Origin of the sequence: Pandoraea terrae, from assembly GCF_902459695.1 — a bacterium.
In the GTDB taxonomy this organism is placed as follows: domain Bacteria; phylum Pseudomonadota; class Gammaproteobacteria; order Burkholderiales; family Burkholderiaceae; genus Pandoraea; species Pandoraea terrae.
In genome coordinates, this window is record NZ_CABPRZ010000007.1 from 57672 (window position 1) to 169856 (window position 112185).

110 protein-coding genes, 4 tRNA genes and 3 pseudogenes (2 of these 117 running past the window's edge) are annotated in these 112185 nt (G+C 63.1%); 57 read left to right on the forward strand and 60 right to left on the reverse strand.

Going from position 1 to position 112185, the window contains the following annotated elements; all coding sequences use genetic code 11:
• On the reverse strand, positions 1-486 hold the 5' portion of the coding sequence (locus tag PTE30175_RS10005) for a LysE family translocator (protein WP_150697097.1). The gene continues 144 nt to the left of window position 1, outside the view; only the first 486 of its 630 coding nucleotides appear in the window; its start codon is at positions 484-486; the stop codon falls past the left edge of the window.
• Between the two features lie 334 nt (positions 487-820).
• Between PTE30175_RS10005 and PTE30175_RS10010 the strand changes: the two genes are divergently transcribed.
• From PTE30175_RS10010 to PTE30175_RS10030, 5 genes are all read left to right on the forward strand, one after another.
• On the forward strand, positions 821-1285 hold the full coding sequence (locus PTE30175_RS10010) for an Lrp/AsnC family transcriptional regulator (protein ID WP_150696921.1): 465 nt from the start codon (positions 821-823) through the stop codon (positions 1283-1285).
• A 58-nt stretch (positions 1286-1343) separates the two neighbouring features.
• Entirely contained in the window at positions 1344-1556 is a 213-nt protein-coding gene (locus PTE30175_RS10015; protein WP_150696922.1) for a SlyX family protein, read from the forward strand.
• A 100-nt stretch (positions 1557-1656) separates the two neighbouring features.
• Positions 1657-2247, forward strand: a complete 591-nt coding sequence (locus PTE30175_RS10020) for a DUF1439 domain-containing protein (protein ID WP_150696923.1) — start codon at positions 1657-1659, stop codon at positions 2245-2247.
• Positions 2248-2401: 154 nt separating this feature from the next.
• On the forward strand, positions 2402-2872 hold the full coding sequence (locus PTE30175_RS10025) for an Lrp/AsnC family transcriptional regulator (RefSeq protein WP_150696924.1): 471 nt from the start codon (positions 2402-2404) through the stop codon (positions 2870-2872).
• Positions 2869-3729 (forward strand): DMT family transporter, encoded by an 861-nt coding sequence (locus PTE30175_RS10030; protein ID WP_150696925.1) that lies wholly within the window; start codon positions 2869-2871, stop codon positions 3727-3729. The genes PTE30175_RS10025 and PTE30175_RS10030 overlap by 4 nt, the downstream gene beginning before the upstream one ends.
• A gap of 28 nt (positions 3730-3757) precedes the next feature.
• On the opposite strand, the gene PTE30175_RS10035 is transcribed toward PTE30175_RS10030, so the two are convergent.
• A complete protein-coding gene (locus PTE30175_RS10035; protein ID WP_150696926.1) occupies positions 3758-4516 on the reverse strand; it encodes an SDR family NAD(P)-dependent oxidoreductase in 759 nt (252 codons plus the stop codon).
• Between the two features lie 168 nt (positions 4517-4684).
• Between PTE30175_RS10035 and PTE30175_RS10040 the strand changes: the two genes are divergently transcribed.
• On the forward strand, positions 4685-5599 hold the full coding sequence (locus PTE30175_RS10040; protein ID WP_150696927.1) for a LysR family transcriptional regulator: 915 nt from the start codon (positions 4685-4687) through the stop codon (positions 5597-5599).
• Here the strand turns inward: PTE30175_RS10040 and PTE30175_RS10045 are convergent, their stop codons facing one another.
• Positions 5600-6244, reverse strand: coding sequence for a TetR/AcrR family transcriptional regulator (locus tag PTE30175_RS10045; protein ID WP_150696928.1), 645 nt, complete (start codon positions 6242-6244; stop codon positions 5600-5602).
• A 128-nt stretch (positions 6245-6372) separates the two neighbouring features.
• On the opposite strand from PTE30175_RS10045, the gene PTE30175_RS10050 reads away from it, so the two are divergent.
• The 5 genes from PTE30175_RS10050 to PTE30175_RS10070 all read left to right on the forward strand — a co-directional run bounded on the left by PTE30175_RS10050 (position 6373) and on the right by PTE30175_RS10070 (position 10265).
• Positions 6373-6801 (forward strand): YybH family protein, encoded by a 429-nt coding sequence (locus PTE30175_RS10050; protein WP_150696929.1) that lies wholly within the window; start codon positions 6373-6375, stop codon positions 6799-6801.
• A gap of 40 nt (positions 6802-6841) precedes the next feature.
• On the forward strand, positions 6842-7261 hold the full coding sequence (locus PTE30175_RS10055; protein WP_150696930.1) for a VOC family protein: 420 nt from the start codon (positions 6842-6844) through the stop codon (positions 7259-7261).
• 199 nt (positions 7262-7460) lie between these two features.
• Positions 7461-8456 (forward strand): patatin-like phospholipase family protein, encoded by a 996-nt coding sequence (locus tag PTE30175_RS10060; protein WP_150696931.1) that lies wholly within the window; start codon positions 7461-7463, stop codon positions 8454-8456.
• A 107-nt stretch (positions 8457-8563) separates the two neighbouring features.
• Positions 8564-9490: an ABC transporter ATP-binding protein gene (locus PTE30175_RS10065; RefSeq protein WP_150696932.1), complete on the forward strand. Its 927-nt coding sequence runs from the start codon at positions 8564-8566 to the stop codon at positions 9488-9490.
• 13 nt (positions 9491-9503) lie between these two features.
• Complete coding sequence (locus PTE30175_RS10070; RefSeq protein WP_150696933.1) at positions 9504-10265, forward strand: ABC transporter permease; 762 nt, start codon at positions 9504-9506, stop codon at positions 10263-10265.
• Positions 10266-10314: 49 nt separating this feature from the next.
• Here the strand turns inward: PTE30175_RS10070 and PTE30175_RS10075 are convergent, their stop codons facing one another.
• Positions 10315-10929 (reverse strand): glutathione S-transferase, encoded by a 615-nt coding sequence (locus tag PTE30175_RS10075; protein ID WP_150696934.1) that lies wholly within the window; start codon positions 10927-10929, stop codon positions 10315-10317.
• Between the two features lie 172 nt (positions 10930-11101).
• On the opposite strand from PTE30175_RS10075, the gene PTE30175_RS10080 reads away from it, so the two are divergent.
• Positions 11102-11788 (forward strand): type 1 glutamine amidotransferase domain-containing protein, encoded by a 687-nt coding sequence (locus PTE30175_RS10080; protein WP_150696935.1) that lies wholly within the window; start codon positions 11102-11104, stop codon positions 11786-11788.
• A gap of 19 nt (positions 11789-11807) precedes the next feature.
• On the opposite strand, the gene PTE30175_RS10085 is transcribed toward PTE30175_RS10080, so the two are convergent.
• Complete coding sequence (locus tag PTE30175_RS10085) at positions 11808-12329, reverse strand: DUF1993 domain-containing protein (RefSeq protein WP_150696936.1); 522 nt, start codon at positions 12327-12329, stop codon at positions 11808-11810.
• Positions 12330-12621: 292 nt separating this feature from the next.
• On the opposite strand from PTE30175_RS10085, the gene PTE30175_RS10090 reads away from it, so the two are divergent.
• Positions 12622-13140 carry a hypothetical protein gene (locus tag PTE30175_RS10090; protein WP_420819621.1) on the forward strand — a complete coding sequence of 173 codons (519 nt, stop codon included), beginning with the start codon at positions 12622-12624 and terminating at the stop codon, positions 13138-13140.
• A gap of 199 nt (positions 13141-13339) precedes the next feature.
• On the opposite strand, the gene PTE30175_RS10095 is transcribed toward PTE30175_RS10090, so the two are convergent.
• From PTE30175_RS10095 to PTE30175_RS10110, 4 genes are all read right to left on the reverse strand, one after another.
• Positions 13340-13415, reverse strand: a tRNA-Glu gene (locus tag PTE30175_RS10095).
• 15 nt (positions 13416-13430) lie between these two features.
• A tRNA-Ala gene (locus tag PTE30175_RS10100) sits at positions 13431-13506 on the reverse strand.
• A gap of 86 nt (positions 13507-13592) precedes the next feature.
• Entirely contained in the window at positions 13593-14060 is a 468-nt protein-coding gene (locus PTE30175_RS10105) for an Lrp/AsnC family transcriptional regulator (protein WP_150697099.1), read from the reverse strand.
• Between the two features lie 182 nt (positions 14061-14242).
• Entirely contained in the window at positions 14243-14437 is a 195-nt protein-coding gene (locus PTE30175_RS10110) for a hypothetical protein (protein ID WP_150696937.1), read from the reverse strand.
• Positions 14438-14555: 118 nt separating this feature from the next.
• Between PTE30175_RS10110 and paaE the strand changes: the two genes are divergently transcribed.
• Positions 14556-15644: a 1,2-phenylacetyl-CoA epoxidase subunit PaaE gene (gene paaE / locus PTE30175_RS10115; RefSeq protein WP_150696938.1), complete on the forward strand. Its 1089-nt coding sequence runs from the start codon at positions 14556-14558 to the stop codon at positions 15642-15644.
• A gap of 8 nt (positions 15645-15652) precedes the next feature.
• On the opposite strand, the gene PTE30175_RS10120 is transcribed toward paaE, so the two are convergent.
• Positions 15653-16849 (reverse strand): DSD1 family PLP-dependent enzyme, encoded by a 1197-nt coding sequence (locus PTE30175_RS10120; protein WP_150696939.1) that lies wholly within the window; start codon positions 16847-16849, stop codon positions 15653-15655.
• Positions 16842-19904, reverse strand: a complete 3063-nt coding sequence (locus PTE30175_RS10125; protein ID WP_150696940.1) for an FAD-binding and (Fe-S)-binding domain-containing protein — start codon at positions 19902-19904, stop codon at positions 16842-16844. The genes PTE30175_RS10120 and PTE30175_RS10125 overlap by 8 nt, the downstream gene beginning before the upstream one ends.
• Positions 19905-20146: 242 nt before the next feature.
• On the opposite strand from PTE30175_RS10125, the gene PTE30175_RS10130 reads away from it, so the two are divergent.
• From PTE30175_RS10130 to PTE30175_RS10140, 3 genes are all read left to right on the forward strand, one after another.
• On the forward strand, positions 20147-20866 hold the full coding sequence (locus PTE30175_RS10130) for a GntR family transcriptional regulator (RefSeq protein ID WP_150696941.1): 720 nt from the start codon (positions 20147-20149) through the stop codon (positions 20864-20866).
• Positions 20867-21150: 284 nt separating this feature from the next.
• A complete protein-coding gene (locus PTE30175_RS10135) occupies positions 21151-21384 on the forward strand; it encodes a type II toxin-antitoxin system Phd/YefM family antitoxin (RefSeq protein ID WP_150696942.1) in 234 nt (77 codons plus the stop codon).
• On the forward strand, positions 21381-21776 hold the full coding sequence (locus tag PTE30175_RS10140) for a type II toxin-antitoxin system VapC family toxin (protein WP_150696943.1): 396 nt from the start codon (positions 21381-21383) through the stop codon (positions 21774-21776). The genes PTE30175_RS10135 and PTE30175_RS10140 overlap by 4 nt, the downstream gene beginning before the upstream one ends.
• 55 nt (positions 21777-21831) lie before the next feature.
• On the opposite strand, the gene PTE30175_RS10145 is transcribed toward PTE30175_RS10140, so the two are convergent.
• Together PTE30175_RS10145 and tcuC are read right to left on the reverse strand one after the other, a co-directional pair.
• Complete coding sequence (locus PTE30175_RS10145; RefSeq protein ID WP_420819623.1) at positions 21832-22611, reverse strand: substrate-binding domain-containing protein; 780 nt, start codon at positions 22609-22611, stop codon at positions 21832-21834.
• A 43-nt stretch (positions 22612-22654) separates the two neighbouring features.
• Positions 22655-23971: an MFS transporter gene (tcuC, locus tag PTE30175_RS10150; protein WP_150696945.1), complete on the reverse strand. Its 1317-nt coding sequence runs from the start codon at positions 23969-23971 to the stop codon at positions 22655-22657.
• A 189-nt stretch (positions 23972-24160) separates the two neighbouring features.
• Here tcuC and PTE30175_RS10155 point away from each other — a divergent pair, with 189 nt between their 5' ends.
• Positions 24161-25084: a LysR family transcriptional regulator gene (locus PTE30175_RS10155; RefSeq protein WP_150696946.1), complete on the forward strand. Its 924-nt coding sequence runs from the start codon at positions 24161-24163 to the stop codon at positions 25082-25084.
• Here the strand turns inward: PTE30175_RS10155 and PTE30175_RS10160 are convergent.
• From PTE30175_RS10160 to PTE30175_RS10170, 3 genes are all read right to left on the reverse strand, one after another.
• Positions 25072-26223, reverse strand: coding sequence for an alpha-hydroxy acid oxidase (locus PTE30175_RS10160; RefSeq protein WP_150696947.1), 1152 nt, complete (start codon positions 26221-26223; stop codon positions 25072-25074). The genes PTE30175_RS10155 and PTE30175_RS10160 overlap by 13 nt on opposite strands.
• Before the next feature lie 15 nt (positions 26224-26238).
• Complete coding sequence (locus PTE30175_RS10165; protein WP_150696948.1) at positions 26239-26715, reverse strand: Lrp/AsnC family transcriptional regulator; 477 nt, start codon at positions 26713-26715, stop codon at positions 26239-26241.
• 255 nt (positions 26716-26970) lie between these two features.
• Complete coding sequence (locus PTE30175_RS10170) at positions 26971-27705, reverse strand: CerR family C-terminal domain-containing protein (protein ID WP_150696949.1); 735 nt, start codon at positions 27703-27705, stop codon at positions 26971-26973.
• A gap of 103 nt (positions 27706-27808) precedes the next feature.
• On the opposite strand from PTE30175_RS10170, the gene PTE30175_RS10175 reads away from it, so the two are divergent.
• The 5 genes from PTE30175_RS10175 (at position 27809) to PTE30175_RS10195 (ending at position 33954) form a co-directional block, all read left to right on the forward strand.
• Entirely contained in the window at positions 27809-28996 is a 1188-nt protein-coding gene (locus tag PTE30175_RS10175; protein WP_150696950.1) for an HlyD family secretion protein, read from the forward strand.
• Positions 28989-30590, forward strand: coding sequence for a DHA2 family efflux MFS transporter permease subunit (locus PTE30175_RS10180; RefSeq protein WP_150696951.1), 1602 nt, complete (start codon positions 28989-28991; stop codon positions 30588-30590). Before PTE30175_RS10175 ends, PTE30175_RS10180 begins: the two co-directional genes overlap by 8 nt.
• Before the next feature lie 2 nt (positions 30591-30592).
• Complete coding sequence (locus PTE30175_RS10185; RefSeq protein ID WP_224788686.1) at positions 30593-32065, forward strand: efflux transporter outer membrane subunit; 1473 nt, start codon at positions 30593-30595, stop codon at positions 32063-32065.
• Between the two features lie 148 nt (positions 32066-32213).
• Entirely contained in the window at positions 32214-33317 is a 1104-nt protein-coding gene (locus tag PTE30175_RS10190) for a type IV toxin-antitoxin system AbiEi family antitoxin (protein ID WP_191628971.1), read from the forward strand.
• A complete protein-coding gene (locus PTE30175_RS10195) occupies positions 33298-33954 on the forward strand; it encodes a nucleotidyl transferase AbiEii/AbiGii toxin family protein (protein WP_150696953.1) in 657 nt (218 codons plus the stop codon). Before PTE30175_RS10190 ends, PTE30175_RS10195 begins: the two co-directional genes overlap by 20 nt.
• 167 nt (positions 33955-34121) lie before the next feature.
• Here PTE30175_RS10195 and PTE30175_RS10200 read toward each other — a convergent pair.
• Positions 34122-34198: transfer RNA gene (locus PTE30175_RS10200), tRNA-Arg, on the reverse strand.
• A 121-nt stretch (positions 34199-34319) separates the two neighbouring features.
• A tRNA-Arg gene (locus PTE30175_RS10205) sits at positions 34320-34396 on the reverse strand.
• A gap of 331 nt (positions 34397-34727) precedes the next feature.
• Here PTE30175_RS10205 and PTE30175_RS10210 point away from each other — a divergent pair.
• On the forward strand, positions 34728-36377 hold the full coding sequence (locus PTE30175_RS10210) for an AMP-binding protein (RefSeq protein WP_150696954.1): 1650 nt from the start codon (positions 34728-34730) through the stop codon (positions 36375-36377).
• A gap of 81 nt (positions 36378-36458) precedes the next feature.
• Here the strand turns inward: PTE30175_RS10210 and PTE30175_RS10215 are convergent, their stop codons facing one another.
• The gene (locus tag PTE30175_RS10215) at positions 36459-37301 is read right to left on the reverse strand and encodes a tRNA threonylcarbamoyladenosine dehydratase (RefSeq protein ID WP_150696955.1); all 843 of its coding nucleotides are present in this window, start codon (positions 37299-37301) and stop codon (positions 36459-36461) included.
• Between PTE30175_RS10215 and PTE30175_RS10220 the strand changes: the two genes are divergently transcribed.
• The 4 genes from PTE30175_RS10220 (at position 37300) to PTE30175_RS10235 (ending at position 42551) form a co-directional block, all read left to right on the forward strand.
• The gene (locus PTE30175_RS10220; RefSeq protein WP_224788687.1) at positions 37300-39378 is read left to right on the forward strand and encodes an AsmA family protein; all 2079 of its coding nucleotides are present in this window, start codon (positions 37300-37302) and stop codon (positions 39376-39378) included. The two genes, PTE30175_RS10215 and PTE30175_RS10220, sit on opposite strands and share 2 nt — an antisense overlap.
• A 128-nt stretch (positions 39379-39506) precedes the next feature.
• Positions 39507-40154 (forward strand): pyridoxamine 5'-phosphate oxidase, encoded by a 648-nt coding sequence (gene pdxH, locus PTE30175_RS10225; RefSeq protein ID WP_150696956.1) that lies wholly within the window; start codon positions 39507-39509, stop codon positions 40152-40154.
• A 112-nt stretch (positions 40155-40266) separates the two neighbouring features.
• The gene (locus tag PTE30175_RS10230) at positions 40267-41478 is read left to right on the forward strand and encodes an SAM-dependent methyltransferase (RefSeq protein ID WP_150696957.1); all 1212 of its coding nucleotides are present in this window, start codon (positions 40267-40269) and stop codon (positions 41476-41478) included.
• Positions 41475-42551, forward strand: a complete 1077-nt coding sequence (locus PTE30175_RS10235; RefSeq protein ID WP_150696958.1) for a DUF72 domain-containing protein — start codon at positions 41475-41477, stop codon at positions 42549-42551. The genes PTE30175_RS10230 and PTE30175_RS10235 overlap by 4 nt, the downstream gene beginning before the upstream one ends.
• Here the strand turns inward: PTE30175_RS10235 and PTE30175_RS10240 are convergent.
• From PTE30175_RS10240 to PTE30175_RS10290, 11 genes are all read right to left on the reverse strand, one after another.
• Positions 42541-44079: an MFS transporter gene (locus tag PTE30175_RS10240; protein ID WP_150697102.1), complete on the reverse strand. Its 1539-nt coding sequence runs from the start codon at positions 44077-44079 to the stop codon at positions 42541-42543. The genes PTE30175_RS10235 and PTE30175_RS10240 overlap by 11 nt on opposite strands.
• A 191-nt stretch (positions 44080-44270) precedes the next feature.
• Positions 44271-44840 (reverse strand): peptide-methionine (S)-S-oxide reductase MsrA, encoded by a 570-nt coding sequence (gene msrA / locus PTE30175_RS10245; RefSeq protein ID WP_150696959.1) that lies wholly within the window; start codon positions 44838-44840, stop codon positions 44271-44273.
• Between the two features lie 140 nt (positions 44841-44980).
• Positions 44981-45922 (reverse strand): formimidoylglutamase, encoded by a 942-nt coding sequence (hutG, locus tag PTE30175_RS10250; protein WP_150696960.1) that lies wholly within the window; start codon positions 45920-45922, stop codon positions 44981-44983.
• 34 nt (positions 45923-45956) lie between these two features.
• Positions 45957-46721, reverse strand: a complete 765-nt coding sequence (locus PTE30175_RS10255; RefSeq protein WP_150696961.1) for an amino acid ABC transporter ATP-binding protein — start codon at positions 46719-46721, stop codon at positions 45957-45959.
• On the reverse strand, positions 46718-47386 hold the full coding sequence (locus PTE30175_RS10260; protein ID WP_150696962.1) for an amino acid ABC transporter permease: 669 nt from the start codon (positions 47384-47386) through the stop codon (positions 46718-46720). The genes PTE30175_RS10255 and PTE30175_RS10260 overlap by 4 nt, the downstream gene beginning before the upstream one ends.
• Positions 47387-47434: 48 nt before the next feature.
• Positions 47435-48172 (reverse strand): transporter substrate-binding domain-containing protein, encoded by a 738-nt coding sequence (locus PTE30175_RS10265; RefSeq protein ID WP_150696963.1) that lies wholly within the window; start codon positions 48170-48172, stop codon positions 47435-47437.
• 27 nt (positions 48173-48199) lie between these two features.
• Positions 48200-48946: an IclR family transcriptional regulator gene (locus tag PTE30175_RS10270; RefSeq protein ID WP_150696964.1), complete on the reverse strand. Its 747-nt coding sequence runs from the start codon at positions 48944-48946 to the stop codon at positions 48200-48202.
• Positions 48947-49164: 218 nt separating this feature from the next.
• Positions 49165-50784, reverse strand: a complete 1620-nt coding sequence (locus PTE30175_RS10275; protein ID WP_150696965.1) for a class I adenylate-forming enzyme family protein — start codon at positions 50782-50784, stop codon at positions 49165-49167.
• Positions 50781-52025: an acyl-CoA dehydrogenase family protein gene (locus PTE30175_RS10280; protein WP_150696966.1), complete on the reverse strand. Its 1245-nt coding sequence runs from the start codon at positions 52023-52025 to the stop codon at positions 50781-50783. The genes PTE30175_RS10275 and PTE30175_RS10280 overlap by 4 nt, the downstream gene beginning before the upstream one ends.
• Positions 52026-52070: 45 nt before the next feature.
• On the reverse strand, positions 52071-52865 hold the full coding sequence (locus PTE30175_RS10285; protein ID WP_150696967.1) for an alpha/beta fold hydrolase: 795 nt from the start codon (positions 52863-52865) through the stop codon (positions 52071-52073).
• Positions 52862-53908, reverse strand: a complete 1047-nt coding sequence (locus PTE30175_RS10290; RefSeq protein WP_150696968.1) for a 2,5-dihydroxypyridine 5,6-dioxygenase NicX family protein — start codon at positions 53906-53908, stop codon at positions 52862-52864. The genes PTE30175_RS10285 and PTE30175_RS10290 overlap by 4 nt, the downstream gene beginning before the upstream one ends.
• A 146-nt stretch (positions 53909-54054) precedes the next feature.
• Between PTE30175_RS10290 and PTE30175_RS10295 the strand changes: the two genes are divergently transcribed.
• The 5 genes from PTE30175_RS10295 to kynA all read left to right on the forward strand — a co-directional run bounded on the left by PTE30175_RS10295 (position 54055) and on the right by kynA (position 58150).
• The gene (locus PTE30175_RS10295; RefSeq protein ID WP_150696969.1) at positions 54055-54573 is read left to right on the forward strand and encodes a flavin reductase family protein; all 519 of its coding nucleotides are present in this window, start codon (positions 54055-54057) and stop codon (positions 54571-54573) included.
• A gap of 7 nt (positions 54574-54580) precedes the next feature.
• A complete protein-coding gene (locus tag PTE30175_RS10300; protein ID WP_150696970.1) occupies positions 54581-55024 on the forward strand; it encodes a MarR family winged helix-turn-helix transcriptional regulator in 444 nt (147 codons plus the stop codon).
• A 229-nt stretch (positions 55025-55253) separates the two neighbouring features.
• Positions 55254-55898 carry an arylformamidase gene (kynB, locus tag PTE30175_RS10305; RefSeq protein ID WP_150696971.1) on the forward strand — a complete coding sequence of 215 codons (645 nt, stop codon included), beginning with the start codon at positions 55254-55256 and terminating at the stop codon, positions 55896-55898.
• A gap of 42 nt (positions 55899-55940) precedes the next feature.
• Positions 55941-57194: a kynureninase gene (gene kynU, locus PTE30175_RS10310; RefSeq protein WP_150696972.1), complete on the forward strand. Its 1254-nt coding sequence runs from the start codon at positions 55941-55943 to the stop codon at positions 57192-57194.
• Between the two features lie 35 nt (positions 57195-57229).
• Positions 57230-58150, forward strand: a complete 921-nt coding sequence (gene kynA, locus PTE30175_RS10315; RefSeq protein WP_150696973.1) for a tryptophan 2,3-dioxygenase — start codon at positions 57230-57232, stop codon at positions 58148-58150.
• Positions 58151-58175: 25 nt separating this feature from the next.
• Here the strand turns inward: kynA and PTE30175_RS10320 are convergent, their stop codons facing one another.
• A complete protein-coding gene (locus tag PTE30175_RS10320) occupies positions 58176-58997 on the reverse strand; it encodes an IclR family transcriptional regulator (RefSeq protein WP_150696974.1) in 822 nt (273 codons plus the stop codon).
• Between the two features lie 191 nt (positions 58998-59188).
• Here PTE30175_RS10320 and PTE30175_RS10325 point away from each other — a divergent pair, with 191 nt between their 5' ends.
• Positions 59189-60382 (forward strand): acyl-CoA dehydrogenase, encoded by a 1194-nt coding sequence (locus tag PTE30175_RS10325; protein ID WP_150696975.1) that lies wholly within the window; start codon positions 59189-59191, stop codon positions 60380-60382.
• 275 nt (positions 60383-60657) lie between these two features.
• Here PTE30175_RS10325 and PTE30175_RS10330 read toward each other — a convergent pair whose 3' ends face one another.
• Positions 60658-61296, reverse strand: a complete 639-nt coding sequence (locus PTE30175_RS10330) for a peroxiredoxin (RefSeq protein WP_150696976.1) — start codon at positions 61294-61296, stop codon at positions 60658-60660.
• A gap of 218 nt (positions 61297-61514) precedes the next feature.
• On the opposite strand from PTE30175_RS10330, the gene PTE30175_RS10335 reads away from it, so the two are divergent.
• From PTE30175_RS10335 to PTE30175_RS10345, 3 genes are read left to right on the forward strand one after another with little or no spacing between them, the layout of a single operon-like run.
• Positions 61515-61817: an ElaB/YgaM/YqjD family protein gene (locus PTE30175_RS10335; RefSeq protein ID WP_150696977.1), complete on the forward strand. Its 303-nt coding sequence runs from the start codon at positions 61515-61517 to the stop codon at positions 61815-61817.
• 58 nt (positions 61818-61875) lie between these two features.
• Positions 61876-62259, forward strand: a complete 384-nt coding sequence (locus PTE30175_RS10340; RefSeq protein WP_150696978.1) for a phage holin family protein — start codon at positions 61876-61878, stop codon at positions 62257-62259.
• A 12-nt stretch (positions 62260-62271) separates the two neighbouring features.
• A complete protein-coding gene (locus tag PTE30175_RS10345) occupies positions 62272-62730 on the forward strand; it encodes a DUF3318 domain-containing protein (RefSeq protein ID WP_150696979.1) in 459 nt (152 codons plus the stop codon).
• Here PTE30175_RS10345 and PTE30175_RS10350 read toward each other — a convergent pair.
• The 7 genes from PTE30175_RS10350 to PTE30175_RS10380 form a co-directional block, all read right to left on the reverse strand.
• Positions 62713-63261 (reverse strand): GspH/FimT family pseudopilin, encoded by a 549-nt coding sequence (locus PTE30175_RS10350; RefSeq protein WP_150696980.1) that lies wholly within the window; start codon positions 63259-63261, stop codon positions 62713-62715. The genes PTE30175_RS10345 and PTE30175_RS10350 overlap by 18 nt on opposite strands.
• Positions 63258-63980 carry a pilus assembly PilX family protein gene (locus tag PTE30175_RS10355; protein WP_150696981.1) on the reverse strand — a complete coding sequence of 241 codons (723 nt, stop codon included), beginning with the start codon at positions 63978-63980 and terminating at the stop codon, positions 63258-63260. Before PTE30175_RS10355 ends, PTE30175_RS10350 begins: the two co-directional genes overlap by 4 nt.
• Complete coding sequence (locus tag PTE30175_RS10360) at positions 63977-64897, reverse strand: PilW family protein (protein WP_150696982.1); 921 nt, start codon at positions 64895-64897, stop codon at positions 63977-63979. The genes PTE30175_RS10355 and PTE30175_RS10360 overlap by 4 nt, the downstream gene beginning before the upstream one ends.
• A 402-nt stretch (positions 64898-65299) precedes the next feature.
• Positions 65300-65557, reverse strand: a complete 258-nt coding sequence (locus tag PTE30175_RS10365) for an acyl-CoA-binding protein (RefSeq protein ID WP_150696983.1) — start codon at positions 65555-65557, stop codon at positions 65300-65302.
• Positions 65558-66174: 617 nt separating this feature from the next.
• Positions 66175-66882 (reverse strand): helix-turn-helix transcriptional regulator, encoded by a 708-nt coding sequence (locus PTE30175_RS10370; protein WP_150696984.1) that lies wholly within the window; start codon positions 66880-66882, stop codon positions 66175-66177.
• Positions 66879-67811, reverse strand: coding sequence for an NAD(P)-dependent alcohol dehydrogenase (locus PTE30175_RS10375; RefSeq protein WP_150696985.1), 933 nt, complete (start codon positions 67809-67811; stop codon positions 66879-66881). The genes PTE30175_RS10370 and PTE30175_RS10375 overlap by 4 nt, the downstream gene beginning before the upstream one ends.
• A 22-nt stretch (positions 67812-67833) precedes the next feature.
• Positions 67834-68211 (reverse strand): nuclear transport factor 2 family protein, encoded by a 378-nt coding sequence (locus PTE30175_RS10380; protein WP_150696986.1) that lies wholly within the window; start codon positions 68209-68211, stop codon positions 67834-67836.
• A gap of 645 nt (positions 68212-68856) precedes the next feature.
• Here PTE30175_RS10380 and PTE30175_RS10385 point away from each other — a divergent pair.
• Positions 68857-69369 carry a hypothetical protein gene (locus tag PTE30175_RS10385; RefSeq protein ID WP_150696987.1) on the forward strand — a complete coding sequence of 171 codons (513 nt, stop codon included), beginning with the start codon at positions 68857-68859 and terminating at the stop codon, positions 69367-69369.
• 247 nt (positions 69370-69616) lie between these two features.
• Positions 69617-69811 (forward strand): annotated as a pseudogene (locus tag PTE30175_RS10395) (IS30 family transposase); the annotation flags it as partial.
• A 24-nt stretch (positions 69812-69835) separates the two neighbouring features.
• Here PTE30175_RS10395 and PTE30175_RS10400 read toward each other — a convergent pair.
• Positions 69836-71419: a winged helix-turn-helix domain-containing tetratricopeptide repeat protein gene (locus tag PTE30175_RS10400; protein WP_150696988.1), complete on the reverse strand. Its 1584-nt coding sequence runs from the start codon at positions 71417-71419 to the stop codon at positions 69836-69838.
• A 236-nt stretch (positions 71420-71655) separates the two neighbouring features.
• On the opposite strand from PTE30175_RS10400, the gene PTE30175_RS10405 reads away from it, so the two are divergent.
• The 3 genes and pseudogenes from PTE30175_RS10405 to PTE30175_RS28590 form a co-directional block, all read left to right on the forward strand.
• Complete coding sequence (locus tag PTE30175_RS10405; protein ID WP_150697103.1) at positions 71656-72411, forward strand: SDR family oxidoreductase; 756 nt, start codon at positions 71656-71658, stop codon at positions 72409-72411.
• Between the two features lie 124 nt (positions 72412-72535).
• Positions 72536-73015: a carboxymuconolactone decarboxylase family protein gene (locus tag PTE30175_RS10410; protein ID WP_150696989.1), complete on the forward strand. Its 480-nt coding sequence runs from the start codon at positions 72536-72538 to the stop codon at positions 73013-73015.
• 5 nt (positions 73016-73020) lie between these two features.
• Positions 73021-73110: pseudogene (locus tag PTE30175_RS28590) on the forward strand (cupin domain-containing protein); the annotation flags it as partial.
• A 94-nt stretch (positions 73111-73204) separates the two neighbouring features.
• Here the strand turns inward: PTE30175_RS28590 and PTE30175_RS10420 are convergent.
• From PTE30175_RS10420 to PTE30175_RS10430, 3 genes are all read right to left on the reverse strand, one after another.
• Positions 73205-73612 (reverse strand): SRPBCC family protein, encoded by a 408-nt coding sequence (locus tag PTE30175_RS10420; protein WP_150696990.1) that lies wholly within the window; start codon positions 73610-73612, stop codon positions 73205-73207.
• A gap of 165 nt (positions 73613-73777) precedes the next feature.
• On the reverse strand, positions 73778-74599 hold the full coding sequence (locus PTE30175_RS10425) for an anti-sigma factor family protein (protein WP_150696991.1): 822 nt from the start codon (positions 74597-74599) through the stop codon (positions 73778-73780).
• Complete coding sequence (locus PTE30175_RS10430; RefSeq protein WP_150696992.1) at positions 74596-75114, reverse strand: sigma-70 family RNA polymerase sigma factor; 519 nt, start codon at positions 75112-75114, stop codon at positions 74596-74598. The genes PTE30175_RS10425 and PTE30175_RS10430 overlap by 4 nt, the downstream gene beginning before the upstream one ends.
• A 209-nt stretch (positions 75115-75323) precedes the next feature.
• Between PTE30175_RS10430 and PTE30175_RS10435 the strand changes: the two genes are divergently transcribed.
• Complete coding sequence (locus tag PTE30175_RS10435; RefSeq protein ID WP_150696993.1) at positions 75324-75821, forward strand: DUF305 domain-containing protein; 498 nt, start codon at positions 75324-75326, stop codon at positions 75819-75821.
• Positions 75818-77296, forward strand: coding sequence for a YncE family protein (locus PTE30175_RS10440; protein ID WP_150696994.1), 1479 nt, complete (start codon positions 75818-75820; stop codon positions 77294-77296). The genes PTE30175_RS10435 and PTE30175_RS10440 overlap by 4 nt, the downstream gene beginning before the upstream one ends.
• 69 nt (positions 77297-77365) lie before the next feature.
• Here PTE30175_RS10440 and dctA read toward each other — a convergent pair whose 3' ends face one another.
• A complete protein-coding gene (dctA, locus tag PTE30175_RS10445; protein WP_150696995.1) occupies positions 77366-78727 on the reverse strand; it encodes a C4-dicarboxylate transporter DctA in 1362 nt (453 codons plus the stop codon).
• A gap of 160 nt (positions 78728-78887) precedes the next feature.
• Positions 78888-80054: a mandelate racemase/muconate lactonizing enzyme family protein gene (locus tag PTE30175_RS10450; protein WP_150696996.1), complete on the reverse strand. Its 1167-nt coding sequence runs from the start codon at positions 80052-80054 to the stop codon at positions 78888-78890.
• Between the two features lie 115 nt (positions 80055-80169).
• On the opposite strand from PTE30175_RS10450, the gene PTE30175_RS10455 reads away from it, so the two are divergent.
• Positions 80170-81096 (forward strand): LysR family transcriptional regulator, encoded by a 927-nt coding sequence (locus PTE30175_RS10455; RefSeq protein WP_150696997.1) that lies wholly within the window; start codon positions 80170-80172, stop codon positions 81094-81096.
• Between the two features lie 32 nt (positions 81097-81128).
• Here the strand turns inward: PTE30175_RS10455 and PTE30175_RS10460 are convergent, their stop codons facing one another.
• Positions 81129-82043, reverse strand: coding sequence for a LysR family transcriptional regulator (locus PTE30175_RS10460; RefSeq protein ID WP_150696998.1), 915 nt, complete (start codon positions 82041-82043; stop codon positions 81129-81131).
• 113 nt (positions 82044-82156) lie between these two features.
• Between PTE30175_RS10460 and leuC the strand changes: the two genes are divergently transcribed.
• Genes leuC through PTE30175_RS10475 form a run of 3 tightly spaced genes read left to right on the forward strand, consistent with a single transcriptional unit; the run spans position 82157 to position 85536 of the window.
• The gene (gene leuC, locus PTE30175_RS10465) at positions 82157-83569 is read left to right on the forward strand and encodes a 3-isopropylmalate dehydratase large subunit (protein WP_150696999.1); all 1413 of its coding nucleotides are present in this window, start codon (positions 82157-82159) and stop codon (positions 83567-83569) included.
• Positions 83562-84200 carry a 3-isopropylmalate dehydratase small subunit gene (gene leuD / locus PTE30175_RS10470; RefSeq protein WP_150697000.1) on the forward strand — a complete coding sequence of 213 codons (639 nt, stop codon included), beginning with the start codon at positions 83562-83564 and terminating at the stop codon, positions 84198-84200. The genes leuC and leuD overlap by 8 nt, the downstream gene beginning before the upstream one ends.
• A 13-nt stretch (positions 84201-84213) precedes the next feature.
• Positions 84214-85536 carry a 2-hydroxycarboxylate transporter family protein gene (locus PTE30175_RS10475; protein ID WP_150697001.1) on the forward strand — a complete coding sequence of 441 codons (1323 nt, stop codon included), beginning with the start codon at positions 84214-84216 and terminating at the stop codon, positions 85534-85536.
• Between the two features lie 122 nt (positions 85537-85658).
• Here PTE30175_RS10475 and adeC read toward each other — a convergent pair whose 3' ends face one another.
• Genes adeC through PTE30175_RS10490 form a run of 3 tightly spaced genes read right to left on the reverse strand, consistent with a single transcriptional unit; the run spans position 85659 to position 91617 of the window.
• Positions 85659-87146, reverse strand: coding sequence for an AdeC/AdeK/OprM family multidrug efflux complex outer membrane factor (adeC, locus tag PTE30175_RS10480; protein WP_150697002.1), 1488 nt, complete (start codon positions 87144-87146; stop codon positions 85659-85661).
• A gap of 3 nt (positions 87147-87149) precedes the next feature.
• Complete coding sequence (locus tag PTE30175_RS10485) at positions 87150-90341, reverse strand: efflux RND transporter permease subunit (RefSeq protein WP_150697003.1); 3192 nt, start codon at positions 90339-90341, stop codon at positions 87150-87152.
• A gap of 13 nt (positions 90342-90354) precedes the next feature.
• Complete coding sequence (locus PTE30175_RS10490; RefSeq protein WP_150697004.1) at positions 90355-91617, reverse strand: efflux RND transporter periplasmic adaptor subunit; 1263 nt, start codon at positions 91615-91617, stop codon at positions 90355-90357.
• A gap of 411 nt (positions 91618-92028) precedes the next feature.
• Here PTE30175_RS10490 and PTE30175_RS10495 point away from each other — a divergent pair, with 411 nt between their 5' ends.
• The 4 genes from PTE30175_RS10495 to modC all read left to right on the forward strand — a co-directional run bounded on the left by PTE30175_RS10495 (position 92029) and on the right by modC (position 95518).
• Entirely contained in the window at positions 92029-92703 is a 675-nt protein-coding gene (locus PTE30175_RS10495; RefSeq protein ID WP_150697005.1) for a TetR family transcriptional regulator, read from the forward strand.
• A 175-nt stretch (positions 92704-92878) separates the two neighbouring features.
• Complete coding sequence (modA, locus tag PTE30175_RS10500) at positions 92879-93688, forward strand: molybdate ABC transporter substrate-binding protein (RefSeq protein ID WP_224788688.1); 810 nt, start codon at positions 92879-92881, stop codon at positions 93686-93688.
• 8 nt (positions 93689-93696) lie between these two features.
• The gene (gene modB, locus PTE30175_RS10505; protein ID WP_150697006.1) at positions 93697-94398 is read left to right on the forward strand and encodes a molybdate ABC transporter permease subunit; all 702 of its coding nucleotides are present in this window, start codon (positions 93697-93699) and stop codon (positions 94396-94398) included.
• Positions 94388-95518: a molybdenum ABC transporter ATP-binding protein gene (gene modC / locus PTE30175_RS10510; protein ID WP_150697007.1), complete on the forward strand. Its 1131-nt coding sequence runs from the start codon at positions 94388-94390 to the stop codon at positions 95516-95518. Before modB ends, modC begins: the two co-directional genes overlap by 11 nt.
• A gap of 10 nt (positions 95519-95528) precedes the next feature.
• Here the strand turns inward: modC and PTE30175_RS10515 are convergent, their stop codons facing one another.
• From PTE30175_RS10515 to PTE30175_RS10545, 7 genes are all read right to left on the reverse strand, one after another.
• Entirely contained in the window at positions 95529-95906 is a 378-nt protein-coding gene (locus tag PTE30175_RS10515) for a winged helix-turn-helix domain-containing protein (RefSeq protein ID WP_150697008.1), read from the reverse strand.
• On the reverse strand, positions 95896-96525 hold the full coding sequence (locus PTE30175_RS10520) for an SRPBCC family protein (RefSeq protein ID WP_150697009.1): 630 nt from the start codon (positions 96523-96525) through the stop codon (positions 95896-95898). Before PTE30175_RS10520 ends, PTE30175_RS10515 begins: the two co-directional genes overlap by 11 nt.
• A 112-nt stretch (positions 96526-96637) precedes the next feature.
• Entirely contained in the window at positions 96638-97816 is a 1179-nt protein-coding gene (locus PTE30175_RS10525; RefSeq protein ID WP_150697010.1) for a vWA domain-containing protein, read from the reverse strand.
• Entirely contained in the window at positions 97813-98769 is a 957-nt protein-coding gene (locus tag PTE30175_RS10530) for an AAA family ATPase (RefSeq protein WP_150697011.1), read from the reverse strand. The genes PTE30175_RS10525 and PTE30175_RS10530 overlap by 4 nt, the downstream gene beginning before the upstream one ends.
• Complete coding sequence (locus tag PTE30175_RS10535; RefSeq protein ID WP_150697012.1) at positions 98762-99562, reverse strand: FAD binding domain-containing protein; 801 nt, start codon at positions 99560-99562, stop codon at positions 98762-98764. Before PTE30175_RS10535 ends, PTE30175_RS10530 begins: the two co-directional genes overlap by 8 nt.
• A 24-nt stretch (positions 99563-99586) precedes the next feature.
• Positions 99587-101989 carry a xanthine dehydrogenase family protein molybdopterin-binding subunit gene (locus PTE30175_RS10540; RefSeq protein ID WP_150697013.1) on the reverse strand — a complete coding sequence of 801 codons (2403 nt, stop codon included), beginning with the start codon at positions 101987-101989 and terminating at the stop codon, positions 99587-99589.
• Positions 101986-102471 carry a (2Fe-2S)-binding protein gene (locus PTE30175_RS10545; RefSeq protein WP_150697014.1) on the reverse strand — a complete coding sequence of 162 codons (486 nt, stop codon included), beginning with the start codon at positions 102469-102471 and terminating at the stop codon, positions 101986-101988. The genes PTE30175_RS10540 and PTE30175_RS10545 overlap by 4 nt, the downstream gene beginning before the upstream one ends.
• Before the next feature lie 269 nt (positions 102472-102740).
• Here PTE30175_RS10545 and PTE30175_RS10550 point away from each other — a divergent pair, with 269 nt between their 5' ends.
• Positions 102741-103748 (forward strand): XdhC family protein, encoded by a 1008-nt coding sequence (locus PTE30175_RS10550; protein WP_150697015.1) that lies wholly within the window; start codon positions 102741-102743, stop codon positions 103746-103748.
• Positions 103749-103844: 96 nt separating this feature from the next.
• Here PTE30175_RS10550 and PTE30175_RS10555 read toward each other — a convergent pair whose 3' ends face one another.
• From PTE30175_RS10555 to PTE30175_RS10570, 4 genes and pseudogenes are all read right to left on the reverse strand, one after another.
• Entirely contained in the window at positions 103845-104285 is a 441-nt protein-coding gene (locus tag PTE30175_RS10555) for a carboxypeptidase regulatory-like domain-containing protein (RefSeq protein WP_150697016.1), read from the reverse strand.
• 56 nt (positions 104286-104341) lie between these two features.
• Positions 104342-105868 carry a DegQ family serine endoprotease gene (locus PTE30175_RS10560; protein ID WP_150697017.1) on the reverse strand — a complete coding sequence of 509 codons (1527 nt, stop codon included), beginning with the start codon at positions 105866-105868 and terminating at the stop codon, positions 104342-104344.
• Between the two features lie 164 nt (positions 105869-106032).
• Positions 106033-107371 (reverse strand): annotated as a pseudogene (locus PTE30175_RS10565) (ATP-binding protein).
• A complete protein-coding gene (locus PTE30175_RS10570) occupies positions 107371-108042 on the reverse strand; it encodes a response regulator (protein ID WP_150697018.1) in 672 nt (223 codons plus the stop codon). The pseudogene PTE30175_RS10565 and the gene PTE30175_RS10570 overlap by 1 nt, the downstream one beginning before the upstream one ends.
• A gap of 179 nt (positions 108043-108221) precedes the next feature.
• Here PTE30175_RS10570 and dacB point away from each other — a divergent pair, with 179 nt between their 5' ends.
• The 4 genes from dacB to fcl all read left to right on the forward strand — a co-directional run.
• Positions 108222-109739: a D-alanyl-D-alanine carboxypeptidase/D-alanyl-D-alanine endopeptidase gene (gene dacB, locus PTE30175_RS10575; protein WP_150697019.1), complete on the forward strand. Its 1518-nt coding sequence runs from the start codon at positions 108222-108224 to the stop codon at positions 109737-109739.
• A 128-nt stretch (positions 109740-109867) separates the two neighbouring features.
• On the forward strand, positions 109868-110743 hold the full coding sequence (locus PTE30175_RS10580; RefSeq protein ID WP_150697020.1) for a sterol desaturase family protein: 876 nt from the start codon (positions 109868-109870) through the stop codon (positions 110741-110743).
• Between the two features lie 114 nt (positions 110744-110857).
• A complete protein-coding gene (gene gmd, locus PTE30175_RS10585) occupies positions 110858-111970 on the forward strand; it encodes a GDP-mannose 4,6-dehydratase (RefSeq protein WP_150697021.1) in 1113 nt (370 codons plus the stop codon).
• Positions 111971-111973: 3 nt separating this feature from the next.
• Positions 111974-112185, forward strand: partial view of a GDP-L-fucose synthase gene (fcl, locus tag PTE30175_RS10590; protein WP_150697022.1) — the 5' end (the start) only. The gene runs 769 nt beyond the window's last position; the window shows 212 of its 981 coding nt (coding positions 1-212); the start codon lies at positions 111974-111976; the stop codon falls past the right edge of the window.

A 112185-nucleotide genomic window follows, 5' to 3' on the forward strand; every position in this document is an offset into this window, starting at 1 on the left:
AACCGCCACCAGCACTACGCCCAGTTCCAACACCTGAGACCACACGGGCCCCGCATCCGGATGGACAAACTGCGGCAGCAACACCGAGCAGAACAGCAGCGCCTTAGGGTTCGTCAAACTGGAAAGTGCGCCGCGCCCCACCGCTCGACGCAACGGGGACGGCGCATCGCCCGAGGCACTGACTGCCGCGATGCCGAAATTCGGTGAACGGAAAATTTGAACGGCGACGTACGCCAAATACAGCGCACCGCCAATGCGCACCGCCTCAAACAGCCATGGCGACGTGCGCAGCAAAGCAGCGACGCCGCAGGCCGATAACGTGACGTGCGCGGCGCGGGCGAGCGCAAGTCCGCCCGCCGTCGCCAGTCCATGCCGCACACCGCGCGACATGCTGGTCTGCATTACCAGCGCCATGTCGGGCCCCGGCAGCGCATAGACGACCACCAGAGCACCAATGAAAATGGACAGCAATTGCAGCGAAACCATGATCGACACTCCACCTTGAAACGCATCACCGGAATGTCGACATGATGCGGCCAATGTTGGAGGGATAATTGGCGTTGTTTTCAAACGAGAAGTGCATATGGAGCGGATTCCCCTCTACCAAGCAATTCTGTCAGCGTTTTCCACCAGACCAAACGCGTCACTGCCCAATGGGAGACATGTCGCCCGTTGCCAAGGAAACGCAATCTCCCGCCAGACGCAACGTCAACGCCAACAATGACATTGGCGGAAGGGGTTCCCTGTTGGCCGCTGACGTGGTGGAATGCCGGCTGTCCGTGCCTTTTTGTAGTGGCTTTCCTTTTGTTGCGGGTTTCCAATGAACGATCTCGATGCCATCGACCGCGCCATTCTGGCGACCGTGCAGCAGGACGGGCGCATATCCAACGCCCGTCTCGCCGAACGCGTCGCGTTGTCTGAAACGCCGTGCGCGCGGCGTCTCAAACGTCTCGAGGCCGATGGGTATATTGGCGGCTATCGCGCGGCGTTGTCGCGGCGCGCACTTGGCCTGGGCGTGATGGCCTTCGTCCACGTGCGTTTCGCCGTGCATGACAGGGCGCTGTCGGAGCGCTTCGAACGGGAAATCCAGGCGATTCCCCGCATCGTGTCATGTCACAACATTTCGGGCAGCGCGGATTATCTGCTGACGATCGTGGCGCGCGATCTCGACGACTACGGCACGTTCACACGCGATGTCCTGCGGGCGCTGCCCGGCGTATCGTCGATCGAATCGATGTTGTCATTGCGGGAAGTCAAGCCGGACGCAGGTGTGCCGTTGCTCTGACGCTCGGGCCCGTTCAGGCGCCAATGCCCTACAATGCGGGCTTGAATGGAGAACTTCGATGGAATCCCGCCTCACCGAACTCGAGATCAAGGTCGCCTTTCAGGAAGACCTGCTCGATACGCTCAACGAGATTGTCACGCGTCAACAGCAACAGATCGAACTGCTGCAGAAGCAGTTCCAGGCGCTGTATCAGCAGGTGCAATCAGGGGCATCCGCAGGTGGCGCCGGCGCCGACGCTGACCCGCGCCACGAAATTCCGCCGCATTACTGAAATCGAACGAATTCGCGCGCAGGCCGGTCACATGCATCATGGGCGGCGCGTCCTGATGGCCCTTTCCGATTTCCCGCGCCGCCGCTCCGGAGTTTCCCGCATGCAGATCGACCGACGCCGCGTCCTCATCCGGCTCGCCCGTTTTTCCTCGTTATCCGCCGCCGTTGTTGCCCTTACCGCCACAGGCACTGCCTTCGCGGCGTACAACGTCTGGACCGGCGAATACACCCTGACACGTCAGGAACTGGAGCACGCTGTCGGCCAGCGCTTTCCTGCCACATTGCGTTACGGACAACTCGTCAGCGTCGAGCTGACGCACCCGCACCTCCTGTTCGATCCGGCCACGAACCGCATCACGACCGAGGTCGATGCGCAAATGGCCAACTTGCTGCTGCAAGGTGTGCCCATCAAGGGCACGCTGGCCATCTCGAGTTCGCTCAAATACGACCCGGCACAAAGAGCGGTCCTGCTCGACAACCCCAACGTCGAGCGGGTGCGCGTCGATGGCATGCCCGCCGAATATGGCGAACAGTTGAACGCGATCGGCGGTGTCGTCGCCACTCAGGTCCTGAATCAATACCCGATCTACAAATTCAAGCCGGAACAATTGCGTTATGGCGGACGTGAAGTCGAACCGGGGGCGATCACGGTGCTGCCCGACGGTCTCAAGGTCGAAGTCAGGCAGCGTTGAAACCGGCGCATTCGTGGCGCCGTGAGACGCCCCACCTAAAATTGGGCCGCTCACGCCTTTGACGGCCGCGATACGCTAGTATTGCGGGCAACGCCGCCATCCGCGCGGTCATGGAACAGGGCCGGCGCTGCCTCGGAGCCCGCCGGCGGGTTGTATGGAACTCGACGCAATTGATCTGAAGATTCTGCGGGAGCTGCAAAGCGATGCCCGCCTCACCAACGTCGAACTCGCTTCGCGCGTGAATCTGTCGCCGTCGCCATGTTTGGCGCGCGTCAAGACGCTCGAGATGGCCGGCTTCATCCGGCAGCGTGTCACGCTGCTCGACCCGGCCCGGCTCGGACTGCATATCAACGTCTTCATCCAGGTCACGCTGGAAAACCAGCGCCGCGAAGCACTCGACGCGTTCGAACATGCCGTCTGCGCCCTGCCGCAGGTCATGGAGTGTTACCTGATGTCGGGTGACTCCGATTTCCTGCTGCGCGTGCTGGTCAGCGACATGGGCGCATACGAAGCATTCATCTCGAACGAACTCACCCGGATTCCCGGCATCCGCAGCGTGCGCTCGAGTTTTGCGCTCAAGCAAGTGCGCTACACCACGGCCGTTCCCGTGCCTGAACGCGATTGACGCGCGCCGTCATCCCCCTGCACCTCGCCGCACTGCTGTTCGGCGCATCCGCGCTGTTCGGCGAACGCATTGCGGCCTCGAGCACGATGATCGTGTTCGGCCGCGGCATCTTTGCATGGTCCGCGCTGACCTTGATATGCATATTCGGCGCGGGCACGCCATGGCGTAATCTCACGCCCGCCGAGGCCGGCAAACTGCTCCTGGCCGGCGCGATGCTCGCCGTCCACTGGATTACCTTCTTCATGGCTGTGAAACTGGGCGGCGTGGCCATCGGCACGCTCGGCTTTGCCTGCTTCCCCGCCTTCGTCGCGCTGCTGGAATGGGCCGTGAAACGCGAACGCCCGGCCCTCGGAGAATGGGCAGTGATCGGGCTGGTGTCGCTAGGCCTGATGCTGGTCACGCCAACCTTCGATGTCCGGGACGGTGCGACCGTCGGGCTGCTCTGGGGCGTGGTGTCAGGCATGATTTACGCGGTCATCACCCTGTCGAACCGCTATCTGGCGAGCCGGGCGTCACCGCTGCATGCGAGCTGGTGGCAGTTTCTCGCCATCGCGCTCATGCTCGCGCCGTTTTCGTTCGGGGAAGCGCTGCACCTGCCGGCGGCCCAATGGGGATGGCTCGCCTGCCTCGGCGTGCTTTGCACCGCGCTCGCCTATACCTTGTTCATTCACGCGTTGCAGGCCGTCAAGGCCAGCCAGGCCGCGGTCGTGATCGCCCTCGAGCCGGTCTATGCCATCGCTCTCGCATGGCTGCTGTTCGGGCACGCGCCGACCCTCAAGATGTGGCTCGGCGGCGCGTGCATTGTCGGCGCCGTGGCGTGGTCGGGTCTGCGCCGCGGCCAGCGCCGTGCACATTGATGCCTGGCAAACGCCGCCGCGCATCCGCTTACAGGAACATCCCGCCCGACGCCTCGATACGCTGCGCGTTGATCCACCGGTTGTCGTCGGACAGCAGCGAGGCAATCACGCCACCGATGTCGTCCGGCATGCCGACACGTCCCAGCGCCGTATTCGCGGCGACGAACTGATTGATGTCGGCATTGTCGCGCACCACGCCGCCGCCGAAGTCGGTGGCGATGGCGCCCGGGGCCACGGTATTGACCGCAATGCCGCGTCCGCCGAGCTCCTTCGCAAGATAGCGCGTGAGCACCTCCACCCCGCCCTTCATCGTCGCGTATGCCGCGTAGCCCGGCAGCGAGAAACGCGCGAGCCCGCTCGACAGATTGATGATGCGCCCGCCGTCGGCCAGCAACGGCAACAGTGCCTGCGTCAGGAAGAACGGGCCCTTCAAATGGATGCGCATCAATTCGTCGAACTGCGCTTCGCTCGTTTCGGCGAAGCTCGCGTGAATACCGACGCCGGCGTTGTTGACAAGGAAATCGAACGCGTCGCGCCGCCATTCGCGCGCCAACACGGCGCGCACGGCATCGGCGAAGGCAGGAAACGCGGCGCTGTCGCCCACATCGAGTTGCAGCGCCGCGGCCTTCGCGCCCAACGCCGCGATGTCGGCCACGACGGCGTCGGCTTCGGCGCGCTGGCTGCGGTACGTCAGGATGACGTCGATACCGTTGCGCGCGGCGGCCAGCGCAGCGTTCTTGCCCAAGCCGCGGCTTGCACCGGTAATGAGAAGGATTTTGCGTGTCATGGAAAAACGCCTGAGGGTCCGATAAGACGCGAGGTCTCAAAAAGAGCCGCACATCCGGAAACCGATCCGTCATGTGCGGGATGGACACATCGTATTGCAACGTCATTTGCCAATAAATCAGGCAAATCGGATTACACTGTTCAAATCTGGATAACACTGATCGATACCATGAACCGGCTCGATGCCATGCAGGCGTTCGTGCGCGTCGCGGAAATGGCCAGCTTTACGCAGGCGGCCGACAGCCTGGGGCTGCCGAAGGCGAGCATCTCGAACGCGGTCAAGCAATTGGAGAACCAACTCGGCACGCGCTTGCTTCACCGCACCACACGGCGCGTCCAACTCACGCAGGACGGTCAGGTCTGTTACGAGCGCTGCAAGGATCTGCTCGCCGACGTCGACGAGTTCGAGGGGATGTTCGCGCAAGGCGAGGCTGCGTTGACCGGCCGCCTGCGTGTCGATTTGCCTGCGACGTTCGCGCGCAATGTCGTGATTCCGCGCCTGCCGGAATTTCTCGAGGCGCATCCTGCGCTGGCGCTGGAGTTGTCAAGCACCGACCGTCGCGTCGATCTGGTGCGCGAGGGATTCGACTGCGTGCTGCGCGTGGGCGCGGTCGCCGACTCCACGCTCATTGCGCGCCCGCTTGGCGAGCTACGTCAAATCAACTGCGCAAGCCCGGCCTATCTCGCCCGACACGGCACACCGCAGTCGCTCGACGATCTCGCGCATCACCAACTGATCCACTATACGACGACGCTCGGCGCGCGCACCGCCGGCTGGGAATTTCACGATGGGGAACGGCATACGCAACGCGCGATGGACGGCGTGCTCACCGTCAACAACGCAGACGCCTACGAAGCCGCTTGTCTGGCGGGCCTCGGCATCATTCAGGCGCCCGAACGCGGCTTGTTTCCCTACCTGGAAGCCGGCCGGCTGATCGAAGTCATGCCGGATCATCGCGCCGAACCGCTGCCGGTCACGTTACTGTACGCGAATCGCCGCCACCTCCCGCGCCGCGTACAGGCCTTCATGCGCTGGCTGGCGGACGTGATCACCGCGCGCCTGGACAATGGATCACCGCATTGATCACAGCCCCTTCTCCACCATATCGAGAAGCCGCTGCCCCGCAAGCGCGGCCTGATCGCGCCCGAGCATGCGCAAGGGCCCGTCGATGATCAGCATCGCCAGGCCATGCACGGCCGACCACGCCAGGTACTCCGCGCCGGGCCGGCGCGCTGGCGCCAGCACGCCGGCAGTGACCATATTGTCGAGCGCCAGACCGAGCAACTGAAACGGATTGAGGCCGCTTTCCCCCGCCTTTTCAGGCACCGCGTCATTATTCACGTGCTCCGGACTCACGAACGCCGTCCGGAAAAGGCCGGTCTCACGCTGTGCAAACCGCAGGTAAGCCGTGCCCACGGCCCGCAGACCCGCGCGCGCCGCCGCTTTCGGATCGGCCAGCGCCGGCGCCGATGCCATTTCAGCTTCCATGGCGACGGCCAGCGCCGCCAGCGAGGCATCGCGCACCGCCTGCACCAAATCCTGACGATTGGCGAAATGCCGGTATGCCGCGTTCGGCACCACCCCCGCGCGCCGCGTCGCCTCGCGCAACACGACCGCCTCCGGCCCCCCGTCGCGCGCCAGCGCCATCCCCGCATCCAGCAGCGCGCGCCGCAAATCCCCGTGCCGGTAGGTACTGCGCGTCGGTGCCGGCGTCACATCTTTTGTCATTGCAACCCCTTGTGGACAGTGTCCATTATGTCTGCTATTGTTTGTGTACGCTGTCCACAAATGCAAGGATTTTTGTGCAGCGTCCCAAATTTCGCCAAGATTTCGCGCATTTTTCCCAAGGAGCCACTATGGTTGATACTTATCCTGCACACGGCGACGAAGCCGCGCTTCGCGCCTTGACGGACGCATGGTTGCAGGCGGTGCGTCAAAAGCGCATCGGCACACTGCTGGAAGATCATTACGATCCGGATGTGGTGGTGTTCGACGTCATGCCCCCGACGGTCCATCGCGGCGTATCCGAATATCGGAAACTGCTCGAAGGCTGGTTCGCGATGACGGACGGGCCGATTGGCTTCGAAATGACGCAATGGCATGTCACGGTCAGCGGCGAGCTGGCGTTCACCCATAGCGTCAATCACGTCAAGAACACCGGAAAGGACGGCCAGACGCACAACGCTACCGTGCGCGCCACCGTGTGTTACCGCAAGACCAACGGCCATTGGCGCGTGGTGCATGAGCACGCATCGGTGCCGATGGAACTACCCACGTCCGGCTGAGCGTTCCCGCCCGGCCAGGCGATTTCACCCAGGAGATGCCATGCAAGTTCAGCCCTACCTGTTTTTCGACGGCCGCTGCGAAGAGGCCATCCGTTTCTACGAGAAGGCGCTCGGCGCGAAAGTCGAGGTGCTGATGCGCAACAGCGACAGCCCCGAGCCGCATCCGCCGGGCATGTTGCCGCCGGGCAGCGAGAACAAGGTCATGCACGCCACGGTCAAGATCGGCGATTCGACCGTGTTCATGTCCGACGGCATGTGCAGCGGCGCGGTCAAGTTCGAAGGGTTCTCGCTCTCCCTCGACTTCACCAAGGATGAGGATGTCGACCGTTACTTCAACATTCTCGTCGAAGGCGGCGAAGCCAATATGCCGCCGGGCAAGACGTTCTTCGCTTCGCGTTTCGCGATGGTCAAGGACCAGTTCGGCATGCACTGGATGTTGATCGTGCCGGCGCAGATGTAAGGGAACCGTCACGCCGCCCGTCCTCCCCACCGGCACGCGGCGGCGCGTGAACATGCCGGCATGCCGCAATATCGCCAGCACGCGTATCATTGAAAACATCCGTAGCCACCGAGCGGAGCGCTCACATGCCCCACGTGAAGGTCCAATACCCGCCGATGTCAGGTAACCGGCGCGCGCTGCGCTGCCGGGGAGATGCCGGCTGATGCGCCGTCCCCGTCATACCCGTATCGGCCTCGCCCTCGGCGGCGGCGCGGCGCGCGGTTGGGCGCACATTGGCGCGATCCGCGCCCTGCTCGACGCCGGCATCAAGCCCGACGTCGTTTGCGGCACTTCGATCGGTGCGCTGGTCGGCGCCGTCTACGCCAATGGCGATCTCGACTGGCTTGAAGAATGGGCCACGCGCCTGACCTGGCAGACGGTCGTGCGCCTGCTCGACCTGCGCCTGTCCGGCGGTCTGCTTGGCGGACGCAAGGTGATCCAGCTGTTCTCCAACCAGTTCGAGGGACGCAAGATCAGCGAACTCGGCATACCGTTTGCGGCGGTCGCGACCGAACTCGACACCGGGCGCGAGATCTGGCTGCAGGAGGGCAATGTCGTCGATGCCGTGCGCGCGTCGATCGCCATTCCGGGGATTTTCACGCCGATCTGGCACAACAACGCGTGGCTGGTCGACGGTAGCCTGACCAATCCGGTACCCGTTTCCGTGGCCCGGGCGATGCACGCCGACTGCGTCATCGCCGTCGATCTGAACAATGACTTACTGAATGGACGCGACTTTGCCACGCCGATCCACCCGCCGCGCCGTGCGCCGACGCCGGCCGTCATCGACAGCGCCAGTGAAGACGATCCCGAAGCGCCGCCGCCACTGGCCTTGCGCCGCAACGGCAAGCCGTGGCCGGCATGGCTCGCGCCGGCGCCCGCCACCCAGGGCAACGACGACGTGCGCCAGCCCCCCGAACCCAACACGCGCGTACCGTCCATGCTCAGTTCGGTCGCCCAGAGCATCGACATCATGCAGGTGCGAATCACGCGCAGCCGTCTGGCAGGTGAGCCGGCCGACATCCTGATCCAACCGCGCCTGGGCGGCCTCGGCATCTTCGACTTTCACCGGGCCGCCCCGGCGATCGAAGAAGGCCGCTCAGCGGTCGAGCGCATGATGCCCGCGATTCGCGCGCATCTTGGCATGGATCCTTGATCCAGCTTGCAATGGTGCGCGCCGCCGGAATACTTCCTCCCGCCGACCGCCGGCCACTGGACGGGCGCCCATACGCGTTTGCCACGGCTGTGCTATCGTCTCCCGCCATGCAACCCGTGATCTCCATCCAGAATCTCTCGAAGACCTACGCATCGGGATTCCAGGCGTTGAAGAACATCAACCTGGACATCCGCCGCGGCGAGATCTTCGCCCTGCTTGGCCCGAATGGCGCCGGCAAGACCACGCTCATCAGCACCATTTGCGGCATTGTGCGAGCGACATCGGGCACTGTGCATGTCGACACACATGACATCGCCACCGATTACCGTGCGGCCCGGTCGCTGATCGGGCTGGTGCCTCAGGAACTGACGACGGACGCCTTCGAGTCTGTCTGGGCGACGGTGTCCTTCTCGCGCGGCCTGTTCGGCAAACCGGCCAACCCGGCGCATATCGAGAAGGTGTTGCGCGCCCTCTCCCTGTGGGATAAGCGCCACAACAAGCTCATGACCCTGTCGGGCGGCATGAAGCGGCGCGTGCTGATCGCCAAGGCGCTGTCGCACGAGCCGAAGATCCTGTTCCTCGATGAGCCGACCGCCGGCGTCGACGTCGAATTGCGGCGCGACATGTGGCATCTGGTGCAGTCGTTGCGTGAAACGGGCGTCACGATCATCCTGACCACGCACTACATCGAGGAAGCTGAAGAGATGGCTGATCGTATCGGCATCATCAACCGCGGAGAGATCATCCTGGTGCAGGACAAGGCCGAGCTGATGCGCAAATTGGGCAGCAAGCAGCTGTCGTTGCAGTTGGCGCACCCTGTCGACGCCGTACCCGGGGTCTTGTCGGATTACGGCGTGACACTGGCGAACGAGGGCAGCGAGCTTGTCTTCGCCTACGACGCCGAAATCGAACCGACCACGATCGCCGCCTTGCTGCGCGACCTCGATCGCGCCGGCATCGCGGTCAAGGACTTGAAGACGACGCAGAGTTCGCTCGAGGACATCTTCGTCAGTCTCGTTCACACCGGCAACTGAGGACGCGAGCATCATGAATCTCTACGCCGTTCGGGCGATCTACAATTTCGAGATGGCGCGCACGCGCCGCACGTTGATGCAAAGCATCATCTCGCCGGTGATCTCGACTTCGCTGTACTTTGTGGTGTTCGGTGCGGCCATCGGCTCGCGTATTCCGGAGATCGAGGGCGTGAGCTACGGCGCGTTCATCGTGCCGGGATTGATCATGCTCTCGCTGCTCACGCAAAGCGTGTCGAATGCCTCGTTCGGCATCTACTTCCCTAGATTCACAGGCACGATCTACGAATTGCTGTCAGCGCCGGTGTCCTATCTGGAAATCGTCGTCAGCTACGTGGGCGCAGCGGCCACCAAATCGGTCGTCCTGGGCCTGATCATGCTCGCGACGGCAGCGCTGTTCGTGCCGTTACGCATCGAACACCCGGTCTGGATGATGCTGTTCCTCGTGCTGACGGCGGTGACCTTCAGCCTGTTGGGCTTCATCATCGGCATCTGGGCGGACGGCTTCGAGAAACTGCAGCTGGTGCCGTTGCTGATCATCACCCCGCTGACCTTCCTGGGCGGCAGTTTCTATTCGACGCACATCCTGCCGCCGTTCTGGCGCACGGTGACGTTGTTCAACCCCGTGGTCTACCTGATCAGCGGGTTCCGCTGGAGCTTCTACGGCATCGCGGACGTCAGCGTCGGCGTTAGCCTGGTGATGACGGTCGTGTTCCTGACCGTGTTCCTCGCGATCATCGCCTGGATGTTCAGGACGGGCTACCGCTTGAAGAACTGAAACGGCAGGGGCCGCAATGCGCCCCCTGCCATCGCGCGAAAAAGCAATATCACTCCGGCGGTGTCGCCAGGAATTGCGGCAGTTGCTCGGCGGCGCGAGAAAATGCGGCAAGCGTGGGATATTCGTCGCCAAAATCGATCTCCGGCACGAGCAGTTGATGAAACCGCCATGCCACGGCGATCGTCACCCCATGCTGGCCGATGCGATCGGGCGTGACGTCCACCGGCACCTGCGCCAGTGCTTTCTCCAGCGCGCCGAAGGCGGCCCGCAGTTGCTTGCGCACGCGGTCGGTCCATGGCGTATGCCGCTTCTCTTCCGGACGCAACTCGCGTTCGTAGACCAGTTGCACTGACTTCTCGCACGCGGCCAGCGCCAGCCCGGTCAACCGCAGCGCACGCAGATGCGCTCGCGGGTCGGTGGGCACGAGCCGTTGTTCCGGATCGACAAGCGTTTCGAGATATTGCAGGATCAGTGTCGAATCCATCAGCACGACACCGTCGTCGGTCACGAGCGTCGGCGCCTTGACCACCGGGTTGATGGCCGCGAACTCGTCGAATTGGCGAAACACCGATACCGGCCGGTGCTCGAACGGCAACCCCAACAGACGCAGGCAGATGGCAACTCGCCGCACGTACGGCGAGTCAAGCATTCCGATCAATTGCATGAACGACTCCTGACTCCAGTGAGAAATCTTTGGCGCAGACCGATGCGCTGAACGCACCCTAAGCATAGCCGACCTTGCTGCCGTCTGAATAGCAAGCCGCTGCCGGGTTGGGTAGAATGATCTTCTTGGTCCCCATGCCACCGCCCCCCGGACACTCCCATAAGGAGAGGCCATGAACATCCTGATGGTGCTGACCTCGCACGACCGCCTCGGCGACACCGGCAAAAAAACGGGTTTCTGGCTCGAAGAGTTCGCCGCCCCGTATTACGTCTTCCTCGATGCAGGCGCGGTGGTAACCTTGGCCTCGCCCAAAGGCGGCCAGCCGCCGATCGACCCGAAGAGCGACGCCCCGGATGCCCAAACGGAATCGACGGAACGTTTCCATGCAGACCCCGACGCCCAGCACGCGCTCGCCAACACGCTGAAGCTGGCCGACGTGGAGGGATTGGAGTTCGACGCCGTGTTCTACCCCGGTGGCCACGGACCGCTCTGGGACCTCGCGCAGGATCCTGTCTCGATTCAACTGATCGAAACGTTCGAGCGCGCGGGCAAACCGGTCGGACTCGTGTGCCACGCGCCGGCCGCGCTGCGCCAGGTGCGCGCCGCCGACGGCCAGCCGCTGGTGCGCGGTCGGCGCGTGACCGGCTTTTCGGACGTCGAGGAAGCCGCCGTCGGGTTGACGGACGTCGTGCCCTTCCTGCTCGAGGACGAATTCAAGCGTCTTGGCGGCCTCTACGAAAAAGGGCCGGCGTGGCAATCGTTCGTCATCGGCGACGGACGGCTCGTCACCGGTCAGAACCCCGCCTCGTCCGAAGCGGCGGCGCGCGCCGTCCTCGCCATGATGCAACCGAAGCCATGACGGCTCGCAGGCCAGCCCGTCAGACGGGCTCCATCTCGAACGGCCCGAGGAAATCGGCCTTGCCGACGGCGATGCCCTGCGCGCGCAGAATGTCGTGCGTGGTCGTCACGTGGAAGTAGAAGTTCGGCAACGCGAAGTTGAACAGATAATCGACGGAAAACATCTTTGTCTGATATTCCTTGAAGCGCAGAGTGATCTCACGACCCTCCGCGCCGGCGAACTGGTCTTCGCTCACGCCCGCAATGAACGCCTCGGTCTTGCCGACGCGTTCAATGAGATGCTCGAACGTCGTCTCGTTGTCTTCGAACTTTGGCGACTCGATGCCGGTCAAGCGCGCGATCGCAAACTTGGACGTGTCGCTGGCCCGTTGAATCTGCCCGGAGAACGGCAGCATGTCGGGGGCGAGACGCGCATCGAACAGCGCAGCCGGATCCAGTTGGTTCGCCTGCACATGATCGCGGGCCTTCTTGACGTAATCGGCGAGCACCGCCAGACCGCGCAGGTACACGGGGACGGATGCGCGATACAGGGAAATCGACATCGTGAACTCCTTGAAGACGTAAGGGGCGTAAGAGACGCAAGGAACGAAGCGACAGGTGAAACATCAGTCCGACAATGTGTCATCCTAACAGCCGGCGCACAATCCTGCTGACCGCCGCGATCCTGCTCGCGCCGGTGGTGGCGAATCGCCGGTAAAGACGATATCGCCCCGATGGGATGATTGGGAAACGTCTCCAATACGCGGGCTATGAGGCCGCGTGCCCTGCCGCATCGAGGCGCCGGAACGAATTGGCGGTAGAATCCCCCCTCGCTCCATTCAAACCGCCGCGCCCGTGACTGCCTTGCCTGCCAACGAACCTGCCGAACTTTCCGATACCGATGCCGCCGGCGACGACGTGACCCACAGTCCTCGCCTGTGGCGCGATGACGGCTGGACCGCGTCCGTCATCAAGAACGAAGACGACGACGGCTGGGCCGTAGCCATGCTCAAGGATGGCGAAGCGGAACCTGCCCTCGTCGGCCCCTGGACCATGGGCCGGGATAAAAAGAATCCCAAGCCGCTCGACGTCAACGCGTTCACGACATTGGTGAAGACCGCCTCGGAAGTCCTTCGCCGCCACGAACAGCAACTGCATGCGCAACTGCACAAGCACGTGTCGGTGAGCGCTTCCTCAGGTGAGTACGACGTCACGCTCGATATCGTGCCGGACGAATACGATCCCTACGCGACGCTGACGGCGCTCGACCGCTTTGGTGAGGCAGTAGCACGCGTCAAGGTCGCCCCGAACTTCAAGCTCAGCAAGACCAGCGCGCTCGCCTGGATCGACAACGATTTCCGTCGCCCCCAGTGAGCACTCGCTGACTGACTGTCACTCAACATTCGGGAACATGCCGGCGCGTCCAGGCGCAATGCTGGCAGCACTCGATGAAGGCGCAAAAACGGACGCGCAAAAAACAAAACGCGCCTGGCCGTGAAGCCAGACGCGTTGTGCCGACGTCCATTTTACCGATCTGACCAACCGAATTATCCGGATGGTACGCCGGTGAAACTGGCGTCCCCTAGGGGATTCGAACCCCTGTACTCACCGTGAAAGGGTGATGTCCTAGGCCTCTAGACGAAGGGGACAATAAGTCTTTCGTTTGGTGGAGGTAAGCGGGATCGAACCGCTGACCTCTTGCATGCCATGCAAGCGCTCTCCCAGCTGAGCTATACCCCCCTTGCGAAGAAGCGAAACTATAGCGCACCCGCGAACACTTGTGAAGCCCCTTTTGCAAAAAAATTGAAAAAGCTTCGCGCGTTTGGCTAACTGCTGCGCAGCGGGAGTTTGCTCGACGCCTTCAATTCGCGCATCGAAAGCGTGCTCAACATCTCCTTGACGCCAGGCAACGAGCGCAGTCGGTTCAGTACGAACTCTGAGTAGCTGTCGAAATCCTCCGCGATGATCTGCAGCAGATAGTCGTGCTGTCCCGTGGTGTTGTGGAGCGCGACAACCTCCGGCATGGCCAGCACTCCGGCCTCGAAGGTGCGGCACGTCTTCTCGGTGTGGTTGTCCAGCGAAATACTGACGAAGGCGACCACGCCAAGACCCAGCGCATGTCGATCAAGCACCGCTTGGTACCCGCGGATAACGCCGGAAGACTCGAGCCTTCGCAGCCTTTTCCAGCACGGCGAGGCCGAAAGTGCGACGCGTTCTGCCAAGTCTGAATTGCTCAGACGACCGTCTTCCTGAAGGATTTTCAGGATGCTCGCATCTGTTGCGTCCAAATCCACTTTTAAGGCACGTTTTTTCATGAATTTTTTTCATGGAGAAATATCCTTCCAAATTTTAGGCCAGATAGGATAGAAATGGAAAGTATATTTTTGTTGGCTTCACCTACGCTCACCATCGTGAAACGCGGCGGTGGTGCTCGGTGACGACACTCACGCCGGGCCGCCCACGGCCGACAAACCCATCAGAGGAGCATTGCATGTCGTACTCGAACTACCACAAGAAGCACATCGGCGAACATCTGCTGCACACTGAAAATCTGGAGCACGAAGTAGACCTGAGTGCTGATTTGGACAACGCATTCCGTAAGTGCGCCGTCGTCAAGCACTGCGGGCGCGAACGCGGTCTCTTCATACGGAAGCGGGTGCACTCTCGTCATGGGTTTCCGCCGCAACCTCCTACAGCGTGCACGGCGCGGGGCGCCTGCCGAAAAAGCGTGCAAGTCCGACGGTCGTATCGCATACTGAAGGGCACCCCCACGCGCCCGGAGGCCCATCATGGCGAAGCCCCGCTTCTACGCCCTGCGCATCCGCGAGGTTCGTCCCGAGACGGCCGACGCCGTCACTGTCTCGTTCGACGTCCCGCCGGAACTGCGCGATGCATTCCGTTTCACGCAAGGCCAGTTCGTCACGCTGAAAACGCACATCGAGGGCGAGGAAACGCGCCGCTCATATTCCATCTGCGTCGGCACCACGGATTACGACCGTGACGGTGAATTACGTATCGGTATCAAACGCGTGCGTGGTGGGCGCTTCTCGAACTTTGCCTTCGATACGCTGCAGCCGGGCCACGAAATCGAGGTGATGACGCCCGACGGGCGCTTCTTCACGCATCTGAACGCCGATCACTCGAAGCATTACGTGGCGTTCTCCGGCGGCTCCGGTATCACGCCCGTGCTTGCGATCATCAAGACCACGCTGGAAGTCGAATCGACGAGCGACTTCACGCTCATCTATGGCAATCGCAGTGTCGACGCAATCATGTTCGCGGAAGAACTCGAGGACTTGAAGAATCGCTACATGGGACGCTTCGCGCTCTACCATGTGCTCTCGGACGAGCCGCAGGACATCGATCTGTTCAACGGCGTGCTCGACCAGGCCAAATGCGCGGCGTTCCTTGACACGCTGGTGCCGGCGGCGCAAATCGACGAAGCGTTCATCTGCGGGCCCGGGCCAATGATGGACGCCGCCGAAGCGGCCCTCAAGGCGGCGGGCGTTGCGCCCGAAAAAATTCACGTGGAACGCTTCGGCACGCCGTTGCCGCAGGCGGGTGTGCCGGCCGTCGAGATCACCGACACCACGCCGGCGGCCGATCTGGAACTGGTGGTCGACGGCAAGACACGGCGCCTGCGCCTGCCCTATGACGGCATCAGCCTGCTCGACGTCGGATTGCGCGCAGGCCTCGCGCTGCCCTACGCCTGCAAAGGCGGCGTGTGCTGCACATGCCGCGCCAAAGTCCTTTCGGGCAAAGTGCGCATGGAGAAGAATTACACGCTTGAGCCTCAGGAAGTCGCCGACGGGTTCGTGCTGACGTGCCAATGCCACCCAGTGAGCGACAAGGTCACGGTCAGCTTCGACGAACGCTAAGGCGAATCTCAGCGGCTCATGCCGCGTGCATCGATGGGCCAGAGCGCTTCGACACGACCGTGGCGCACGGCCACGTATTGGTCGTGCAGATTGACGGTCGGGTCGCAATGCCCCGGCACCAGCAACAGCATCTCGCCGAGCCACGCAGCGCCGTCCGCCGCCGGCGACGCCAGGTCGAGCACGCCGTGTTCGTCCGATGCGCCGCGATAGGTCGGCGTGCCCTCGCGCTGCGCGGACCAGAACCGCGGCTGCCCGGAATCGACGGCCATGCTCTTGAGCCCGGCATCGCACACGATCATGCCCGGACGCGCCGCGCTCATGACGGTCGCTGCGAGGAACAGGCCGTGCCGAAAACGCCACTCGTCGCGCCATTCCAGCGATCCATAGTGCTGATCAAGGAACACGTACGATCCCGGCTGGATTTCCGTATAGACGCCGCTTGCCAGATCGAACTCGCATGTGCCCGTGCCCCCGCCCGTGACGACCGGACTGCGCACACCACGCGCTTCCAGATGCGTGACATATGCCGCTGCCTGATCCGCAGCGCGGCGCGCCGCGTCGCGGCGTTCAGCCCACGCGGCGAAATGCTGCGCACTCCCGTGATAGGCCTGGATGCCGCCGAAATGCAGGGCGTCGTAATGATCGATGGCGTCGACAAGGCCGCTCAAGGCGTCTGCCGTGGCGACGCCGCAACGGCCCTGCCCCACGTCGACTTCCGGCAACACCGCGATGCGCACGCCCGCGCGCCCGGCGGCCTTGCCCAACGCCGCAACCTGACGAACATCGTCCACGCAAACGGACAGCGTGACGTGGCCCGCCAGCGCGACGGCCATCGCGACCTTGTCGTCGCCGACGAACTCGTTGCTGATGTGAATGTTGGCGACGCCTGCACGCGCGAACGGGTACGCTTCGCTGAGCTTCTGGCAACAGATGCCCACCGCGCCGGCGGCCAGTTGCGCGCGCGCGATTGCAACGGACTTATGGGCCTTGGCGTGGGGACGAACCGCGACGCCATGCTTTGCGGCCGCCGCCGCCATGCGCTCCAGGTTCTCGTCGAACGCATCGAGGTCGAGCACGAGCGCCGGCGTGGCGACGGACGACAACGGCTGCCCGACCACCGCCGCCGGCGGCAACGGCAATGCAGCCGCCGCGATGTCGCCGGCGCGCGGCGTTCCGTTCAAAGCTTCTACCACGGCATCAGACATCTTGATCCTTCAAGGAAACAGCAGTTCGCAACGCCCGCGCGAGTAACTGTGCCGCATGGACCGCTTCGGTCTGTGCGCCATCGAGTATCTGGTGCCGGCAACTGGTGCCGTCGGCCACCACGACGGCGTTCGCGGCGCGCGCTCGCACGGCAGGCAACAACGACAGTTCAGCCATCGCGTTCGAGGTCTCGAAATGCTCGGCCTCGTAGCCAAAACTGCCCGCCATGCCGCAGCATGACGACTCAATCGATGATACCTTCAGCCCGGGAATCCAGCCAAGCACCGTCGGCACGGGCTTGAGCGCATCGAACGCCTTTTGATGGCAGTGGCCATGCACCAGCGCTTCGGTTACGCCGCCGTCGAGCGGCCCCAATGCCAGATCGAATCGGCCGGCTTGCCGTTGCGCTATCAGAAATTCCTCAAACAAGAGTGCGTTGTCGGCAAGCTGGCGCGCCTCGGCACCGAAGCCGTAGCCGAGAAACTCGTCGCGCAGCGACAACAGACAGGACGGTTCCAGGCCGACAACGGGCACGCCGCGCGCGACGTACGGTGTCACCGCGTCGAGCAGCCGCCGCGCTTCGGCCTTCGCCTCGTCGACAAGCCCCGCAGCGAGGAAGGTGCGCCCGCAACACAGAGGGCGTTCCCCGCCGCGCTGGTTCACGTGCACGGTATACCCCGCCGCTTCGAGCACCTGGCGCGCGGCCCGGGCATTCTCCGGTTCCATATAGTTGTTGAATGTGTCGACGAACAGCAGCACTTCCCTGCCGGCACCGAGCAGTCCGCCCGATGCTGCGCTGCGTCCGTCGAGGAACGGTTTGCCCAATGGCGGCAACGAACGTTGCGGCGCGATGCCGAGCCAACGCTTTGCCACGCTGGCGACGACCGGCATGCGCTCGGCCAGCGCCAGCGCGCCACCGAGACGGCTGGCCCAAGGCGCGTAGCGCGGCAAATACGCGACCAGCCTGTCGCGCAGGGCAATGCCATGCGTCTGCGCGCGGGCATGGCGCGCTTCGATCTTGAAACGCGCCATGTCCACCCCGGTCGGACAATCGCGCTTGCAGCCCTTGCAGGACACACACAGATCGAGCACTTCCTTCACTTCGTCGCTCGCCAGGCCCTCGTCGCCGAGCTGGCCCGACACGGCCAGCCGCAAGGTATTGGCTCGGCCGCGCGTGACATGTTGTTCGTCGCGGGTTACGCGATAGCTCGGGCACATGGTGCCGGCGTCGAACTTGCGGCAGTGTCCATTGTTGTTGCACATCTCGACGGCCGATGCCAGACCATGTGTCGCGTCGAAACCGGTATCGGGCGGCGTTTCATCGCCCGTGCGCGGATCGCGCCGGACATTCCATGCCGACCAGTCGAGCGCCGGCGACATCTCCCTGGCCCGGTAGCCAGGCGCGAAGCGGAACAGCTCGCGCGTGTCCATCTTCGGCGGGCAGACAATCTTGTCGGGATTGAAGCGATTCCCGGGATCGAACAGGGCCTTGATCTCGCCGAAGGCGGCATTGATGCGCGGACCGTATTGCCAGGCAACCCATTCGCCACGGCACAGGCCGTCGCCGTGCTCGCCGGAATACGCCCCCTTGTACTCGCGCACGAGCGCCGCAGCTTCGTCAGCGATGGCGCGCATCTTCACGGCGCCGTCGCGGCGCATGTCGAGGATCGGCCGGACGTGCAGCGTGCCGACGCTCGCATGCGCATACCACGTGCCTTCCGTGCCGTGACGATGGAATACGTCGGTCAACCGCCGCGTGTACTCCGCAAGATGCACCAGCGGCACCGCACAGTCCTCGATGAATGACACAGGCTTGCCGTCGCCCTTCATGCTCATCATGATGTTCAGGCCGGCGCGGCGCACATCCCACAATGCCTTTTGCTCCATGGCGCCGGGCATTTTCACGACGCTCCCGGGCAAGCCCAGATCGCCCATCAGCGTGGCGAGATCGTCGAGCCGTTGACGCAGCGGCGCCGGATCGCCCCCCGCAAATTCGACCAACAGGATCGCCTGGGGCGACCCGGCGAGCGCACGCTCGATCACCGGACGAAATGCCGGATTGCCCATGGCCAGATCGATCATGGTGCGATCGACAAGCTCTACCGCGACCGGGCCCAGACGCACGATGTGCTGCGTCATGTCCATTGCCTGGTAGAAGGTCGGGAAGTTCACGACGCCGAGCACCTTGTGCCGCGGCAACGGCTGGAGCTTCAGCGTGATCTGACGGCTGTACGCAAGCGTGCCCTCCGAGCCGACCAGCAGATGCGATAGATTGGCGACACCGTCGTCGGTGTATGCGCGCGGATTCCGGCAATCGAACAGATCAATGTTATAGCCGGCCACCCGGCGCAGCACGCGCGGCATGCGTTCCCGGATTTCGTCGCGCTCGCGCAGGGCGATCGCTTCGACGCCGCGCAGGATGCCGGCCACGCGCGGGTCTGCGGGGGGCGTATGCAGCGCACCGAAACGCGCCTGCGCGCCGTCGGCGAGCACGGCGTCGATGGCCAGCACGTTGTGCACCATGTTGCCGTATTCCAGCGATCGCGAGCCGCAGGAATTGTTGCCCGTCATGCCGCCGATCGTGCACTGTGCCCCCGTCGACACATCCACCGGGAACCACAAGCCATGCGGCTCCAGCCAGGCGTTGAGATGATCGAGCACGATGCCGGGCTCGACCGTCACGGTGCGCGCGCCGGCATCGAAATCGACCACACGGTTGAGCCACTTGCTGTTGTCGATAACCAGCGCTTCGCCGATCGTCTGACCACACTGACTCGTGCCCGCGCCACGCGCCAGGACCGGCACGTGCAGATCGCGTGCGATATCGAGGGCGCGCAGCAAATCGTCCTGGTCGCGCGGCACGACGATGCCGATCGGGAAAATCTGATAGATCGACGCGTCCGTGGCGTAACGCCCACGGCTGGCGCGATCGAACAGGACGTCGCCGTGCATCTCCTTGCGCAGGCGTGCTTGCAACGGCGACACGGCGACGCCACCACGCGGCGCCGGTGCGAGACGAATGGGCTGAATCAATGAGGTGGCGGTACTTTTTTTCATTACAGCGCGCTCATGCGTGAATGCGCGACGCGTCCAGATCCTGCGACGGCACGTCGCGCGCGAAATCGAGCTTCACCACAAACGTCCTCTCTCATTTTGGATTTTGAATTCAAAATACTTTATCAGAGGGCGAGGATGTGTCAAAGGGAAAAATCTCTTGAATTCGCGGAGGTTTACCCTAAAGCTACGACAGCTGGATGACATGCGTTACAATCGTCAAAACGGTAACAATGTGATTTTGAATGCAAAACTTTGAAGAAACGACGACGGAAGGCAGCGCCTCGGGCATCCCGCGCGTGGAGCGGTTGCGGTTGCACGATACGGTGGTCGAACACTTGCGCAAGTTGATCATCGAAGGCGTGCTGTCGCCGGGTGTCAAACTGAACGAGCGCGAGTTGTGCGAGACCTTGGGGATTTCGCGTACCCCGCTGCGCGAGGCGTTCAAGGTGCTGGCGGCCGAAGGGCTGATCGATATCGCGCCGAACCGGGGCGCGACGGTCGCGCGCATGACCGAAAAGGAAATTTGGGAGACCTTCGAGCTGATGAGTGCGCTCGAGGCGTTTTCGGGGGAACTCGCAGCGCAGCGCATCACCCCGGTGGAGCTCGCCGAGATCAAGGCCTTGCATTACGCGATGCTCGCCTGCCGTGCGCAGAACGACCTGCCAGGCTATTACAGCCGTAACCAGGCGATCCACGACCGCATCAATGAAGCAGCGCGTAACGGCGCGTTGCGTCAGACCTATATGTCGATCAATCGCCGCCTGATGGCGCTGCGCTTTCGCTCCAACTTCCGCACCGACAAATGGGATCGCGCGATCGAGGAGCACGAGGAGATGATCGACGCACTGGAGAAGCGTGACGGCAAACGTCTCGGCGAGATCTTGCGGCAACACTTGCTGGAAAAGCGCGACGCCGTCATGCAGATTCACACCGATCCGTTGATCGGCGCACGTAACGATTGAACCGGGCTGCGCGGGTTTCGACCGGCACGCCGCATCGAGATGACAGTCCTGCCCGCCGCCGTCAGTGCGGACAGGACGAAGCAACTCGGGCGTGTAGTGCGAATTCAGGAACGGATATTGGGAAATGGCGGATATCCGGATACGGACTTTCCGATTCACGACCGCGTCAATGAAGGCGCCGACGCACGTTCCGCGGTAATGCCGTGCACCGTTGCGCCTCTCCAGCCAAGGGCTCCTGCTATTATGACCATGGTAATGTGACCATGGAAATAAGGAGTATCGAGATGTCAATCAGGACCGTTTCCAAATCGCAGTTCAAGGCAAAGGCCCTAGAATATTTTCGTCAAGTGGAAACATCTGGGGAGAGCATCATCGTGACAAATCATGGACAGCCGGTCCTGGAGGTACGCGTCTATCGGGACACGCGCCAGAATCCGCTCGAAACACTGCGGGGATCCGTCCTCCGTTACGTCGATCCGACAGCCCCCGTCGATGCGGAATGGGAGGCCGCCGAATGATCGTACTGGATACACACGCACTGATCTGGTGGATCAATGGCGACGCCCTGCTCAGCAAACGCGCGAGAGCGGCGATCGAGCACGAACTGGATGACGGACACATTATCGTATCCGCCATCTCGACATGGGAGGTGGCGATGCTGGTGAAGCAAGCGCGTCTGGTCCTGTCGATGGACGTCAACCGCTGGCTGGCCACCGTCGGGCAGATTGAACGCGTCAGCTTCGTGCCGGTGGATGTCGAAATCGCGTTGAAATCGGTCGATCTTCCGGGGGACTTTCACAAGGACCCCGCGGATCGCATGATCGTTACCACGGCCCGGGCCCTTGCGGCACCGCTGGTGACCAAGGACGACAAGATTCGCGCCTATCGGCACGTCAAGACAATCTGGTAAGCGGGACGCTGCCCCGCTTGCCTGGCCGGGCCCGCGCCGATGCCCCCGTACCGCTTCAGTGCAGCAACGGGTCGAGCCCTGTGCTGGCCACATCGCCGGCGGCGGAAGGGGCGGCCATGTACTGCAACATCCGCTTCGCTTCTTCGGGGTGCACCGCGTTCACCGGCACACCTGCGGCAAATCGCGTCACCGACTGCAGCGATTCGGGGATCTTCCCGGCAAACGCCGCGCCCCGCACTGGCAGCAATTCGCTGACCTGCTGCAAACCCAACGCGAAGTCACCCGCCGCGACCTTCTCCGCGACCGGGGTCTTCTGGATCATGACGGACTTCCCCTTCATTTCCTGCTCGATACCCAGGCGCTTGAACAGTTCGCGTTCGACGTACACGCCGCTCGCACTGTCCGAGTAGGCGACTGACTCGGCCTGCAACAGCGCTGCCTTCAGTGCCTCCGGCGTGCTGACGTCAGGCACCGGCGTACCGGCCTTCACGACCACGCCGATACGGGAATCGGCCAGGTCCACGCGCGAGTCCGGGCGCACCTTCCCCTGCTTGATGAGATCGTCGAGGGCGTAGCCGACCATGATGACGGCATCGGCCGCCTCCCCACGTGCAAGACGATTGGGAATCGCCTCGGGCGCTTTGCCCATCGACGGCCCCCACGCCGTGTCGACGTGATCGCCGGACTCGGCTTCGTACTTCGGCAGCAGCACCTTATAGGCAGCCGTGAAGCCGCCAGAGTTCATCACATGCAGCTCGGCGGCCTGCGTCAGCGGCGCATACAGGCTGACGGCGACGGTGGCCGCCGCGCAAAGCACGCCCAGCGGAGAAAGAATGGCTTTCATGCGTTGTCTCGATATGTTGTCGTGAAGCAGGAACTCAGCTTGCAGAGCTCAGCGCCGCCGGCTCGCCGCGGCCGCGCGAGCCGCGATAGAGCGCAAGCGTGGCGCAGATGGCGCACAACGCCGCAAAACTCATCCAGTACCCGGGCGCGGCCTTGTCACCGGTGGCGTGAATCATGTACGTCGACAGCGCCGGCGTGAAGCCCCCGAAGATCGCCGTCGCCAGGCTGTACGCGAGCGAGAATCCAGCAACGCGCACGTCCGGCGGCATGACCTCCGTCAACGCGGGGATCATGGCGCCGTTGTACATTCCGTAGAGGAACGACAGCCAAAGCAGCACACCCAGCATGCGGCCGAAGCTCGGCGCCTGCACCAGCATCGACAGCGCCGGATACGCGGAAACGAGCGTGAGTCCCGCGAACAGCAGCAGCACCGGACGACGCCCGATGCGATCCGACAGCGCCCCGCCGACCGGCAGCCAGATGAAATTCGAAACGCCCACGCACAAGGTGACGAGCAAGGCATCCGCGCTGCTCAGCTTGAGCACGGATTTGCCGAACGTCGGCGCATAGACGGTGATCAGATAGAACGCGGTCGTCGTCAGCGCGACGAGCATCGTGCCGCCGAAGACGATCCGCGCATTCGCGGCCATCGAACGAAACACCTCGCCGACAGCCGGATGACGCTTGCGCTGCTTGAACTCGTCGCTTTCTTCGAGCGAGCGGCGCAAGGCGAAGATGACCGGCACGATCAAGCAGCCGACGAAGAACGGCACACGCCATCCCCACGCCGCGATGGCGTCGGCCGACAGCGTTTGCGACAACGTATAGCCAAGCGCCGCCGACACGATGATCGCCACCTGTTGGCTGCCCGATTGCCAACTCGTGTAGAAGCCCTTGTTGCCCGGCGTGGCGATTTCCGCGAGATACACGGACACGCCGCCCAACTCCGCGCCTGCCGAGAAGCCCTGCAGCAAACGGCCGATCAGCACCAGCGCCGGCGCAAAGAGGCCGATGGTTTCATGACCGGGAACGAATGCGATCAGGATCGTGCCGCTGGCCATGATGGCCAGCGTGGTTACGAGACCCTTGCGGCGGCCGACGTTATCGATGTATGCGCCGAGAATGACCGCGCCGAGCGGACGCATCAGGAAACCCGCGCCAAACACCGCGAACGTCAGCATGAGCGAAGCGAAATCGCTGCCTGCCGGGAAGAACACGTGCGAGATCTGCGTGGCGTAGAAGCCGAACAGGAAGAAATCGAACTGTTCGAGGAAATTGCCGGCCGTCACGCGCAAGACCGCGCCGGCTTTCGAATGACGACGCGCTGCCGCGTCGTGAGGGCGCTTGTGCATTGCGCTGTCTCCGAAATGCTTTTGAAGGATATTGATGTCGTCGCGGCGCACCCTTGGACGCACCGCTGAGGTCGCCATGGTGCTCCCGTCACAGTACGCTTGTGAATTGCAAATTTCAGATGGATTGATGCACAATTGCGATCAATCCATCGTCATTGATTTTCCGCTGCCAGATTTCCCCGTCCCGCCATGGCTATCAACTTCGATCTGAACGACTTGCAGGCCTTTCGGGCAGTGTCGGAGCTCAGCAACTTCCGGCGCGCCGCGGAATCGATTCATCTGTCGCAGCCGGCGTTAAGCCGCCGCATCGACAAACTGGAAGCGGCCCTGGGCGTGAAACTGTTCGAGCGCAGCACCCGGCACGTCAGCCTGACGACCGTCGGGCGCGCATTCGCCCGCGACGCGGCACGCCTGCTCGACGATCTGGACAATGCGCTGCTCGGCATGCGCGGCGAGGCATCGTCAAGTCTCGGCCATGTCACGATCGCGTGCGTCCCGTCGGCGGCGTATTACTTCATGCCGCAAGTGGTATCGCGCTATCACGCCGCGTATCCACGCATCCGCATCTCCGTGCTCGACGCTGGGGCGAACGAAGTCCTCGCAGCAGTGGCGAGCGGTGAAGCGGACTTCGGCTTGAATTTCATTGGCAGCCAGGAACCCGATATCGAATTCAAGTTGTTGCTGCAGGAGCGCTACGTGGCCGCCTGCCGGCGCGACCATCCGCTGGCGCGCAAGCGTAAAGTGACCTGGCGGGAGTTGTATCAATACGACTACATCGCTGTCGGCAAGATGTCCGGCAATCGGCTGCTCCTCGATCAGGCGCTGACGGACATGCCGGACCGGCCGCCAAGCATTTGCGAGACCCGGCATGTCACGACGATGTTGGGCCTCGTGGAGGCCGGCCTGGGTGTCGCCGCCGCCCCGGCCATGGCGATGCCCGGCGCCGGGCACCCGGTACTCACCAGCGTGCCGCTGGTCGACCCGGTGGTGACGCGGCGCGTCGGTTTGATCCGGCGCAAGGGCCGCCCGCTCTCGCCGGCGGCGGCCCACCTCTATCAGTTCGTGGCCGAAATGAAGTCCGTGCGCGGCAAAGCCCCGCGTCAGACCGGATAAGTCCCCGGCACCAGCATGCTGCGATCGAGCGCGCCGATCGACGTGCGCCCGCACAGCGCCATCGTCACGTCCATTTCCTTGGCGATGACCTCCAGCGCGCGCCGCACGCCGGCCTCGCCCATCGCGCCGAGGCCGTAGAGGAACGGACGGCCGATCAGGGTGCCTTTCGCGCCGAGCGCGATGGCCTTGATGACATCTTGCCCCGAGCGGATACCGCCGTCGAGCCACACCTCGATGTCCTTGCCGACGGCGTCGACGATCGGCGGCAGTGCGCGGATGGTCGACATGGCGCCGTCGAGCTGCCGGCCGCCGTGATTGCTGACGATCATCGCATCCGCACCGGTGTCGCGTGCGTGACGGGCGTCTTCCTCATCGAGAATCCCCTTGAGCACGAGCTTGCCGCCCCAGCGGCGCTTGATCCATTCGACATCGTTCCACGACAGTTTCGGGTCGAACTGCGCCGCCGACCAGGCCGCAAGCGAGCCGATATCGTCCACGCCCTTCGCGTGCCCGACGATGTTGCCGAACGTGCGCCGCTTCGTGCCAAGCATGCCGAGGCACCACTTGGGCTTCGTCATCATGTTCGCGATGTTCGGCAACGTCAGTTTCGGCGGCGCCGACAGGCCGTTCTTGATGTCCTTGTGGCGCTGACCGCTGATCTGCAGGTCCATCGTCACCATCAGCGCGGAACAGCCCGCAGCTTTCGCCCGGTCGATCAGCCGCTCGATGAAGCCGCGGTCCCGCATGACATACAACTGGAACCAGAACGGCGCGCGGGTGTGCGCCGCGACATCTTCGATGGAGCAAATGCTGACGGTCGACAGCGTGAACGGCACGCCAAACGCAACGGCCGCCTTCGCGGCGAGGATCTCGCCGTCGGCGTGCTGCATGCCGGTCATGCCGGTCGGCGCGAGCGCCACGGGCATCGCAACATCTGCGCCGAGCATTTGCGTGCGCAGGCTGCGGTGCTCGATGTCGACAGCGACGCGTTGCCGGAACTCGATGCCGTGAAAGTCGCGTTCGTTGGCGCGATAGGTGCGCTCGGTCCACGAGCCCGAATCGACGTATTCATAGAACATGCGCGGCACGCGCCGCTCGGCGAGCCGGCGCAAATCTTCAATGGTGGTGATGACGGTCATGCGGTGGGGGCCGTTTCAGGAAGTCTTCTTGACGAGATCGAGCAGGGAATTGTCCCGCTTGATGGTTTTGAGCACGATATTCGAGTGAATGGACATGACCGCCGGCGCCTGGTACAGCTCATTGATGATGAAGTCCGAATAATGTGCCAAGTTGCGCGCACGCACCGTCAACATATAGTTGGCGCCGCCCGTGACAATCCGCGCTTCGATCACTTCCGGCCAGTTTTGCAGCGCTTCCAGAAACTTCTCATGCCACCCTTCCACGTCGGGCCGCAAGGTGATCTGCACCAGCGCTTCGAACTCCAGTCCGATATGCTGCGGGTCCACGATACAACGATAACCCGCGATTACGCCCCGTTCTTCCAGCAATTTCACCCGGCGCAAGCAGGCCGATGGCGACAGCCCGACGGCATCCGCAAGCTCCTGATTCGTGATACGGCCGTTCTGCTCCATGTGGCGCAGAATGCGCAAGTCCGCCAGATCCAGTTGCATTTCGCAGATTCCTTCTCAAATTCCGAAAAATCGGCAACTCCTGCCAACGACCCCCAGTTTACCGCCAGAATAAGCAAGGCAATTTATTATTTGCATCAATATTATAGACTTCAAGTTTTTGCCGTTTCAAAACCGGAAGACATGACGCTTCTGTTCGGCGTGCCGTTTGTCGTGTTCGTGCTGGCGGTGTATTTCGTGTGGTATCGCAAGCTTGGCAATGGCGGCCACGCCGACGCGCCGATCGAAGCCGCCTGATCAGCGTGGCTTGCCGGCGCGACCGTGCTCGTCGCGGCGGACCGCCAGCATGCGCAGCAGATCGCGCGCGTGTTCGACCGTCAAATCGCGGATACGCGCCTGCCGGGCGTCGTCGATCGAATCCCATCCCAAAGACGATTTCACCGAACGCGGCATCACGCGAAAGATCATCCCCTGGCCGGTAATGGCCATCGCGCGCAGCCGGGTCTCGGGATCGTCCAGCGGCAGCCCCGACAGCCGCGACACAATGGCAGCCGTCACGGCGGATGTACGCACCTGCACACGCTCCTGCATCAGCAAAAAGCCGGCTTCCGGCCCCAGTCCTGACTGCTCGCGGGCCATGAACATGCGCCAGTCGTTGGCATCGGGGGTGACCTGGACAATCGACGCGATCGCGCCCTGTATCTGGCAAAAGGCCTCGATAAGCGCCTGGTCCGAGGCTGCGGCGTCGGCCAACACGGCCTCCGCGGCCGCTACCGGCGCCTCCATCGCCTCCCATATGCGCGCCACGATCGCCTCGACGCACGCGAGATATACACCTTCCTTGTTGTCGAAGTAATACTGCAGCGCCGGCGCGTTGACGCCGGCCGCCGCAGCGATATCGCGCGTCGACGCCCCCTCGAAGCCCTTCTCGCCGAACAGCCGTATCGCCGCCACCACGATCCGTGCGCGCGTTTCCTCGCCCCGCTGATAGCCACCGTCGACAACGTGGCGCAGTTTTGCCGTGCGTCCCATGAATTTCCTTGTCTTGCCTGAACTTCCCGCAAAAATATATCACTTGACATAATTTGATCAAGTGGAATAATTCTCTCGACTGGAATATTTTCGAGGAGTTCCCATGTCCGCCATTGCGCCGGCCGAATCGACGTCGCGCCGCCCTGAAGCCCGTGAGGGTGATGCTTCCGCCGTCTTGCGAATCGGCGCGGTCCCGGAGAAAGCGGGGATCAACACACGCCGGCGCAAGCTGCTGACGATGGCTGGCGCACTGGCGCTGCTGGCCGCGGCAGGGTATGGCATGCACTGGTTCACGGTCGGCCGTTTTATCGAAACCACCGACGACGCTTATCTTCAGGCCGACAGCATGACCGTCGCGCCTAAGGTGGCTGGCTATGTGGCCGAAGTATACGTCACCGACAACCAGGCCATCGCCGCCGGCCAGCCGTTGGTGCGACTCGACAACCGGCAGTATCAGGCCGCGTTCGATCAGGCGCAGGCGACGGTCACCTCGCGGCGCGCGGACGTCACGCGCAGCGAGGCCGAACTGGCCCAGCAATCGGCCAATATCGCGCAAGCCAGTGCAGAGCTCGAAGGGGCGCGCGCCAACGCGCGCTACGCGGCCGGACAGGTCGATCGTTACGGTCCGCTGGTCGCGACCGGCGCCGAAACCGACGAGCGGCTGGCCGAACTTCGCAATGCGAGCACGCGCGCGGCGGCCACGCTCAAGGCGAACGAGGCCAGCGTGCTTTCAGCCACGCGCCAGACGCAAACCCTTGAAGCCAAGCTTGCACAGGCGCACGCGCAATTGACCGTGGCCGAGGCGAGCGCGCGCCAAGCGGCGCTCGATCTGCAAGATACGGTGGTGCGCAGTACGCTGGCCGGGCGCGTCGGCGATCGTGCCGTGCGCGTCGGACAGTACGCGCAGCCGGGCACGCGGTTGCTGACGGTGGTGCCGGTGCAGGACTTGTACCTCACGGCCAACTTCAAGGAAACGCAGGTCGGTCACATGCGTGCGGGTCAGGCGGTCACGGTGCATGTCGACGCCCTGCCCGGCGAACCGCTCCACGGCACGGTCGAGAGTCTCTCGCCGGGCACGGGCTCGCAGTTTGCGCTGCTGCCTGCGCAGAATGCGACCGGCAACTTCACGAAGATCGTCCAGCGCGTGCCGGTACGCATTCACGTCGACATGCCCGAGAAGGTGCGCGGTGCGTTGCTGCCGGGTCTGTCGGTGACCGTCGACGTCGATACGCGCGCGCATTCCGGCGCGCCGGCGCGAGCGGCGTCCGCTGCCGGGGCGCAACATGGCTAACGCCGTGCCGGCGCAAGGTGCGGGCGCAGGACCGGCCGCGCCCGCGGGCACGCCGGTGAACGCATCCGCGTCGGACTGGATCGCCGTCGCCGCCGGCGCGCTCGGTGCGCTGCTCGCCACCCTCGACATCTCCATCACGAACTCCGCATTGCCGCAGATCCAGGGGCAGATCGGCGCGTCGGGCACCGAAGGCACATGGATTTCCACCGGCTATCTGATGTCCGAGATCGTGATGATCCCGCTCGCGGCGTGGCTGACGCGCGTGTTCGGAATGCGTCGTTTCCTGATGTGGAACGCGATCCTGTTCACGGCGTTTTCGATGATGTGCGGCTTGTCCCACAGCCTGCCGGAAATCGTCATCGGCCGTATCGGACAGGGCTTCGCGGGCGGCGCCATGATCCCGACGGCGCAGACCATCATCCGCACGCGCCTGCCTCGCCACCAGATGGCGGTCGGCATGGCAGCCTTTGGCCTGATTGTCATGCTCGGGCCAGTGATGGGTCCGGTCTTCGGCGGCTGGTTGACGGAAAATGCCAACTGGCGTTGGTGCTTCTTCCTCAACTTGCCGATCTCTACCGCACTCGTCTTGCTGCTGTATCTGGGCCTGAAATCGGAGCGCGCCGACTTTCGCCAGTTTATCAACGCAGATTGGCTGGGCATCGTCGGGCTGACGATTGGCTTGAGTTCGCTCACGGTGGTGCTTGAGGAAGGACAACGCGAACATTGGTTCGACTCAACCGCGATCGTGTGGCTGTCGATCGTCGCGGCGGTCGGTATCGGCATGGTCCTGGTCGCGCAGTTCACGTCGCGCGCGCCCATCGTCAGATTGGCCTTGTTGCGCAACAAGAACTACGCGAGCGTGATCTTCATCGTGTTCACAATCGGGGCGGCCATCTATGGCGTGTCGTATCTGTTGCCGCAGTTCCTCGCGCTCATCGCGGGATACAACGCCCAGCAGGCCGGCGGCATCATGCTGCTTGCGGGCATTCCCGCAATGCTGTTGATGCCGATTCTGCCGCGGCTGATCACCCATGTCGACATCCGATTGCTGGTGATTGCGGGCCTGCTCGCCTTTCTGGGCAGTTGCATGCTCGACCTCGGCTTGACGACACAGAGTGCCGGGCACGATTTCACGATGTCGCAATTGCTGCGCGGCGTCGGCCAGATGCTCGCGATGATGCCGCTCAACCAGGCCGCCATGGCGGCCGTGGGCGCGCACGAAGCCGGCGATGCCGCCGGACTCTATAACATGGCGCGCAATCTCGGCGGGTCGGTCGGCCTCGCGCTGCTGGGCATCTTCATCGACCGTCGCGTCGACTATCACGACGCGGTGTTGCGCGAAGGCATCTCCGCGAACAGCGCCATCGGGCAGGAGCATCTGAGCGCCAACGCCGCGGGATTCTTCGCGCAGCATGGCGACATGGCGCATGCAAAATTGCAGGCGATGGCGCAACTGGCCGGCGAGATCTCGCGGCAGGCGATGGTCATCACCTATTCCGAAACGTTCTATGTGCTTGGCGTGGCGCTGCTGTTGTGCGTGCCGCTCGCCCTGCTCCTGAAACAGCCTGCCGGCTTTACCTCCGGAGGTCATTGATCATGACGATGTTTTCCATGGCGCGGGCCCAGCCCGCACGATTGACGGCATTCGCCCTCGCGGCAGGCACGCTGTTGCTGGCCGGCTGCACCGTTGGCCCCGATTACCGTGGGGCCCCGAGTGTGGCGCCGCAGGCGCTGCGCGCCACGCAGTTCCCGCATGCGCGCGGCGGCGTGGATGCTGATGCGCCAGCTGCCGCCGCATGGTGGGTCGCGTTGCACGACGACACCTTGAACACCCTGATCGACGCGGCGCTGGCGCACAGTCCGGACATCCGGGCCGCGCAGGCGCGCGTACGCCAGTCGCGGGCCAGCCTGCGCGGTCATGAGGGTGACGCACTGCCCAAGGTCAACGCGAGCGGCACGATGGTGCACATGCGCTCCCCCGACACCAGCCTTCTCGGCGGCAACAGCGCCGCCAGCGGCAGGGGACGCGGGCCACTCGAGCTGTATATTGCGGGCTTCGATGCCAGTTGGGAGATCGATCTGTTCGGCGGCACGCGCCGGGCGGTCGAGGCGGCTTCGGCCGAAGCGGACGCCACGCAGGCCGATCTCGCCGACGCACACGTGCAGTTGGCGGCCGAGGTCGCGCAGGCATATGTCGGGCTGCGCGATCAGCAGGCGCGGCTCGCACTGGTCAAGGCGTCGGCACAGCTCGAAGACGAAATGCTGCAGCTCACGCGCCAGCGCAGGGCACGCGGCGTGGCCTCTGAACTCGACGTCGAGCGCCTGTTCACGCAGGTCGAGAACACGCGCGCGCGCATTTTGCCGCTTGAGTCGCAGTTGGTCGAATCGCTCGATCAATTGGCTTTGCTGACGGGCCAGGCGCCCGGCGCGCTTGACGACACGCTTGCCGGTGCCCAGCCGCTGCCGCAAGTGCCGGCGACGATTGCGATCGGCAACCCGTCGGCATTGCTTCAGGCGCGGCCGGACATTCGTGCGGCCGAACGCCGGCTCGCCTCGCAGAACGCGCAGATCGGCGAGCAGAAGGCGAAGTGGTTTCCGAAGCTGTCGATCCTGGGTGATCTGGGATTCAGTGCCATGGACCCCGGACATCTCGTGCGAAAGGACAATCTGAACTGGTTCGTAGTGCCGCGCCTGCAATGGAACGTGCTCGACTTCGGGCGCGTGGCGGCGGCGGTCGATCAGGCGGAAGCCGGCCGCGACGGCGCCGCCGCGAAATATGAAAGCGCGGTGCTGGGCGCCTTGCGCGACGCAGACGTCGCGTTGGCGCGATACGGCCATCAGCGCGAAAACGTCTACCGCCTGCGCAGTGTGGAAAGCTCCGCAAGCCGGGCGGCGACGCTCACGCGGCAGCGCTATGCCGCCGGCACCGCCAGCACGCTCGACTGGCTCGATGCGGAACGGACCCGTTTCAGCGCCGAACAGGACCGCATTTCCGGCGACGCGCAATTGCTCAGGGATTTCGTTGCGCTGCAGAAGGCGCTGGGGTTGGGGTGGCAGGTGCAGGGGTAGTGCGTCTCCTCTCGACGAACCCGCACCATCAGCGCGCCGTTCAACTTTTCATGTTGTTCAATAAAAATGAACACGAAGAATAATTGAACGATCACCTCGTTTCGTTCATAATATGTCCACGTTCATAAAAAATGAACTGGAGCAAAATATGAACACGGGTATGTGGAATGCTTTCGCGCGCGAAAGCGAAATGCAGAATGTGCTTGCGCAAGCGGTGGCCACACTTGCCGATCGAAGCGGCGTCGCCATACGCCTGATCGATTTCAGCCCCTATTCGGACGGCGCGGCGCCACATCGCGCGGATGCCACGATCACGCTCCGCATCCGCGACCGCAGGATCGCCTTCGACGTTGAGTTCAAAGCGCGCATGCAAGGCAGGGCATCGGTCGATGTCATTGCGGATCGTCAGGCAGGCCACGCGACGCCGTTGCTACTCGTCGCCCCGTACCTAAGCATGACGCTTGCGGAACAATGCGTCCAGCGCGGCCTTCGGTTCATCGATCTCGCTGGAAACGCATACCTGAGCGACGATTCGACGCACATCTGCATTATCGGCAAGAAGCCGAACGAGACAACGCTTCACGATATGACGATCCCCCCCGCCCTGCGTGCCGGGGGCAACGCCTCTTCGCTACGGCTGACGTTTGTCGTGCTGAGCCGTCCCGACCTACTGAATTGTTCGTATCGCGAACTGGCGACGATATCAGGCATCGCATTGGGCGCAGTCGGGACGCAGCTCGGACAACTGCGGGAACGCGGCCACCTGGTCGATGATGCGCGCTTCGGGCGCCGCATTGTTGCTCGGTCGGCCTTGCGCGATGAATGGGTAACGAATTTCCCCTTGCGCCTGTTGCCCAAGCTCAACGCGATGCGCTTTCGCGCAGAGAATCCCGACTGGTGGCGCGACGCCGAACTCGGTGCAAACCAAGCCTGGTGGAGCGGCGAAGTCGCTGCGGCAACACTCGCCAACGCCATCCGTCCCGCAACACAAACGGTCTATGTCAAACCCGAGATTCGACGCGAATGGCTGCTAACGCAAGCCAAGCGGCACCGACTACGTGCCGATCCGGCGGGACCTATCGAGATACTCGACGCGTTTTGGGATTTTGGCGAATATGCCGAAACGACGGAATTTGGCCCGTCGCTGTTGGTCTATGCCGATTTGGTTCGCTCGCGAGATCCGCGCAACGTTGAAGCTTCGCAAGTGATCCGCTCGCTCATGGAAAGCAACGATGCCAAAGCTGCGTCTTAAAACCCCTGTGCCTCCGGACAAGGCAGCGCTATTGCGCATGATGGCGAGCCTGACCGCGGAGATGCACCTCGACTATTTTGTCGTCGGCGCGACGGCACGCGATATGCTCATGCACTATCTGCATGGCTTCCCCATTCGCCGCGCCAGCCCCGATATCGACTTTGCGATCGCACTCTCGGACTGGCAAATGTTCGATCGTGTCCGCGCCGCGCTACTTGCTTATCCGTCGATCGCACAGGACGCCAGGATTCCTCACCGGCTCATCTATACGCCCGAAGACAGCGCCGCATTTCCGCTCGACCTTGTGCCGTTCGGTGACGTCGCGGATCAACACGCCAATGTCGTCTGGCCGCCAGACATGGCAGTCGTGATGAGTGTCGTCGGTTATGAAGATGCACTTGCAGGAGCCGTCCTCGTCGAGATTGCTGACGACCTCGACGTCCCCGTCGCATCGATTCCGGGACTCGTTGTCACGAAGTTCATCGCTTGGCGCGGGCGCGGGATGGAAAACGAGAAGGATGCAGTCGATCTTCGTTATCTCATCGAGCATTATCACGACGCAGGCAACCTCGACCGGCTGTATGGCGAGGAAGCAGTCCTGCTCACCGCATGCGAATTCGTTCTGGATCATCGATAAGCACGACGATCGATCCGCACCGGCTGCGGTGTCCGTCTTCCGATGGACACCGCTCATTTCACTTGGGAAGTCGCCCATTAATTGCCGGGAACAACAAGCGCCTGCGCAAAACAAAAACGGCCTGGAAGCTTTCGCTTTCAGACCGTTTTGCAATCCAACGCAAAGGTTGGCGCGGCTGGCAGGATTCGAACCCACGACCCCTTGGTTCGTAGCCAAGTACTCTATCCAACTGAGCTACAGCCGCACGTCATGCTAGGCTGTGTCGAATTTGGCCGCTCAAATGCACGTGGCATTCGGGCAAGACCACGGGACGACACATCCCGGAAACATTAAGGGCCTCCCCAAGAGGAGACCCTTAAATTTGGTGGCGCGGCTGGCAGGATTCGAACCCACGACCCCTTGGTTCGTAGCCAAGTACTCTATCCAACTGAGCTACAGCCGCGTCGTGAGAACAGAATTATGCGCAATTCGCTCCACTTGCGCAAGTATTTTTTGAAAGTCTTTTGACAGTTGCGGGGCCCTGCGCGCGGCATGCCCGCGTGCCGCGCATATCGCATGCACGTATAGCGTGGAAAACCGGCGTCTGGCAAGAGGCGTGTCCTAGAACATTCCTTCCATGCAAAGCCCCGGTTTATGCGGGGAATCACGGTGCTCTTCGCGCGCGGCGCAGGGTATGCTACGGCTTTTCCGGAGTGGGACACCCCGCTCCCCCGCTGAACGTCTCACCCCCGGGCCGTTCAGCATGACAAGAAACTGTATAAAAGGAGGCGCTCATGGAAAAAGTCTGGCTCAAGAGCTATCCGCCCGGCGTGCCGGCGGAGATCGACGTCAACGCGTACCGGTCCCTGCTCGACCTGTTTCTCCAGAGCTGCCACAAGTTCGCCGATCGCCCGGCGTTCCACAATCTCGGCACCACGCTCACCTATTCGGACCTGGAACGCCTGAGCCTCGACTTCGCCGCCTACCTGCAAAGCCTGGGCCTCGCACGCGGCGCGCGCGTGGCCATCATGTCGCCCAACCTGCTGCAATATCCGGTCGCCGTCTTCGGCATCCTGCGTGCAGGCCTGGTCGTCGTCAACGTCAATCCGCTGTATACCGCCGGCGAACTCGAACATCAGTTGAAGGACTCGGGTGCGCAAGCCATCGTCGTCATCGAGAACTTCGCCGCCACGCTGCAAAAGGCGCTTCCGAATACGCCCGTCAAGCACGTCATCACCACACACGTGGGCGACCTCGTGCCGGCGCCGAAACGCTGGATCGTCAATTACGTGGTCAAGCACGTGAAGAAGATGGTCCCCGCGTGGCAGATTCCGCACGCCGTGCCGTTTCGCACCGCGTTGGCAAAGGGCGCCGGGCGCAAGCTCACCGATGTCCCCGTCGGCCACGACGACATCGCCTTTCTGCAATACACCGGTGGCACCACGGGCGTGGCCAAGGGCGCGATGCTCACCCACCGCAACATGATCGCGAACATGTTGCAGGCGCGTGCGTGGATCGGCAACGGCCTCGAAGAAGGCAAGGAAATCATCGTCACGGCCTTGCCGCTGTATCACATCTTCTGTCTGACGGCGAACGGACTCGTGTTCCTCAATCTTGGCGCCCTGAGCCTCCTGATCACGAACCCGCGCGACATGGCCGGGTTCATCAAGGAATTGAAGCCGTGGCGCTTCACCTTCATCACGGGCGTCAACACCCTTTTCAACGGCCTGCTCAACACCCCGGGCTTCGACGCCCTCGACTTCAGTGGCCTGAAGGGCGCCCTCGGCGGTGGCGCAGCCGTGCAGCGCGCCGTCGCGCAACGCTGGCAACAGGTCACCGGCCATCCGCTCATCGAAGCGTACGGCCTGACCGAAACGTCGCCGGCCGTCTGCATCAATCCGCTCAGCAGCGAATTCAACGGCTCAATCGGCCTGCCGATTCCATCGACCGACGTCAGTATCCGCAACGATGCGAACGAAGCGCTCCCGCTTGGCCAGGACGGCGAGATCTGCGTGCGCGGCCCGCAGGTCATGAAGGGCTACTGGCATCGGCCGGACGAGACGGCCAAGACCATCACGCCGGATGGCTGGCTGCGCACTGGCGACGTCGGCAACATGGACCCGCAGGGTTACGTGCGCATCACGGACCGCAAGAAGGACATGATCATCGTCTCCGGCTTCAACGTGTATCCGAATGAAATCGAAGGCGTGCTCGCGATGTGCCCCGGCGTGCTGGAGTCGGCAGTTGTCGGGATACCGAGCGAGAAGACCGGCGAGACGGTCAAGGCCGTCATCGTCAAAAAGTCGGCCGATCTCACCGAGCAAGTCGTGATCGACTTCTGCCGACAGCACCTGACCAACTACAAAGTGCCCCACGTCATCGAATTCCGCAAGGAGCTGCCCAAGACACCGGTCGGCAAGGTGCTGCGGCGCGAGCTGCGCTAAGCCTGAATGTAGGCATCCTCCTACCCGGACGAGGCGCGTTGGCCGACAGGCACGCGCCTTTTTTCGTTATACGCTGGGCCTTCAGCGGCCCGTCAGTTGACGCAGGACATGGGCCCCCGCGGCCATGCCGAAAGCGGCGGTCACGCACATGGTGGAACCGAAGCCCGCACAATTGAGGCCTTGCGGCGCGGCGGCCGGCGCGGGCGCTTCACCTGCCTCCGGCAGCACGCAGGCCTGTTCCGGATAGATCAGCGGTTCGTCGGAATAGACCGCCGGCACGTTGAACCTGGCCTTGGGCCCGCGCGGAAAACCATGCTGCTTGCGGAGTTGGGCGCGGACTTTCGAAAGCAAGGGATCCTGGATGGTGCGCGCAAGGTCGTCGATGCGGATACGTGTCGGATCAAGCTGGCCGCCGGCGCCCCCGACCGTGATCAGCCGCGTGCGATTTTTCACGCACCAGGCGATGAGTGCGGTCTTGACGCGTACACTGTCGATCGCGTCGACAATCCAGTCGTAGCCGCGCCCGAGCATGGCGTCGAGATTGTCGGCTTCGACGAAGTCCTCGATCAGCGAAACTTCGCAGGCCGGGTTGATGGCGGCGATGCGCTCGGCCATGGCGGTGACCTTGGCTTTGCCGTAGTTGCCGTCCAGGGCGTGAATTTGACGATTGGTATTGCTCTCGGCGACATTGTCGAGATCGATCAGCGTGAGTTTGCCGACGGCGCTTCGCGCCAGCGCTTCGGCCACCCACGAACCGACGCCGCCGATGCCGATCACGGCAACGTGGGCGCCCTGCAGGATCGCCAGCCCGGGTTCGCCATAAAGGCGCGCGATGCCGCCGAAACGGCGCGCCGTGTCAAAGTCGTCGCCCGGCGAGGCGGCCGTAACCGAACTGTTTTCGAGCGACTGGGTCGTACTGTTCATGATGAGATGGTTAACAACGTCTTTCAAATGGCTGGCGATCGTGGTTGCCGCCGTGGTGCTGGCCGTCGCGGCCTCCATTACGTGGTTCGACTGGAACCGCGCACGCCCCTGGATCAACCAGGAAGTCAGCGTGGCCACCGGGCGTCCCTTCGCGATTCGCGGCAACCTGGCGCTGCACTGGCTGCCGCCCAATGCCCAATCGCCGGGCTTCGGCCGCTGGTTGCCACGCCCGCGCCTGATCGCGAATGATATCGTGCTCGGCAATCCCGCGTGGGCTTCGGCGCCGAATATGGTCGAAGTCGGCCGTCTCACGTTCTCGCTCGAGTGGCTGCCGCTGCTCGACCAGCGTGTCATTTTGCCTGAAGTCACGCTCTCGGCCCCGCGTATCGATCTGGAGCGGCTTGCCGACGGGCGCAACAACTGGACCTTCGCCCAACCCGGCGGCAAGCCCTCGCCGTGGCGCTTCAAGATCGGCCGCCTGATACTCGAAGACGGCGTCGTGCGGGTGCAGGACCAGCCGCATGAACTCGACGTGACCACCCGGCTCGCCACCATCGACGGTCAGGCGCCTTACGGCATCGGGTTCTCCCTGTCCGGCACCTTCCATCGGGTCGCCGTGAATGGCAGCGGGCGCGGCGGCGACGTCCTGTCACTCGAAGACTCCGGCGATCCTTATCCGCTCGACGCGCAGGTGCGTATCGGCCGGACCCGTATCGCCGCGTCCGGCACGTTCACCAACCCGGCCACCCTGTCGGCGCTCGACATGCACCTGAAACTGGCCGGACCGACCATGGCCGACCTGTACCCGATCACGGGGGTCCTGCTGCCCGACACGCCGCCCTACAGTACGGCCGGCAATCTGTTGCACGAGGAAGGCGTCTGGCGCTACGAACGCTTCCAGGGCAAGGTCGGCCAAAGCGATCTGAACGGCACGCTCGTGTTCCGTCAACGCGAACCGCGATCGCTCCTGCAAGGCGCGGTCGTATCGAACCTGTTGCGCCTGGCCGACCTCGGCCCGGTCATCGGCGCAAAAACGAACAGCGCCGGCAATGACCTGTCCGGCCAGCCGCCGGCGCAGCCGACCGGAAAGGTGTTGCCCGTCGATCCGTTCAAGACCGACCGCTGGCGCACCGTCGACGTCGACGTGCAAGTCACCGGCCGCAAGATCATTCGCGACAAGAGCGTGCCTATCGACAATCTGGTCACGCATCTGGTGCTCGATAACGGTGTGTTGACGCTCGCACCGCTGCAGTTCGGGGTCGCCGGCGGGCAATTGACGTCGAATCTCAAACTCGACGGACAGGCCACGCCGATGCAAGCCACCGGCACCGTGTCGCTACGCCATCTGAAGATGAAGCAATTGTTGCCCGACGTCGACCTTATGAAAACCAGCCTTGGCGAAATCAACGGCGATGCGGCGTTGTCGGCCACCGGCAATTCCGTCGCCGCCCTGGCGGGTTCGTCGAACGGGGAAATCAAGATGCTGGTCGATCGCGGCTCCATCAGCAAGCTGCTGCTCGAATATCTGGGGCTGAACGTGGGCAACATCGTCATCTACAAGATCTTCGGCGATCGCACCGTCGAGCTGCGTTGCGCGGCATCGGACTTTATCGTGAAAGACGGCATCATGGACGCGCGCACGTTCGTCATCGACACGGAAGATGCGAGTATCGGCGTGGCCGGCCAGATCGATCTGAAGCACGAGCACTTCAACCTGACGATCAAGCCACAGCCGAAGCACTTTGGAGTCCTGTCGCTGCGCTCGCCGCTGTACGTGCGCGGCACATTCCACAAGCCGGACGTCGGGGTCGACACCGCCACGCTGATCGCGCGCGCGGGCGGCGCCGTGGCGCTGGGCCTGCTGACACCGGTGACGGCGCTGATTCCGCTGATCGAGACCGGTCCCGGCAAGGACAGCCCCTGCAATGCCCTGTTCGCCAACCTCGATCGGCCGGCGTCGATGCATCCGCCGAAAGGTGGCGGGAAATCATCGCCGAGCCACCCGCCGGCGCCGAAATCACCGCCGCCCTCCGCCAAGCCCTCAACAGCGGCCGGTTCGGGCCGCGAGCGGCCGTAAGGCGGCGTGCCGCCTCACGAAATGCCGCACCCTGCGGCATTTCGCCACGCGGGCACGTTTCGAAAAGCTTCGCTATACTGTGTTCCAACCTGCGCCACCCACTCGTGGACAACTGTCTCCCGATCCTCGTGACACATACGCTTTCCCTCTCCGACCTTCGTAAAAATTACGCGCTCGGCTCCCTGTCCGAGCATGATGTCGCGTCCGACCCGTTCGCCCAGTTCAAGCGGTGGTTCCGCCAAGCGCTCGATGCGCAGCTGGCCGAGCCGAATGCCATGACGCTGGCGACCGTCTCCGCCGATGGCCGGCCCGACGCGCGCATCGTTCTCATCAAGGGTGCAGACGAGCAAGGGTTCACGTTCTTTACCAACTATGAAAGCCGCAAGGGCCAGGAGCTGGCGGCCAATCCCTTCGGCTGCCTGCTGTTCCACTGGATCGAGCTCGAGCGCCAGGTGCGCATCGAAGGCCGCGTCGAGAAAGTCTCCGCGGCTGAAAGCGACGCCTACTACCATTCGCGTCCCATCGGCTCGCGCCTGGGCGCGTGGGCCTCGGAACAAAGCGCGGAAGTCGCCGATCGAAGTATTATCGAAGCACGCGAGGAAGCCTTTCGCAAGCAGTTCGGCGACGCCCCGCCGCGTCCGCCGCACTGGGGCGGGTACCGGCTGGTGCCCGATGCCGTCGAATTCTGGCAGGGGCGTCCGTCGCGCCTGCATGACCGCATCAAATACTTCCGGCTTGCCGATGGACAGTGGCGCGTGGCGCGCCTGTCACCGTGACGGGAGAAGGGGCAAGGCCGCTGTGGCTTGCCCCGGCGTTTTCCCGAGAGATGGCGCAACGGCGCCGGGCGGTACGGATTTAGAGATTTTTTGTGACACTTGGAGAATATCCATGTTGTGGGAGAAAAAACTCGAAAACTGGGTCACCGGCGTCAAGACATCCTCCAATCTGCCGCTCCGGCTGGCCCTGTGGAATGGGCAACACTATGACTTCGGGGCATTTGAGCGCCCCAGGGTGACGCTGCGCGTCAATGGCCCCGCAGCCATGACGCGCCTGCTCACGCCAAGTCTGGACAATCTGGGTGAAGCCTATGTCAAGGGCGAAATCGACGTCGAAGGCCGCCTGAGCGACGTTATCGACATAAGCTACGCCCTGGCCGGCAGCAGCCTGTCCGCCAACGGTGCGTTCGGGCGCATCACCCGGCATTTCAACCACTCGAAGCAATCGGACAAGCGTTCGATCGAGTTCCACTATGACGTGTCGAACGCGTTCTACCAATTGTGGCTCGACAAGAACATGGTGTACTCGTGCGCCTACTTCGAGAATGGCGACGAAGACCTCGACACAGCGCAGGTCAAGAAGATCGATCACATCCTCACCAAGATCAAGGTGCAGCCGGGCCAGACGCTGCTCGACATCGGATGCGGCTGGGGTGCGCTCGTGATTCGTGCAGCCAGCAAGTTCGGCGCGAAATGCGTGGGCGTGACGCTGTCGCAGAATCAGTTCGATCTGGCGACCGAGCGCGTCATGGCGGCCGGGCTGCAGGATCAGGTCGAGATCCGTCTGCAGGATTATCGCGACGTGGGAGGCCAGTTCGACCGCATCACCAGCGTCGGCATGTTCGAGCACGTGGGACGCAAAAACCTGCAGGGCTATTTTGCCAAAATGAATTCGCTGCTCAAGGACGACGGCATCGCCATGAATCACGGCATCACGTCGACCGATCCGGACAGCGGCGAGACCGCGATGGGCGGCGGCGAGTTCATCGACAAGTACGTGTTCCCCAACGGCGAACTGCCGCACATCAGCCTCACGCTTGAAGCCATGCAGCGCGGCGGTCTTGAGGCGACCGATGTCGAGAGTCTGCGGCGTCACTATGCCCGCACGCTCAATCACTGGGCCGAGCGCTTCGAGGCGAACGCCGCGAAGGCGCGAGAACTTGCGGGAGAAGAACGGTTTCGCGTGTGGCGCATCTATCTGGCCGGATCCGCCTACGCGTTCGATCACGATCACGTGTCGCTGTATCAGATCGTCTGCCGCAAGGCCGGCCAGCCGTCGAAGAATCTCGACTGGTCACGCAAGTATATGTACGAAGGGAAATGAGTCAGTTCGACCTGTTCGGCAGTCCTGAAGATCCGAAGTCTCCCCCCGCCGGCCAGGTCGGCAAAGGCGCTTCCTCTCCGGATACGGGCAAGCCCCGGCGCGCTGCACGCGGCACGCCGGGCGCCGCGCCCCATGATCCGTCGCTGGTCGCACTTGGCGCCGCCCTGCCCGCGCAGGTGCTGCTCGGCACGTCGTCCTGGTCGTTTCCCGGCTGGCGTGGCATCGTCTGGGACGACGATTACAGCGACGCCAAACTCTCACGGCAAGGCTTGACGGCCTATGCCGCGCACCCGGTCCTGCGCTGCGTCGGCATTGACCGGTCGTTCTATTCACCGCTCTCGATCGCCGAATATCAAAAGTATGCGGAGCAGGTGCCGCGGGATTTCCGCTTTCTGGTGAAGGCGCCGAGCCTGGTGACCGATGCCGTCGTGCGCGGCGAAAAGGGAGAAGGCGTGTCCGAGAACCCTTGTTTTCTTGACGCGCGCATTGCCGCCGAACAGTTCGTCACGCCCTGTCTCGCCGGCCTCGGGCCGAATGCCGGGGTGCTTGTGTTCCAGGTATCGCCGCTGCCGTTCACGCTATTACGGGATGTCCCCGCCCTGATCGATCGCCTGGACGCGTTCTTCGCCGCCTTGCCGCCGCTGCCGGGTGCGGCCGGCGGCGGCGGTCCCGGTCCGTGTTATGCCCTTGAAATTCGCGACGGCGCATTGTTGACACCGCGCTTGATGCGGATGTTGGGCCAGCATGGCGTGCGCTACTGCCTCGGCCTGCATGCGCGCATGCCGAGCGCGGAGCGTCAGGCGGCGGCATTGGCCTTGCTCGACGAAGCCGGCGCAGGCCCGCTCGTCGTACGTTGGAGCCTGCACAGCGGACATCGCTACGAACAGGCAAAGGCGAAATATGCGCCGTTCGACAAGATTGTCGACCCGGACCCGGCCACGCGCGATGTCATCGCCGCGTTGGCCGGCCACTATGCTCGCGCCGGACACCCCGTGTTCGTGATCGTCAACAACAAGGCGGAAGGTTCGTCCCCCCTGTCATGCCAGGCGTTGGCCGAGGCGATTACTCGCTGACGGCCAGCGCCGCGCGGTCGATTTTCCCGCCGAACTTGATCTGACGGATGCGTCGCACGCGCCATGCGGCCACGAGCGCGGCGATGCCGGTCAACAACACGCCCGCATGCACCGAACCGACCAGCGTCTGCCGCGCCGTTTCGACGAGCGGCGCACCATTGGCCCCCAGGGCATGCATATCGGCCAGCAATGATGCGCGCAGTTGGGCGTCGATCAGAATGCGCGGGTCCAGCACGCGGCTGGCGGCCTGTGCGAACGGCGTCGCTGCGTACGCGGAAACCGCGGCGCCCACGCCTTTGGCGTATTGATGATTGACCAGCGTGCCGACAATCGTGGTGCCGAGCATGCCACCGACCATCCGGGTCGACTGGAGCAAGGCCGTGGTGATGCCGAAGCGTTCGCTGCCCGCGATTTCCTGCCCGAACACGTTCAGATTGTTGAGGATGAACCCCAGTCCGATCCCCGCTGCCGCCATCGCCAGCGCGATCAGGCCCTGCGGCGTGTCGCGGTGCGCGAGGGCAATGCCCGCCGCCGATACCGCCAGCAGGCAGAACCCGAGCGTCACCATATTCGTCGGCCGCGACAACCGGACCACGATCGGCGTGTTGATGAAGCTGCCGAGGGCAATACAGCCGGCCAGCGGCGTGGCGACCAGCCCCGCCGCTTGCGGGCTGAGACCAAAGCCGCCCTGCAGCAGCAGCGGTGCGAAGAAAATCAGCGAAAACATTACGAAGCCGGTCAGCATCGACAGCGAGAACAGCACGACCATTTGCGGATGGCGGAACATGTCGAGGGGCACGATCGGGTGCGTGACGCGCCGTTCGGTACGCAGCAGCCAGTACACGCCGGCCGCGACGGCCGCAATCAACACCGCATTGAACACGGACAAGCCATGCGCGGGCACATTCTCGATGAACACCTGGAAGCCGCCGAGCACGACGGCGATGAGCCCCGCGCCGCGCCAATCGATCTGCACCCGGCCGCGGTCCTTGCGCGCAAAATTCGGCAGATAGCGCCAGACGAAGTACAGCGCCGCCAGCCCGACCGGCAAGTTGACGAGAAAAGTCGAGCGCCAGCCGAAGTGCTCGCTGAGCAGGCCGCCCAATGATGGCCCCGCAGCCGTACCGATGCCGTAGGCCGTCGAGATCACGACCTGCCAGCGCACGCGTGTCCGGGCGTCGGGAAAGAGATCCGGGACGGACGCGAATGCGGTGCCGACCATCATGCCGCCGCCCACACCCTGGAGGCCGCGCGCGAAAACGAGGAACGGCATGTTCGGCGCAAGGCCGCACAGGACCGAGGCCCCCGTAAACGTGACGACCGAGGCAATGACGAAGCGTCTGCGCCCGAAATAGTCCCCGAGGCGGCCGAAAACGGGCACCGTCACGACGGAGGCAAGCATATAGATGCTGGCGATCCAGGCGTAGTACTCGAAGCCTTTGAGTTCGGAGACGATGGACGGAAGCGCGGTACTGACTACGGTCTGATCGAGGGCGACCAGCATATTGACAAGCGCGATACCGAGCATGGCCATCAGGGCATCGCGAAAAGGCAGGGGACGCACGGAAAACTACCAAAAAACCAGGAAAGGCTCCATTCTATGCGAAAAGTAATGAATATATTAATCTCCACGCGTGGCGCGCCTTTCCGGGAGGACAGCGCCGCCAACGCGCCGGGGCGCAACCGGGGGAAGGTCAAGCCCTCCCCGGCGACCGCCGCTCACATCGCGCCGGTCTTCAAGCGCTTGGTGAACTTCTCGCGGAATTTCTTGAGCTTCGGGGCGACGACAAATGAGCAGTACCCTTGATCGGGATGCTGCTGATAATAATGCTGGTGATAGGCTTCGGCCGGCCAGAACGTCTGCGCGGGCACGACTTCCGTCACGATCGGCGCGCTGTACGTCAACTCGGCCATCAACTCGGCGATAAGATGGTCGGCGCACTTGTGCTGATCTTCGTCGTGAAAAAAGATCGCAGACCGGTATTGCGTGCCGACGTCGTTGCCCTGACGGTTCAGCGTGGTCGGGTCGTGGATCGTGAAGAACACCACGAGCAACTCTTCGAAGGTCACCACATTCGGGTCAAAAGTGAGCTGTACGACCTCGGCGTGGCCGGTATCGCCGTCACACACGGCTTCGTAGCTCGGGTTGTCGACCTTGCCGCCCATATAACCCGACACGACTTTCTTTACGCCGTCGAGCTGCTCGTAACACGCTTCGAGACACCAGAAGCAGCCACCGGCGAGGGTGGCGGTCTGAAGGCCGGAACCGGGGTTCGTCTGCTGGGACATCTTGACCTCGCTTGTCGGGCGCCGGGGCGCCATGAAAAAAGGGCGAGACACCGAAAAACCGGTCTCCCGCCCTATTGTGGCCCAAGCTGCCGATTCACGACAGTCAGGCATGTCCCGCCTTATTCATTTCAGGCAGCGCGTCACGCCTGCGTGAGCAGCGGATGCATCAGCCGTGCGCCCACGCGCGCCGTCAGGCCATCGCGGTCGAACGACGGATTGTATTCCGCGATATCCGCCACGCGCAGCTTGCCTGAACGCCGCACCACGCCGATCAGCCCTTCCACCACTTCAAACGGCACGCCGTGCGCGGCCGGGGCGGACACCCCCGGCGCCTTTTCGCCCGGCAGCACATCCATATCGATCGTCAGGTAAACGTGGCTGACCTTCGCCAGCTCGGCCGCCAGACGCTCGCACATTTCGGGCAAACGGTGCGCGAGCATGTCTTCGTCGACCCAATACGTCACGCCCAACTGGTCCGCACGCTCGAACAGGGCGTCGGTATTGCTGTAGCGCGAAACGCCGAGGCACGCATAGTGGAACGGCGCCTGGCGCCCCGCCAGCAACTGCGCAATCTGCCAGAACGGCGTGCCGGAGCTGGCCGTCGGCTGTGCGCGCAGGTCGAAATGCGCGTCGAAGTTGAGGATCAACAGCGGTTCGTCGCGCAGGCGGTCGCCGAAATGCTCCGCGATGCCGAGGAAGGTGCCGTAAGCGATCTCGTGACCGCCGCCGAGCACGACCGGGCGCGCGCCGCCGCGCAGCACTTCCGCCACACGATGGCCGAGCGCCGCCTGTGCGGCTTCGAGCCGTCCGTCGGCACAAACCACATTGCCGCCTTCGAACACGGCCGGCTCACCGTGCACCGGCAAGCCCGCCAGCGCGCGGCGCAGCATATCCGGCCCTTGTACCGCACCCGGGCGGCCATGATTGCGCCGCACACCTTCGTCGCTGCAAAATCCCAGCAGCACCGCGCCGCCCGCGACCTGCGACGCATCATAGTCGCGCAGGACCTGATGCAGGCGCAGCGTATGACCGGTTTCGCCGGTGTCCACACGGCCTTGCCAGACCGTTCTATCGATTGTCATGCGAGTATTCCTGCCTGTATTTCCAATCACGCGCTCAAGCGCGCGTGAGCACTGCCTGCAGGAATTCACGCGTGCGCGCTTCCTTCGGCGCCGTGAATATCTGTGCCGGCGGGCCCGCCTCGATGATGCGGCCCTGATCCATCACGACCACCACATCGGCCACTTCGCGGGCGAAGCCCATTTCGTGCGTCACGACCAGCATCGTCATGCCGTCGTTCGCGAGCGCCTTCATCACCTGCAGCACTTCGCCGACCAGCTCCGGATCGAGCGCCGAGGTCGGCTCGTCGAACAACATCACCTGCGGCTTCATCGCCAGCGCGCGCGCAATCGCCACTCGCTGCTTCTGGCCGCCCGACAGCGTACCGGGGAACACGTCCGCCTTCGCCGCAAGACCAACCTTGGCGAGCAGATCACGCGCCAGTTTCTCCGCGTCGGCGTGCTTGACGCCGCGCAGCTTGCGGGGTGCCAGCGTCACGTTATCCAGCACCGTCAGATGCGGGAACAGATTGAACGACTGAAACACCATGCCCACTTCCGTGCGCAGATGGTTCAGCGCCGACTCACCCATCATCTTGCCGTGGTCGACCAACTTCTTGCCGACGATTTCGATCGTGCCCTGCTCGGCCGTTTCCAGACCGTTGCAGCAGCGCAGGAACGTACTCTTGCCCGATCCGCTCGGACCGATCACGACCACGACCTGCTTCGGGGCGACTTCGAAATCGATACCCTTCAACACCTGGTGGCTGCCATAGGCCTTGCCCAGGTTTTCGATTTTCAGGATGGCGTTATTGTTACTCATTGCACGGCACCTCCGGCACGCAGCGTCTTCTCGGCGCGTTGCAGCAGAAGCGTCGTGGCACCCGTCAGAATCAGATAAACAAAAGCGATCGCCAGATAAACTTCCAGCGAGCGGTACGACACGCTGATGATCTTCTGGCCCTCATGCATCACGTCGTGAATCGTCAGGAGCGACACCAGCGCCGAGTTCTTGATCAACGCGATGAACTCGTTGCCAAGCGGCGGGATCATGCGCACGATCGCCTGCGGCAGGATCACCGAACGCATCGCCTGCCCGTAGGGCATGCCGAGCGAACGCGCCGCTTCCATCTGTCCGCGCTCGATCGACTGAATCGCGCCGCGTACGATTTCCGACACGTACGCGCCGCTGTAGATGCCCAGACCAAGCACGCCGCACAAGAACGCCGGCAGCAGGATATTGAACTGCGGCAGGCCGAAGAACAGGATGAACAGCTGCACGAGCAGCGGCGTGCCGCGAATGAATGTCACGTACGCCGTGCAAATGTTATAGCGGATGCGGTGTGCCGGGTTCAGGCGGCCCATGCCGACCAGCAATCCCAGCACGCAGCCCAGCGCCAGTGCGCACGCCGTCACCTCGACGGTGACGAGCGCCCCGGCCGCCAGATCCTGCCAGCCGGTCCAGACCGGCGAAAAATCGAGTTCCATGCGTGCTCCGTCAGATTCACTACACCTTCAACAACAAACGGTCAGGGCTTACTTGCCCGAACCAAAGTACTTCGACACCAGTGCGGCGTAGGTGCCGTCGGCACGCACCTTTTCCAGCGCCTGATTCATGGCGTTGGTCAGGGCGGCCTCGTCCTTGCGCACGGCAAAACCATAGCGCTCGACCGTGAGGGTCTTCTCCAGCACCTTCACGCCAGGGCGCGCGTTGGCGTACAGCACGGCGGCGGGCTTGCCCGTCACGGCGGCGTCGGCGCGGCCGATTTCCACCAGATTGAACATTTCCTGGTTCTTTTCGACTTCCAGGCGCTCAACCTTCGGATAGTTGTCCTTCAGGAACGACACCGACTTCGTGCCGACCTGCACCGAGACCTTCTTGCCGTTCAGATCGGCCGGTTCCTTGATGCTGGTGTTGTCCGCCTTGACCATGATGGCCAGGCCGCCGGTGTAGTACGGGTGCGTGAACGCCACGACCTTCAGGCGTTCGTCGGTGATGTAGATCGCCGAGGCGGCGACGTCGAAGCGCTTCGAGATCAGGCCGGGAATCAGGCCCTTGAAATCGATGTCAGTCCATTCGACCTTGCGGCCCATGGCTTTGGCGATCGCTTCGATCAGTTCCACGTCGAAGCCGGTGCGCTTGCCGTTCTCGACATATTCGAACGGCTTGAAGGTGGCGTCGGTCGCGACACGCAACACGTCGTCAGCGGCGAAAACCTTGCTCGAGCAAGTCACGGCCAAAGCCAGGGTGAACAGGATGTGACGCAGTTTCATTCTGGTGCTCCTCTCTTGTATTGCCGGTTAAAAGTATTGCAATCGGTTGGAAATTCGTTCGGCTGCCGCCACGGTCAGGCGAATCAGATCTTCGTGGCGCTGCGCCACGCGAACGGCCGGCGCCATCAGGGTGATGGTGCCTTCCAGGCGCTCCTTGGCGGCGAACACGGGCGCGGACACGCCCCATACGCCGAAATCGACTTCGCTCTCGGACACCGCATAACGCTGCTTGCGGATTTCCTCGATCTGCATGGACAAACGCTCCTGCGCCGCCGGCTGCCCGGAAAGCTGGCGCACGATCAGCGCATCGCGCGTGGCTTGCGGCAGGAACGACAGCAGCGCCTTCGCGGACGCGCCGTGCACCAGCGGATGGGCACGGCCCTTCGCAAACGAACAACGCAGCGACTGTTCCGACTCGTGCATGTCGAGGCAGACGGCCTGGCCGTTGGCCGCAACGAGCAACCCGACAGTTTCGCCGGTGCGTTGCACCAGCGCCTCGATCTCTTCACGCGCCTGCAGGACGAGGTGAGAATTGTGATCGAATCCCCACGCGAGCTGCACGCCGACCGGTCCCGGTTCGTACAGCGCCTCGTGGGCATGCTCCTGCACCAGGCCCCACTTCTTCAGCGGGACGAGATGACGATAAACGGTAGACAGGGGCAAGCCCGTTTGCCCAGCGATTTCGCGCGCGGCAATCGGGCGGCCATGACGCGCAACGGTGACCAACACCTGTAGAACGCGTTCGCTGACCGAATTGGCTTCGGTGGTCTCCATCGGCTTTCAAAAACACTCGAAAATTGCTTGAGGATCGACGGCCGATACCCGTCGATGGCGTGATGGGCGCTATCTTGCGATGCAATTCCCAAATTCAAAAATCAATTTCTCATACTGCGGGAATAAAAAAAGGAAACCGGCGTAGGTATTTTCCCTAGGCCGGCTTGGGATTTCACGCGCTTTTCATGGCAAACCCTTTATGCAGCGCGGGTTTTGCGTTAGCGCGGGGGCGTGTCCGATGGTGCAGGTGACGCGCCGTCCGTCGCACCTGATAACCACGCCGTGAGAATCGATTTCTGCACTTTACCGAGTGCGTTTTTGGGCAATGCGTCGAGGAGGATGACCCGCCGGGGCAACTTGAAGCGGGCGATTCGGCTGGCCAGAAATGAAAGTATCTCATCCGCAGCAGGCGTGTGCCCGGGCGCCGGAACGACGGCCGCGACAGGCACTTCGCCCCAACGCTCGTCGGGCAGACCGACAATCGCCGCCTCCGCCACGCCCGGACAATCGGCGAGCACGTTTTCGATTTCGGCCGGATAGATGTTCTCGCCGCCCGAGATGATCATGTCCTTGCTGCGGCCTACGACCTCGAAGCAGCCGTCCGCGCGGCGCCGGGCAAGATCGCCGGATCGGAACCAGCCGCCGGTAAGCGACGGATGATCAGGCACCCGCCAGTATCCGATCATGACGTTCGGCGCGCGCACCGTAATCTCGCCGACTTCGCCGTCGGGGGTATCGCCGCCGTCGGCACGAAGCAATCGGACGCTGACGCCGGGACAGGCCACGCCGACGGTGCCGGGATGGCGTTGCGCCTCGCCGAGCCGCAAGGCGATCGACACCGGGCCGGTTTCCGTCGCGCCATAGACCTGGCCGAGCGGAATGCCGCGCGCATGGAACGCATCGATGGCCGACACCGGCACCACGGATGACCCGGCCATCACGCCACGCAGCGACGACAAGTCGGTCGTGCCCCACGCCGGATGCAGCAGCACGGCCCGCAGCGTCGCAGGCACCATCAGCGACAGGGTCGGGCGCCGCGCCGCGACGTCGGCCAGCCACGCCGACGGGTCGAACCGCGGATGCAGCGTCACCGAGGCGCCGCAAAGCAACGCGGGCAGCGTCTGGATGCACAGACCGCCGACGTGGAACAGCGGCAACGCGGACAGCACGTGATCGTTCGCCGTCATGTCGTGCGCCCACCAGCTCGCCTCGGCATTCGCGAGCAACCCCGCCTGCGTGTGCAGCGCGCCCTTCGGCTCGCCCGTTGTGCCTGACGTATAGGCCAGCAGCACGGGTGCGTCGGCGGGCAATTCGGGATACGTGACCGATTTCTCGGACGGCGCGGAAATCAACGTTTCGATCGGCGCGATGACGACGTTGTCGCCGAGCGCCGCGCGAATCTGCCGTGCCGTCTCACGGTGCGATGCGTCGAAGAACAGCACGCGCACGCCTGCATGCCCGAGGATCGCAGCCAGTTCCGGCACCGCGAGGCGAAAATTCAACGGCAGCAGAATCGCGCCCGTGCGTGCGCAGGCGAACAGCAGCGAGAGTTGCAGTTCGTCGTTGAAACCGAGACACGCCACGCGATCGCCGGGCGACACCCCCCATGTGGCACGCAGATGGCCGCCGACCCGCGCAATGCGCCGCCACAATCCGGCAAAATCGATCGCGCGCGGCAACGTGTCGATGGGCGCGCCGAAGCCGCTGCGCAACGCGAGCTTGCGCGGCGTCTCGCCCGCGTGCCGCGCAAGCGCTTCGACAAACGGCGTGAACCGGCCGTGAAGCGGGCGGTGAAGCGGGCCGTGAAGCAGACCGTGGCTCACGTGTCCCCGGGTCATTCGTCTGTCTCGCCGGGTTCATACAGCGCTTCACGGCCGATACGATCGAGGCACAACTCCGCCGTCCACGGCAGCATCAGCGCGCCACAGCGCGAGTCGCGGTACATGCGTTCGAGCGGCAACGTCTTGAGCATCGACTGGCCGCCGCATGTCCGGATCGCGAGGCGGCACATCTCGTTGGCATTTTCCATGATCGTGTACTGGGCGGCATAGGCGCGCAGACGCGCGTCCCGGCCCGGATCGACGCGCCCGTCGGACACCGCGCGCAGGAACAGCGCACGCGTCTGCTCGAGCATGATGTGCATTTGCGCGACGGCAATCTGCTTGGTCGGATACATGCGGCGCTTGACCGGCGCGCCCATGCCTTCGGCCTCGCCGCGCAGATACTTGACCGTGAAATCGTATGCGGCTTGCGCGACGCCCATATAAGTCGGCGCCAGCGTCATGAACATGTGCGGCCAACGGCTCGCCGCCTGGAAATAGACGCCGCGCGGCATCAATTGCAGTTCGTCCGCAACGAATACGTCCTTGAACAGCAATGTGCGCGAGACCGTGCCGCGCATGCCCAGCGGATCCCAATCGCCCGTGACGGTAACGCCGGGCGCATCGCCCGGCACGGCGATATAGAACGTATCGCGCATGCCGGCCCCGGGCTTGTCTTCCGTGCACAGGACGCCGTAATAGTTGGCCGCACCCGATAGCGACGCGAAGATCTTGCGGCCGTTGATGCGCCAGCCGCCTTCGACTTTCGTCGCGGTGGTACCGAACGGGGCCTTGCCTGCCGCCGCCGCGCTGCCCTCGGAGAACGGCTGCGCATAGACGGCGCCGTCCTTTACCACGCGCTCGAAATGATGTTCGCGATACCGCTGATGCTCGGTGCGTTGCTCGGGCGTCATGTCGAGATCGTCCGCCAGGATGCCGGTCCACATCATCGAACAGGTGTGCATGTTGTACGTGAGCGCGGTCGCGCCGCAATGGCGGCCGAGCTCGGCCGACACCATCATGTAGGTTGCGAAGTCCGCGCCCAGGCCGCCGTACGCTTCGGGAATACAAAGCTTCAACAGGCCCGCGGCGCGCATGTCATCGTAGTTTTCAAACGGAAACGCGGCTTCGCGGTCCCAACGCGCAGCGCGCGGCGCGAGCGATTCACGCCCGACCTGTTCTGCCAGCGCGAGCAGCCTGCGCTGCTTGTCCGTCAATGGGAAATGTTCACCAACGATCGAGGGGGGCTGGTAGGCCACGGCTGTCTCCTTCCGGGTGCTGCTTTGTTGTTGAAATCGATCGCGTCAGGCGAGCCGGCGCGACAGAAAATCGAGGACGGCGGCGTCAAACGCGCCCGCGTGCGAGAGGTTCATCAAATGTCCCGCACCCGGCAGGCAGAGGTACTCCGCATCCGGCAGCTTGTCGCGCATCTTCGCCATCACCGGCGCCGGCGCATTCGTATCGTGCTCGCCCGCCACAAGAAGCACCGGCACGTCCATGCGCGGCAGCGCCGCGCGCTGATCGAAGCCGACGAGCGCTTCCAATGCGTCGCGGTACGCTTGTTGCGGCACGGCGGCCATGGCATCCACGGCGATCACCGCAGCCCGCGCGCGTGTTCCCGGCGGCATCTCGCCCAGCATCTTCGGCACGATCGATTCTGCCACCTCACGCATCGTCTTGCCCGCATCGAGCGGCGCCGTGCGCGCCTGCACGAACGCGCGCTGGAAGTCGCCGTCGGCGCGGCCGAAAGCCGGCGAGGTCCCGCACAGTACCACTGCACCGATACCGGCGGGGTCGGCCGCCATCAGTTCCTGCGCGACCATGCCCCCCATGCTGTGGCCGATCAGCACGCAACGCGGTGCGCGAAGCGCGTCGAGCATGCGGCGCAACGCGCCTGCCAGCGTGGCCATCGTGCAAGGCGCGATGGGGGCGCTCTGCCCATATCCCGGCATGTCCCATGCCGCGACGCGATAACCGGCGCGCACGAACGTGTCGAACTGCGCCGCCCAGACATTGCGGTTGCCGCCAATGCCGTGCAGCAGTACCAGCGTGACCGGCCCTTCGCCCTCGATGCGGCAGGCAGGCAGCGGCGCGCTCATGCGAGGTCTCCCTGCAGCACGCCCGCGTCCACGACCACGTCGCCGTCCAACGCGACAGTGCAGCCGCGCAAGGGCAGATCGAAATGGCCGAGCGTATGACGCCCGGCGACTTCGTTCGCGCCCGTCGAATAAAGAAAGTTACCGGCAAAAGCGCGCTGCTCGGTGCCGTTGCAGTCGCGCTTGTCGTAGCACGCCATGGCATCCCAGCGCGCGCGCAGATTCATGCCGAAGCCGACGTGCGAGACGGCGTACGCTTCGGGGTCGCCCCACGCGGCAAAGTATGTGCGCATGAGGTCGGCATCAACGCCCGCACCGTCGATCGCGGTGACGTAATCGTCCTCGATCGTCAGCGCGATCCGGTCGCGCAGGTATTGTTTGAATGTGAGATTGATGTCGCCCGGCGCCAGCACCAGCGTGCCGTTGACGCTATGGGCGGCCGGAAACGCGAGCGCCAGCCCGCCCGGCCAGTGCGCCACCTGTCCCGGCTTCGCGCACCATCCCCAGACGCCGCCGACGCGCGCGCCGTCGAGCGAGATGCGCAAATCAGTGCCTGCGGCGGAGCTCACCTGCATATGCTTCGCGCCGCGCAGCCGTTTGATGCCGTTGCGCACCTTGGCTTCGAGCGCGGGGTCCGTCGCACAGCGTTCCAGAATTTCGGGATGTTCATTCGAGACCATCAGCACCCGCGCGCCCCCCGCGAGAATCGCCGGCAGTTCGGGCGCGTGCAGCAGGCCTTCCACGGTGCAGTCGACCACAAGCGTCGCGGCCTTGAGCGCGGCCACCACCGGTTCGAGCCGCCCCAGTGCGTCGCTGGCCCCGGTCGAGCGCACGGGGACCGGGGCGCTGACGCGCGCACTGGGCACCACGATGCGAAACGGCCGCGCGCCGAGCGCCTGCAAGGCCAGTTCGGCCAGCTCGACATTGACCGGCCGGGACTGTGTTTCGGCTACAATCGCCACCACGTCGCCGGATCCGACGCCGCAGCGCCGCAGGGTGTCCACGAAAACCTCGATCCACTTATGCTCGATACGTTCGATCAGCATGTCGTCTCCTGAGCGTCAGCCCCTCCGCCTGTTCGGAAATCTTCCGGAATCTCGTCGGTCGCCGCGCATCTTGTCGATCTGTTGTTCGTGCCATAGTATATGAATATTCATACAAATCAACCCGATCAAATTTCCGTGAGGGGACAGTGAACGCAACCCGTGCCGCCACGCCCGACTTCGACAGCGACGCCTTCCGCGCCGCGCTTGGCCAATTTGCGACAGGCGTAACCATTATCACTACGCGCGCCGAGGACGGCGGGCTGATCGGCATTACCGCGAGTTCTTTCAATTCGGTCTCGCTTACCCCGCCGCTGATCCTGTGGAGCCTGGCCACGCGCGCCGGCAGCATGCGGGTCTTCAGGGGCAATTCGCACTACGTGGTCAACGTGCTTGCCGCCAATCAGATTGACCTGTGCAAGCGCTTCGCGACCGTCAAGGGCGACCGTTTCGCCGGCGTCCCTTACACGTTGTCGGCCTCGGGCGTGCCGATCCTCGACGGCGCGCTCGCCTGGTTCGAGTGCCACAACCGCAGCCGGTACGACGAAGGCGATCACGTCATCTTCGTCGGCGAAGTGGAACGTTGCGGGGTGCATCCCGACACGCACATGCAGATGCCGCTGATCTTTCACGCCGGCCGCTTCCACAAACCCCAGTCGCTCGGTTGAACTTGCCATGACACCGGCACCCGCCCCGTTCGTCGATGACTACCTTGCGTATCTGCTCGCGCGCGCGAGTACGCTGGTGTCGAACGAATTCCATCAGGAAGTGGCGGCTGCCGGACTGGCCGTATCGGAATGGCGGCTGCTGGCGACGCTGTCGGACGGACGCGCCCGCACGATCAACGAACTCGCGGCCATCGTGCTGGCGAAACAGCCCACGGTAACCAAGGTCGTCGATCGCCTCGAAGCGGCGGGCTGGGTCGTGCGCAGTGCGAGCGCGCTCGACAAGCGCCAATCGCTTGTGACCTGCACGGATGCCGGGCGCGATTTCGTCGCCCCGTTGCTGGCCAGCGCGAGACGCCACGAAATGCGCGTGCTCGAACGTTTCGGCACGGCGCAATCCACGCAGCTGAAAGCGGCGCTACGCCTTCTGATCGACGAGATGGCGCGCGGCTGACCGCTAGCGCCCCCAGCGCCTGGGTGGCCCGCAACCGCACGGCATCGGCACCGTCCGAATTCGCGCATTCTGCGACCACAATCAAAGTAATTCGCAGATTCCACCGATTTTCCATGAATTTCGACTAATTGATTCGATTTTCAAGCCCTGAAGACCTGCAATACGCAAGCACTTTCGAATTGAATTCTTCTAAGATGCGCATATCGACCACGACTATGCGGCATCTTCGATGAGCACCTCACGCCCTGCCCGTCCCGTCTGGGATATCAGCCCGCCGCTGACGGCCGACACGCCGACGTGGCCGGGCGACACGCCGCTGACCGAAGAAGCCGTCTGGCAGATCGGCCCGGGCTGCCCCGTCAATGTCGGACGCATCACGCTCTCGCCGCACACCGGCGCGCATGCCGATGCGCCGCGCCACTATGACGAAGACGGCGCGTGTATCGGCGAAGTCGATCTCGACACCTATCTTGGTCCGTGCCGCGTCATCCATTGCGTGGGGGCCTCGCCGGTGGTCACGCCCGCGATGGTGGCGCCGTACCTTCAGGGCGTGCCGTCGCGTGTGCTTCTGCGGACTTATGACAACGCACCGGTCGCGCACTGGGACAGCGCGTTTTGCGCCGTCGCGCCCGAGACGATCGATCTGCTCGCCGCGCACGGCGTGCGGCTCATCGGCATCGACACGCCGTCACTCGATCCGCAGGACAGCAAGACAATGGATGCGCACTATCGCGTGCGTGCGCATCGCATGGCCATTCTCGAGGGCCTGGTGCTCGACGCGATCGACGCTGCCGACTTCGAACTGATCGCCCTGCCGCTGAAGTTCATGCGGCTCGACGCCAGTCCTGTGCGCGCTGTACTACGCGCGCTGTGACGCCCCAATTCCTTTTTGACGATCCCCCAAACCGAACCGATCATGACGTTAAACCGCAACGACTGTCTGGCCCGCGACACGGCCGATCCGCTGGCGCCCCTGCGCGACCAGTTCGCGCTTCCCGAAGGCGTGATCTATCTCGACGGCAACTCGCTCGGCGCACAGCCGAAGGCCGCGGCGCAGCGCGCCCGGGAGGTCATCCTCGGCGAATGGGGCACGGGTCTCATCCGCAGCTGGAACGACGCCGACTGGTTCACGCTGCCGCGCCGCCTCGGCGATGCGCTGGCGCCGTGGATCGGTGCCGGCGCTGGTGAAGTGGTCGTGACAGACACCACGTCGATCAATCTGTTCAAGGTCCTTGCCGCCGCACTGCATGCCCAGCGTCAGGTGTCGCCGCAACGCAAGATCATCGTCTCGGAACGCAGCAATTTCCCGACCGATCTGTATATCGCCCAAGGCCTTGCGCACCTGCTCGACGACGGCTACGCGCTGCGCCTGATCGACACCCCCGAGGACCTGCCGGGCGCACTGGGCGACGACGTGGCCATCGTCATGCTCACGCACGTGAACTACCGTTCGGGCGCGATGTACGACATGACCGCGCGCACCGAGGAAATTCACGCGAGCGGCGCGCTCGCGATCTGGGACCTGTGCCACTCCGCCGGCGCGGTGCCGGTCGACCTCAATGGCGCGAACGCTGACTATGCCGTCGGCTGCACGTACAAATACCTGAACGGGGGCCCGGGCTCGCCGGCATTCGTGTGGGTCAACAAACGTCACCAGGACACGTTCCGCCAACCGCTGTCGGGCTGGTGGGGTCACCGCACGCCATTCGCCATGCAGCCGGAATACACGCCGGACAACGGCATCGGCCGCTACCTGTGCGGCACGCAACCGATGGTCTCGCTGTCGTTGGTGCAATGCGGCCTGGACATCTTCGCGCAAACGACGATGGACGCCCTGCGCGCCAAGTCGCTGGCCCTGACGGACCTGTTCATCGAGCTGGTCGAATCGCGTTGCGCGGCGTTCCCTCTGACGCTGGTCACGCCGCGCGATCACGCGGTGCGCGGCAGCCAGGTAAGCTTCGAGCATCCGGAAGGTTTCGCCGTGATCCAGGCGCTGATCGCGCGCGGCATCATCGGCGACTATCGCGAGCCGCACATCATGCGCTTCGGTTTCACGCCACTGTACACGAGCTTCGCGGACGTCTGGGATTCGGTCGAAGCCCTGCGCGACGTGCTGGCGACGAAGGGCTGGGACAAGCCCGAATTCCACCGCCGCGGCGCGGTGACCTGATCGGCACCGAGGTCACGCATTACAGGAAAGACATCATGACGACCCCCTCCAACCCCAACGCCGGCGGCTGCCCGTTCGGACACGGCAACCCGGACACCGCGCCCGCACAGGGCCCGGCCGCTACACCCGGCGCATCCGCGCAATGGCACGATGCCCAGCTCGACTTCTCGGAAAGCATGAGCTACGGCGACTACCTGTCGCTCGATCCGATCCTGAACGCGCAGCATCCGCGCTCGACGGATCATAACGAGATGCTGTTCATCATCCAGCATCAGACGAGCGAGTTGTGGATGAAACTCGCGCTGTTCGAATTGCATGCCGCGCGCGACGCCGTGCGCGCCGACGCACTCCCGCCGGCATTCAAGATGCTGGCGCGCGTGTCGCGCATCCTCGAACAATTGGTGCAGGCATGGAGCGTGCTGGCAACGATGACGCCGTCCGAGTACTCGGCCATGCGGCCGTCGCTCGGCAGCTCGTCGGGCTTCCAGTCGTATCAGTACCGTATTCTGGAATTCATGCTCGGCAACAAGAACGCGGCGATGCTGGGGCCGCACGCGCATCGCCCCGACCTCTATGCAAAGGTCGAGACAGCGTTACACGAACCGTCGTTCTACGATGAAGTCGTGCATCTCCTGTCACGCCGGGGCTTCGCCATCGATCCGGCCCGCCTGGCGCGCGACTGGACGCAACCCACGCCGCACGACGCAAGTGTGGAGGCGGCGTGGCTCGAGGTGTACCGCAATCCGTCGGAACACTGGGAGCTGTACGAAATGGCCGAAGAGCTCGTCGACCTTGAGGACGCGTTCCGTCAATGGCGCTTCCGCCATGTCACGACCGTCGAGCGCATCATCGGCTTCAAACAGGGCACCGGCGGCACCAGCGGCGCGCCGTATCTGCGCAAGATGCTCGATGTCGTGCTGTTCCCGGAACTGTGGCACGTACGCACCCTGCTCTGAGCGCTCGCCTCAGGGCCCGTTCACGCTAACCCTGCCCCGAGAGACGCGCCGCCAATGCCTTCAGGCGCGGCGCGATCTCCTCGCGGAACTTCGTTTCGCTGACCGACGACGCCGGGCCGCTGCAGCTGATCGCCAGCCAGCGATTCTGGCGAACATCGCGCAGCGGCACCGCCACCGCGTTGACCCCTTCGTGCCACTCGCGAAACGAATAGCAGCAACCTTCGCGGCGGTACGTCTCGATCCCCTTTTCCACGCCGGCGGCCAAGGCCGGCCAGTCGCCCGCATGCTGCGCCCGCAACGCGGCTAGCGTCGCCTCGCGCTCGGGCGGCGTGAGTACGGCAAGATATACGCGCCCCATCGAACTGGTCAGCATCGACAGGCGCGAGCCGGACGTCAGCCCCAACGTCAACGCCGCGTCGCTGCGCATCGTCTCCAGGTACATCATGTCGAGACCTTCCCGGCATCCCAGCGAAATCGAGCAGCCCATCTCGCGCGCCAACGCGCGCATGTGCGGCCGGGCAATCGTCAGCATGTCGGCACCGGAGAGGAATGCGTAGCCGAGCGCCAGCACGCCCGCGTCGAGCGCGTATTTGCCAAGCTCGGCGTCGTAACGGAGATAGCCGAGTTCCGTCAGCGTGTAGGCGAGCCGGCTGATCGTCGCCTTCGGCAAACCGGTGCGCGCGGCGAGATCGCGATTGCCAAGCATGGCGTCGTCCGGACGGAACGCACGGAGCAGCTCCAGTCCACGGGCCAGCGCCGTCACGAACTTGCGCTCGTCATGCGACGGGGGAACGCCATGGGCAAATGCCTCACCGGCGGCGGGTAACAACGGCTTACTGACAGACATCGGCACACTCCGGGTTGCGGTTTCCGCCGGCCGCAAACCTTTCTCGATTTGCCCCATTGCCCGGCGAAAAACTTTAGTGTTAAACTAACTTCGATTTCAGAACATTGTTCCGCATTGCGGAACATTCGTCAAGCCGAACGATGCCGCGGGCTTCGTGCCCGGCGCAACAAAGCAACCCTGGAGGAATGGTCATGGCTGGCAATGCAAAATTTCATTGGGAAGATCCGCTGTTGCTCGACGCGCAGCTCACGAGCGAGGAGCGCATGATCCGCGACGCGTCGGCGGCTTACGCCACCGACAAGCTGGCGCCGCGCGTGCTCGAAGCGTTCCGTCACGAGAAGACCGACGCCGCGATCTTTCGCGAAATGGGCGAGATCGGCCTGCTCGGCCCGACCATTCCGGAGGAATACGGCGGTCCGGGCCTGAACTATGTCAGCTACGGGCTGATTGCGCGTGAAGTCGAACGGGTCGATTCGGGCTACCGCTCGATGATGTCGGTGCAGTCGTCGCTGGTGATGGTGCCGATTTACGAGTTCGGCACCGAAGCGCAGAAGCAGAAGTATCTGCCGAAGCTGGCGAGCGGCGAATGGATCGGCTGCTTCGGTTTGACGGAACCGAATCATGGCTCCGACCCGGCCGGCATGACGACGCGCGCCAAGCGCGTGCCGGGCGGCTTCGAGCTTTCGGGCGCCAAGATGTGGATCACGAATTCGCCGATCGCCGACGTGTTTGTCGTATGGGGCAAGCTCGCCGACGACGAAGGCCGCGAACAAATCCGCGGCTTCATCCTCGAGAAGGGCTGGAAAGGCCTGTCGGCCCCCGCGATTCACGGCAAGGTCGGCCTGCGCGCCTCGATTACCGGCGAGATCGTCATGGACCAGGTGTTTGTGCCGGAAGAGAACCTCATGCCGAAGGTGTCCGGCCTGAAGGGACCGTTCACCTGCCTGAACTCCGCACGCTACGGCATCGCCTGGGGCGCCCTCGGCGCCGCCGAATCCTGCTGGCACACGGCACGCCAATACGTGCTCGACCGCCAGCAGTTCGGGCGTCCGCTGGCCGCGAACCAACTGATCCAGAAGAAGCTGGCCGACATGCAGACGGAGATCACGCTCGGCCTGCAAGGCTGCCTGCGTCTGGGCCGCATGAAGGATGAAGGCACGGCGGCCGTGGAGATCACGTCGATCATGAAGCGCAATTCGTGCGGCAAGGCACTCGACGTGGCGCGTCTGGCGCGCGACATGCTTGGCGGCAACGGCATCTCCGACGAATTCGGCGTCGCCCGCCATCTGGTCAACCTCGAAGTGGTCAACACGTACGAGGGCACGCACGACATCCACGCCCTGATCCTGGGCCGTGCGCAAACGGGCATCCAGGCGTTCTTCTGATCGCCAGGGTACGCCGGGACCGGGCCTGGGGCCTGATGCCGGCGTGTTCGAGCATGGGTGATGTCGTCGTCGTGGGTGGCATCGCCCGATGCGCAGACGTTTTATGCGCAGACGCTTTTCGTCGCCGCTGGCCGCATGTTGCGGGCCGTCAATCCCCCTCGGATACGAAAACGTCCACACGAAACGTCAAATAAAAAAGCCAGCCCCCACGAGGGGCTGGCCCAATCGGCGCACGGTCTTGCGCCGGAATACCGATAATCGCCGGGCTGCCTGGCTTACTTGTTCGGTTGCGGCGTCAGACGCAGATACGGACGAACCGCCTTGTAGCCCTTCGGGAATTTCTGCTTCAGCACTTCCTCGTCCTTCAGCGACGGCACGATCACGACATCGTCACCATCTTTCCAGTTGCCCGGCGTGGCGACCGAGTAATTGTCGGTCAGCTGCAGCGAGTCGATGACGCGCAGGATCTCGTCAAAGTTACGGCCCGTCGAAGCGGGGTACGTAATCGTCAGGCGCACCTTCTTGTTCGGATCGATCACGAACAGCGAGCGCACCGTGAAGGTTTCGCTGGCGTTCGGGTGGATCATGTCATACAAGTCGGAAACCTTACGATCCTTGTCTGCCAGAATCGGGAAGTTCACCGACGTATTCTGCGTTTCGTTGATGTCGTTGATCCAGCCTTTGTGCGATTCGACGTCGTCGACCGACAGTGCGATGGCCTTCACATTACGCTTTTCGAACTCACCCTTGAGCTTGGCGGTCAAACCCAGCTCGGTCGTGCACACCGGCGTGTAATCGGCCGGATGCGAGAACAGCACGCCCCAGCTGTCGCCCAGGAACTGGTGGAAGCTGATGCGGCCGATCGACGAATCCTGTTCGAAATCGGGAGCGATGTCACCCAAGCGCAAAGTCATTTACGGTCTCCTAGAGGTCGTTCAACAGAGTGGGTAGAGACTAAAGGATGGCCAGCTTATCCAGAAAGACTAAAATGTTTGTTACAAATAATTTTTCGCTATATAGCCTCGCACGGGTGTTGCTTTCTGGCAACGGCCCGATGATCGTTGTACGATAACACCTAAGGCGCTCAACCGATTGCCGCCGCAGCTCCAATCACATCGCGGGGGATAACACCATGGCGGAAGTTAACAAGGAGAAATTCATGACAGATATCAAGACTGTATTGGCCGATGCGGAAGACCTGCTCAAGCAAGCGGCAAACACCACCGGCGAGCGCGCATCCGAGTTGAGTGATCGCGCGCTCACCTTGCTCAAGCAAGCGAAAGAAAAGGCCTCCGACGTTCAGGTCGTGGTTGTGGAGAAGAGCAAGCAGGCGGCTCGCGTCACCGACGATTACGTGCACGATCACCCGTGGCAGGCCGTGGGCATTGCCGCCGGCGTCGGCGTGGTGGTCGGTCTGCTCCTGAACCGCAGGTAATTGCACGGCGAGTCCGTCCGACCGGCGCGAATGGTTTGGCGGGCCGCCAGCTTAGCCTATGCCCAACAATAACAGTAAGTCCCCGCCGCTGCCCTCAATGCGGCGGATTGCCAGCTCGTTGCTCGAGATCGCCCGATCGCGCATCGAACTGATCGGCATCGAACTGACGGAAGAGAAGGAGCGCCTGCTCGGCGTCGCGTTCCTGGGCCTCGCCGCCATGCTGCTCGGAATGCTGGCGCTGGTCGTGTTGACGGGGCTGATCATTGTGCTGTTCTGGGATACGTGGCGTTGGCAGGCGATGACTGTCATTGTGGTCGTTTACGTGCTGCTCGCCGCGTGGTGCGCGGCGCGTGCACGCACGATCCTGCGGGAAGCGCCGATGCCCTTCGAGGCCACGTTGGCCGAATTCGAGAAGGATCGCGACGCTTTGCGTCCGGACTGAAGGAGCGAGGCGATGCCCAACGACCCCTATCACGCGCGGCCGCAACGGCGATCGCGGCGTTCGCGCAGCGCCATGCTTGAGATCCGCAAGGAGATCGTGCTCACGCGCATTGCCGTCGAGCGTGCCGAACTGGCGCAGGTGTCGCGCCAAACACGCGAACGCCTGCGCGGCTTCCGCTGGCTGCGGCTGGTCGTGCCGGGCTTGTCCGGCCTCGGCGGCCGTGGCGGTGCGAGCCTCAGCCGTCTGCTCGAACGCTATCCCTATATCAGTTCGGTCGCGTCGCTGGCACTGACCGGCGCGACGCGCACATTGCTCGGCAAGGCCGCGCGCCCGCTGCTGAAATGGGGCGGCATCGGCATGCTCGCCTGGCAAGGCGTGCGCCTGTGGCAGAAGACGGTGGCCGAGGGCCGCGCCGAGAAAACGGTTGCCGCGGCGTCCGACGACGGCAGCGGCTCACCGCCGCTGATGTAGCGCCGCCGCGGCGCACGCACCGGCGTCGGCATGCGTGAGCTGCCTGGGACGCCCGAACGCATTCACGACGATGCAACGCCGGTCACCGTTTGCTGCGAACATCACGCTGCCCGACAGCCACTGCCAGGCGCCGCTGCGCGCAAAGCCGCTCGCATCAAAGGACACGGACGGCAATTCGCCGGCCGTCAGCCGGGTGCGTGCCACGATGAACGACGCCAGCGCCGGGTGACGTGTAAGTTCGACCTCGTTGAAGTCAATGCGGCCATTCAGGTTATCGTCGACAAACGTCATCCAGCCGCTGCGCCAGTCGCCGCCGTCCATCGGCGCCACCGTAACGCGCTGTTGACGCGCCATTGCCTCGCCGCGCGCCTGATGTAGCGTCGTCAGGAACGCATGCGATGCGGCGTCGAGGGCAATGCGTGCGCGAAGCGCATTGAACGATGGCGCTGCGGCCGTTGCCACCGCTGCCGCGATCGCCAGCACGACCAACATTTCCAGCATGGTGAAGCCGCGCCGATCGTTCGGCCTCATCGCGCACGACCTTGACGCTGCACCTCGTGTTGCAGCACATGCCACGCCACGATTTCCCGCCAACTCAGCCGCCCGGCGGGCCAAAGGTCGGCTTCCCGCCCGGCCGCATCCTCCGCCCTCATCGGCAAACGGTAGGTTGATTGCAGATAGACCACGGTCCCCGGCAGTCTGCCGCGACCGCGCGCGGTCATCCGGTACAAGCCGCGCATGCCAGGCAAGCGCTCGATCAGGTAACGCGCCGACGCCGCCGGCCTGGGCTCGGCCTGACCGCCGACGTTTTGCCGATCAGGCGGCTGTGCGCCTCCCGTGTATGTACCTGGTGCGACCACTGCTGCATCATCGTCCCAATTCGCGACACGCCATGCGGGCCATTGGACATTTGCCCGGCCTCGTCGAACCATCGACGGCGGCAACGTCACCGGTCCGGCATAGACGCCATGCAGGCCGGCCAGTTTTTCGGCCGGCACAGCGAATTGCGCCGCGCGGGCGCCCTGCGACAGATCGGCCTCTCCGTCGGCGAGCGCCGCATCAGCCGCTGCGAACGCGAGCTCACGGTCAGTGGCGTACGCCGCATACCGGCTGGCCTGCTGCGCCGAACGCGAGCCGGCCGCCGCAACCGTCAACATCATGCTGATGAGGACGAGCACGACGATCATCACCATGCCTTGCTGCCGTTGCGGCCCCACGGCACCGGAACGCGGGTGCGGCCGGTGCATCATGCTGGCGTCCGGCCGCTGTCGGGCGCCCACCTGTTGCGCAGCGTCACGACGAAGAAGAACGCGCGCAGACGATACGGCCGTGCCTGGCGCAGTTGGAGTCTCTGCACTCCGCCATGCGCGGCATCGAATATCTCAAGGGTTTGGGTCGCTGACGCCGGGCGCCCGCGCAACCCGCCGCCACGCAGCACCAGTGCGACGGCGACCCGGCGCACCGCCGGCAACGCGTTGTCCGATAGTTCGGCTGCCGGAATCCACCGCAGCGCAACGTCGTCTCGCCCGACAGCCGCGACACCCAACCGAATATGCATCGCTTCGACGCCTTCGACCAGCGCCTGTGCCCTGTAGGTGCCCGTTGCGTCGGCATACCGGCAAAAGAGCGCAGGCACGCCGTCGTCGGCGCGCGCCACAAAAAACGTGCTTCGCGATACATCCGCCCTCCCCTTCGGCCCCGGCACGCGGCGCCCGGCGCAGTCGAGCACGCTGCCGTCGCCTAAACCCTCAGCCGACCGTGCGCCGGCTGCCAAACCGGATCCGTGATGACTAACCTCGAGTAGTGCGCTACGGCGCGGCGCCGCCCGGCAGGCATCGGCGTCCCCCGCGCAGGACCCACGCACCCTCAGGGCAGGCCAGCGATCCCGAGCTGGCGCTATGACTGCCCCAGTCGCAGGGTCAACGTTTCGATAACCCGCGATACGGACCGCGCGTTGCAGCATCGACATGGCGAACGCCGCCCGTTGATGCAGGTCGGCCCACTCGACCTGCACGCGATAGTTACGCTGCACCTGCCCCAGAAACGCGACGCCGGCGAGCATCGTCAGCGTACCGACCGCGAGCGCCAACAGCGATTCAAGCAACGTGAAACCGGCCGAGAGCCGTGCGCGCATCGTCATCGCGGCCGCTGCGGTAACCGCGTCCATGCCGCAACCCCATCGACGTCCCAGGCAAGCGCGGATGCTCGCACCGACGCCACGATTTGCGCATGCGTATCAGAAGCCTGCGATTGCGTAACACCGCTCAACACCAGCAACAATGCCGACATGGCGATCGCCGCGTCCAGCAGGCACCCGCCTCGTTGTCCTGATTTCATTTGTCCCTCGCCCTGATTGAAGATGAGGACGATGGTGCCGCTGTCGCCTGCGCGCGGCTATCGGACAACACCGCATTGCCGGGCCCCGACGGCCGTACGCCGTCGCTTTCGGGTGGGTCTGTGGCGACGTTCGGACAACACCGCATACCCAAACAAAACGGCAACCGAAGTTGCCGTGTTTGTGTATCGGCGCATTCTGTCGCCGCGACGACAGGCGCTTTGGTCACGCGGCTTACGCGCGCAGCGACTCGATCAAGGCCACGTAGGCGGTCTTTGCATCGTCCGCCGGCGTGCCTTTGAGCATCGACCACGCATCGTATTTTGCGCGATCGACCATCTCCATCATGCCTGGACGCTTGCCGTCGACGTCGCCGTGGGTACTTTGCTTGTAGAGCGCGTAAATGCGCAACAGTGTCAGGTTGTCCGGACGTTCCGTCAGCGTTTTCGACGCCGCCACCGCCGCCTCGAAGCGGGTTTGCAGATCGTTCATTTTGTCCCTCCCTGGACGTTCAGCTTATAAGATTACTGCCGTGCAAGGATACCGGCGAAGCGCTTCGTCAAGATAGGGGCCGCCGTAGAATCCGGCGTCTAATCCACGTATTGGGACAAATGCCGAAACGTGGATGAGATTTATCCGAGCAGCAACGGAAATTGTTGAAAATCCACTCTCGGCCGGACTCGGCTATTCGGCTACGCTGCGCACACTTACTGCACTTCGACCGTTGCGATCGTTCACGATCGGGCCGTGACAGGCGGAGTGCGATGTCCGCTTTTGAGTGACATGGGCGGCCGAACCCGACTGCAGATTCAACCGGTCAACGCGGCGTTGGCTCAACGGCAGGTATCGGAGTGGAGCAGCCGCCCAGTGTTACTGTTCCGGGGCAGCAGGTCGCCAGAGCAGACGCATGCTTTGGCACAGGAGACGTCCGCTCTCAGTCCATCTGCAGCCGTTCGCCGAAGGACTAGCCTGAATAGGTATTCGATGGTCAGGCAGAACGGGATGGCGGCATCGGGAGAAGGTAGCGGCCGGATACCGGAAAATCGACCATGAAGCCCCTATCGCCCTGCAAGCCCAGGGGGAACCCGAGGTCGATCCAGGAACCTCGGCTACCTATCATCTTGTTGCCTACGCCGAAGCTCTTCCTGAGCACGCCATTCCTTGACAAGCTGCCGGCGGTTACGAGCGTAGTGATCGTCCAGGAAATCGACCTTAACAATGCGGTCGGTACGAAAGAGGCGAAAGTCGCCACGCAACTCGCACCATCCAGCAATGAACCGCCGTGATTCGACGAAACCGAGCATGATCGGCCAGATGGTCCGCTCCGACACGGCCCCGTTTTGATCCGTGTACATGATGTACATCTTGCGCTGCTCGCGCATTGCTCGTCGGACCCGCACCAAATCGACGCCAGCTGTGTCCTCCTTTTTGCGCCCAATATAGAGCGCATCATCGTCCAAGACCCGCCTCGTCTCAGGAGGAAGCACCCCGCCGATTTTGGCGAGCGCGTTCTGGGCAGCGAGCGCTAAAGCATCGTCAGTCTGGCGGCTGACCCACTGTGCGCCTGCTACGAGCGCTTGCAATTCTTCCTCTGTGAATGACAGAGGTGGCAGAAGGAATCCCGGTCGCAGTATGTAGCCGACGCCTGGTGCGCCATCGATATCGGCGCCCATGGCTTGTAGCGTGGCGATGTCACGACGGATCGTGCGCAGCGACACACCAGTCTCGCGCGCAAGTACTTCGCCGGACACCGTTCCACGGTGTCGGCGCAGCACCTGCATGAGGTCGAATAATCGGTGGCTTCGTGACACGCTCAATCCATTACTACGAGGCCTTTCCCTCCGAGCTTGCAGCCCGCTTCAAGAGCGGTGATTAGTTGGATCGCTTCGCTCAGGGGCACGATCTCGGCGACCGGGAGTTGAAGTTTCCCTTCCTTGGCGGCACGGGCAAGCCCATCGAGAATGTCGGCCCTCGGGGTACAGACAATCGGCTTCAGTTGTCGGTTGAAGATCGAACGAATGAACTTGCCCAGGGTTGGGACAATGTCCAAGAATACGCCATCCTTGCTCAGTAGGCTGAGGCCCTGTGCGGTCTGCATTGTGGCGGCCGTGTCGTAGACCACATCAAAACGTTCTCCGATCTTCGACAGATCGGTTGTCCGATAGTCGTAGACAGCTTGAAGGCCGAGAGAGCGTGCCCTTTCCATTGCCCGTGCGCTGCAACTGCCCGAGACTGTCGCTCCCAGCATCTGCGCGATCTGCACAGCTGCTTCGCCCACCGCACCGGTACAGCCATTGACGAAGACACGCTTCCCGGTCGCCAGCTTCGCCTTGTCTACCAAGCCATTCCACGCCGTGACGCCCGGGGTGCCGAGGCAAGCCGCATCCTCGAAGGAAACGTTGTCAGGCTTATGGGCCAGGAACGTTTCGTTGGTGACCACAGCATGGCCGAGCGCGCCGCTTTCCTTGATGCGGGCAAGACCGAACACGGCGTCACCGGGCTTGAAGCGCGTCACGCCGGGACCTACCGAGATCGCCGTCCCGGAGAAGTCACTCCCCATCGCACGCGGGAAAACTTTTCCCGTGATCATCTTTAGATAGCCGTTACGTACCTTCCAGTCGATTGGGTTGATTGCAGCAAACTTGACCTTCACCGCCACTTCGCCTTTGCCCGGTGTGGTCAGCTCGAAGTTTTCGAGCCGCATTAGCTCCGGGCCACCGTACTTTTCGTATTGAATGCGCTTCATGGCAGGCCGTTCCCTGATGCTGTCAGTGAGGCTGAACCGTTGTCATGTAAGCGGCAAACGGCGTGGCGTCGTAGATAACATTGGTAACGGCGAGCTTGCCGTCCTTGACCTTGATGAGTTCGGCGGTGACGGCGTGTGGAACCGGGTGGGTTTCCGCGTCGTAGACCACCACGGCCTGTTCGTCATCGCCATAGACGGCGAGAATGGTCAGGTTCGTGATCATTTGGGCGAAGCCGTCATGGAAGGCCCGGAACCGTTCGAGACCAGCCGTTTGTCCGATGGGCGACGTACAGACGATATCTTCTGCCGAGATCGACAAGATCGTGTCGACATCCCTGTTGGCGATGGCTTCGACATAGGTACGGGCAATTTCCTGAGCCTTACCGTTAGTTTTGGACATGATGGTTTCCTTCTGTTGAGTAAGAAAACTCAGTCTAAGCCACCATAGGGACAGATTCTGGCACCATTGTTTAAGTAAGGCCGCTTAGCTTGTTAGCCAGAAACCGTCCCTCAAGCCAAAGGACATCTGGGTTATAACGGACATTGGATTCCTCAACGTCAGCTCCCCGGCAGTTTGTGTGAACGCGAACTTCCGGCCAGGAAGTGTCATTCGCTCCCCGGACACTCAGAGGTCGGCTCCGCCCGGTAAGCAGCCGTTCCAGTCCGCGACGATGAACGCTGCACCCTAGCGACCATCGGGCAGGACCATCTTCACGAAATTTCCTGCCTCAACATATTGTGAGTTGCAAATCTCTTCCGCAACCTCGCCAAGCACGCGTAGAGCCGCGCCCAGCAAGGATCCGCGGCCCAGCTGCACGGCCGGCGACGGGATTACATCAGCCTGGACGAGGTGGAGCGAATCCTCCTGTAGGTCCGTAGGCTCGGAAATGCCCCGCGGTTCTCAACGGTGTGCGTACTGAAGCCACGTCACCATGCTCTTCTCGCCCGCACGGATGCCGTAGATGCCGGCGATCGTGAACCTTTCATTGCTTGGTCGACTCCAAAATAGTGGAGCGGCGTCGACAATTGTTGCAGGAGACGATCAATGGTCATTTCGCGGGGCGTTCTCGTGGCATGTTCGGTTTGCCTGCTTTACGGTGGAGTGATGCCAGCTTCGGTGGCAACCGCAAACGGGGCCGAGTCCAGACTTGACTCGATCCGACTCGTCGGTACTGGGTACAACGCGGGGAAGATCGGTAAAGCGATTTTGGTGGCGGAGGGCGACAAGACTGAGGTCCACCTTATGCTTAGCGGCGTGCCAAGTGGCACTTCCCTGCCGGTCCATCTTTACCCGTACATTTACGAAGGGACATGCAGCAGCCACAAATTGAAGGCACGATATGCGCTGACCGATCATGTGCTGGCCGATTCAATCATTCGGCCACGGGCGATTGGTGCGTTCCGTGGGCCAGTTCAGCTATCACAAAGAATACCCGTGGCTTTCGAAACGATTCGTGCAACCCAGTATGCGATTAGCGTTCGAACCAGTCCGGCGGATGGCAATCTGGAAATCTTTTGTGGCGATAACTCGTTTAACTTGAGCCAACGAAGAAAGTGAGTTGCCGGGTTGTCACCACAGGCCGAACGGTAGCTGTGTATGGGGTTGGTTTCGCGCGGTCGGGGGGAGCGGCTATCAGCGCCGTAAGCGGCATTCCGAGGCCGCATTGACACTCAGAACTGGATTTCAGCGAGCCGCTGATTGACGAGATCCAGATCAAAGGCGTCGGGATCGAAGCTGCCACCGCACCCATTCAAGCATCTAGCAAAGACCCCGGATCTTTTACACGGAAGCCCAGAAGGCAGTGATGTGGGAGCGTTGGCAGAAAGGCGAGTCGCTCCAGCGGATTGCCCAACTGTTTGGTCGAAACCACTCGTCGGTCCAGGGGATTCTGGTTGAGACGGGCGGAATTCGTCCCGCACAACGACATCGCTCCCAGCTGGCGCTCACGCTGGCGGAGCGCGAAGTGATATCACGCGCATTGGTCGCTGGCCACTCGCTTCTTGATTGGCTCTGCGAAACCCATCTATTCGGGCAGCCCTGCGCTTCGCAGACCGTCCATCAAGGTGGCGAGATTCTCCGGCCGGCAGATCGGTAGCCAATCTGTGAGATTGGAGAGACGCAACGTAGGGTCGATCTGGCGCAAATGATCCATCGCGCGCTGTGCGTCGGCCGTCCGGTCGGTAAGTGCATAGCTTGCCGCCAGGATGGCGACCACCAGCAGAAAACTCGGCAAATCCCGGAATGCTTTCTCCGCCCATGACGACGCAGCGTCAAAGCGCCCCAAGAAGAGATGCGCGGCCGCCATTCCGGCTTGCATTCTATACAGCTCCGGGTCGAGGGGGCTCAAACGCATGGCGTGTGTAAAGTACTCGATGGCTGCGTCAGTTTCCCCGTACCAGAGTCTGAGAAATGCGCCGAGGAACCACGCCGCTGCGAGGTTGGGATTGAGCACGAGTGCCTTGTCCAGCAATGCGATGCCGCCATGGAGGTCCCCGGCAAGATGGGCAAGCGCATGCCCACCTCTGGTGAGAGCGACCGCATCGCCCTTGCCCAACTCCACGGCCCGGCGAGCCAGTCGGGCTCCCTCCGCCATCTCCAGTGGACCATCAGTCATCCAGTGATTGACCTTTCGCCAACAATGACACCACGCTGCCATCGCGTAGGCCGACGCAAAATCCGGATCGAACTCGATTGCCTTATGAAAGAGCGGCAGCGCTTGGTTGATGGTCTCCCTGGTTCCGAGATGAAGCTTGGCCATTCCGCGCAGATAATAATCATAGGCGTCAAGGCTTTCGGTCGGCTTGTGCCCTGCACGCTCGATCTCCGCCCGCTCAAGCTGCGGCGCAATCGCACCGACCACACTCTCGGTAATCTGGTCTTGCAGCTTGAAGATGTCTCCAAGCACACCTTCGAAGCGGCCCGCCCAGTGATGCCCCCCGGTTGTTGCATCGATCAGTTGTCCCGTGATGCGGACGCGATTTTTTGCTTTGCGCCAACTACCTTCCAGCACGTAGCGAACGCCCAACTCGCGGCCGACCTGTTTCACGTCAACCACACGATCCTTGTAGGTAAAGCTCGAGTTGCGTGAGACGACGAACAGCCAGCGATACCGCGACAACGCCGCGATGATGTCCTCTACCACGCCGTCGGCCAAGTAGTCTTGCTCCAGGTCTCCGCTCAGATTCACGAACGGCAATACTGCGATGGACGGTTTGGCCGGCAGGGCCGGCGCGGACTCTGCAACTTCAACCGATCTGGCGGACTCGGGCTCGGGTAAGCCAGCGCCATCCAATGACTTGGCTTGCGTGACGTCGGCGGCGAACCGGAATCCCTTGCGGGCAACCGTTCGAATCACGCGCTGTTGATGGCCGTTGTCGCCGACGGCCTTGCGCACCGCGTTAATGTGACTGGCCAGGGTCGACTCCGAGACGATGCGGCCGCCCCATACGTGATCGATCAGGTCGGCTCTGCTGACGACACGCTCGCGCTGATCTGCCAGGTAGGCCAGCAGGTCGAAGACTTTGGGTGCAATTCCAACGGCCAGTGAGGCCCGGAAAAGTTCCCTCCGGTCCAAGTCGAGCACACAGTCGTCAAACACTAACAGCATTCAGGGCCCCTGCTTCCGTGCGCGTGCCGAGCACGTGACCAAAGCGACCGAACGTCGACTGCCGGCCAGTCGACGCCACCGATAGCACGGTAACGGCGCGTGTTTTTGGACAAATACACAAGCCAAATTCAATGGAAACCCAAGGTGTCGGCAAGGTATTCCGCCCGGCCGCCAAGCATACTACATACATCGATCGCCGCAATGCAGATGATCGACGCTTAATCGAGGAGCAGAGCATGAAAATAGTCGTTATTGGCGGTAGCGGCCTTATCGGGTCGAACATCGTAAACAGGCTACGTCACAATGGTCATGAGACGGTGGCGGCATCGCCTCGAACCGGCGTGAACACGCTCACCGGGCAAGGGCTGGCTGAAACACTTGCTGGCGCCCAAGTCGTCGTCGACGTGGCAAACTCCCCGTCATTCGAAGACCGGGCCGTATTGGAATTCTTCGAAACGTCTGGCCGAAATCTGCTTGCCGCCGAAGCCGACGCTGGCGTGGAGCATCACGTCGCGCTCTCGGTTGTCGGCACCGATCGCCTTCCCGAAAGCGGCTACATGCGTGCAAAATTCGCCCAGGAAAACCTGATCAAGGCGTCGAAGATTCCCTACACCATCCTGCGCTCGACGCAGTTCTTCGAGTTCATCGAGAGCATTATCAATTCGGGCGCAGACGGCGGTACGATTCGCCTTTCGCCCGCCCTTATACAACCCATCGCAGCGGATGACGTCTCGGCTGTGTTGGCCGATCTCGCGGTCGGGGCACCGGAGAATGGCATCGTTGAGGTGGCCGGACCAGACCGCTTCCCTCTCGACGAGCTTGCGCGCAAGTTTCTCGCCGCGCGGGAAGACAAGCGCGAAGTCATCGCCGACGTTCATGCGCGCTACTTCGGCAGCGAGTTGAATGATCGATCGCTGGTTGCCGGTGATAACCCGCGCATTGGCTCGACACGTTTCCAAAACTGGCTCATCCGCTCATCGGCGCAAGAATGACCCAGCGGCTCATGGACCGCGCCGTCCCGCGCTCCCTGCCGAGGTGCCGCGGTGCGCCAGCCAGGCAATAGCGGCTGGACGCAATCATCACTTACCTACGTTCTTCTCACAATGAGGCTTCACCATGACACAGCGCATCGATTACATGAAGCAATCCCCCGAGCTGTTCAAGAAATTCGTCGAGTTCAGCCTTGCCCTCAAGCAGTCCGCCATTGAGGAGTCTATTCGCGATCTCGTGGATATCAGGGCGTCGCAGATCAACGGCTGCGCGTTCTGCGTGGACATGCACGTCAAGGAAGCCACGATGCATGGCGAGCGTCCGCTCAGGCTGCATCATATCGCCACCTGGCGCGAGTCTACGCTGTTCAGTCCGCGCGAACGCGCTGCCTTGGCGTGGACCGAAATCCTGACCCAGATTCCCGCCCAGGGCGTGCCTGATGACGTCTATGAGCGTGTTCGTACGCACCTGTCCGAGAAGGAATTGTCCGATCTGACCTTCCTGGTGATGTCGATCAATGCCTGGAATCGCGTCAACGTGGGCTTCCGGCTCGTACCGGGCGCATACGACAAGGCATTCGGCGTGGACAAGGCCGGCCTGTCCTGATCAGGCATCGGCACAATGCGCACGCGTTCGTTTATGTGCTGGAGGGTTCGATTGTGATGGGACTGCGCGGCGGCAAATCTGTCGCCCTGACTCCGAACGGGCGGGTAACGCCGTATGGGTGAGGGGCGCGCTGCTTTAGGCGCATCCCTCTCAAACGCCATGTCAGTTGCTATTGCTGCTACAACTAACTCACTGACGTGCTTCAACGTGCTTGGCGAAATTATTCAGGATGGCCTGCCATCCCTGGCGCTGTTGTTCCACAGGATTTTCGGACTCACCATCGAACGTGACGCGCACCGTGACACCGTCTGCGCCGGTAATGAACTCGACTACACCAGCACGGTCTCCGAACGAATACTCAATCAACTCGTTAGGGACTATCTTTGTGTACGTTCCTGCGAAGTCAAAGCCGAAGCTACCGTCTTTGGCCTCCATGCGGGATGAAAACGCCCCACCCACGCGCAAATCGACAGTAGACTTGGTCGTGTGCCAATCCTCCGAAGCGGTATTCCACTGCTTGATGTCGTCTGGCGTTATGTAGGCACTCCACACCTTGCTGATGGGAGCTTTGACAATCGTCTCAACGGTGATTTTCATGATGTCACTCCTATGAGAACAACTAACCGTGTATATATGGACACGGAGGGCCGTATAAAAATTGATATTGATTTCGCTGGAAATGTTGCTCGAAGTATATGTTATTCATGTACTTTCTGTTTTTGCAATCAGTATAACGACTCAACTATGCCGGACACATTATCATCAGCCTGGCGTCCTCCCTGTCAACTGCTTGTACACGTTGTGCGACAACTCAAGCAGCACTTTACGGTCGATACCGCCCGAGACCGCATAGCCGAAGTTGCCGTCTACCCAATAGAAGACGCTGACCGGGCCATCCTGGTACAGCTTGAACGCCGTGGTGTTCGCGTTTACTTTCCTGTGCGAGATGGACAGCGTGACGCGCTCGCCCTTGCCATCGCGATACATGAACATGGCCATCGGACCGTCAGCGCCGGACAGTAACCGCCCCCCTGTTAGCTCGAACCCGCTATTCGAAAGGATCGGCGGATGTACGTCAGTGCCAAGCCTATTCGACAGCCACTGTACGAAATCCTGTTCCCGATCCGCGCCAATCCCGACCGGTCGGTCGACGGCGGGCATGTACACGACGTGCGCAATCGCCGCCCGCCGTGCAAACCCTTCTGCCCCGTCAGCACTGATCACGTGCGTATTGGCGTTGCTCGCGAGCTGGGCGACGTTGTTTTTGCCCACCTGCGCTCCCATGCCGATTCCCACGCCAAGCGCCAGCGCTGCCGCCATCCCCGCGAACTGCGGCCAATTCACTGCGTCGCGCCAACGCCGCCCGGCGGGCAACTGCAGACGCTTTGGCGTTGGCTCGCTCAGCACGGGGTCGTAGCGCTCGTGCAGCAGCGCGTTCAGCGAGAAATAGTCGCTGACTCTCGCCGCCAGTTCGGGATTGCGCTCAAGCGCGCGTTCCACGTCGAGGCGGCGCGCCTCTGACAGCGTGCCGTCCACGTAGGCGTGAATCTCTGCTTCGCTGATCGACGTTTCCTGTTCGTTCATCGCACCACCTCTAATTTCGCGCCGGGCTGCGTGCCCGCCATCAATGCCCTCAAGCGCTCACGACCCCGCGAAAGCCGTGACATCACGGTGCCTATGGGAATGTCGAGCGCGTGCGCCACATCGGCATAGCTCAATTCCTCCAGGCCGACCAGCAGGACCACCTCTCGCTGGTCCGCAGGCAAGCGCCGCAACGCGTAGTCCAGGTCCCGCATTTCCAGCGATCGTGTCTCGCCAGCTTGCACCGCGAACTCATTTTCGGCCACGCTGTCGTCGTCCAGCGGCACGTGCACGGCCCGCACCGAGGCTTTCCGTGCCTGGTTGGCGAACACGTTGTGCATGATGGTGAAAAGCCACGCGCGCAAGTCTGTCCCGGGTTCGAACAGCCTGGTTCGCCCAAGTGCGCGCTCAAGGGTGTCCTGCACGAGGTCGTCGGCAAGGTCCTGGTTGTGGATCAGTGCTTTGGCGTAACGACGCAGGCGCGGAACGTGCTCCAACAACTCGTCACGGATGTCCATTTTCCATACCCATCAGGTGCTTCGCGTGATGTGTTTGCTCTGTCGACGGACAGCGATAAGAGAGCAAACACGGTTGTGCGCATTTTATTCCCGGGAAATCAGCGCCAGCGCCTCTCACAAGAAAAGTGGTCGACTTTCGGAATAACTTCGCACCTGTTCGTGTTCACGCCATTGACACCTGCTGCAAGCAAAAGGAACAGAGGAACTTTATGCGTTTCCCGAATGGTCTTTCCGCTACTTCAATTATGGGAGTGGCCGTCGTCGTCGCGATGTCGGGCCTTGCTGTGTCGCCCGGGTTGGCTGCGGCACCGCAGTCTGGCGGCCTTGACGAGGCTCCCTTTCTACAGGAAAACGGCGCCGCGATGACAAAGATGATGGACGACATGTCCGTCAGGCCGACCGGCGACGTCGATCGCGATTTCGTCGCGATGATGGTGCCGCACCATCAAGGTGCCATCGACATGGCACAGGCCGAGCTACGCTACGGACACAACGAACAATTACGTCGCATCGCGCAGGAGATCGTGGTCGAACAGCAGCAGGAAATCATCGCCATGCGCCTTGCGCTCGGGCAGCCCCTGCCGCCGTCTGCGCCCGCGCCCGACCAGCAAACATCCGCGTCGGCGCCTGCCGACCACATACACCCGATGTCCCACCACGGCATGCAGATGAACATGCCAAGCCACACGCAACAGGAGTCTCGATGAATCGCACCTCCATCCTGGCCACGGCGCTAACGGCGGCCGCATTGGCCGCCATGCAGTTTGCATGGGCAGGCCAGGCGCCCGGCTTATTGTCCGCACCGGACATTCCGGTAAGCCATCACGACCGTGTCTACGCTGCCGAGCAGTTCTCGAACACCGTGTCCGTGATCGATCCGGCCGACAACAAGCTCGTCGGCCTGATTCGGCTCGGAGATCCGTCGCCGGGCAACTTCAGCCCGCTGTACAAAGGTCAACTGCTCGTGCACGGCATGGGGTACTCGCCGGACCATCACACGATAGCGGTTGTGTCCATCGGCTCGAACTCGGTCACGTTCATCGATACTCAGACGAATGCCGTCAAGCACATCACCTACGTGGGCCGCTCGCCGCATGAGGCGTTCTTTACCCCCGACGGCAAAGAGGTCTGGGTGACGGTGCGTGGCGAGAACTATGTGTCGGTACTTGATGGGACCACCTACGAAGAGAAAACCCGCATCACCGTCCCGGCCGGCCCGGGCATGCAAATCTTTTCGCCGGACGGCAAGTACGGCTACGTCTGTTCGTCGTTCAACCCCGAGACGGAGGTGATCTCCGTGGCCGATCACAAGATCGTCGGCACGGTCAAGCAGGCCAGCCCCTTCTGCCCGGACCTGTCCGCTACCCCGGACGGCAAGCAGGTCTGGTTTACGCTCAAGGACGTTGGCAAAGTTCAAGTGTTCGACGCACGGCCGCCGTTTTCGCTCGTCAAGACGCTCGACACCGGCCCGATCACGAACCACGTGAACATTGTGCACAACGCCAAAGGCATGTTTGCATATGTGACGGTCGGCGGTCTGAATCAGGTCAAGGTATTCCGAACCGATGACTTCTCGCAGGTTGCGACGATTCCCGTGGGCAATCTGCCGCATGGGCTCTGGCCATCGGGCGATGGCAGCCGCATCTACGTGGGTCTCGAAAACGCCGATGCGATGACCGCCATCGATACGCTGACCAACAAGGTGATCGCGACTGTCCCGATCGGCCAGGCGCCGCAGGCCGTCACGTATGTGCCGAACGCGGTGCCGGAAGGCGACGGGACACAGAACACGCAGCCGCTTGGGCTAGCAGGCCAGACCGCCCACCTTGCACTGGTACCCGTGGGATCGGGCAAGCCTGCGGACGCCGCGAATGTGCCCACCACCGTCGCGCTGTTCGACCAGGGTCTCGTGCAGGTGCTGCAGGCATCGGTCACGGGCCTCCAGCCGAAGCAGCCTTACGTGCTGGGCCTCGCCGATAACCCGGACGGCAGCGGTAACGTGGAACCGCTGGCAAATTTCATGACCAATCCCGCCGGTTCCGCGATCGTCAACGCGCTGGGTCAGATTCGCCAGGTGGTCTCGCCGGGCGCAGGCGCAGCGCGCGACAAACACCGTTATCTCGTGATTGCCCCGCAGGTGTCGGGCAAACCGGGGGCAGCGGTACAGGTGCAATCGCGATAAGCGCTTCGTCCGCGGCCGCCAAGTCCTCTTTGCGGCCGCGAACCTCGGGATGGACCTAACTCAACCGAATCAGCGAAGGTTGGACCGGACGATGGGCTCCTGTGCCGGCGTTGGCTGACCTGCAGTCGCCTGTCCGATGGGCGCCAACGCATCAATGCGTGTGTCGCCATCACGGTTGAGCATCGCGCGCGCCATATTCATGTCGAGCGCACCTTCCCATCGGGCCACCACGACGGTCGCAACGCCGTTGCCGATCAGGTTTGTGACTGCACGGGCTTCGTTGAGGAAGCGATCAACGCCCAGCAAAAGCACGAGCCCGGACACAGGGATTTTGTGCATCGTTGCCAGCGTTGCGGCGAGCGCCACGAATCCGGCGCCGGCCACACCCGCAGACCCCTTGGAGGTCAACAAAAGCACGCCAAGCACAAGCAACTGGTCCCAGATCGTCAGGTGAACATTCATCGCTTGGGCGATGAACATCGCCGCCATCGTCAGGTAGATTGCGGTTCCATCGGCATTGAATGTATAGCCCGTAGGCAATACCATGCCAACGACGGGGCGCGAGCACCCCATCTTCTCCATTTTGATGAGCATCTGCGGCAGCACCGCCTCGGTCGACGCCGTGCCGAGGGTAATGAAGATTTCGTCCTTGATGTAGCGGAGAAACTTCCACAGCGGCAATCCACACATCTGCATAACGACGCCAAGCACCACGACCACGAAGAAGATCGATGTCAGATACAGGCAGAGCATCAGTTGACCAAACGATGCCAGCGTGCCAATCCCGTACTTGGCGATGGTGAATGCCATGCCGCCAAAGGCGCCGATGGGTGCGACATACATCACGATTCGAACCACGCCAAACATGCCCTGCAGGAACATATCAAGCATGTCCACAAATGGCGCAGTGCGCGGACCCAACTTGGCGAGGGCGATGGCGAGCAAAAGCGAGAAGAAAATGATGGGCAGAATCTCTCCGTTCGCGAACGCCCCCACAATGCTGTTCGGGACGATGCTCATGAAGAAATCGAGCATCCCATGTTGTTGCGCCGCATGGGTATAGCTGGTAATGGCCGAACTGTCGATATGGGCGGGATCGATGTTCATACCGCTGCCGGGCTTGACGATGTTCACGACCGCCAGGCCAACCAGAAGCGCAATCGTTGATGCGATTTCGAAGTACAGGACCGCTTTAACGCCTACCCGGCCAGCCTCATGAAGGTCATTCATGCGGGCAATGCCGACGACAACGGACGCGAAGATGATCGGAGCAAGCAACATCCGAATCAGTTTGATGAACAGATCCCCCAGCGGCTTGAGTTGCGAACCGATGTCGGGGTAAAAGTGCCCAACGAAGATGCCGGCGACAATGCCGATCAGAACCTGTATGTAGAGCTTGGAAAGCGTTTTCCGAATCCTTGAAACCCGCATGTCTGTCTCCTATGCGTGGCGTCATTTATTGAAATCCGGGCAAGCACCCGCAGCGGAGTGAACCGCTGCGGTGAGTACGGCCGGATTTCGCCTGCGTTCTTTTTGTTTTTTGTGAACGCTGCGCCGACGTGTTTTGTCGGCGCTTTTGCCGGTTGACGGCTTATGCGGAAAGCTTTTGCATCTCGGCAAAGAGATCCGCTTTTCCTTCGAAGCCGATGCCGGGCAAGTCCGGCATGGTGATGTAGCCGTTTTCAACCTTGACGCCGTCGGGAAAGCCACCGTACGGCTGGAACAGGTCCGGATAGGATTCGTTGCCGCCAAGGCCGAGGCCTGCCGCGATATTCAGCGACATCTGGTGACCGCCGTGCGGAATGCAGCGGCTTGGCGACCAGCCGTGCTGACGCAGCATGTCGAGGGTACGCAGATACTCGACCAGTCCGTAGCTCAGCGCGCAGTCGAACTGCAACCAGTCGCGGTCGGGGCGCATACCGCCGTAACGGATCAGGTTGCGGGCGTCCTGCATGGAAAACAGATCTTCGCCGGTTGCCATTGGCTTGTCGTAATAATTGCGCAGCGTCGCTTGCAACTCGAAATCGAGCGGGTCGCCCGGCTCCTCATACCAGAACAGGTCGTACTGCGAGAGCGCCTTTGCGTATTTGATGGCAGTGTCGAGATCGAAGCGGCCGTTCGCATCAACCGCAAGCTTCTGCCCGTCGCCCAGTACGCTCAGGATCGAATCGATGCGCCGCAGGTCTTCATCGAGCGATGCCCCGCCGATCTTCTTCTTTACCACCGTATAGCCCCGGTCGATATAGCTGCGCATCTCGTCCTTGAGCTTTTCGTGATCCTGCCCCGGATAGTAGTAACCGCCCGCGGCGTACACGAATATCCTCCGGTCGGGCTGACCATTGCCGTAACGGTCGGCCAGCAACTGGAACAGCGGCTTACCTTCGATCTTCGCCACGGCGTCCCATACCGCCATGTCAATCGTGCCGATAGCGACCGAGCGCTCGCCGTGACCGCCCGGCTTCTCGTTGGTGAACATGGTGGCCCAGATCTTGTGGGGATCGAGGTTGTCGCCGGCATCGTTGACGAGCGTGGCCGGGTCGGCTTCGAGGATACGGGGAATGAAGCGCTCACGCATCAGCTTGCCTTGGCCGTAGCGGCCGTTGGAGTTGAAGCCGTATCCGACCACCGGCTTTCCGTCGCGGAGGACATCGGTCACCACGGCGACGAGGCTCAGCGTCATTTTGCTGAAGTCGATATAGGCATTTCGGATCGGCGAGCTGATCGGAACGGTCTTTTCGCGGATTTCAACGATTCTCATGGATGTCTCCTGATGGCACCGCACGCTGTCGATGCAACGGGCTGTAAGAGTCGCTAGGTTATTCGCGAAAACCGGCGTTATGATTCACCAAGAGTGACTTCTTTATTAACTTTCGGTGAAGACTGACATCGCCTCCCACCTCGAATTCTTCGTCCTGCTCGCGCGACATGGAAACCTTGCAGCTGCCGCGCGAGAGCTCGATCTGACGCCGCCCGCCGCGACCAAGCGCCTGGCCCAACTGGAGGCGCGGCTGGGCGTGAGGCTGGTGAACAGAACGACACGCAGCATCAGCTTGACCACCGAAGGTGAGACTTACCTGCATCACGCGACACGGATTCTGGGTGAAATTCGGGAGATGGAGGATGCAGTGTCGTCCAGCCGTTCAGTGCCGAGGGGATTGCTGAGGGTGAACGCAACGCTTGGGTTCGGGCGCACCACGATCGCGCCGCTCGTCTCCGAGTTCGCCAAACGGTATCCGCATGTTGAAGTGCAACTTGATGTCACGGACAGGCCGATCGACCTTGTCGAGAGCGGCGTCGATCTGGCGATCCGGTTCGGCTCGCTGCCGGACAAGCGGCTCAACGCACGGCGGATAATGTCAAACCAAAGGTTTCTGTGCGCGTCGCCGCGATATCTGGAGCGGCAGGGCACCCCGACAAGTCTTGCCGACCTCGCGGATCATCAGTGCATCATTCATCGACAGAACGATGATGCGCATGGAATCTGGCGTTTCATGCACAACGATCGCAGTGAGGTTGTGAAGGTGCACGGCATGCTGTCGAGCAATGACGGAGATATCGTCTTGAGTTGGGCGCTGGACGGTCATGGCATCCTGGTTCGGTCGGAATGGGATCTCGCGAAGTATGTGGAGAGCGGGAGACTGCGCATCGTTCTCCCGGAATTCGTCCTGCCGTCCGCGGACCTGTTCGTCTACTACGCGAATAAGCGGAATCAGTCCGCGCGCGCAAGGGCATTCATAGATTTCCTTATCGAGCGGTTCAAGATTCCGGTAGCGTCAGTGGCTCAACCCGCTTCATTGTAGGCGTCAGGCTCGCGCAAAGCGGCCCAGGATCCCTAAGCGACTTGAACTGCCGGCTGCGTCGAGCGTTTAAGGTATTCACCGAGGAAGTCAATGAATACTCTCACCTTTGCCGACAGGTTGAGCCGCTCGGGATATATCGCATAGATGTCGGCCGCTGGCAGCGACCAGTCCGCCAGCACTCTGATCAGCGCCCCTGAATCGATATGGGTCTGGACGTCCCACTCAGACCGGACAAAAACGCCGTGTCCATCGATGGCCCAACGCAGGGTCGCTTCACCGTCGTTGCTGCTCATGGTGCCATGTGCCTTGACGAGCTCGTGGCGTTTTCCCTTCGTAAAGTGCCACGTTCCGTACGCGGTATCGTTCTCCCGCAAAACGATGCATTGGTGGCTACGAAGCTCGCCGGGTGTTTTTGGTACCCCATACGTCTTCAGGTAACCTGGCGAGGCGCATACGAATCGTCGATTCGTTGCAAGTTTCCTCCCCACCACCCGTTGATCCGGAAGTTCGCCGAACCGGATGCCAACGTCGTACGCCAGCTCAGCGAGGTTCATCGGACGATCAGTCAGTTCAAGTTGAACTTCGACCTCCGGGTAACGACGTCGAAACTCGGACAGCGCTGGAACAATGTGGCGTCGCCCGAAGCCAAAAGTCGCGTTCACCTTCAACAGCCCTTGTGGCTGCTCGCGGCTGCTCGACACCATCCTCTCGAGTTCCTGAACCTGTTCCAGTAGCTTCGATCCCGTCGCAAGGTACAGCTCGCCCTCTTGAGTCATCGCCAATCGCCGTGTGGTTCTGTTCAGCAGCTTGACGCCGAGGCGCCGTTCAATTTTGTTCAGTCGCCCACTGACTGCAGGCGGTGTCACACCCAGATCGCGCGCCAACGCGGAGAGGCTGCCGTGCGTCACCAGCCGCGCAAAAAACTCGAGGTCTGCGATCGGATCCATTCTAAAGTTCAACTTAAAAGTGGTTTAAGCCAACAGCTATTTTAACGCGTGACCCACCCAATTACACTTGCCGAAACGTCCGGATAGGGCCGTTTTCGGAGATTGGAGGAACGATGGGACAGACGCTTTACCAAAAGATCGTGGGAAGCCACACGGTTTTCCGGGTCGATGAGCAGCACGTCGCGCTTTACGCTGACCTGCACATCATGAACGAGTACACGAGCCCGCAGGCATTCGCCGGGCTTGCCGAAAAGAATATTCCGGTCCGCTGCCCGGAAAAGCAGATGGGCATCGTCGATCACGTCATTCCGACGCATCCCGTCCCTGTCGACAAGCGCACGATTCTCATCGACGCGGCGGCAAATCAGGCAGCGAACTTCACGCGCAATTGCCAGAAGCACGGCATCCATCTGTTCGACGTGAAGGATCGCGAGCAAGGTATCGAGCACGTCGTTGCGCCCGAAATCGGCCTGATTCGACCCGGCATGGTCGTTCTCTGCGGCGACAGCCACACGACGACATACGGCGCACTTGGCGCGCTAGGCTTCGGGATCGGCACATCGGAGGTCGAACACGTACTCGCGACCCAGACGCTTGTCTATCGCGTCGCCCGCGACATGCGCATCCAGGTCGACGGCACACTTCCTGTGGGTACAACGTCCAAGGACCTCGTCCTTTACATCATCTCGAAGATTGGTGCTCAGGGCGCGCGAGGCTTCGTCGTCGAATACTGTGGGTCGGCAATCGCCGCGCTGACGGCTGAAGCCCGTATGACGTTGTGCAACATGACAGTGGAAGCCGGTGCGCGCGGCGCGCTCATTGCGCCTGACGATACGACGGTCAGCTACGTGGCCGACCGGACCAAGGGCCTGTCGCAGGATCAGATCGTCGATGCCGCTGCACACTGGAAGCAGTTGAAATCCGACGCGGACGGCGTGTTTGAAGTGACCCATCAATTTGACGCGAGCGAAGTCGCGCCGTTTGTGACATGGGGTACGAGCCCGGACCAGGCAATCGCGATTACCGACCATATCCCGGAGCTCTCCAGCGAACCGCTCGAGCGTCATAACGCCTCGAAGGCCCTCGACTATATGGGCCTGGACGCAGGACAGTTGATCGATGGCCTCGCCATCGACCACGTGTTCATCGGCTCCTGCACCAACGCCCGGATTGAAGACCTGCGAGCCGTCGCAGAAGTCGTGCGTGGACATAAGGTTGCACAATCGGTCCGGGCGATGGTGGTGCCCGGATCGGGCATGGTTCGCGAACAGGCCGAGCGTGAAGGCATCGCCCAGACGCTGATCGACGCAGGATTCGAATGGCGGCAGCCCGGTTGTTCCATGTGTCTTGCGATGAATGACGACATCCTTCAACCCGGTCAGCGTTGCGCTTCAACGACCAACCGCAACTTCGAGGGCCGCCAGGGCCGCGGAGCGCGCACCCATCTGATGAGTCCCGCCATGGCCGCCGCCGCCGCGCTGGCCGGACGCATTGTCGACGTACGCAAGGAGTTCAACCATGTCTAAGCACGAGTTTGTCGCTGGCACCGCAGCGCCCCTGCCGCTCAACAATCTCGATACCGATCAGATCATGCCGAAGCAGTTTCTTTTCGGCATTGACAAGTCGGGGCTTGGGCGCGGCATTCTATACGACCTTCGTCACGATGCATCCGGTGAACCCCGGGGGGACTTTGTATTGAACCGTCCCGAGTATCAGGGCGCACGCATTCTTGTCACTGGTGCCAACTTCGGATGCGGCTCGAGCCGGGAACACGCGGTATGGGGTCTGCAGCAGGCGGGCTTCGAAGCGGTGATTGCACCGAGTTTCGGCGAGATCTTCTACTTCAATGCGCTAAACAACCGCCTGTTGCTGGTCATGCTCGAACCCGCTGTCGTGTCGCAGCTCATCGACCAGATCAGCGATCCGGCGAAAAGCGCCTTGACGATCGATGTGGAACGTCAGGTGGTCAACAGTGCTGACGGCAACGAATACCCATTTGAACTTCCCGTGCGGCAAAAGCACATGTTCATCGAAGGTCTGGACATGATCGGCATGACGCTTGGCGACAGCGACGCAATCAGCGCATTTGAAAACCACCATTACGCTGACCATCCCTGGATGAAAATCGATCTTCCGAAGCAGCAACGCGCGGCCTGAAAGAGACATTGAAATGGACACCTCCCCGTTGCAAACGAGCATTCCTCGATCTGCGCGTACGTCGTCGCTGACGAACTTCAAGATCGGAGGGATGCCCCTTCCCATGTTCCTCGCGGCAGCCCTCGTCACTATCGTGGCAGCCATCACCAAGAAGCTGCCAGACGACATGATCGGTGGCTTCGCGGTCCTGATGTTGTCCGGACTTCTGCTGGGTGATATGGGTCGTCGGATTCCCGTGTTCAAACACATCGGTGGCCCCGCCATTCTCTGTCTTTTTGTGCCCTCAGCATTACTCGGCTACAAGCTGATGGACGACGCGGCGCTCAAAGCGATCACGACGACAATGAAGACGGCAAATCTTCAATATCTCTACATCGCTTGTCTCGTCGCGGGAAGCATGCTCGGAATGAACCGGAAGATCCTGATACAAGGCTTCCTCAAGATGTTTGTCCCGCTTCTCGTCGGCACCGTCACCGCGATTGCTGCGGGCGTCGCTGTCGGCCTGATGTTTGGGTACGACCCCAAGCACACGTTCTTCTATATCGTGATGCCGATCCTCGGCGGGGGAATTGGTGAGGGCATCCTGCCGCTCTCTATTGGCTATTCGGAGATCACCGGTGCGGCTCAAGGTCATCTGGTCGCCATGATGGTGCCTGCCGCCCTGATCGGTAACGTCGTTGCGATCCTTGCCAGCGGCATTCTGAAGCGGCTTGGCGAAAAACATCGTCGCTACAGCGGCGACGGCATGCTGGTGAAAACCGGAGAGGATCAGGCACTGCTCAAGGAGCAAAAGGCTGAAGCGGCGCTGGATTTGCGACTGATGGGATTCGGTCTGCTTCTCAGTTGCACCCTCTTCATCCTGGGTGGATTGCTGGCGCCGCTGACTGGCATACCTGGCCCAGTACTGATGATTGTCGCTGCCGCACTCTTGAAGGTGTCAGGTGCAATACCCGAGTCGATGGAAGTCGGCGCTTACCAGATATACAAATTCATGTCGACGAACCTGACTTTCGCCGTCCTGGTTGGCCTGGGTACGCTGTTCGTCTCCTGGGACAAGCTCGTTGGCGCATTCTCGCTGGGGTATTTCGTCATCTGCGCGTCGATCGTTATCTCGATGGTGGTCTCCGGCTTTTTCGTGGGCGCCTGGCTCAAGATGTACCCGGTGGAAGCCGCAATTATCACGGCATGCCATAGCGGGCTCGGTGGCACGGGCGACGTGGCGATCCTGTCGTCATCGAACAGAATGGGCTTGATGCCTTTCGCGCAGATTTCCACGCGAATCGGAGGCGCTGCCATGGTCGTCTTCGCGACGATTGTGATGAAGTGGTTGCATTGATGGGTATTTCCCCCGCAAAAGCTGTCCCATTAGCGCGCGCGCCCTTACGTGCACACTAAGGAAAAACGCCCGGCGCAAAGGCCGGGCGTCGTTCGCAGCGGTGATTCCCTCGATGCGGTGCGTCAGGAAGCCGCCGGTGCGGACGCGCCGTCGGCGTTCGCCGGCACGGCCGTCTCCTGCCAACCGCCGCCGAGCGCCTTGTAAAGCGTAACGAGGTTGGTCAGGCGTGCCAGGCGCGTGGTGATCAACACTTGCTGCGCGCCATACAACGCGCGCTGCGACACCAATGCGTTGAGGAAGCTGTCCACGCCGTTGCGGTAACGCAGGTCCGACAGGCGATAGCTGTCCTCGCTCGCCTTCACGAGCGACTCCTGCGCAGCGATCTGGTCATCGAGCGTGCCGCGTGCCGCGAGTCCGTCGGAAACGTCACGGAACGCCGACTGGATCGCCTTCTCATACGTCGCGATCTCGATCCGCTTCTGCACCTGCGCAAGATCCAGGCCTGCGATCAACGACCCGCCCGCGAAGATCGGCAGCGTGATCGACGGCGCGAACGACCAGGCCCCCTGCCCGCCCTTGAACAGATTGCCCAGCGACGCACTCGCCGACCCCGCCGACGCAGTCAGCGAAATGCGCGGGAAGAACGCCGCGCGTGCCGCACCGATATTGGCATTCGCCGCCTTCAACTGATGCTCGGCCGCACTGATGTCGGGGCGCCGCAACAGCAGATCGGACGGCAATCCCGCCGGCAGATCGGTCAGGAGGCCCTGGTCGTCGAGCGATCGGCCTTGCGGCAGATCCGCGGGGATCGGCGCGCCCAGCAACAATGTCAGGGCGTTTTCGTCCTGCGCGACCTGACGGGTGTATTGGGCGAGGTTGGCGCGCGCCGTATCCACCGGCGTCTGGGCCTGTCGCAAATCCAGGCCCGAGATCGCGCCGACGTCGAAGCTGCGCTTGCTCAGATCGTACGATGACTGTTGACTCTTCAAGGTGTCCTGCGTCAGACGCAGCAGTTCCTGATCGGACAGCCACGTCAGATATGCGCTTGCCACTTCCGCGACGAGCGTGATCTGCGCGCTCTTGCGCGTATCCTCGATCGCCAGATAGTTCTCCAGGGCCTGGTCCTTCAAGCTCTGGATGCGGCCGAAAAAGTCGATTTCATACGACGAGAACCCGACGCCCAACGAGTACTGGCGGCTGATGATCGGATGGCCGGTGGTGTTCAAATCGCCTGGCGTGCGCTGGATCGTGCCCTGACCGGCCGCACCGATGGACGGCAACAGCGCGGAACGCTGGATCTGATACTGCGCGCGCGCCGCTTCGATGTTCAACGCCGAGATACGCAGATCGCGGTTGTTTGCCAGCGCGATTTCGATCAGTTTCTGCAGACGCGGATCGGCAAAGAACTCGCGCCAGCCAATGTCAGCCGCCGGCGTGGCGGCGCGTTGCCCGGCGGCGCCGTTTTCGTTTGCTGCAGCCGGTGTCTTGTAGGCCGGGCCGGTCGGGTAGGCCGCCGACACCGGCGCCTCGGGCCGCTCGTAATGCGGCGCCAGCGAACAACCGGCCATCAGCGTCGCCGCCAAGGCGATCGGCAGTGCTTTGAATGTCATAGGTCAGTTTCCTTCCTTGGCGGGCCCTTCAGGCGACGGCAACGATGGCGACAGGCGCTGCGCTTGCGCCTCGGGATGTTCGACGGTGTCGAGCGTTTCGTGCGCGAAGCGCTTGCGCACCAGCACGAAGAAGATCGGCACGTAGTAAATCGCAAGGAATGTCGCCGCCAGCATACCGCCGATCACGCCGGTACCGATAGCGTTCTGGCTGGCCGAACCGGCGCCGTTGGAGATCGCCAGCGGCAGCACGCCGAGCACGAACGCCATCGACGTCATCAGGATCGGACGCAACCGCAGCCGCACCGCTTCGAGCGTGGCTTCAAGCAACGTTTTGCCCTGCTCCTGCAGGCTCTTGGCAAACTCCACGATCAGAATTGCGTTCTTCGCCGACAGGCCCACGGTCGTCAACAGACCGACCTGGAAGTACACGTCGTTCGACAGGCCGCGCAACGTCGCAGCCAACAGCGCGCCGAGCACGCCCAGCGGCACCACCAGAATCACCGAGAACGGAATCGACCAGCTCTCGTACAACGCCGCCAGACACAGGAACACCACCAGAATCGAGATCGCGTACAACGCCGGCGCCTGCGCACCCGACAGCCGCTCTTCGAACGACAACCCGGTCCATTCCAGGCCGATCCCGACCGGCAACGTCTTGGCGATTTCCTCGACGGCCTTCATGGCGTCACCCGAGCTCTTGCCCGGCGCCGGCATGCCCTGGATTTCCACTGCCGGCACGCCGTTGTAGCGCTCCAGACGCGGTGAACCATACACCCAGTGCGCCGAGGCAAAGCTCGAAAACGGCACCATCGCGCCCTGCTTGTTGCGCACGTACAGCTTGTTGATATCCTGCGGCAACATCCGCGCCTTGGCATCCGCCTGCACGTACACTTTCTTCACACGACCACGGTCGATGAAGTCATTGACGTACGACGAACCCCACGACGCCGACAAGGTCGTGTAGATGTCCGACAGCGACACGCCGAGCGCACTCGCCTTCTCCTGATCGATATCGACCTTGTACTGCGGCGTATCGTTCAGGCCGTTCGGACGCATATTGGCCAGATTCGGATTTTTCGCAGCGGCGCCAAGCATCTGGTCGCGCGCCGCCATCAGCGCATCGTGGCCGAGGCCTGCGCGATCCTGCAGCTCGAAGTCGATACCGCCTGCGTTACCGAGTTCCGGCACGGACGGCGGGTTGATCGCGAAAATCATCGCGTCCTTCACGCTGGCGAACGCCTTGTAGGAACGGGCGATGACCGCCTGCACCTTCAGGTCCTTCGCCTGGCGCTCTTCCCACGGACGCAGCATCGTGAATGCCAGGCCCACGTTCTGCCCGCGGCCGTTGAAGCCGAAGCCCGTGACCGTAAAGATCGAGCGCACCGCATCCTTTTCATCTTCCAGGTAATGCTTCTCGACGCCCTTCATCACTTCGAGCGTACGCTCCTGCGTCGCGCCCGGTGGCAATTGCACCAGGTTGAAGAAGTAACCCTGGTCTTCGTCGGGCAGAAACGCCGTGGGCATGCGCACAAACAGGAAGCCGACCACCGCCACGATCACCACGTAGACGATCAGGTAAGGCGTCGAACGGTTCAGCAGACGGCGCACCTGGCCCTGGTACGCATGGCTGCTGCGCTCGAAGGTGCGGTTGAACCAGCCGAAGAAGCCGCGCTTCTCGTGGTGTTCGCCCTTGGCGATCGGCTTGAGGATCGTCGCGCACATCGCCGGCGTGAGCACGATGGCCACCAGCACCGACAGGGCCATGGCCGCGACGATGGTCAGCGAGAACTGACGATAGATGGCGCCGGTGGAACCGCCGAAGAAGGCCATCGGCACGAACACCGCCGACAACACCAGCGCCACGCCGACCAGCGCACCGATGATCTGGTCCATCGCCTTCTTGGTTGCCTCTTTGGGCGACAGTCCTTCCTCGCTCATGACCCGTTCGACGTTTTCCACCACCACGATGGCATCGTCGACGAGCAGACCGATCGCCAACACCAACCCGAACATCGATAGTGTGTTGATCGAGAAGCCGGCCGCCGACATGATGCCGAACGTGCCAAGCAGCACGACCGGCACCGCGATCGTCGGGATGATCGTCGCGCGCAGGTTCTGCAGGAACAGATACATCACCAGGAACACCAGCACGATCCCTTCGATCAGGGTCTTGATCACTTCCTCGATCGAGATCTTCACGAACGGCGTCGTGTCATACGGGAATTCCGCCTTCATGCCGGTCGGGAAATACTGCGACAACTCGGCGACCTTCTTCTTCACCGCCGTGGCGGTTTGCAGCGCATTCGCGCCCGTGGCCAGCGACACCGCGATACCGGCGGCCGGCTTGCCGTTGTAGCGCGCCACGACCTGATAGCTTTCGCCGCCCAGTTCAATGCGCGCGACATCGCCCAGCCGCACTTGCGAGCCGTCCGTGTTCACGCGCAGCAGAATGTTGCGGAACTGTTCCGGCGTCTGCAAGCGGCTCTGCGCCATGATGGTCGCGTTGAGCTGCTGGCCCTTGACCGCCGGCGCGCCGCCCAGCTCACCTGCCGAGACCTGCACGTTCTGCGCCTTGATCGCCGTGATCGCGTCGATGATCGTCAGGTTATAGCCGGTCAGCTTTTCCGGATCGAGCCAGACACGCATGGCGTACTGCGAGCCGAACAACTGCACCTGGCCCACGCCGTCCACGCGGCTGATGGGATCCTGCACGTTGGCCGCCAGATAGTTCGCCAGATCGATGTCGGTCATGCTGCCATCGTCCGAATACGCGCCGATCACCAGCAGGAAGTTCTTGGTCGCCTTCGCGACCTTGATCCCCTGCTGCTGCACTTCCTGAGGCAGCAACGGCGTGGCGAGCTGCAGCTTGTTCTGCACCTGCACCTGCGCGATGTCCGGATTCGTGCCTTGCGAGAACGTCAGCGTGATCGCCACCGCGCCCGAGCTGTCCGAGGTCGAGGACATGTACTCGAGGTGGTCGATACCGTTCATCTGCTGTTCGATCACCTGTGTGACCGTATCCTGGACCGTCTGTGCGGACGCGCCCGGATAAACGGCAGAAATCTGCACCGACGGCGGCGCGATCGGCGGATATTGCGAGACCGGCAACTTCAGGATCGACAGCGCACCGGCCAGCATGATGACGATGGCGATCACCCACGCGAAAATCGGGCGATCGATAAAAAACTTTGCCATGGGGGGCTCCGCGTTATTGCGCTTTGGCGGTGGAGACAGGGGCCGACGCAGCCGCCGGCGCGGCAGCCGCGCCAGAGACTGCACCTGCGCCGGATGCCGCTGCCGGCGCCTGTCCTGCCAACGCCGGAGCGTTCGGCAACTTCGCTTCGACCGGCTTGGCCGGCGCGCCCGGGCGCACTTTCTGCAGACCTTCGACAATCACCTTGTCGCCGGCGGCAAGCCCCGAGGTCACGAGCCACTTGTCGCCGATCGCGCGATCGGCCACCAGCTTGCGCGGCTCGACCTTGCCTTCGGCATTGATGACCATCGCAACGGCCTGTCCCTTCTGGTCGCGCGTGACGCCTTGTTGCGGCACCAGCAAGGCATTCTCCGTCACGCCTTCCTGCAAGCTGGCGTGAACGAACATGCCCGGGAGCAACTCACGCTTCGGATTCGGGAAAATCGCCCGCACCGTGATGGAACCGGTGGTCTGGTCGACGGTGATGTCCGAGAACTGCAACTTGCCTTCGAGCGGGTACTTGGTGCCGTCGTCGAGCGTGAGCATCACCTTCGCCGCATTCGGGCCGGCATTGGTCAGCTTGCCTTCGGCCAGTTCGCGGCGCAGGCGCAGCACGTCGTTGGTCGATTGCGTTACGTCCACGTAGATCGGATCGATCTGCTGCACGGTCGTCATCAACGTCGCGGTGCCCGCCTGCACGTAAGCGCCTTCCGTCACTTGCGACAGGCCCGTGCGCCCGGAAATCGGCGCCGGCACGTCGGTGTAGCTCAGGTTGATGCGTGCCGTCTCGACGGCGGACTTGCCTGCCGCGACGTCCGCCTCGGCCTGCAGGTTGGCGGCCACGGCATTGTCGTATTCCTGCTTGGACACGGCCTCGACAGCCACGAGCTGCTTGTAGCGCTGCGCCAGCAGACGCGTCGATGCGGCGCTCGCCTCGGCCTTGGCCAAGGTCGCCTTGGCGCTTTCGAAAGCGGCTTGATACGTCGCCGGATCGATCTTGTAGAGACGCTGCCCCGACTTGACGTCCCCGCCTTCAGTGAAATCGCGCTTGAGCACGATGCCGTTGACGCGCGCACGCACGTCCGCCACACGATAGGGCGAGGTTCGGCCCGGCAGGTCGGTCGTCAGTGCCACGTTCTGGGTCTGCAGGGTCACGACGCCGACTTCCGGCACCATCCCCTGTGGCGCGCCCTGCGGCTTCTTGCCGCATGCGGCCAACGTCATTGCCGCCAATGCGACGACAGTGACCATCCCCAACGAACTTCTCTTGACGTGCATATACGCCCCCGATAAATGGAATGCGGTCAAACAATGAAAACAATACGCGATGCGATGGTTGCGAACGGCATGGGTCCCCGGCTCGAGGTCTCCGCAGGTGCGCCGCATGGGCGCAAGGGCAGGCCAAACGCTGGAGAGACAGGGCTCGCAACCGGCAGTTGCCGGCGCCCTCGTTGCGTTCGTGCGCGAGAATCGTCGAACTGGCGCCGGAACACGGAGCGCAGGACATCGACCCGTGTTCGGCTCAGGTGTAACCCTAGGACAAGTCAGCTTAAGGAACCCTGTGCATGAGCGCAAGCGGATGATATTATAGATACATTCGTGAATGTATGTAAATCGCATTGCAACGCACAAAGCGTTACACGCGGTTACAGACAGTTTTCGCATCACTGCCGTTCCCTTGAAAAGACGATGGCCCGCAAAACAAAAGAGGAAGCAATCGAGACGCGCAATCTTCTGCTCGACACCGCCGAGGCGGTGTTCGCGGCGAAAGGGGTTTCGCGTACCTCGCTGGCCGATATCGCAGAGGCTGCCGGCGTGACGCGCGGCGCCATCTACTGGCACTTCAAGAACAAGATCGACCTGTTCAATGCGATGACGGACCGGATTCGTCTGCCCATGGAGCGGATGATCGACCAGTGTCACGAAGCGGAAGACGGCGATCCGATGACCCGGATGCACGAGATCTGCAAATTGGTGCTGCTGGAGACCGTTCGCAACGAACGCCGCCGCCGCGTGCTCGACATCCTTTTTCACAAATGCGAGTACACGGACGAAATGCGCTCCGTGATGGAGCGTCAGCATGAGGCCTGCGCCGACGGCAGACGGCGCATCGCGCGCGACATTCAACTGGCGATCGACTGCGGGCAGCTGCCGGCCGATCTGGATACGGCGCGCGCGGCCATCGCCCTGCACGCCATGGTCGTCGGCCTGATGAGCGACTGGCTTTTCATGCAGGACAGTTACGACCTGGCCCAGGAATGCGGCCCGATCATCGACGGTTTCTTCGACATGCTGCGCCACAGCCGCGCCATGCGCCGCCAGGCCGTCGCCGTCCCGGAAGATCTGCGCGCCGTCGCCGAATAATTCGGCCGGACGTCGCTTCAGCGCCCCCATGACGCCGGCGTGATACGCCATATATCTCCACAGCGCGAACGCGTTATATATAATCCTATACAACGAATCCCCCGGTGAGCCGCGGCATCGACGCGCCCATCGGGACAACATAACGCAAGCCACTACACACGCTGGAGACCTTTCCGTGACCACCGTCGTCCGTGCTTTCTGTCGTAACGCCTGCCTGGATATTTCCCGAATTCTGCGCCACACCGCGTCCATTGCCGCATTCGGTGCCGGCCTCGCCTTCGCCGGGCATGCTGGCGCGCAGCAGGTTTACGCCGCCGCCAGCTTGAAAGACGCCCTCGACGACTTGTCCGCAACATACACGAAGGAAACTGGCAAGAAGCCGGTGCTGGTGTATGGCGCAAGCTCGACGCTCGCCCGCCAGATCGAGAAAGGCGCGCCGGCCGACGTCTTCATCTCGGCCGACCTGGACTGGATGGACTACGCGCAGAAGCATGACCTGATCGACGTTGCCTCGCGCCGCAACCTGCTTGGCAACGCGCTGGTGCTGATCGCGCCTGCCACCACGCGCGGCAATGTCGACCTGAAGCCCGGTGTGGCGTTGAACGACCTGCTCGGCGACGGCAGGCTCGCGATGGGCGATCCGGCGCACGTGCCGGCCGGTCTTTATGGCAAGGCCGCGCTCGAGAAACTCGGCGCCTGGTCACAAGTGCAGGGCAAGGTGGCCGCGGCCGACAATGTGCGCAACGCACTGCTGCTCGTGGCGCGCGGCGAAGCGCCCTACGGCATCGTGTACAAGACCGACGCCAACGCCGAGAAGCGCGTGCGTATTGCCGGCACCTTCCCGGCCGACAGCCACGCCCCGATCGTCTATCCGCTTGCGGTCACGAAGCAGGCGGACCGCGCCGTCGCCGAACCGTTCTATAAATTCCTGCAAACGCCTGCCGCGATGGCCGTGTTCCAGCGCTACGGCTTTGCCCGGCCATAACGCCCTCCATGAATGGCTTGACCCCCGACGAGTGGGGCATCGTCATGCTGAGCCTGCGCGTAGGACTGTGGGGCACACTGTGCAGCCTGCCGATCGCCTATGCGGCGGCGTGGCTGCTCGCGCGCCGCAGTTTTCCCGGCAAGGCTATGCTCGACGCCCTGCTCCACCTCCCGCTCGTGCTCCCGCCCGTCGTGGTCGGCTTCGCGCTGCTCGTGTTGTTCGGCGGACAGGGCGTGATCGGCAAACTGCTGCGCGAGTGGTTCGGTTTCACGTTCGCGTTCCGCTGGACCGGTGCCGCGCTGGCGGCGGGCGTGATGGGGTTTCCGCTGCTGGTGCGCGCCATCCGGCAGGCGCTCGAATCGGCCGACCCGAAGCTGGAGCAGGCCGCGCAGACCCTCGGCGCGAGTCCACTCGCCACTTTTCTGACGGTAACCTTGCCGCTTTCGATGACCGGCGTGCTGCACGGCTTTGTGCTCGCCTTTGCACGCGCGCTCGGCGAATTCGGCGCGACGATCACGTTCGTCTCCAATATCCCGGGCCAGACGCAAACGCTCCCGCTCGCCATCTATACCGTCACGCAAGTGCCGGAGGGCGACGCGATGGTCTGGCGCCTGTGCGCCATCTCAACGGTGCTCGCATTGGCCACTCTGATCCTGTCCGAAATGCTGATCCGCTTCGGCCACCGCAAGGCGCTCGGTCATGACGGTTGAAGTCAGCCTGCAACATCGCTTCGGGGCGTTCTCTCTCGACGCCAATTTTGCCGCCGGCATGGGCGTGACCGCACTGTTCGGCCCGTCGGGCAGCGGCAAGAGCTCCGTCATCAACGCAGTGGCCGGGTTGTTCCGGCCCGACGCCGGGCGCATTGCCGTCGACGGCGAAGTGCTGTTCGACAGTGCCGGGGGTATCGCGCTCGCGCCGCACCGGCGCCGCGTCGGCTACGTCTTCCAGGATGCCCGGCTGTTGCCGCACCTGAGCGTCGAGCACAACCTGCTGTTCGGCCGCTGGTTCCGGCGCCGCGAGGCCGGCGCCGCCGCGGTGCCGTTCGACCACGTGGTTGACGTCCTCAATCTCTCTCATCTGCTGGGGCGCCACCCTGGCGCGTTGTCGGGCGGCGAGAAACAGCGTGTGGGCATCGGGCGCGCCCTGCTCGCCTGTCCGAGACTGCTGCTGATGGACGAGCCCCTCGCCTCGCTCGATCAGGCCCGACGGCACGAAGTGCTCGAATACCTGGATCGCATCCGTCACGAATTGCGGCTGCCGGTGCTGTATGTCACGCATGCGCTCGACGAAGTCATGCGGCTGGCCGATCAGGTGGTGCTGTTCCAGGATGGGCGCACCGTCTCGCAAGGGGCGCCGGCGGACGTGCTCAATCTGCATCGGGAAGCACTGGACGGCTTGGGCGATGAGCCCGGCACGCTACTCGAGACGACGGTGGTCGGGCACGACGCCGGCTACGGCCTCACGGAACTCCGCTTCTCCGGCGGACGTCTGCGCGTGCCCCGCGTGGCGGGGGCAACCGGCGACCCTTGCCGCATCCTCGTGCGTGCCCGTGATATCGCCGTGGCGACCGAACTGCCAGCGGCGTCGAGCGTGCTCAATGTATTGCCGGCGCGCGTCGAAGCCCTGCGCCTGCTGGGAGATGCCGTCGAAGTGCGCGCGTGCGTCTCTGCGAGAGACAATGACGGCGCCGTCAACAGGGCAGATGCCGCCGGCATCGATCACCCTACGACGCTGGTCGCACGCATCACGCGCTACTCAGCCGATCAATTGCGTCTGACGCCTGGCACCGACGTCTTTCTGCTCATCAAATCTGTCGCGCTCACCCGCTGACGATGCCCCCTCACGCAGATGACTTGATCACGTTGGCGAACGTTTCGATGCGGTCGTCCAGCCACTCGTGCATCTCCGAGATCAACGCCTCGTATTGCGAAGCCATGGATTGCCCCAACGGCGTCAAGGCAGCGCCGCCCCCGGCCGCCCCGCCGATATGGCGCGCGACCAGCGGCTCACGGAACGCATGATTCATGGCATCGACGAGCAACCATGCGCGCCGATACGACATGCCGAGTTCGCGGGCAGCGGCGGAAATCGATCCGGTCCGTTCGATCTCGCGCAGCAGCGCCAGCTTGCCCGGGCCGAACACCGGCGTCTCGCCATCGCGAATACGAATGCGCAAGTCGTAGCCGACCGGTGCGCCGGGTGCGCGCTCAACGGACATGGTTGCCGATCACGATGGCCGCGATCGCCAGGATCGCCATCAGCGCCCAAACCCACCAACGGTGCTGCCATTTCCGCGGTAGCGGCAAGCCGGTGGACGCTACGCTGCCCGCCTCTGCGCCACGGCCTGTCGTGGCGTCGCGATCGCTCGGCACCCCCTCCCCCGCCGCCAGCGCCCCCGGGGCGACAATGGCGGCGAACCGCGTGAAAAAATCATCGGCAAGCTTGCGCGCCGCACCGTCGATCAGCCGGGAGCCGACCTGCGCAAGCTTGCCGCCAACCTGCGCATTCGCTTCGTACGCGAGCACGGTCTCGCTCACGCCCTGCTTGTGCAGCGTGACAGCCGCCTGCCCCTTGCCGAAGCCGGCCGCGCCGCCCTGTCCATCGAAATGAAGTGTGTACGACTTGGGGGGAATCACGTCGCTCAGCGTCAGCTTGCCGGTAAAGCGCGCCTTCACCGGCCCCACCGACGCCGTCATGGCGACCGTAAATGTATGCGCGTCGACACGGTCGAGCGATTCGCAGCCCGGAATGCATTGCTGCAGTACGCCCGGGTCGTTGAGCGCAACCCACACCACGTCCTGCGCGACTGGCAGCACCCGGCTGTTTTGCAGTTCCATCGTCTGGACTCCCGTTTATTCAGGCGATGCATCGCCATCGCGTCATCGGCATTGTGACACGCGCCAGCACCCGGCAACAGCCGCAGCGCAATATTGCGGCCTTGTCCGATGGTCAGCATGCATGCCGGCCCAACGCCTGTGACAATTGCGCCAGCGATGCGAGATCGTGCACGGGCAGATGGCGATCGACCCACGGCAACATCGCCCGCACGCCGCCGGCCTTCGGCGCAAAGCCGGCGTAGCGCAACAGGGGGTTGAGCCAGAGAATCTGCCGGCTGCAAAGGCGCAGGCGCGCCATCGCTTCGCCCAGCACGGCAGGGTCGCCGCGATCGAGGCCGTCCGTCACAAGCAGGACGGCCGCACGCCGCGCCAACAAGCGCCGCGCCCATTGGCGGTGGAAGGTCTGGAGGCAGGGGCCGATGCGCGTGCCGCCCGACCAATCGGGCACCGCGCGCGCCACGGCGCGCATGGCGTCGTCCACGTCGCGCGCGCGCAGGCAGCGCGTGACATCGGTCAGGCGTGTTCCAAAGAGAAATACGCTCAGCGATTCGCGCCGCCCAAGCGCATGCAGGAAATGAAGCAGCACGCGCGTGTAACGGTGCATCGACCCCGAGATGTCGCACAGCGCCACGATCGGCGGCGGCCTGCGGACCCGCTGCCGGTGCGGCAGCCGCTGCAATTCGCCACCTTGGCGCAAACGTTCGCGCAGTGCAGCGCGCAGGTCGATACGGCCCCGGCCGCCCGCTTGCCAGCGCCGCGTCACGATCTCGCGAAACGGCATCGCGAAGCGGGCAATCCATCGGCGCGCTTCGGCCCACTCCTGCGGCGTCATCTGCTCGAAGTCACGCGTCATGAGCCGTTCGCGCTCGGAAAACGTCGCCATCGCCTCGAACTCGGTGCGGCGCGGCGACGGCGTCCTGGCGGCATCGGGTTGCGAGGCGCGCGGCGCAAGCGCGTGGCTCACGCGCGGGCTGACCGGCAGATCGCCGGCCAGGCGCCCGGCGATTTTCGGTAATGGCAACCGTGCTGCGCGAGCCAGCAGATCCGGATCGCGCCAGAACACGGCAAACGCCTGATCGAAGATCGCTTGCTGGTCGCGCCGGGTGACGAGCACGCTCGCCAGCGCGGCATGCCAGTCGTCGCGGCGCGCCACGCCGACAAGGCTCACCGCCATCAACGCGTCGGCGGCATGGGCGGGACCGATCGGCAGGCCGGCGATCCTCAGCACCCGCGCAAAGTGCATCACGTTCTCGGCGAGCCGGCCGTCGCCCTCAAACGTTCCATCCGTCATGGCGTGGTATTCCCGCCGCCCAGGCCGGCCTGAATGTCGCGCAGCAACGCAAGCGCCGCGTCGCCCTGCACCCGGGCGAGATCGTCCTGATACTTGAGCAATGCGCCGAGCGTCGCATCGATCATGTCGGCATCGAGCGAAACGCAGTCGAGCGTCATCAGCGCGCGTGTCCAGTCGAGCGTTTCCGCCACGCCCGGCGCCTTGTAGAGATCGCCTTCGCGCAAACGCTGCACGAATGCGACCACCTGCTCCGTCAGTGCTTCGGGTGCGTCGGGCACCTTGCGGCGCAGGATCGCCCATTCGCGGCGCGCGTCGGGGTAGTCGACCCAGTGGTAGAGACAGCGCCGCTTGATCGCATCGTGAATCTCGCGCGTGCGATTCGACGTGATGACGACCACGGGCGGCGTGGCGGCGCGTAACGTGCCGAACTCCGGAATGCTCAACTGGAATTCGGAGAGCACTTCGAGCAGAAACGCGTCGAACGGTTCGTCCGCACGATCGAGCTCGTCGATGAGCAATACCGGCGCGCCGCGCGGATTCGGCATCAGCGCTTGCGCCAACGGCCGCTTCAGCAGGAATGCGTCGCCGTACAGCCGTCCGGCAAGCTGCTGCGTATCAAGGGCGGCGCCGGGCCCGCCTCCGGCGGCATGCGCCGCCTCGGAAAGCCGGATCTCGAGCACTTGGCGCGCGTAGTCCCATTCGTAGGCGGCCGATGCAATATCGAGCCCCTCGAAGCATTGCAGGCGAATCAGATCGCGATCCAGCATCGCCGCCAACGCACGCGCCACCTCCGTCTTGCCGACGCCCGCCTCGCCTTCGAGAAACAGCGGGCGTCCCATGCGCAAGCCCAGAAAGACAGTTGTCGCCAATTGTCGCGTGGCAAGGTAATCGGCGTCGGCGAGTGCCGCCAACACCGCATCGACGGACGCCGGGTGCGGGTTTCCGTCAGGCATGCAATGCGGCCTCCACGGCACGGCGCGTCATCACCTGCACGAGATGCGCACGGTACTCGGCGCTGCCATGCATATCGCCCGACATGTCGGCCGGACTGACGGACAGCCCGTCAACGGCCTCCGGCGTGAATTTTGCGGTCAACGCCTGCTCGGCAGCCGTGAAGCGGAACACGCTGGGCGCGGCGCCCGTCACCGCCACGTGCACGCCCGCCGCCCCCTGCGCGACGAACACGCCCACCAGCGCAAAGCGCGACGCGGGCTGGCGGAATTTGACATAAGCCGCACGCTGCACCACGGGGAACGCCACCGCCGTGATGATCTCGCCGGGCTGCAACGCCGTCTCGAACATGCCGAGGAAAAAGTCGTCGGCGGCGATTTCCCGGCGATCGGTTCGCACGGTCGCGCCAAGGCCCAGCACGGCGGCCGGATAACACGCGGCCGGATCGTCGTTGGCCAGCGACCCGCCCAGCGTGCCGCGATTGCGCACCTGCCGGTCGCCAATACCTTCGGCCAAGGCGGCGAGCGCGGGAATCGCCTGCCGGACTTCGGCCGATGCTGCGACTTCCGCATGCGAGGTCATCGCGCCGATCACAAGGCGGTCGCCGTCACGGCGAATGCCGCGCAACGACGCGATGCCGCCGAGATCGATCACATCCGACGGCGCGGCGAGTCCGAGTTTCATGGCCGGCAACAGGCTCTGACCACCGGCGATGAGCTTCGCGTCCGGGTGAGCGGCAAGTCCTTGCACGGCTTGCGCGACATCGGCGGGTCGGTGATAGTCGAACGTCTTCATGGCAACGCTCCTGTCGATGTCGTATCAGGCGCCCGCAGGCGCGGATGTCTGCTGACGTTGCTGCAACGCCTGCCATACGCGTTCGGCGGTCGCCGGCATTTCCAGATGCAACACGCCGATCGCATCCGTGATGGCATTGATCACCGCCGCGGGCGATCCGATCGCGCCCGCTTCGCCGCACCCCTTCACCCCCAGCGGATTGTGCGTGCACGGCGTGCAGGTCGTCGCGACCTGAAAGTCAGGCAGGTCGTCGGCGCGCGGCATCGCGTAGTCCATATACGACCCCGTCACCAACTGACCGCTTTCCGGATCGTACACACACCCTTCGAGCAACGCCTGCCCGATCCCTTGGGCGAGCCCGCCATGCACCTGGCCCTCGACGATCATCGGATTGACGATGTTGCCGAAGTCGTCGACAGCGGTCATCGCCACGATCTCCGTTTGTCCCGTCTGCGGATCGACCTCGACCTCGCAAATATGGCTGCCGGCAGGAAACGTAAAGTTCGTCGGGTCGTAGAACGCCGTCTCGTCGAGTCCGGGCTCCAGCGTCTCGAGCGGATAGTTGTGCGGCACGTAGGCGGACAATGCAATCTGCGCGAACGGCAGGCTGCGGTCGGTGCCGGCCACCGTAAACTTGCCGGCGTCGAACTCGATATCGTCTTCCGCCGCCTCGAGCATGTGCGCGGCGATCTTGCGGCTCTTGGCGACGACCTTGTCGAGCGCCTTCATCAGCGCCGTGCCGCCAACAGCCAACGAACGCGATCCATACGTCCCCATCCCGAACGGCACACGGCCGGTATCGCCGTGCACGACGTCGACGTCATCGATGCCGATGCCGAGCCGGTCCGCGACGATCTGCGAAAACGTGGTTTCGTGCCCCTGGCCGTGGCTGTGCGAGCCGGTGAATACCGTCACCTTGCCGGTCGGATGCACGCGCACTTCGCCGGCTTCGAACAACCCCGCGCGCGCGCCCAACTGGCCCGCGATGTTCGACGGCGCGAGACCGCACGCCTCGATGTAGCAGGAGAAGCCCAATCCGCGCAGCATGCCGCGCTGCTTCGCCGCCTCGCGGCGCGCCGGGAAACCGGCCACGTCGGCCAACTGCAGCGCACGGTCAAGACTGGCGGTGTAGTCGCCGGTGTCATAGCACAACGCAACGGGTGTCTGGTAGGGGAATGTCTTGATGAAATTGCGCCGCCGCAACTCGGCCGGATCGATGCCGGTCTCACGCGCGGCCGTCTCCACCAGCCGCTCGACGACATAGGTCGCCTCGGGCCGGCCCGCGCCGCGGTATGCATCGACCGGCGAGGTGTGCGTGAACACGCCCGTGACTTCGCAGAAAATCGCCGGCGTGGCGTATTGCCCGGCAAGCAGCGTGGCGTAGAGGATCGTCGGCACGCACGACGAGAACGTCGACAGATACGCGCCGAGATTGGCTTTCGTATGCACGCGCATTGCGAGGAACTTGCCATCCGCGTCCAGCGCGAGTTCGGCGGTGGTCGCGTGATCGCGTCCGTGCGCATCCGACAGAAACGCTTCGGCGCGCTCGGCGGTCCATTTGATCGGACGATTCAGTTGCTTGCTCGCCCACACCAACGCCGTTTCCTCGGCGTAGAGAAAGATCTTCGAACCGAAGCCGCCGCCAACGTCGGGCGCGATGACGCGCAGCTTGTGCTCGGGAATGCCGAGCACGAACGCGGCCATGAGCAAACGTTCGACGTGGGGGTTCTGATTCGCGACGTACAGTGTGTAGCTCTCGTCGGCGCGGCTGTACGCCGCAACAGCGGCGCGCGGCTCGATCGCGTTCGGAATCAGCCGATTATTGACGAACGTCAGCGTCGTGACGTGTGCAGCCTTCGCGAACCCGGCGTCGGTCGCCGCGCGATCGCCCAGCGTCCACACATAGCAGCGGTTGTCGGGCGCGATATCGTGAACGGACGGCGCGCCCGCCGCCACCGCCTGCTCGGGGGATACGACCGCGTCGAGCGGCGTGTAATCAACTTCGACGCGCTCCGCCGCCTCGCGCGCGGCCGACAGCGTTTCCGCCACGACCATCGCGACGTGATCGCCGACATACCTTACGGTGTCGATCGCGAGAATCGGGTGCGGCGGCTCCTTCATGGGCTGCCCGTCGGCGCCGGTAATCAGCCAGCCGCACGGCAGACCGCCGATGCCGGCCGCCTTGATGTCGTCCCCCGTGAAAATGCCCACCACGCCGGGCACTGCGCGGGCGGCATCGAGCCGGTAGCCGCCGATGCGGGCGTGCGCATGCGGCGAACGCACGAACACGGCGTAAGTCTGACCGGCGAGCTGGACGTCGTCGGTATATTGTCCGGCGCCGGTCAGGAAGCGGTAGTCTTCCTTTCGGCGCACCGACGCGCCGATGCCGGCGGACGCGTCGCGGGTATCAACAGGTACGGCGCTCATGAGCGGCCTCCTTTCGCCTGCATCGCGGCGAGCCCGGACTGCACGGCGCGCACGATGTTGTGATACCCGGTGCAACGGCAGAAATTGCCGTCGAGCGCGCGGCGGATCGCCGCTTCATCGGGTACACCGCCGGTGGTATCGATGGCGCACGCGCTCATCACCATGCCCGGGGTGCAAAAGCCGCACTGCAGCCCGTGATGCTCGCGAAACGCCGCCTGCATCGGATGCAACGCCCCGTCGCTCGCAAGTCCTTCGATGGTCACGACCGTCGCGTCCTGCGCCTGCACGGCCAGCAACGAGCACGCCTTGACGGCGCGTCCGTCCAGCAGCACGGTGCAAGCACCGCATTGCGACGTATCGCAGCCGACGTGCGTACCGGTCAGGCGAAGCTGGTTGCGGAGAAAATCGACGAGAAGCGTTTCGGCGGGAAGGTCGGCGGCCACGGGCGCGCCGTTGACCGTCAGTGACACGTGGACTGACATGGGGCGTCTCCTGAAACGATTGTTCTGAGCGAAAGCACAAGACAACAACGAAGGACGACAGCCTGCAACCGCCGGACGTTGCCGGCGCGGGCGCAAGTTTCATTGTTCTGCGTTCGCCCCCGCCTGACAAGGGGCATTTCCCCGCCGGGCCGCCCACGCCCGTCCGAAGGGGCGTTCTATTTAGCCGGATACAGCGCAGGTGGAAACTGGCTATACTCGTCGCATGGACAAAACGTGCGGTCTGGTCTGACCGCCGGGAGACCCGGGACATGGACAGCGTCGATCTCGAAGTGCTGAAAGCTGCAGCCCAATGGAGCGAATCCGGCTATTTCGTGACGCTTGGCACGGTCGTGCGCACGTGGGGCTCGGCACCGCGCCCGGTCGGCTCGACGCTGGCCATCCGCGAGGACGGCCGGCTCGTTGGCTCGGTCTCGGGCGGCTGCGTGGAAGACGATCTGGTCGAGCGTATCCGTTCGGGGGAATGGCCGCAGGATCTGCCGCAGACAACGAGTTACGGCGTCAGTGCAGAAGAGGCGCATCGTTTTGGCCTGCCATGCGGCGGCACCTTGCAACTGGTGCTCGAACCGGTGCGTGCGCACACGCGCGTGCCGGAACTGCTCGCGGCGATCGGCCAATACCGTCTGGTCGTGCGCGAACTCGACATGGCGACCGGCGAAGTCCGCATCGTGCCGGGCCACCGCACGCCGTCGCTGGAATTCGACGGCCAACGGCTGATCACCTCCCACGGCCCGCGTCACCGGCTGGTCGTCATCGGCGCGGGGCAATTGTCGCGCTACGTGGCGAGCATGGCGACAGCACTCGACTACCACGTGATCGTATGCGAACCCCGCGCGGAATATGCCGACGAATGGAACGTTCCGAACACCGAACTGACGCGCGAGATGCCCGACGACCTGATCATCCGGCTGCAGCTGGATTCGTATAGCGCGGTCGTCACACTCACGCACGATCCAAAGCTCGACGACATGGCGCTGCTCGAAGCGTTGAAGTCGCCGGCGTTCTATATCGGCGCGATCGGCTCGCGCGTCAACAACGCGAAACGGCGCGAACGCCTCTCGCTGTTCGATTTGAGTGCGGCGGAAATCTCCCGCCTGCACGGCCCGGTAGGCCTGCATCTCGGCGCACGCACGCCGGCGGAGATTGCGGTGGCGATCCTTGCGGAGATGACCGCCATCAAGAACGGCATCGCCGTGCGGCAGACGTTTTCGGCGGATGCCCCCAACATGGCGGACGACGCGTCAAGCTGCACCGTATAAAAAAACGCCGCCTTTCGGCGGCGCAACTCGCTCATCTTTGGACGTGTTACCTGTGAGCGCACTGGTTTGCCGTTTGTTCCCGCTTATTGTCGGCGCCTACATCTGGTTCCAAAGGAACACGGCACGCGCGTGCCCCTTCGCCGAGACGTTAACCTTGCGGATCATTTCCTTGCCTTCGTACGTCGCGCGCACCGTGTAAGCGCCTGGCGGCACCTTCACGAGCAGGAACGGTCCCTTCGCGGTCACATCCAGTACCATCTTGTCGTGTGCGGTGCTGATACGCACAGGGACGTCAGCCAGGAATTCATTGGCGCCATCGCCCTTCGCGTACAACTCGATCGATAGCGGATAGCGGCCCATGGCCTGTTTGATTGCCGCGGACTCATCGCCTGCGACACCGCCCGACAGATAACTGACGGACCCTTGCTGCACTTCTGGCGGCAACCCTTCCGATTGCGCCTGGGCGAGCGCGGCACCGCCCGCCAGAGCAAGGGTCGCGGCAGCTGCGACCGACCAACGCTTCATGGATTGCTTCATCTTCGACCTCCTTGTCAATGATTGACGATGGTGTATCGAAAAATCGATCCGGACTCCTAGCCGAGATCGACCGGAATGAATATCTGCTCGCCGTCGCGCTGCACGAGCAGCGCCACGTTGTTGCCTGCCTTCTTGAGCTTGTCGCTCAACTGCGCGGCGCTCGTGACAGGCGTGCCGTTGATCGAGAGGATGATGTCGCCCGCCTCGACACCGGCCTGCGCCGCCGGACCACCCGCCCGCTCGACCACAAGGCCGTGCGTGACTTGCGCGTCGCGCTTCTCGCGCGGCCCCAGTTCGCGCACCGCCAGGCCCAGGCGGCCATGCGTGGCGGTGTTATCGTTCGATGCAATGTTCTTGCTGCTGAACGCACCCACCGTCACGCTGACGTGTTGCGACGAACCATTGCGCCACACCGTCAGGTCCGCTTTGTCGCCAGGGCGCATATCTGCGATGCGCGACGGCAACTGCGCCGAATCGTCGATCATCGCGCCGTTGACCGCCAGGATCACGTCGCCCGGCTTCAGGTCCGACTTTGCAGCCGGGCCGTTGGGTTCGATCGCACTGACCAGCGCGCCGGTCGGCTTCGGCAATCCGAATGATTTCGCCAGCGACTGATTCATTTCCTGAATCGCGACGCCGATGCGGCCACGGCTGACTTTGCCGTATTGCTGCAACTGCGTTTTCACCTTCATCGCCATGTCGATCGGAATGGCGAACGACAGCCCCTGGAAGCCCCCGGTACGCGAGTAGATCATCGAATTGATGCCGATGACCTCGCCGTTCAGATTGAACAGCGGACCGCCCGAGTTACCCGGGTTGACCGGCACATCCGTCTGGATGAATCGCGTGTAGTTCTCGTCGGGCAGCGTGCGTGCCTTGGCGCTTACGATGCCGGCCGTCACGGTATTGTCGAATCCGTACGGTGAACCGATCGCCACCACCCACTCACCGGCTTTCGACTTCTCGGGATCGCCGATCTTTACGGTCGGCAATCCGCTCGCGTCGATCTTCAGCAATGCGACGTCGCTCGCCTTGTCGCTGCCGATCACCTTCGCGCGGTATTCGCGCTTGTCGGTCAGCTTGACAGTCACGGTGCTCGCGTCATCGACCACGTGCGCGTTCGTCAGCACATAGCCGTCGGGGCTCACGATGAACCCGGAGCCAAGACTGCGCGTGGGCCCATTGCTGCCCTGACCGCTGTCGCCGCCGACACCGTCGCCGCCGTCATCACCGCCCGGCGCGCCGTAGAAACGCTTGAAGAACTGGAACAGGGGATCGTTCTGGCTCATGCCCGGCGGGAACGGCGATGCAGACGCGCCACGGCCCGCCTGGCCCGTCGTCCCGTCGTGGGTGACACTAATGTTGACTACAGCCGGTCCGTATTGTTCCGCCAATTGCGAGAAGTCCGGCACGAGCATGCGCGGCGCCGTTGCGGCGGACTGCTGCACCGCCGCATTCGCGTTGGCGACGACCTGCGACGTCAGCGGCGTGTGCCAGTGCTGGCGACCCGCGACATAGCCCGCCGACAAGGCCACCACCAACCCGGCGGCCACCAGACTACGCGTAAGCTTCGATACTTGCATGTGCCTCTCCTCGAGATGAACACGTTGACATGAACGTCATCGTAGAGAGACAGGCTTAAGGTAACCTTAAGCGGCGCAAATCAATGCCTGGGCGGCGGCGATAGGGGTTGGCAATCGCCGCCGGCCCCATGCCGGTCAAACGCGACGGCGGATCGCTGTTGGCGTTACAAGGCAGGGGGAATGTGCGTCGGCGCACCATCGAAGCCGACCCGCACACGCAGGCCATGTCCTTCGCGCGCATCGTGGAGCGTGACCTGCGCGTGATGCACATCCGCGATGTTGCGCACGATCGCAAGCCCGAGTCCGCTGCCTTCGATGTTCGACGGGCCGGCGGCGTCGTCGATGCGGCGATAGAAACGGTCGAACACGCGCTCGCGTTCATCGGCGGCGATGCCGGGGCCATTGTCTTCGACCTCGACGACGGCCGGCCACGCGGACACGAGGCGAACGTCGACACGCCCGCCGCGCGGCGTGTATTTCAAGGCGTTGTCGACAAGATTGCCGAACAGCGTTTGCAGCGCCTGCGCATCACCATGCACACGGGCATGACGGCCGGTATCCGTTGTGACATCGAGTCCCAGTTCGATGCCGCGCGCCGCCGCCATGGGCGCGTGACGCGCCACGACTTCGCGCAACACGTCCAACAGGCCGAGATCGGCGAGCGTACGCGTCTCGCCCGGGTCCTGCCGCGCGAGCGTCAGCAATTGCTGGACAAGATGTGTGGCGCGGCGAACCCCGGCGCGCAAATCCTGCATGGCGTCCCGACGCGCGTCGTCGCTGGCGGCGCGTTCAAGCAGTTGCAATTGAAGATGCAGGGCGGCAAGCGGCGTGCGCAGTTCATGCGCCGCGTCGGCGACGAACGCCTTCTGCTGCGCCAAAGCATGCCCAAGCCGTCCAAGAAGACTGTTGAGCGCCTGCACGAGCGGCTGTACTTCATCCGGCAAACCGTCATCGGGCAAGGGCTCGAGCGCGCCCGGCGCGCGCGTCGAGCGCACGGGTGACGCGGCGCAGCGGTCTCAGGCCGCGTCCCACGATGATCCAGACCAGCAATGCAAGAATCGGCATCGCGACGCCCAACGGCAGCAACGTGCGCACGGCCATCGACACGGCGAGCGTGTCGCGCACCGCCATCGGTTGGGCCAGCTGCACGACGTTGTCGCCGACGAGTGCGGCGTACACGCGCCAATCGCCGGCCGGCGTCTGCACAGTGGTGAAGCCAAGTTCGGCGCGGCGCGGCAACGGGGCACGCGGATGGGAATAATACAGTTCGACGCCGTTGCGGCTCCAGATCTGGATGATCAGGCCGGCGTCGTCGCCATGTTCGCCGGGCACGCTCGAAAACGGTTCGGCCGGCAACGACAGCGCCATCTGCTGCAACTGAAAATCGAACAGTTCGTTGGCCTCGGCGCGCGACTGACGGAAGATGGCGACGCCGGCCAGCACCAGCGCAACGAGCAGCGTCAACAGCAGACCGGCCAACAGCCGGCGACGGATCGAACGCATCAATCGGCCTCCCCCGCCGCCGGCATCATGTAGCCGACGCCGCGCACGGTGCGGATGGTGTCCGCGCCCAGCTTCTTGCGCAGACCGTGGATATGCACCTCGACCGCGTTGCTTGCGATCTCCTCGCCCCATCCGTAGATCCTCTCTTCAAGCTGGGCTTTCGAGAGCACCGCGCCGGGGCGGATCAATAACGCTTCGAGCACGGCATATTCACGCGCGGACAGGGTGACGGGCGCGCCGTCGAGCGTGACTTGGCGCGTCGCGGGATCGAGCACGAGCGCGCCGTGCCGGACCAGCGGTTCGCTGCGGCCGGCCTGCCTGCGCACCAGCGCGCGCAGGCGCGCGGCGAGTTCGTCGAGGTCGAACGGTTTGACGAGATAGTCGTCGGCGCCCGCATCAAGCCCCTTGACGCGATCCGAGATCGCATCGCGCGCCGTGACGATCAGGACGGGCAGCGCCTGGCCGGCGGCGCGCAGCGAGCGCAGTACATCGATGCCGTCGCGGCGCGGCAGCCCGAGATCGAGCAGCATGGCGTCGTAGCTTTCGACGGCGAGCGCGTCGAGCGCGCGCTGCCCGTCGCCGACGGAGTCGACGGTCCACCCCTCCTGGCGCAACCCTTTGGCGACGGCAGCAGCGATCATTTGATCATCTTCGACTAGCAGTATTCGCATGGCGGTCGGAAAAAAGGTTGCGTCGAAGACAATTCGGCCGGTTGTCCGATGTTTCTGACGCAGCGATTCAGGCATTGTAGCGACAAGTGGTTTTACAATGACGCGTTTGCCCGGTGCCGCGCGCGGCCGCATCGGTTCACGTTTCGATTGCCGTTACCCCAAGGAGGTTCACGCCACCCATGCGTTCGTCCCGATCCCTCTGCGCCACCGCGCTGTGCGCCGTCCTTTGCAGCGCCCTGGTTCTCGCCACGCCGAGTCACGCCCGCTCCGCCCGCAAGGCGCACGCCACCCAAACTGCGCGTGTGCCGGCGGCTACCGGGCTGCCCGCCGAACTGAACCGGCTGCTCGCGGTCAACAAGCTGCCCGCGAGTCACGTGAGCGTGGTCGTCGCACGGGTCGACAATCCGCTGCGCACGCGCGGGCAAGGGCCCGAGCCGCTGGTCTGGCTCAACGCCGATGCGCCGCGCAACCCCGCCTCGACGATGAAGCTGGTCACGAGCGCCGCCGCGCTGGACCTGCTCGGCCCCGATTACCGCTGGCGCACCATGGCCTATACAGATGGCCAGATCGATGCGCGCGTCTTGCATGGCAACCTGTACATCAAGGGCACGGGCGATCCGAAGCTGGTACCGGAAGAGATGGAAAAGTTCGTCGCGGAGCTCCATCGCGCCGGCATCGACGAGATCCAGGGCGACCTGGTGCTCGACCGCAGCGCCTATGATCCCGATATCGGCGTGACCCCCACGATCGACGGGGGCGACGACCGACCGTACAACGTTCCGCCCGATGCATTGCTGTATTCGTTCAAGGCCCTGAGCTTCAATTTCTCCGGCAATGCCGACGGCACCGTCGACGTCACTGCCCTGCCCCCGCTTGCGCATCTGACCATCGACAACGACCTCAGCGCCAGTCAGGGCGGCTGCGGCGACTGGTTGGGCAAGATCCATCCCGATATCCGCGAACAGCCTGACGGTTCCCTGGTCGCCCATTTCTCGGGAACCTATGCGCTGGCGTGCGACGCAAAGGACTGGGCGGTGGCCGCCCCCGATCGCGACCGCTTCTTCCTCGGCGGCTTCCTTGCCCTGTGGCAGGCCTCGGGCGGCAAGCTCACCGGCAATGTGCGCAGCGGCCTCGTATCGCCGGGCGCGCGCCTGATCGCCACGCATCGCGGCCAGACGCTTGCGGAGGTTGTGCATGACATGAACAAGTTCAGCAACAACGTGATGGCGCGTCAGTTGTTCCTGTCGCTCGGCCTGCGCGATGACAAGGCGCCGGCCAGCCTCACGAAGTCACGCCGCATCCTCGCGCAGTGGCTCGACGAGAACGATCTGCCGATGCCCGGCCTCGTCGTCGACAACGGTTCGGGACTTTCGCGCGACGAACGCATCAGCGCCGCCAGCCTCGCACGTTTGTTACAGCACGCCATGAACGGGCCGACGGCGCAAGTGTTTGTGGAATCGATGCCGGTGGTCGGTGTCGACGGCACGATGCGAAACCGGCTCGCGGACAGCGACGCCGCCGGCAATGCGCACATCAAGACCGGTACGCTCGAAGATGTGCGCGCCGTCGCCGGTTACGTCGGCACGCGCACCGGCAGTACCTATGTCGTGGTCTCGCTCGTCAACGATCCGCGGGCCGGGGCTTCGCGGCCGTTCAACGACGCCCTGATCGATTGGGTGTACCGCACCGCCCCATGAGATTCGAAGAACCCCTCTAGCCATGCGATGGCGAGTGCCGTTCTGCGTCAGAATGGACGCTCGCACGGTGACACGGCGGTCGATGGAGAACCGCCGGCCCGCATCGCTTTCGTGAGGAGACGAAATCCATGGGTATCGAACTCGTTCTGCTGGCGCTCGCGCCGGTATTCCTGCTGTGCATCGGCGTCGAGGCATGGTACTGGCGCAGCCGCCGGCCCGGCATGTACAGCCTGAAGGACACCGTCAGCAATGCGGCGCTTGCGCTCATGCATCAAGGCGCCGACAAGGTCGCGTGGCTATTCGTCGTGCCGCTCTATGCGTGGGTCTACGATCATCACCGCATTTATACGATGCCGTCGGGCTGGCTCGGCTTCGTCGCGCTGTTCGTGGCGCAGGATTTTCTCTACTACGTGTTCCACCGCACCAGTCATCGCGTTCGCTGGCTCTGGGCTGCGCACGTCGTTCATCATTCGTCGGAGCGGCTCAATCTGTCGACGGCGTTTCGTCAAAGTTTGATGTACCCGGTCGCGGGCATGTGGCTTTTCTGGTTGCCGATGGCGTGGCTCGGATTTACGCCCGTGCAGATTGTCGGCGTGGTGCTGCTCAATCTGGCGTTCCAGTTTTTTGTCCACACGCAGGCGGTGCCGAAGCTCGGCTGGCTCGAGCGAGTGCTGAACACGCCGTCAATCCACCGGGCGCATCATGCGCGCAATCCGCGTTATATCGACCGCAATTACGCAGGCGTGCTGGTGATCTGGGACCGGATGTTCGGGTCGTTTGTCGAGGAAGATGAAAACGAACCTTGCGAGTATGGCATCGTCGATCAGATTCATACGCACAATCCGCTGACGCTGACGTTTCATGAATGGGGCGCCATGGCCCGCGACGCCTTTGCGCTGCCCGGCTGGCGCAACAAGACGATGGCCTTGTTCGGGCCGCCGGAGTGGCGGCGATCCGCCACGGCCGAAAGCACGCCGGCCGACCGCCCGATGACGCAACACTGACGGTGAGCCCGGCCACACCGCAGCCTATTTTCCGACGCCCGTTTTAAATTGAATGGCCTAGGTGTGCAGCAGCAAAACTGCTACCATCGTCCGGTCGGTTCATCGGGGAAAATAATGAAAAAAGTTGCACTGATCACGGGTGTTACCGGGCAGGATGGCGCTTACCTCGCCGAATTCCTGCTGGCGAAAGGTTACCTCGTGCACGGGATCAAACGCCGCACGTCACTCTTCAACACGGACCGGATCGATCATCTGTATCAGGATCCCCATGAATCCGAGCGGAACCTGATCCTTCATCATGGTGACATGACGGACTCGTCGAGCCTGATTCGCATCATTCAGGCAATTCAGCCGGATGAGATCTACAATCTGGCCGCGCAAAGCCACGTGGCAGTATCGTTCGAAGAGCCCGAATACACGGCTAACGCCGACGCGCTGGGCGCCCTGCGGGTGCTCGAAGCCATCCGAATCGCGGGCCTGACCCACAAGACCCGCTTCTATCAGGCATCGACATCCGAACTGTTCGGCAAAGTGCAGGAAGTGCCGCAACGCGAAACCACGCCGTTCTATCCGCGCAGCCCGTACGCGGCCGCCAAGCTGTACGCCTACTGGATCACGGTGAACTACCGCGAAGCATACGGCATGTACGCCTGCAATGGCATTCTCTTCAATCACGAGTCGCCGTTGCGCGGGGAGACGTTCGTCACGCGCAAGATCACGCGAGCCCTCGCACGTATCTCGCTGGGGCTGCAGGATTGCCTGTACCTCGGCAATCTCGATTCCTTGCGCGATTGGGGACACGCGCGCGATTACGTCGAAATGCAATGGCTGATGCTGCAACAAACCGTGCCGGAAGACTACGTGATCGCCACCGGCGAGCAACACAGCGTACGTGAGTTCGTCACGCTCGCGGCCCGGGAACTCCGGATCGCGCTCGCGTGGCAAGGCCAAGCCGAAAGCGAATCGGCCGTGGTGGTCGACGCCGGATCGAATACCGGCGTGCGCGCAGGCGATGTCATCGTCCGGGTCGATCCGCGCTATTTCCGTCCAACGGAGGTCGAAACGCTTCTCGGCGATGCAAGCAAGGCACGCGCGCAGCTTGGCTGGCGGCCAACGACGCCGTTCCCTGCGCTGGTTGCGGAAATGGTCGCAAACGATCTGATTGACGCGCGCCGCGATGCGCTCGTCAAATCTCACGGATTTGCCGTGCACGAACACAAGGAGTAGTCCGTGCCTTCCAACGACCAACAACGCGTGTTCGTTGCGGGCCATCGCGGCATGGTCGGGTCGGCCATCGTGCGCCGGCTTGCACAAGATCCTGGCATCGAACTGATCGTACGCAGTTCAGCGGAACTCGATTTGACCGATCAGGCTGCGGTGCGTGCATTCTTTGCGGACATGCAAATCGATCAGGTGTACATGGCCGCGGCGAAAGTCGGCGG

Bases quoted from the DNA above. Each gene is read 5' to 3' on its own strand.
- PTE30175_RS10010 (WP_150696921.1), top strand. From the start codon at position 821: ATGAACGATCTCGATGCCATCGACCGCGCCATTCTGGCGACCGTGCAG.
- PTE30175_RS10015 (WP_150696922.1), top strand. From the start codon at position 1,344: ATGGAATCCCGCCTCACCGAACTCGAGATCAAGGTCGCCTTTCAGGAA.
- PTE30175_RS10020 (WP_150696923.1), top strand. From the start codon at position 1,657: ATGCAGATCGACCGACGCCGCGTCCTCATCCGGCTCGCCCGTTTTTCC.
- PTE30175_RS10025 (WP_150696924.1), top strand. From the start codon at position 2,402: ATGGAACTCGACGCAATTGATCTGAAGATTCTGCGGGAGCTGCAAAGC.
- PTE30175_RS10035 (WP_150696926.1), bottom strand. From the start codon at position 4,516: ATGACACGCAAAATCCTTCTCATTACCGGTGCAAGCCGCGGCTTGGGC.
- PTE30175_RS10040 (WP_150696927.1), top strand. From the start codon at position 4,685: ATGAACCGGCTCGATGCCATGCAGGCGTTCGTGCGCGTCGCGGAAATG.
- PTE30175_RS10045 (WP_150696928.1), bottom strand. From the start codon at position 6,244: ATGACAAAAGATGTGACGCCGGCACCGACGCGCAGTACCTACCGGCAC.
- PTE30175_RS10050 (WP_150696929.1), top strand. From the start codon at position 6,373: ATGGTTGATACTTATCCTGCACACGGCGACGAAGCCGCGCTTCGCGCC.
- PTE30175_RS10055 (WP_150696930.1), top strand. From the start codon at position 6,842: ATGCAAGTTCAGCCCTACCTGTTTTTCGACGGCCGCTGCGAAGAGGCC.
- PTE30175_RS10065 (WP_150696932.1), top strand. From the start codon at position 8,564: ATGCAACCCGTGATCTCCATCCAGAATCTCTCGAAGACCTACGCATCG.
- PTE30175_RS10070 (WP_150696933.1), top strand. From the start codon at position 9,504: ATGAATCTCTACGCCGTTCGGGCGATCTACAATTTCGAGATGGCGCGC.
- PTE30175_RS10075 (WP_150696934.1), bottom strand. From the start codon at position 10,929: ATGCAATTGATCGGAATGCTTGACTCGCCGTACGTGCGGCGAGTTGCC.
- PTE30175_RS10080 (WP_150696935.1), top strand. From the start codon at position 11,102: ATGAACATCCTGATGGTGCTGACCTCGCACGACCGCCTCGGCGACACC.
- PTE30175_RS10085 (WP_150696936.1), bottom strand. From the start codon at position 12,329: ATGTCGATTTCCCTGTATCGCGCATCCGTCCCCGTGTACCTGCGCGGT.
- PTE30175_RS10110 (WP_150696937.1), bottom strand. From the start codon at position 14,437: ATGACGAGAGTGCACCCGCTTCCGTATGAAGAGACCGCGTTCGCGCCC.
- paaE (WP_150696938.1), top strand. From the start codon at position 14,556: ATGGCGAAGCCCCGCTTCTACGCCCTGCGCATCCGCGAGGTTCGTCCC.
- PTE30175_RS10120 (WP_150696939.1), bottom strand. From the start codon at position 16,849: ATGTCTGATGCCGTGGTAGAAGCTTTGAACGGAACGCCGCGCGCCGGC.
- PTE30175_RS10125 (WP_150696940.1), bottom strand. From the start codon at position 19,904: ATGAAAAAAAGTACCGCCACCTCATTGATTCAGCCCATTCGTCTCGCA.
- PTE30175_RS10130 (WP_150696941.1), top strand. From the start codon at position 20,147: ATGCAAAACTTTGAAGAAACGACGACGGAAGGCAGCGCCTCGGGCATC.
- PTE30175_RS10135 (WP_150696942.1), top strand. From the start codon at position 21,151: ATGTCAATCAGGACCGTTTCCAAATCGCAGTTCAAGGCAAAGGCCCTA.
- PTE30175_RS10140 (WP_150696943.1), top strand. From the start codon at position 21,381: ATGATCGTACTGGATACACACGCACTGATCTGGTGGATCAATGGCGAC.
- tcuC (WP_150696945.1), bottom strand. From the start codon at position 23,971: ATGCACAAGCGCCCTCACGACGCGGCAGCGCGTCGTCATTCGAAAGCC.
- PTE30175_RS10155 (WP_150696946.1), top strand. From the start codon at position 24,161: ATGGCTATCAACTTCGATCTGAACGACTTGCAGGCCTTTCGGGCAGTG.
- PTE30175_RS10160 (WP_150696947.1), bottom strand. From the start codon at position 26,223: ATGACCGTCATCACCACCATTGAAGATTTGCGCCGGCTCGCCGAGCGG.
- PTE30175_RS10165 (WP_150696948.1), bottom strand. From the start codon at position 26,715: ATGCAACTGGATCTGGCGGACTTGCGCATTCTGCGCCACATGGAGCAG.
- PTE30175_RS10170 (WP_150696949.1), bottom strand. From the start codon at position 27,705: ATGGGACGCACGGCAAAACTGCGCCACGTTGTCGACGGTGGCTATCAG.
- PTE30175_RS10175 (WP_150696950.1), top strand. From the start codon at position 27,809: ATGTCCGCCATTGCGCCGGCCGAATCGACGTCGCGCCGCCCTGAAGCC.
- PTE30175_RS10180 (WP_150696951.1), top strand. From the start codon at position 28,989: ATGGCTAACGCCGTGCCGGCGCAAGGTGCGGGCGCAGGACCGGCCGCG.
- PTE30175_RS10185 (WP_224788686.1), top strand. From the start codon at position 30,593: ATGACGATGTTTTCCATGGCGCGGGCCCAGCCCGCACGATTGACGGCA.
- PTE30175_RS10190 (WP_191628971.1), top strand. From the start codon at position 32,214: ATGAACACGGGTATGTGGAATGCTTTCGCGCGCGAAAGCGAAATGCAG.
- PTE30175_RS10195 (WP_150696953.1), top strand. From the start codon at position 33,298: ATGCCAAAGCTGCGTCTTAAAACCCCTGTGCCTCCGGACAAGGCAGCG.
- PTE30175_RS10210 (WP_150696954.1), top strand. From the start codon at position 34,728: ATGGAAAAAGTCTGGCTCAAGAGCTATCCGCCCGGCGTGCCGGCGGAG.
- PTE30175_RS10220 (WP_224788687.1), top strand. From the start codon at position 37,300: ATGATGAGATGGTTAACAACGTCTTTCAAATGGCTGGCGATCGTGGTT.
- PTE30175_RS10215 (WP_150696955.1), bottom strand. From the start codon at position 37,301: ATGAACAGTACGACCCAGTCGCTCGAAAACAGTTCGGTTACGGCCGCC.
- PTE30175_RS10230 (WP_150696957.1), top strand. From the start codon at position 40,267: ATGTTGTGGGAGAAAAAACTCGAAAACTGGGTCACCGGCGTCAAGACA.
- PTE30175_RS10235 (WP_150696958.1), top strand. From the start codon at position 41,475: ATGAGTCAGTTCGACCTGTTCGGCAGTCCTGAAGATCCGAAGTCTCCC.
- PTE30175_RS10240 (WP_150697102.1), bottom strand. From the start codon at position 44,079: ATGCTCGGTATCGCGCTTGTCAATATGCTGGTCGCCCTCGATCAGACC.
- msrA (WP_150696959.1), bottom strand. From the start codon at position 44,840: ATGTCCCAGCAGACGAACCCCGGTTCCGGCCTTCAGACCGCCACCCTC.
- hutG (WP_150696960.1), bottom strand. From the start codon at position 45,922: ATGACAATCGATAGAACGGTCTGGCAAGGCCGTGTGGACACCGGCGAA.
- PTE30175_RS10255 (WP_150696961.1), bottom strand. From the start codon at position 46,721: ATGAGTAACAATAACGCCATCCTGAAAATCGAAAACCTGGGCAAGGCC.
- PTE30175_RS10260 (WP_150696962.1), bottom strand. From the start codon at position 47,386: ATGGAACTCGATTTTTCGCCGGTCTGGACCGGCTGGCAGGATCTGGCG.
- PTE30175_RS10265 (WP_150696963.1), bottom strand. From the start codon at position 48,172: ATGAAACTGCGTCACATCCTGTTCACCCTGGCTTTGGCCGTGACTTGC.
- PTE30175_RS10270 (WP_150696964.1), bottom strand. From the start codon at position 48,946: ATGGAGACCACCGAAGCCAATTCGGTCAGCGAACGCGTTCTACAGGTG.
- PTE30175_RS10275 (WP_150696965.1), bottom strand. From the start codon at position 50,784: ATGACCCGGGGACACGTGAGCCACGGTCTGCTTCACGGCCCGCTTCAC.
- PTE30175_RS10285 (WP_150696967.1), bottom strand. From the start codon at position 52,865: ATGAGCGCGCCGCTGCCTGCCTGCCGCATCGAGGGCGAAGGGCCGGTC.
- PTE30175_RS10290 (WP_150696968.1), bottom strand. From the start codon at position 53,908: ATGCTGATCGAACGTATCGAGCATAAGTGGATCGAGGTTTTCGTGGAC.
- PTE30175_RS10300 (WP_150696970.1), top strand. From the start codon at position 54,581: ATGACACCGGCACCCGCCCCGTTCGTCGATGACTACCTTGCGTATCTG.
- kynB (WP_150696971.1), top strand. From the start codon at position 55,254: ATGAGCACCTCACGCCCTGCCCGTCCCGTCTGGGATATCAGCCCGCCG.
- kynU (WP_150696972.1), top strand. From the start codon at position 55,941: ATGACGTTAAACCGCAACGACTGTCTGGCCCGCGACACGGCCGATCCG.
- kynA (WP_150696973.1), top strand. From the start codon at position 57,230: ATGACGACCCCCTCCAACCCCAACGCCGGCGGCTGCCCGTTCGGACAC.
- PTE30175_RS10320 (WP_150696974.1), bottom strand. From the start codon at position 58,997: ATGTCTGTCAGTAAGCCGTTGTTACCCGCCGCCGGTGAGGCATTTGCC.
- PTE30175_RS10325 (WP_150696975.1), top strand. From the start codon at position 59,189: ATGGCTGGCAATGCAAAATTTCATTGGGAAGATCCGCTGTTGCTCGAC.
- PTE30175_RS10330 (WP_150696976.1), bottom strand. From the start codon at position 61,296: ATGACTTTGCGCTTGGGTGACATCGCTCCCGATTTCGAACAGGATTCG.
- PTE30175_RS10335 (WP_150696977.1), top strand. From the start codon at position 61,515: ATGGCGGAAGTTAACAAGGAGAAATTCATGACAGATATCAAGACTGTA.
- PTE30175_RS10340 (WP_150696978.1), top strand. From the start codon at position 61,876: ATGCCCAACAATAACAGTAAGTCCCCGCCGCTGCCCTCAATGCGGCGG.
- PTE30175_RS10345 (WP_150696979.1), top strand. From the start codon at position 62,272: ATGCCCAACGACCCCTATCACGCGCGGCCGCAACGGCGATCGCGGCGT.
- PTE30175_RS10350 (WP_150696980.1), bottom strand. From the start codon at position 63,261: ATGAGGCCGAACGATCGGCGCGGCTTCACCATGCTGGAAATGTTGGTC.
- PTE30175_RS10355 (WP_150696981.1), bottom strand. From the start codon at position 63,980: ATGATGCACCGGCCGCACCCGCGTTCCGGTGCCGTGGGGCCGCAACGG.
- PTE30175_RS10360 (WP_150696982.1), bottom strand. From the start codon at position 64,897: ATGGACGCGGTTACCGCAGCGGCCGCGATGACGATGCGCGCACGGCTC.
- PTE30175_RS10365 (WP_150696983.1), bottom strand. From the start codon at position 65,557: ATGAACGATCTGCAAACCCGCTTCGAGGCGGCGGTGGCGGCGTCGAAA.
- PTE30175_RS10375 (WP_150696985.1), bottom strand. From the start codon at position 67,811: ATGAAGCGCATTCAATACGAAAAGTACGGTGGCCCGGAGCTAATGCGG.
- PTE30175_RS10380 (WP_150696986.1), bottom strand. From the start codon at position 68,211: ATGTCCAAAACTAACGGTAAGGCTCAGGAAATTGCCCGTACCTATGTC.
- PTE30175_RS10385 (WP_150696987.1), top strand. From the start codon at position 68,857: ATGGTCATTTCGCGGGGCGTTCTCGTGGCATGTTCGGTTTGCCTGCTT.
- PTE30175_RS10400 (WP_150696988.1), bottom strand. From the start codon at position 71,419: ATGCTGTTAGTGTTTGACGACTGTGTGCTCGACTTGGACCGGAGGGAA.
- PTE30175_RS10405 (WP_150697103.1), top strand. From the start codon at position 71,656: ATGAAAATAGTCGTTATTGGCGGTAGCGGCCTTATCGGGTCGAACATC.
- PTE30175_RS10410 (WP_150696989.1), top strand. From the start codon at position 72,536: ATGACACAGCGCATCGATTACATGAAGCAATCCCCCGAGCTGTTCAAG.
- PTE30175_RS10420 (WP_150696990.1), bottom strand. From the start codon at position 73,612: ATGAAAATCACCGTTGAGACGATTGTCAAAGCTCCCATCAGCAAGGTG.
- PTE30175_RS10425 (WP_150696991.1), bottom strand. From the start codon at position 74,599: ATGAACGAACAGGAAACGTCGATCAGCGAAGCAGAGATTCACGCCTAC.
- PTE30175_RS10430 (WP_150696992.1), bottom strand. From the start codon at position 75,114: ATGGACATCCGTGACGAGTTGTTGGAGCACGTTCCGCGCCTGCGTCGT.
- PTE30175_RS10435 (WP_150696993.1), top strand. From the start codon at position 75,324: ATGCGTTTCCCGAATGGTCTTTCCGCTACTTCAATTATGGGAGTGGCC.
- PTE30175_RS10440 (WP_150696994.1), top strand. From the start codon at position 75,818: ATGAATCGCACCTCCATCCTGGCCACGGCGCTAACGGCGGCCGCATTG.
- dctA (WP_150696995.1), bottom strand. From the start codon at position 78,727: ATGCGGGTTTCAAGGATTCGGAAAACGCTTTCCAAGCTCTACATACAG.
- PTE30175_RS10450 (WP_150696996.1), bottom strand. From the start codon at position 80,054: ATGAGAATCGTTGAAATCCGCGAAAAGACCGTTCCGATCAGCTCGCCG.
- PTE30175_RS10460 (WP_150696998.1), bottom strand. From the start codon at position 82,043: ATGGATCCGATCGCAGACCTCGAGTTTTTTGCGCGGCTGGTGACGCAC.
- leuC (WP_150696999.1), top strand. From the start codon at position 82,157: ATGGGACAGACGCTTTACCAAAAGATCGTGGGAAGCCACACGGTTTTC.
- leuD (WP_150697000.1), top strand. From the start codon at position 83,562: ATGTCTAAGCACGAGTTTGTCGCTGGCACCGCAGCGCCCCTGCCGCTC.
- PTE30175_RS10475 (WP_150697001.1), top strand. From the start codon at position 84,214: ATGGACACCTCCCCGTTGCAAACGAGCATTCCTCGATCTGCGCGTACG.
- adeC (WP_150697002.1), bottom strand. From the start codon at position 87,146: ATGACATTCAAAGCACTGCCGATCGCCTTGGCGGCGACGCTGATGGCC.
- PTE30175_RS10485 (WP_150697003.1), bottom strand. From the start codon at position 90,341: ATGGCAAAGTTTTTTATCGATCGCCCGATTTTCGCGTGGGTGATCGCC.
- PTE30175_RS10490 (WP_150697004.1), bottom strand. From the start codon at position 91,617: ATGCACGTCAAGAGAAGTTCGTTGGGGATGGTCACTGTCGTCGCATTG.
- PTE30175_RS10495 (WP_150697005.1), top strand. From the start codon at position 92,029: ATGGCCCGCAAAACAAAAGAGGAAGCAATCGAGACGCGCAATCTTCTG.
- modB (WP_150697006.1), top strand. From the start codon at position 93,697: ATGAATGGCTTGACCCCCGACGAGTGGGGCATCGTCATGCTGAGCCTG.
- modC (WP_150697007.1), top strand. From the start codon at position 94,388: ATGACGGTTGAAGTCAGCCTGCAACATCGCTTCGGGGCGTTCTCTCTC.
- PTE30175_RS10515 (WP_150697008.1), bottom strand. From the start codon at position 95,906: ATGTCCGTTGAGCGCGCACCCGGCGCACCGGTCGGCTACGACTTGCGC.
- PTE30175_RS10520 (WP_150697009.1), bottom strand. From the start codon at position 96,525: ATGGAACTGCAAAACAGCCGGGTGCTGCCAGTCGCGCAGGACGTGGTG.
- PTE30175_RS10525 (WP_150697010.1), bottom strand. From the start codon at position 97,816: ATGACGGATGGAACGTTTGAGGGCGACGGCCGGCTCGCCGAGAACGTG.
- PTE30175_RS10530 (WP_150697011.1), bottom strand. From the start codon at position 98,769: ATGCCTGACGGAAACCCGCACCCGGCGTCCGTCGATGCGGTGTTGGCG.
- PTE30175_RS10535 (WP_150697012.1), bottom strand. From the start codon at position 99,562: ATGAAGACGTTCGACTATCACCGACCCGCCGATGTCGCGCAAGCCGTG.
- PTE30175_RS10540 (WP_150697013.1), bottom strand. From the start codon at position 101,989: ATGAGCGCCGTACCTGTTGATACCCGCGACGCGTCCGCCGGCATCGGC.
- PTE30175_RS10545 (WP_150697014.1), bottom strand. From the start codon at position 102,471: ATGTCAGTCCACGTGTCACTGACGGTCAACGGCGCGCCCGTGGCCGCC.
- PTE30175_RS10550 (WP_150697015.1), top strand. From the start codon at position 102,741: ATGGACAGCGTCGATCTCGAAGTGCTGAAAGCTGCAGCCCAATGGAGC.
- PTE30175_RS10555 (WP_150697016.1), bottom strand. From the start codon at position 104,285: ATGAAGCAATCCATGAAGCGTTGGTCGGTCGCAGCTGCCGCGACCCTT.
- PTE30175_RS10560 (WP_150697017.1), bottom strand. From the start codon at position 105,868: ATGCAAGTATCGAAGCTTACGCGTAGTCTGGTGGCCGCCGGGTTGGTG.
- PTE30175_RS10570 (WP_150697018.1), bottom strand. From the start codon at position 108,042: ATGCGAATACTGCTAGTCGAAGATGATCAAATGATCGCTGCTGCCGTC.
- dacB (WP_150697019.1), top strand. From the start codon at position 108,222: ATGCGTTCGTCCCGATCCCTCTGCGCCACCGCGCTGTGCGCCGTCCTT.
- PTE30175_RS10580 (WP_150697020.1), top strand. From the start codon at position 109,868: ATGGGTATCGAACTCGTTCTGCTGGCGCTCGCGCCGGTATTCCTGCTG.
- gmd (WP_150697021.1), top strand. From the start codon at position 110,858: ATGAAAAAAGTTGCACTGATCACGGGTGTTACCGGGCAGGATGGCGCT.